This window comes from Antiquaquibacter soli (assembly GCF_030580675.1).
Classification (GTDB): domain Bacteria; phylum Actinomycetota; class Actinomycetes; order Actinomycetales; family Microbacteriaceae; genus Rhodoglobus; species Rhodoglobus soli.
This window is the reverse complement of sequence record NZ_JAUQUB010000003.1, coordinates 167,500-255,473: the sequence shown is the minus strand read 5'-3', so window position 1 is coordinate 255,473 and position 87,974 is coordinate 167,500. Positions and strand designations below refer to the sequence as shown.

93 protein-coding genes, 2 tRNA genes and 1 pseudogene (1 of these 96 running past the window's edge) are annotated in these 87,974 nt (G+C 68.6%); 50 read left to right on the top strand and 46 right to left on the bottom strand.

Annotation, left to right across the window (positions count from 1 at the left end; genetic code table 11):
* Both Q5716_RS13305 and cofD read right to left on the bottom strand, forming a co-directional pair.
* A partial coding sequence (locus tag Q5716_RS13305) for a PA14 domain-containing protein (RefSeq protein ID WP_305003633.1) occupies positions 1-5,798 on the bottom strand: 5,798 nt, incomplete at its 3' end.
* Between the two features lie 251 nt (positions 5,799-6,049).
* Positions 6,050-7,015 (bottom strand): 2-phospho-L-lactate transferase, encoded by a 966-nt coding sequence (gene cofD / locus Q5716_RS13300; RefSeq protein WP_305003632.1) that lies wholly within the window; start codon positions 7,013-7,015, stop codon positions 6,050-6,052.
* Between the two features lie 148 nt (positions 7,016-7,163).
* Here cofD and Q5716_RS13295 point away from each other — a divergent pair, with 148 nt between their 5' ends.
* From Q5716_RS13295 to Q5716_RS13285, 3 genes are read left to right on the top strand one after another with little or no spacing between them, the layout of a single operon-like run.
* A complete protein-coding gene (locus Q5716_RS13295) occupies positions 7,164-8,948 on the top strand; it encodes a TIGR03767 family metallophosphoesterase (RefSeq protein ID WP_305003631.1) in 1,785 nt (594 codons plus the stop codon).
* Positions 8,945-9,295: a hypothetical protein gene (locus tag Q5716_RS13290; RefSeq protein WP_305003630.1), complete on the top strand. Its 351-nt coding sequence runs from the start codon at positions 8,945-8,947 to the stop codon at positions 9,293-9,295. Before Q5716_RS13295 ends, Q5716_RS13290 begins: the two co-directional genes overlap by 4 nt.
* Positions 9,292-9,840 (top strand): hypothetical protein, encoded by a 549-nt coding sequence (locus Q5716_RS13285; protein ID WP_305003629.1) that lies wholly within the window; start codon positions 9,292-9,294, stop codon positions 9,838-9,840. The genes Q5716_RS13290 and Q5716_RS13285 overlap by 4 nt, the downstream gene beginning before the upstream one ends.
* A gap of 14 nt (positions 9,841-9,854) precedes the next feature.
* On the opposite strand, the gene Q5716_RS13280 is transcribed toward Q5716_RS13285, so the two are convergent.
* Both Q5716_RS13280 and Q5716_RS13275 read right to left on the bottom strand, forming a co-directional pair.
* The gene (locus Q5716_RS13280) at positions 9,855-10,250 is read right to left on the bottom strand and encodes an NUDIX hydrolase (RefSeq protein ID WP_305003628.1); all 396 of its coding nucleotides are present in this window, start codon (positions 10,248-10,250) and stop codon (positions 9,855-9,857) included.
* 19 nt (positions 10,251-10,269) lie between these two features.
* The gene (locus Q5716_RS13275) at positions 10,270-11,079 is read right to left on the bottom strand and encodes a hypothetical protein (protein ID WP_305003627.1); all 810 of its coding nucleotides are present in this window, start codon (positions 11,077-11,079) and stop codon (positions 10,270-10,272) included.
* Between the two features lie 157 nt (positions 11,080-11,236).
* On the opposite strand from Q5716_RS13275, the gene Q5716_RS13270 reads away from it, so the two are divergent.
* Both Q5716_RS13270 and Q5716_RS13265 read left to right on the top strand, forming a co-directional pair.
* Positions 11,237-12,208, top strand: coding sequence for a squalene cyclase (locus Q5716_RS13270; protein WP_305003626.1), 972 nt, complete (start codon positions 11,237-11,239; stop codon positions 12,206-12,208).
* A gap of 34 nt (positions 12,209-12,242) precedes the next feature.
* Positions 12,243-12,767, top strand: a complete 525-nt coding sequence (locus Q5716_RS13265; protein WP_305003625.1) for an adenine phosphoribosyltransferase — start codon at positions 12,243-12,245, stop codon at positions 12,765-12,767.
* Between the two features lie 97 nt (positions 12,768-12,864).
* Here Q5716_RS13265 and Q5716_RS13260 read toward each other — a convergent pair whose 3' ends face one another.
* Genes Q5716_RS13260 through Q5716_RS13245 form a run of 4 tightly spaced genes read right to left on the bottom strand, consistent with a single transcriptional unit; the run spans position 12,865 to position 16,435 of the window.
* The gene (locus tag Q5716_RS13260) at positions 12,865-13,713 is read right to left on the bottom strand and encodes an ABC transporter permease (protein WP_305003624.1); all 849 of its coding nucleotides are present in this window, start codon (positions 13,711-13,713) and stop codon (positions 12,865-12,867) included.
* The gene (locus Q5716_RS13255) at positions 13,710-14,516 is read right to left on the bottom strand and encodes an ABC transporter permease (protein ID WP_305003623.1); all 807 of its coding nucleotides are present in this window, start codon (positions 14,514-14,516) and stop codon (positions 13,710-13,712) included. Before Q5716_RS13255 ends, Q5716_RS13260 begins: the two co-directional genes overlap by 4 nt.
* A 2-nt stretch (positions 14,517-14,518) precedes the next feature.
* Positions 14,519-15,331, bottom strand: a complete 813-nt coding sequence (locus tag Q5716_RS13250) for an ABC transporter ATP-binding protein (RefSeq protein ID WP_305003622.1) — start codon at positions 15,329-15,331, stop codon at positions 14,519-14,521.
* A gap of 3 nt (positions 15,332-15,334) precedes the next feature.
* Complete coding sequence (locus tag Q5716_RS13245) at positions 15,335-16,435, bottom strand: ABC transporter substrate-binding protein (protein ID WP_305003621.1); 1,101 nt, start codon at positions 16,433-16,435, stop codon at positions 15,335-15,337.
* 144 nt (positions 16,436-16,579) lie between these two features.
* Between Q5716_RS13245 and Q5716_RS13240 the strand changes: the two genes are divergently transcribed.
* From Q5716_RS13240 to Q5716_RS13230, 3 genes are read left to right on the top strand one after another with little or no spacing between them, the layout of a single operon-like run.
* Positions 16,580-17,272: a response regulator transcription factor gene (locus Q5716_RS13240; protein ID WP_305003620.1), complete on the top strand. Its 693-nt coding sequence runs from the start codon at positions 16,580-16,582 to the stop codon at positions 17,270-17,272.
* A gap of 16 nt (positions 17,273-17,288) precedes the next feature.
* The gene (locus tag Q5716_RS13235) at positions 17,289-18,578 is read left to right on the top strand and encodes a sensor histidine kinase (RefSeq protein WP_305003619.1); all 1,290 of its coding nucleotides are present in this window, start codon (positions 17,289-17,291) and stop codon (positions 18,576-18,578) included.
* Positions 18,579-18,634: 56 nt separating this feature from the next.
* Positions 18,635-19,120, top strand: coding sequence for a PepSY domain-containing protein (locus tag Q5716_RS13230; protein ID WP_305003618.1), 486 nt, complete (start codon positions 18,635-18,637; stop codon positions 19,118-19,120).
* 46 nt (positions 19,121-19,166) lie between these two features.
* Here the strand turns inward: Q5716_RS13230 and Q5716_RS13225 are convergent, their stop codons facing one another.
* Genes Q5716_RS13225 through Q5716_RS13210 form a run of 4 tightly spaced genes read right to left on the bottom strand, consistent with a single transcriptional unit; the run spans position 19,167 to position 22,147 of the window.
* Positions 19,167-19,808: a GyrI-like domain-containing protein gene (locus Q5716_RS13225; RefSeq protein ID WP_305003617.1), complete on the bottom strand. Its 642-nt coding sequence runs from the start codon at positions 19,806-19,808 to the stop codon at positions 19,167-19,169.
* Positions 19,805-20,278, bottom strand: coding sequence for a GNAT family N-acetyltransferase (locus Q5716_RS13220; protein WP_305003616.1), 474 nt, complete (start codon positions 20,276-20,278; stop codon positions 19,805-19,807). The genes Q5716_RS13225 and Q5716_RS13220 overlap by 4 nt, the downstream gene beginning before the upstream one ends.
* Before the next feature lie 9 nt (positions 20,279-20,287).
* Complete coding sequence (locus tag Q5716_RS13215) at positions 20,288-21,157, bottom strand: helix-turn-helix transcriptional regulator (protein WP_305003615.1); 870 nt, start codon at positions 21,155-21,157, stop codon at positions 20,288-20,290.
* Positions 21,158-21,214: 57 nt separating this feature from the next.
* Positions 21,215-22,147 carry an SDR family oxidoreductase gene (locus Q5716_RS13210; protein WP_305003614.1) on the bottom strand — a complete coding sequence of 311 codons (933 nt, stop codon included), beginning with the start codon at positions 22,145-22,147 and terminating at the stop codon, positions 21,215-21,217.
* A gap of 190 nt (positions 22,148-22,337) precedes the next feature.
* On the opposite strand from Q5716_RS13210, the gene Q5716_RS13205 reads away from it, so the two are divergent.
* The 4 genes from Q5716_RS13205 (at position 22,338) to Q5716_RS13190 (ending at position 24,773) form a co-directional block, all read left to right on the top strand.
* On the top strand, positions 22,338-23,003 hold the full coding sequence (locus tag Q5716_RS13205) for a BLUF domain-containing protein (RefSeq protein WP_305003613.1): 666 nt from the start codon (positions 22,338-22,340) through the stop codon (positions 23,001-23,003).
* A 137-nt stretch (positions 23,004-23,140) separates the two neighbouring features.
* Positions 23,141-24,007 (top strand): AraC family transcriptional regulator, encoded by an 867-nt coding sequence (locus tag Q5716_RS13200; protein ID WP_305003612.1) that lies wholly within the window; start codon positions 23,141-23,143, stop codon positions 24,005-24,007.
* Between the two features lie 89 nt (positions 24,008-24,096).
* Positions 24,097-24,321 (top strand): hypothetical protein, encoded by a 225-nt coding sequence (locus tag Q5716_RS13195; RefSeq protein WP_305003611.1) that lies wholly within the window; start codon positions 24,097-24,099, stop codon positions 24,319-24,321.
* Entirely contained in the window at positions 24,318-24,773 is a 456-nt protein-coding gene (locus Q5716_RS13190; RefSeq protein WP_305003610.1) for a BLUF domain-containing protein, read from the top strand. The genes Q5716_RS13195 and Q5716_RS13190 overlap by 4 nt, the downstream gene beginning before the upstream one ends.
* Before the next feature lie 114 nt (positions 24,774-24,887).
* Here the strand turns inward: Q5716_RS13190 and Q5716_RS13185 are convergent.
* The 10 genes from Q5716_RS13185 to dnaA form a co-directional block, all read right to left on the bottom strand.
* Positions 24,888-24,960 (bottom strand) — tRNA-Ala (locus tag Q5716_RS13185).
* Between the two features lie 140 nt (positions 24,961-25,100).
* Positions 25,101-25,174: transfer RNA gene (locus Q5716_RS13180), tRNA-Ile, on the bottom strand.
* 49 nt (positions 25,175-25,223) lie between these two features.
* Positions 25,224-25,631: a DUF3566 domain-containing protein gene (locus Q5716_RS13175; RefSeq protein ID WP_305003609.1), complete on the bottom strand. Its 408-nt coding sequence runs from the start codon at positions 25,629-25,631 to the stop codon at positions 25,224-25,226.
* A complete protein-coding gene (gene gyrA, locus Q5716_RS13170) occupies positions 25,624-28,170 on the bottom strand; it encodes a DNA gyrase subunit A (RefSeq protein WP_305003608.1) in 2,547 nt (848 codons plus the stop codon). Before gyrA ends, Q5716_RS13175 begins: the two co-directional genes overlap by 8 nt.
* Positions 28,171-28,178: 8 nt before the next feature.
* Entirely contained in the window at positions 28,179-30,122 is a 1,944-nt protein-coding gene (gene gyrB, locus Q5716_RS13165) for a DNA topoisomerase (ATP-hydrolyzing) subunit B (protein ID WP_305003607.1), read from the bottom strand.
* 170 nt (positions 30,123-30,292) lie between these two features.
* Positions 30,293-30,787: a DciA family protein gene (locus tag Q5716_RS13160; protein WP_305003606.1), complete on the bottom strand. Its 495-nt coding sequence runs from the start codon at positions 30,785-30,787 to the stop codon at positions 30,293-30,295.
* Positions 30,777-31,949, bottom strand: coding sequence for a DNA replication/repair protein RecF (recF, locus tag Q5716_RS13155; RefSeq protein WP_305003605.1), 1,173 nt, complete (start codon positions 31,947-31,949; stop codon positions 30,777-30,779). The genes Q5716_RS13160 and recF overlap by 11 nt, the downstream gene beginning before the upstream one ends.
* Before the next feature lie 6 nt (positions 31,950-31,955).
* On the bottom strand, positions 31,956-32,888 hold the full coding sequence (gene gnd, locus Q5716_RS13150) for a phosphogluconate dehydrogenase (NAD(+)-dependent, decarboxylating) (protein WP_305003639.1): 933 nt from the start codon (positions 32,886-32,888) through the stop codon (positions 31,956-31,958).
* Positions 32,885-34,030 (bottom strand): DNA polymerase III subunit beta, encoded by a 1,146-nt coding sequence (gene dnaN, locus Q5716_RS13145; RefSeq protein ID WP_305003604.1) that lies wholly within the window; start codon positions 34,028-34,030, stop codon positions 32,885-32,887. The genes gnd and dnaN overlap by 4 nt, the downstream gene beginning before the upstream one ends.
* Before the next feature lie 329 nt (positions 34,031-34,359).
* Positions 34,360-35,766 (bottom strand): chromosomal replication initiator protein DnaA, encoded by a 1,407-nt coding sequence (dnaA, locus tag Q5716_RS13140; protein WP_305003603.1) that lies wholly within the window; start codon positions 35,764-35,766, stop codon positions 34,360-34,362.
* 279 nt (positions 35,767-36,045) lie between these two features.
* Between dnaA and rpmH the strand changes: the two genes are divergently transcribed.
* The 8 genes from rpmH to Q5716_RS13100 all read left to right on the top strand — a co-directional run bounded on the left by rpmH (position 36,046) and on the right by Q5716_RS13100 (position 41,240).
* Complete coding sequence (rpmH, locus tag Q5716_RS13135) at positions 36,046-36,183, top strand: 50S ribosomal protein L34 (protein WP_096382907.1); 138 nt, start codon at positions 36,046-36,048, stop codon at positions 36,181-36,183.
* Between the two features lie 8 nt (positions 36,184-36,191).
* The gene (gene rnpA / locus Q5716_RS13130) at positions 36,192-36,533 is read left to right on the top strand and encodes a ribonuclease P protein component (protein WP_305003602.1); all 342 of its coding nucleotides are present in this window, start codon (positions 36,192-36,194) and stop codon (positions 36,531-36,533) included.
* On the top strand, positions 36,530-36,841 hold the full coding sequence (gene yidD, locus Q5716_RS13125; protein WP_305003601.1) for a membrane protein insertion efficiency factor YidD: 312 nt from the start codon (positions 36,530-36,532) through the stop codon (positions 36,839-36,841). The genes rnpA and yidD overlap by 4 nt, the downstream gene beginning before the upstream one ends.
* Before the next feature lie 17 nt (positions 36,842-36,858).
* A complete protein-coding gene (gene yidC / locus Q5716_RS13120; protein WP_434056618.1) occupies positions 36,859-37,812 on the top strand; it encodes a membrane protein insertase YidC in 954 nt (317 codons plus the stop codon).
* Positions 37,809-38,339, top strand: coding sequence for a Jag family protein (locus Q5716_RS13115; protein ID WP_434056617.1), 531 nt, complete (start codon positions 37,809-37,811; stop codon positions 38,337-38,339). The genes yidC and Q5716_RS13115 overlap by 4 nt, the downstream gene beginning before the upstream one ends.
* 343 nt (positions 38,340-38,682) lie before the next feature.
* Positions 38,683-39,309: a 16S rRNA (guanine(527)-N(7))-methyltransferase RsmG gene (rsmG, locus tag Q5716_RS13110; RefSeq protein WP_305003637.1), complete on the top strand. Its 627-nt coding sequence runs from the start codon at positions 38,683-38,685 to the stop codon at positions 39,307-39,309.
* 54 nt (positions 39,310-39,363) lie between these two features.
* Positions 39,364-40,281: a ParA family protein gene (locus tag Q5716_RS13105; protein ID WP_305003599.1), complete on the top strand. Its 918-nt coding sequence runs from the start codon at positions 39,364-39,366 to the stop codon at positions 40,279-40,281.
* Positions 40,281-41,240 (top strand): ParB/RepB/Spo0J family partition protein, encoded by a 960-nt coding sequence (locus Q5716_RS13100; protein ID WP_305003598.1) that lies wholly within the window; start codon positions 40,281-40,283, stop codon positions 41,238-41,240. The genes Q5716_RS13105 and Q5716_RS13100 overlap by 1 nt, the downstream gene beginning before the upstream one ends.
* 53 nt (positions 41,241-41,293) lie before the next feature.
* Here the strand turns inward: Q5716_RS13100 and Q5716_RS13095 are convergent, their stop codons facing one another.
* From Q5716_RS13095 to Q5716_RS13070, 6 genes are all read right to left on the bottom strand, one after another.
* On the bottom strand, positions 41,294-42,247 hold the full coding sequence (locus Q5716_RS13095; RefSeq protein ID WP_305003597.1) for a D-alanine--D-alanine ligase family protein: 954 nt from the start codon (positions 42,245-42,247) through the stop codon (positions 41,294-41,296).
* A 6-nt stretch (positions 42,248-42,253) separates the two neighbouring features.
* A complete protein-coding gene (locus tag Q5716_RS13090) occupies positions 42,254-43,558 on the bottom strand; it encodes an aminotransferase-like domain-containing protein (RefSeq protein WP_305003596.1) in 1,305 nt (434 codons plus the stop codon).
* A 97-nt stretch (positions 43,559-43,655) separates the two neighbouring features.
* Positions 43,656-43,982 (bottom strand): thioredoxin, encoded by a 327-nt coding sequence (trxA, locus tag Q5716_RS13085; protein ID WP_305003595.1) that lies wholly within the window; start codon positions 43,980-43,982, stop codon positions 43,656-43,658.
* Between the two features lie 31 nt (positions 43,983-44,013).
* Complete coding sequence (gene trxB / locus Q5716_RS13080) at positions 44,014-44,979, bottom strand: thioredoxin-disulfide reductase (protein WP_305003594.1); 966 nt, start codon at positions 44,977-44,979, stop codon at positions 44,014-44,016.
* Between the two features lie 53 nt (positions 44,980-45,032).
* A complete protein-coding gene (gene murJ / locus Q5716_RS13075; RefSeq protein ID WP_305003593.1) occupies positions 45,033-46,664 on the bottom strand; it encodes a murein biosynthesis integral membrane protein MurJ in 1,632 nt (543 codons plus the stop codon).
* Positions 46,657-48,345, bottom strand: a complete 1,689-nt coding sequence (locus Q5716_RS13070) for a DUF6049 family protein (protein ID WP_305003592.1) — start codon at positions 48,343-48,345, stop codon at positions 46,657-46,659. Before Q5716_RS13070 ends, murJ begins: the two co-directional genes overlap by 8 nt.
* A 106-nt stretch (positions 48,346-48,451) precedes the next feature.
* On the opposite strand from Q5716_RS13070, the gene Q5716_RS13065 reads away from it, so the two are divergent.
* The 6 genes from Q5716_RS13065 (at position 48,452) to dnaB (ending at position 53,447) form a co-directional block, all read left to right on the top strand.
* The gene (locus tag Q5716_RS13065; protein WP_305003591.1) at positions 48,452-49,873 is read left to right on the top strand and encodes a CCA tRNA nucleotidyltransferase; all 1,422 of its coding nucleotides are present in this window, start codon (positions 48,452-48,454) and stop codon (positions 49,871-49,873) included.
* 98 nt (positions 49,874-49,971) lie between these two features.
* Positions 49,972-50,358 carry a 30S ribosomal protein S6 gene (gene rpsF / locus Q5716_RS13060; RefSeq protein WP_305003590.1) on the top strand — a complete coding sequence of 129 codons (387 nt, stop codon included), beginning with the start codon at positions 49,972-49,974 and terminating at the stop codon, positions 50,356-50,358.
* Positions 50,359-50,361: 3 nt separating this feature from the next.
* The gene (locus Q5716_RS13055) at positions 50,362-50,856 is read left to right on the top strand and encodes a single-stranded DNA-binding protein (protein WP_305003589.1); all 495 of its coding nucleotides are present in this window, start codon (positions 50,362-50,364) and stop codon (positions 50,854-50,856) included.
* A gap of 32 nt (positions 50,857-50,888) precedes the next feature.
* Complete coding sequence (gene rpsR, locus Q5716_RS13050) at positions 50,889-51,152, top strand: 30S ribosomal protein S18 (protein WP_097061567.1); 264 nt, start codon at positions 50,889-50,891, stop codon at positions 51,150-51,152.
* Between the two features lie 12 nt (positions 51,153-51,164).
* Positions 51,165-51,617 (top strand): 50S ribosomal protein L9, encoded by a 453-nt coding sequence (gene rplI, locus Q5716_RS13045; RefSeq protein ID WP_305003588.1) that lies wholly within the window; start codon positions 51,165-51,167, stop codon positions 51,615-51,617.
* Between the two features lie 447 nt (positions 51,618-52,064).
* Positions 52,065-53,447 (top strand): replicative DNA helicase, encoded by a 1,383-nt coding sequence (gene dnaB, locus Q5716_RS13040; protein WP_305003587.1) that lies wholly within the window; start codon positions 52,065-52,067, stop codon positions 53,445-53,447.
* Positions 53,448-53,505: 58 nt separating this feature from the next.
* Here dnaB and Q5716_RS13035 read toward each other — a convergent pair whose 3' ends face one another.
* Positions 53,506-54,054 carry a GNAT family N-acetyltransferase gene (locus Q5716_RS13035; RefSeq protein ID WP_305003586.1) on the bottom strand — a complete coding sequence of 183 codons (549 nt, stop codon included), beginning with the start codon at positions 54,052-54,054 and terminating at the stop codon, positions 53,506-53,508.
* Complete coding sequence (locus Q5716_RS13030; protein ID WP_305003585.1) at positions 54,042-54,539, bottom strand: MarR family winged helix-turn-helix transcriptional regulator; 498 nt, start codon at positions 54,537-54,539, stop codon at positions 54,042-54,044. The genes Q5716_RS13035 and Q5716_RS13030 overlap by 13 nt, the downstream gene beginning before the upstream one ends.
* Positions 54,540-54,580: 41 nt before the next feature.
* Between Q5716_RS13030 and Q5716_RS13025 the strand changes: the two genes are divergently transcribed.
* Both Q5716_RS13025 and Q5716_RS13020 read left to right on the top strand, forming a co-directional pair.
* Complete coding sequence (locus tag Q5716_RS13025) at positions 54,581-55,027, top strand: nuclear transport factor 2 family protein (RefSeq protein WP_305003584.1); 447 nt, start codon at positions 54,581-54,583, stop codon at positions 55,025-55,027.
* Positions 55,024-56,205: an epoxide hydrolase family protein gene (locus Q5716_RS13020; protein WP_305003583.1), complete on the top strand. Its 1,182-nt coding sequence runs from the start codon at positions 55,024-55,026 to the stop codon at positions 56,203-56,205. Before Q5716_RS13025 ends, Q5716_RS13020 begins: the two co-directional genes overlap by 4 nt.
* 37 nt (positions 56,206-56,242) lie before the next feature.
* Here Q5716_RS13020 and Q5716_RS13015 read toward each other — a convergent pair whose 3' ends face one another.
* Complete coding sequence (locus Q5716_RS13015) at positions 56,243-56,914, bottom strand: TetR/AcrR family transcriptional regulator (protein ID WP_305003582.1); 672 nt, start codon at positions 56,912-56,914, stop codon at positions 56,243-56,245.
* A gap of 84 nt (positions 56,915-56,998) precedes the next feature.
* Here Q5716_RS13015 and Q5716_RS13010 point away from each other — a divergent pair, with 84 nt between their 5' ends.
* The 3 genes from Q5716_RS13010 to Q5716_RS13000 are packed head-to-tail and all read left to right on the top strand — an operon-like array spanning position 56,999 to position 58,542.
* Positions 56,999-57,625, top strand: a complete 627-nt coding sequence (locus Q5716_RS13010; protein ID WP_305003581.1) for a DUF4386 domain-containing protein — start codon at positions 56,999-57,001, stop codon at positions 57,623-57,625.
* A 31-nt stretch (positions 57,626-57,656) separates the two neighbouring features.
* Positions 57,657-58,283, top strand: a complete 627-nt coding sequence (locus tag Q5716_RS13005; RefSeq protein WP_305003580.1) for a DUF308 domain-containing protein — start codon at positions 57,657-57,659, stop codon at positions 58,281-58,283.
* A 1-nt stretch (position 58,284) separates the two neighbouring features.
* Positions 58,285-58,542, top strand: a complete 258-nt coding sequence (locus tag Q5716_RS13000; RefSeq protein ID WP_305003579.1) for a hypothetical protein — start codon at positions 58,285-58,287, stop codon at positions 58,540-58,542.
* A 117-nt stretch (positions 58,543-58,659) separates the two neighbouring features.
* Here Q5716_RS13000 and purB read toward each other — a convergent pair whose 3' ends face one another.
* Together purB and Q5716_RS12990 are read right to left on the bottom strand one after the other, a co-directional pair.
* Complete coding sequence (gene purB / locus Q5716_RS12995) at positions 58,660-60,042, bottom strand: adenylosuccinate lyase (RefSeq protein ID WP_305003578.1); 1,383 nt, start codon at positions 60,040-60,042, stop codon at positions 58,660-58,662.
* Positions 60,039-60,563: a low molecular weight protein-tyrosine-phosphatase gene (locus Q5716_RS12990; protein ID WP_305003577.1), complete on the bottom strand. Its 525-nt coding sequence runs from the start codon at positions 60,561-60,563 to the stop codon at positions 60,039-60,041. The genes purB and Q5716_RS12990 overlap by 4 nt, the downstream gene beginning before the upstream one ends.
* Positions 60,564-60,673: 110 nt before the next feature.
* On the opposite strand from Q5716_RS12990, the gene Q5716_RS12985 reads away from it, so the two are divergent.
* Together Q5716_RS12985 and Q5716_RS12980 are read left to right on the top strand one after the other, a co-directional pair.
* Positions 60,674-60,931: a hypothetical protein gene (locus tag Q5716_RS12985; RefSeq protein ID WP_305003576.1), complete on the top strand. Its 258-nt coding sequence runs from the start codon at positions 60,674-60,676 to the stop codon at positions 60,929-60,931.
* Positions 60,924-62,297 (top strand): hypothetical protein, encoded by a 1,374-nt coding sequence (locus Q5716_RS12980; RefSeq protein WP_305003575.1) that lies wholly within the window; start codon positions 60,924-60,926, stop codon positions 62,295-62,297. Before Q5716_RS12985 ends, Q5716_RS12980 begins: the two co-directional genes overlap by 8 nt.
* Here the strand turns inward: Q5716_RS12980 and Q5716_RS12975 are convergent.
* Complete coding sequence (locus Q5716_RS12975) at positions 62,278-62,673, bottom strand: phage holin family protein (protein WP_305003574.1); 396 nt, start codon at positions 62,671-62,673, stop codon at positions 62,278-62,280. The genes Q5716_RS12980 and Q5716_RS12975 overlap by 20 nt on opposite strands.
* 77 nt (positions 62,674-62,750) lie before the next feature.
* On the opposite strand from Q5716_RS12975, the gene Q5716_RS12970 reads away from it, so the two are divergent.
* From Q5716_RS12970 to Q5716_RS12930, 10 genes and pseudogenes are all read left to right on the top strand, one after another.
* The gene (locus tag Q5716_RS12970) at positions 62,751-63,842 is read left to right on the top strand and encodes a histidinol-phosphate transaminase (protein WP_305003573.1); all 1,092 of its coding nucleotides are present in this window, start codon (positions 62,751-62,753) and stop codon (positions 63,840-63,842) included.
* A 4-nt stretch (positions 63,843-63,846) separates the two neighbouring features.
* Complete coding sequence (locus tag Q5716_RS12965) at positions 63,847-64,965, top strand: thiamine pyrophosphate-dependent dehydrogenase E1 component subunit alpha (protein ID WP_305003572.1); 1,119 nt, start codon at positions 63,847-63,849, stop codon at positions 64,963-64,965.
* An 11-nt stretch (positions 64,966-64,976) separates the two neighbouring features.
* Positions 64,977-65,942: an alpha-ketoacid dehydrogenase subunit beta gene (locus Q5716_RS12960; RefSeq protein WP_305003636.1), complete on the top strand. Its 966-nt coding sequence runs from the start codon at positions 64,977-64,979 to the stop codon at positions 65,940-65,942.
* 9 nt (positions 65,943-65,951) lie between these two features.
* Positions 65,952-67,310 (top strand): dihydrolipoamide acetyltransferase family protein, encoded by a 1,359-nt coding sequence (locus Q5716_RS12955; protein WP_305003571.1) that lies wholly within the window; start codon positions 65,952-65,954, stop codon positions 67,308-67,310.
* Between the two features lie 74 nt (positions 67,311-67,384).
* A pseudogene (locus Q5716_RS15960) lies at positions 67,385-67,531 on the top strand (DUF4236 domain-containing protein); the annotation flags it as partial.
* Between the two features lie 150 nt (positions 67,532-67,681).
* Positions 67,682-68,449, top strand: coding sequence for a hypothetical protein (locus Q5716_RS12950; RefSeq protein WP_305003570.1), 768 nt, complete (start codon positions 67,682-67,684; stop codon positions 68,447-68,449).
* A gap of 86 nt (positions 68,450-68,535) precedes the next feature.
* Positions 68,536-69,525, top strand: a complete 990-nt coding sequence (locus Q5716_RS12945; protein ID WP_305003569.1) for a metal ABC transporter solute-binding protein, Zn/Mn family — start codon at positions 68,536-68,538, stop codon at positions 69,523-69,525.
* Positions 69,525-70,319, top strand: coding sequence for a metal ABC transporter ATP-binding protein (locus tag Q5716_RS12940; RefSeq protein ID WP_305003568.1), 795 nt, complete (start codon positions 69,525-69,527; stop codon positions 70,317-70,319). Before Q5716_RS12945 ends, Q5716_RS12940 begins: the two co-directional genes overlap by 1 nt.
* Positions 70,316-71,152: a metal ABC transporter permease gene (locus Q5716_RS12935; protein ID WP_305003567.1), complete on the top strand. Its 837-nt coding sequence runs from the start codon at positions 70,316-70,318 to the stop codon at positions 71,150-71,152. The genes Q5716_RS12940 and Q5716_RS12935 overlap by 4 nt, the downstream gene beginning before the upstream one ends.
* Positions 71,149-71,535, top strand: a complete 387-nt coding sequence (locus Q5716_RS12930; protein WP_305003566.1) for a Fur family transcriptional regulator — start codon at positions 71,149-71,151, stop codon at positions 71,533-71,535. Before Q5716_RS12935 ends, Q5716_RS12930 begins: the two co-directional genes overlap by 4 nt.
* 7 nt (positions 71,536-71,542) lie before the next feature.
* Here Q5716_RS12930 and Q5716_RS12925 read toward each other — a convergent pair whose 3' ends face one another.
* From Q5716_RS12925 to Q5716_RS12910, 4 genes are all read right to left on the bottom strand, one after another.
* Positions 71,543-72,310: a sulfite exporter TauE/SafE family protein gene (locus Q5716_RS12925; protein ID WP_305003565.1), complete on the bottom strand. Its 768-nt coding sequence runs from the start codon at positions 72,308-72,310 to the stop codon at positions 71,543-71,545.
* 53 nt (positions 72,311-72,363) lie between these two features.
* Positions 72,364-73,473: an LLM class F420-dependent oxidoreductase gene (locus tag Q5716_RS12920; protein WP_305003564.1), complete on the bottom strand. Its 1,110-nt coding sequence runs from the start codon at positions 73,471-73,473 to the stop codon at positions 72,364-72,366.
* Between the two features lie 88 nt (positions 73,474-73,561).
* Positions 73,562-74,959: an HNH endonuclease signature motif containing protein gene (locus Q5716_RS12915; protein WP_305003563.1), complete on the bottom strand. Its 1,398-nt coding sequence runs from the start codon at positions 74,957-74,959 to the stop codon at positions 73,562-73,564.
* 89 nt (positions 74,960-75,048) lie between these two features.
* On the bottom strand, positions 75,049-75,765 hold the full coding sequence (locus Q5716_RS12910) for a dienelactone hydrolase family protein (protein ID WP_305003562.1): 717 nt from the start codon (positions 75,763-75,765) through the stop codon (positions 75,049-75,051).
* 27 nt (positions 75,766-75,792) lie between these two features.
* On the opposite strand from Q5716_RS12910, the gene Q5716_RS12905 reads away from it, so the two are divergent.
* Positions 75,793-76,227, top strand: a complete 435-nt coding sequence (locus Q5716_RS12905; protein ID WP_305003561.1) for a hypothetical protein — start codon at positions 75,793-75,795, stop codon at positions 76,225-76,227.
* A gap of 56 nt (positions 76,228-76,283) precedes the next feature.
* On the opposite strand, the gene Q5716_RS12900 is transcribed toward Q5716_RS12905, so the two are convergent.
* From Q5716_RS12900 to Q5716_RS12880, 5 genes are all read right to left on the bottom strand, one after another.
* On the bottom strand, positions 76,284-76,445 hold the full coding sequence (locus tag Q5716_RS12900; RefSeq protein ID WP_305003560.1) for a hypothetical protein: 162 nt from the start codon (positions 76,443-76,445) through the stop codon (positions 76,284-76,286).
* Positions 76,442-76,600, bottom strand: coding sequence for a hypothetical protein (locus tag Q5716_RS12895; RefSeq protein ID WP_305003559.1), 159 nt, complete (start codon positions 76,598-76,600; stop codon positions 76,442-76,444). Before Q5716_RS12895 ends, Q5716_RS12900 begins: the two co-directional genes overlap by 4 nt.
* Before the next feature lie 13 nt (positions 76,601-76,613).
* Entirely contained in the window at positions 76,614-76,817 is a 204-nt protein-coding gene (locus Q5716_RS12890; protein ID WP_305003558.1) for an Rv3202a family protein, read from the bottom strand.
* 62 nt (positions 76,818-76,879) lie between these two features.
* A complete protein-coding gene (locus Q5716_RS12885; RefSeq protein WP_305003557.1) occupies positions 76,880-77,116 on the bottom strand; it encodes a hypothetical protein in 237 nt (78 codons plus the stop codon).
* A gap of 24 nt (positions 77,117-77,140) precedes the next feature.
* Positions 77,141-78,094 carry a TIGR03557 family F420-dependent LLM class oxidoreductase gene (locus Q5716_RS12880; protein WP_305003556.1) on the bottom strand — a complete coding sequence of 318 codons (954 nt, stop codon included), beginning with the start codon at positions 78,092-78,094 and terminating at the stop codon, positions 77,141-77,143.
* 117 nt (positions 78,095-78,211) lie between these two features.
* On the opposite strand from Q5716_RS12880, the gene Q5716_RS12875 reads away from it, so the two are divergent.
* A complete protein-coding gene (locus tag Q5716_RS12875; protein WP_305003555.1) occupies positions 78,212-80,386 on the top strand; it encodes an aminotransferase class III-fold pyridoxal phosphate-dependent enzyme in 2,175 nt (724 codons plus the stop codon).
* 84 nt (positions 80,387-80,470) lie between these two features.
* On the opposite strand, the gene Q5716_RS12870 is transcribed toward Q5716_RS12875, so the two are convergent.
* Positions 80,471-81,952: a GDSL-type esterase/lipase family protein gene (locus tag Q5716_RS12870; RefSeq protein ID WP_305003554.1), complete on the bottom strand. Its 1,482-nt coding sequence runs from the start codon at positions 81,950-81,952 to the stop codon at positions 80,471-80,473.
* 90 nt (positions 81,953-82,042) lie between these two features.
* Between Q5716_RS12870 and Q5716_RS12865 the strand changes: the two genes are divergently transcribed.
* Positions 82,043-82,534, top strand: coding sequence for a hypothetical protein (locus tag Q5716_RS12865; RefSeq protein ID WP_305003553.1), 492 nt, complete (start codon positions 82,043-82,045; stop codon positions 82,532-82,534).
* 64 nt (positions 82,535-82,598) lie between these two features.
* On the opposite strand, the gene Q5716_RS12860 is transcribed toward Q5716_RS12865, so the two are convergent.
* Positions 82,599-83,438 carry a PIN domain-containing protein gene (locus tag Q5716_RS12860; RefSeq protein WP_305003552.1) on the bottom strand — a complete coding sequence of 280 codons (840 nt, stop codon included), beginning with the start codon at positions 83,436-83,438 and terminating at the stop codon, positions 82,599-82,601.
* Positions 83,439-83,565: 127 nt separating this feature from the next.
* Here Q5716_RS12860 and Q5716_RS12855 point away from each other — a divergent pair, with 127 nt between their 5' ends.
* The 3 genes from Q5716_RS12855 to Q5716_RS12845 are packed head-to-tail and all read left to right on the top strand — an operon-like array spanning position 83,566 to position 85,325.
* Positions 83,566-83,811 (top strand): multiubiquitin domain-containing protein, encoded by a 246-nt coding sequence (locus tag Q5716_RS12855; protein ID WP_305003551.1) that lies wholly within the window; start codon positions 83,566-83,568, stop codon positions 83,809-83,811.
* Positions 83,786-84,952: a ThiF family adenylyltransferase gene (locus Q5716_RS12850; RefSeq protein ID WP_305003550.1), complete on the top strand. Its 1,167-nt coding sequence runs from the start codon at positions 83,786-83,788 to the stop codon at positions 84,950-84,952. Before Q5716_RS12855 ends, Q5716_RS12850 begins: the two co-directional genes overlap by 26 nt.
* On the top strand, positions 84,939-85,325 hold the full coding sequence (locus Q5716_RS12845; protein ID WP_305003549.1) for a ubiquitination-like system serine protease family protein: 387 nt from the start codon (positions 84,939-84,941) through the stop codon (positions 85,323-85,325). The genes Q5716_RS12850 and Q5716_RS12845 overlap by 14 nt, the downstream gene beginning before the upstream one ends.
* 256 nt (positions 85,326-85,581) lie before the next feature.
* On the opposite strand, the gene Q5716_RS12840 is transcribed toward Q5716_RS12845, so the two are convergent.
* Complete coding sequence (locus Q5716_RS12840; protein ID WP_305003548.1) at positions 85,582-86,823, bottom strand: threonine/serine exporter family protein; 1,242 nt, start codon at positions 86,821-86,823, stop codon at positions 85,582-85,584.
* 95 nt (positions 86,824-86,918) lie between these two features.
* Between Q5716_RS12840 and Q5716_RS12835 the strand changes: the two genes are divergently transcribed.
* Positions 86,919-87,974, top strand: partial view of a restriction endonuclease gene (locus tag Q5716_RS12835; protein WP_305003547.1) — the 5' portion only. The gene runs 18 nt beyond the window's last position; the window shows 1,056 of its 1,074 coding nt (coding positions 1-1,056); the start codon lies at positions 86,919-86,921; its stop codon lies beyond the right edge, outside the window.

Sequence of the window (87,974 nt, the reverse complement as noted above, 5' to 3'; positions counted from 1 at the left end):
GGGACAACATCCGACGACACGGCACCATCGGTCTCGGTCCAGGCATCCTGAACCACCGCCACATCATCAACCAGCACACTCGCATCCGACGTGGTCGAGCTCGCAGAGACCACCACCTCATGCGACGTGCCCGTCGCGACGAACTGGAACGTCACCGGAACCCAGGACACCACACCCGACACCGCCGCGGTGGCGGTGACCGGGGTGGATGCACCCACACCCGTCACCCCGACACTGACATCCGTCACCACCGTGTCGTCATCCGTCGACGCCAGCCACCCCGAAACCGTGTACTCGCGACCCACTGTCAGGCCCGTCACGGTCTGCGACAGGGTCGCCGAGGTGGCTGAGGTCTGCTCGAGGACCGCCGACAGCAGACCGCCATGCGCCGTGGAGGATGTCAGCTCACCTGACGACGGAACCCACGACGCGTAACCGGACTCGAAATCACCGCCCACCACCGGGGCAACCGGGTGATTCACATCGACGCGATCCTTGAAGTTCCACGTCATCGACACCGCGGCGCCCGTCGGCGACGGTGCGATGTTTGTCAGCGTCGACCCGTTCAAGTAGGAGATCGACTCCAGCAGCTGGTTCGTCGCATACACCGGGTCAGCGATCAACGCATTTGACAGACCCAACGCCGCAGACGTGACCTTCACATCCAGGACCTTGCCGTCCAAGTCGTAGGAAAACGCCTGCGCCAGGGCCGGAACTCCCGACACTGATGTCGTAATTGCGGTCATCAGGCCCGTGCGAGCTTCGTAGGTGGGCGTGGTCACCGTGCCGTACACATCGGTGTAGCTCACATTACGACCGAGAACATCAGTCTGCGTGCTGATCGAACCCGACACCGAGCTATCCGTCACCGTCACTAGCTGGCCGGTGGTGTTCCAGGAGTAGCTCGTCGTCACCGTGCGAGCCGGCTGGCCCGAGAAGGCCGGGTAGCTCACCGCCGTTACGCGACCGCGGTTGTCGTAGGTGGTGCAAGTCCACCCCGCCAAGCTGCTGCCGACGCGGGTGCCCGCAACGCGGCCCCAACTGTCGTAGACGAACCATGTCGCGCGCCCGTCATCCACGTTGGAGGTCGAGCTCGGCTCGAGAACCTTCCGCAACAGGCCGTACTGCGGTTGGCTCGCCGGAACACCACAAATCGGATCAGTTGTCCCATAAGAGCTGCCGAGAGTGCCCGTGTCAGTGTTGTAGGAGTACTTCGTTGCTCCAACGGAGGTCGACGACAAGCCCTCCGCGACCGCTCCCGGCAGCATCCGCGACGTACGGCGCAGCCACCCCGTCGACGTCGAGGGCGACTCGAAGGTCTGCGTCGTCGTCAGCGCGAGGCCCGTGGGGTCGATCGTCGAGGACGTTACCGCTCCCAACCAGGGGTGGTCGTACTGGAGTGTCGTGACGGCGTCGGGAACCGCGGCATCCGACAGTCCCGAGCCCGCGGGTGCGGCGTCTTCAGTGGTTACGCGATTGGCGAGGCCGTAGTTCGGCGACAGCGCGGATCCCGGGACCACAGTGGAGTTGTTCGCTCCGGGGAGGATCCACTTCAGCTGGAGGGAGGCGACACCCGTCTGCTCGAAGTACTCGACTCGGATGCGCTCCACCTGCCCGGCTGTCGCCGAGAACACGACCGCGGTTGCCGACGTTCCGGCCGATTGTGGCGCCCAGTTGTCGACCACGAGTTGGTCGTCGACGTAGACGCGTGTTCCGTCGTCGGCGACGGTTTGAAAGACGTAGTCACCGGTTGTCGGGAACGTCACGAGGCCGGTGAGCCTGACCGAGAAGTTGTCAGCGGGGATGGCGCTTCCACCGGTCACTCCCGTCGCTGGCGCTGCGGAGCCCCAGTTCTTGTCGACCCCACCGCCGGTCACGCCCGGCAGGCCCAGAGTCAGCAGCTTCGGTTTGCCCGACAGGTTCTTGTTGTCGTACCACGCAGCGTGAAGACCGTCGAGACTGTCGTCGTACACAGTCTGCGAGTGCGCCGGCGTCACCGCGCATGGCGTGATCGGCAGGCGGGTGGTGGGGTTGAAGCACGTGGACGGCGCTGGCCCATAGGTGTCCGTCGCTCGATCGAGCTGGTCGTAGATCGTTGTCGACATCCGACCCCAGTTGTCCACGGTGGACATGAGCATGTCCTTGTGGTTCCAGTTCTTGGTGGATGTCACGCCTAGGGCGGACGTCGTAACAGTCGAGCGCCACGCATCGTCGAACGCCGCCTTGGAGGCATGCCCCGCAATCGCCGAGTCCGAGGTGTCGAGACCGGCGACGTCGACATACGTGTAACCCGCGCCGTTGACACCATTGGCGTAGGTGTAGGAGTAGCTCTTCTGCGGACGGGCGCTGGCGGTCGACCCGTCCGGCGCGGGAAGGGTCACCTGAGTCACCTTGCCGGCCGTGGAGACGATCGAGGTCTTCGACGAGTCATCCGTGCTCCCGAGCATGCCGGGCGTGGTGCCGTTGCGCGCGAGCCAGTCCGTCGAGTTCGAGTCGCGGATGAGCTTGATGGCACCGGTTGCGTCGTAGGCGAAGTCCGTGATCTCGTTGCCCGGATCCTTGATGCGAACCAGCTGCTTGTTCGAGTTGTAGAGCAGGCGCGTCTCCGAGGCATCCGGGTACTTGATGAGGCACAGCATCCCGCTGTCGTCCTGGAAACCGGAGACAGCCGGGCACTCAGCAACGCCGGCGATGTCGTAGTAGAACTTCACGGACCGCTCGCTGGTGGTGCCGACACCGCCGGGGACGGGGTCGACGACCTTTGTCGCGCGGCCCGCCGTGTCATAGACGACATAAGGTGCGGCGGGCTTCATCACGTCAGCCGGCGATGTCGCCGACTCGACCTTGCCGGCGGCGTTGAACTGGATGACCGTGCCGTCCTCCGTCGTCAGCACGACCCGCCCTGCCGAGTCCAGCGACAGGATGCCGAACTCGCCGAACGGGGGCTCGTATCCTCCATCGGACTTCTTCGAGTACGTGTGCACCCCGCCGGAGGTATCGGTCAGGGCGACGGAGCCCTCGGCGATCTTCGCCGACGAGTACATCGACGCGGCCGCGGCGATCGGCGTCGAGGCCGACCACTTCGGCGGGAGGACCTGCTGAGTGCGGGTGAACCAGTCCGCCGGAACCAGCTTCGTCGAGCCATCGGGCAGCTTCACGTAGAGGGCCACATCGGAGTTGCCCGCCCGCTCGAAGTACTCGAACGTGATCGGGGTCGACACTCCCGCCGCGAGAGTGACGGCCGTCGTGTAGGTCGGGGTGTCCACGTTCGCTGCGACCCACTGGTCGATCACCTTCACCGAGGTTCCCGACGAGCTGCCCGACGTGCTGGTGACCCACGCCTGGACCCCGTCGTCGCGAGTCGCACCGAAGTAGTACGTGCCCGTCGTCGGCGGCGTGATGAAGCCGCTCCACCGCGCCAGGAAGTAGTCGTTCGGAACACCAGGGCCGGGCGAACCCTCGCCCCACTGCCCGTTGATCACCGAGTCCGTGCGCTGCAGCACCGGCTGACGGTTCGTGAACGAGAACGTCGTCGTGGACGTCTGACCGGAGTCCAACGCATTGAAGTACTGCGCCGTGAGACCGCGGTTGTCCTCCTGCGAGTTGTACGTGAACGACATGCCCATGCTGCCGCCGACCGCCGCGACCGTCGGCGACGTGAACGACAGGGTCGCGTTACCGTTCGCAAGGTTGACCGTGACCGGGCCCGCGGTGTCGTACGGCGAAGGACCGGATGCTCCCAGCCGCAGGTCGAGCTTGAACTTGCGGAACCAGTTCGGATCCCGCAGGTCCGTGCCCGTCTTCGACCCGACACCCCAGACGTATGTGCCGCCGTTGCTCAGCGAACCGGAAGGGAGCGTCCACGTGAGGACACCGTTCGCGTCTGCGCTGCTGGAGTTCAGCCATCCGGACTGCACGATCATGCCGGTGCGACCATCCGAGCCGGTGGACACCTGGAACTGGTATTGGTCGGCACGGTTCGGAGCCGACGGAAGCACGACCTTCAGAGTGGGCGTGTCATCCGAGAGGACCGACTCGTCGAGCGGGGTCGCCGTCGCGTCGTCCGCGGGGTATGCCGCGAGAAGGGAGGTTACGAAGGTGCGGTTGGGCGCCCATGAACCGACCGTGGTGGTGCCATAGAGCATGTCCGCGCGGTCCTTGACCTGAACCGACCAGCGGTACGTCTTGTTCGGATCAAGACCAGGGTTGTACTGGTATGTGGAGGATGACTGCCAGGGGGTCAGCACGAGAGTGTCCCACTGACCGCTCGGGTTGCCGTTCCTGACCTCCTGCTCCTGGATGCGGAAGCGGTAATAGAGGCCCCATCCCTGGGGGTCAGTACCCTTTGCCTCAAAGCGCGGCGTTGTAGTCGTAGCTCCGGACGCTGCAGGTGTGAGCTGCGTTACCGACGGGAAGTCCTTCCAGACGACCACGATCGCGGTGTTGAGATCCTTGTATGTGTATGCGCCCGCGGACTCGTCGCCGGTGAACGTCATCGCGTACTGGCCGTAGCCGAGGCGTCCGACCTGAGCGAACTTGTTGTTTATCGCCTCGGACTGCCGGTCGTCCTGGCCGGTGCTCACCCCGTAGTACGTGAGCAGAGTGCCGACACAGCCCCAGCCGGACTGGCACGGCGCGTCGTACACTCCGCCACCGCGCATATCTGTCGTGCCGTCACCGGCATAGGCCATCGATACTTGCCCGCCATACAGCTGCTTGCCGATAAGGCTTCCGAAGTCGTACCTCACGACGCTGCGCCAAATCGTATCGCCCCCAGCGCGCGAGTTGCCGACGAGAACCCCGTCCGTGCGGTAGGCACCACTGCTGTTGTAGGCGTAGATCGCCGCTTCATACGTCGTGACCTGCGGGTCCACGAACACCGGGTACACCCGGTCGTCGTCGGCCAGCCACGCGGGGTCGGCGGCGAGGGTGATGGTCCACTCGTCGCCGTCGGGGGCGACCGTGACATCCAGGTTGTCGAGGGCGGGCTCGCGGACGCCCTCGACGCCGGAGGAGTCCCACACGACCGGTGCGGGGATGTGCAGCTGCACGGTGCCGTCGCTGTCGACGAAGTTCACGACGCCGTGGTCGTCGATGACGAGGTCGAGTCCGTCGGTGTCGACCCGCCACGTCCACGACGACTCTCCAGGGGCGGGGGCCTCGTCGAGGACGAGGGTCTCCTTCACGCCCGACTCGGTGAGCTCGAAGGTCTGGTCGACGCCGTCGAAGACCTCAGGGTAGGTGATCTCGCTCGACAGCGGCTGACGCGGGAGCTGGGTGCGGGTGAACGGGGACGACGCCGCACCATCCAACGTGAAGGACACGTTGTAACCGTTGGTAGTGACGCTGAACGCGCCCTCCTCGTCGGCGGTCGCCGCGAACTCCGGCTTCAGGGGGTGGGCTTCCTCGGCGTACGAGCCATCGCCGACCGGGTCGACCACGGTGTCGATGTCCACCCACTCGCCGTCGACCTCCGCGTGCACCGGCGTGGGGGAGAACTCGGTCGCGAACGTGCCATCCGCGTTCTCGTACGTCGTCGAGAACTCGTCCCGGTCGATTTCCACGGACGTCTCCGGGTCGTAACCCTCCACCCGCGGCAGTGCCTCCGCGACACCGCGACCGACGACCGTGTCCTCACGGGCGGCCGCCTCGAGCTCCGGGAAGAACTCACCCTCCGGCACGGTGCCCGCCTCCACGACGAGCGGCTCGGACTCCAGCGGCGGCACGATGTCGGCCACGGGCACCTGGTCACTCGGAGTGACCGGCTCGGCCACCTCCTCGGCAGCAACCGGCGTCACCAGCGTCCACGTCAGGACCAGAGCAGCAAGCGAAGCAACAACACCACGGATCACACCAGCGCGCACAGGAACTCCACAGGTAGGGCAAGTAGCTCTGACCCTAGGGAGTTAAGAGAAACTCACACAGTCCGCATTTATGAGGACATATCGCGTTCCACCCCTGTTTGGGGGTCAGTCGCACGCCTCGTCGGTATAGGTGCCGTCCACCAGCGCGACCGGCAACACCCGGCCCGCCTCCCCGAGAGACCCAGCTACCCGACGAGCTCCACCGCCGCCCGCGCGATCGCCGCGCTCGAGGCCGCGTCGCGGAACCAGAGCGGCACGGCGCGAGCGGTGATACCGGATGCCTCGAGCTCGGGCACGGCCGCGGCATCCACCTCGTCGACCAGCCAGCCGTCGAGCACGCCACCCGCCGACCGGGCGCCGAGATACTGCCCGACGGCGAGCGCGGAGGTCTCGACGCCGACCGCGGTGAGGCACTGGTCGGCCATCCCGCGCACGACGGCGCCGCCGATGATCGGCGACAGGCCGACGACGGGCGCGGATGCCTGCCGCACCGCATCCCGAACGCCCGGGACTTCGAGCACCGGCCCCAGCGAGACCACCGGGTTCGAGGGGGCGAGCAGCACGAGGTCGGCGGACTCGATCGCCTCGAGCACCCCGGGCGCGGGCACCGCCGACGAGACACCGCGCGACACGAACCCGCGTGCGGGCAGTGCTGCGCGGTGGCGGGTCCACCACTCCTGGAAGTGCAGCTCGCCGTCATCCGTCACGACGTACGTCTCGACCTCGTCGTCGGTGGACGGCACGAGCCGCACGCCGAGGGGCCAGCGGGCGGTCATCCGGGCGACCACCGCCGAGAGGGGCAAGCCGTCGCGCAGTAGAGAGGTGCGGGTGATGTGCGCGCCGAGGTCGAGGTCGCCGAGGGTGAACCACGGCCAGCCGACGCCCCACTCCTTGAGCTCGGCGGACACGCGCTCGGTGTCGCCGACGCGACCCCAGCCGCGGGCGACATCGTTGACTCCGGCGAGCGCGTACATCACCGTGTCGAGGTCGGGAGTGATGCGCAGCCCGGCGAGCCAGATGTCGTCGCCGACGTTGACGACCGCGGTGATCTCCGGCGGCTCGGGCAGGGAGCGCGCGTACTCGCGCAGGCCGAGCAGGAAGCGGGCGTTGCCGACGCCTCCGCCGAGGACGGTGATCGTGCGAGGGGCCATGGTCCGTCGATTCTCACACGGGATGCCGCCGGCATCGGCGCGCTGACCCGCGAAAACGGGTGACGCGCACGGCGTCCCGCTGCTGCCATGATGGAGCTGTCTCGGTGGGCGAGACGACCCGAAGCCCCGTCCGCACGAAAGGGTGCCCATGCCCGGACTGTCGCGCCGCCAGTTCCTCGCCGGAGCGACCGCGCTCGCTGCGGCGACCGGCCTCGGCCTCGACCGGCTCGGCGCGCAACTCGCCACCGCGGTGACCCCCGCGAGCGGCGCCCCCACGACTCTCCTGCAGACGGTGCTGCAGGGCTCCGTCGTGCAGGGCCAGTACCGCCGGCTGACGACTGGGCCGGGCGAGCCGTACGTGCCGCGGCTCGATGTGCTCGGGCGTCGCGCGGGCGAGGGGCGCGAGGCATCCCGCCGCTCCCTGCTCTATCTGGCGCACCTGTCGGACATGCACGTCATCGAGGCCCAGTCACCGGGCCGCATCGAGCCGATGATCGTGCAGGACCACTCGGCGTGGGCGTCCGCGTTCCACCCGCACGACCCGTTGTCGCCGCACGTCGTCGCCGCGATGGTGAAGGCGTTCTCCGACGCGCGGTACAGCCCGCTCACCGGCGCGCCGATGACGGCGGCGATCGTCACGGGTGACAGCGCCGACATGCACTCGCACAAGGAGCTGCGCTGGTACATCGACCTGCTCGACGGCGTCGAGGTCGACCCGACCGCGGGAATCGGCGACGAGTTCACCGGCGTCCAGGCGTGGGCGGAGGCGGTGTGGGCGTACCGGCCGCGCGACCCCGCTGGCGGGCAGTTCGGCGACTACGGCTTCCCGAAGCTGCCGGACCTCCTCGACCAGGCGATCGGCGAACCGATCCAGTCGGTCGGGATGCCCGCCCCCTGGTACGCCGTCTACGGCAACCACGACACCCTCCTGCTCGGCACCTTCGACCTTTCGTCGCAGTTGCACGCGCTCGCCATCGGAGGCCAGAAGTCGTACTCCGTCGACGCGACGGCGAGCACCATCCTGGCCGGGTACGCGGCGACCGGTTCGGCGCTGCAGCGCGGCGCGGATGCTCTGGGCCTCGCCCTCGGACGCCCCGGCTTCAAGGCGGTACCCGACGACCCGCAGCGCTTCCTCTTTGAGCAGCGCGACTTCATGGCCGAGCACTTCCGCACCCAGCCGACCCCCGGGCCGGTCGGCCACGGCTTCACCCAGCACAACCTCGACTCCGGCGAGACGTGGTGGAAGGCCGACCTCACCCCGCAGGTTCGCGCGTTCGGGCTGGACACCTGCAACCAGGTCGCCGGCCCCGACGGCGCGGTGCCGGACGACCAGTTCCGCTGGCTGCGCGCCGAGCTCGAGCAGGCGCAGTCGGAGAAGAAGCTCGCGCTCATCTTCAGCCACCACAACTCGCTCACCCTCGAGAACCGCGCCCAGCGCCCCGGCGAGCACCAGGTGCTGCACGGCGCGGAGGAGTTCATCGCGATGCTGCTCGAGTTCCCGGTCGTGATCGGTTGGCTCAACGGGCACACCCACCTCAACCAGATCCTCGCGCACCCGGGGCCGAAGGGCGGCTTCTGGGAGATCACCACCGCGTCGTGCATCGACTTCCCGCAGCAGCAGCAGACCGTCGAGCTGCTCGACAACCGCGACGGCACCCTGTCGATCTTCACGACCGTCATCGACCACGCGTCCCCCGTGACGCCCGGGGGCTCCGGCTCGTACCTCGACCTCGCCGCGCAGAGCCGCGAGCTGGCCGTCAACGACTGGGCGGCCTTCCCGCTCATGCGCCGCGGCTCTCCCCTCGACCGCAACACGGAGCTGCTCGTGAAGGCGCCCTTCGACCTGTCGACGATCAGCGACGCCGCCCTCGAGTCGCAGCAGATGGCGGCTCGAGCGCGCATCCTCGCCTACGAGGACGGACTCGACGGATGACCCGGCTCGCGCTCATCCCCGTCGCCGCCGCCGCGGCGCTCCTCCTCGCCGGCTGCTCGCAGCTCGCCGCGATCGCGCCGGTCGGCGGCAACCGGCTGTCGGACGTCCGCTACGCGGCCAACGACATCCTCGTGCGCGAGGAGGTCGACATCCTCACCGCGCCGGTGTGTGCGGAAGCCGACGACAAAGCGGTGACGTGCTCGGGCGAGACCTTCGACGGCGACGCCATCACGGTCGAGTCGCCCGCGGACGACCAGACCCGGCTCACCATCACGGTCGGCGGCACGGTGCTCTTCGAGGGCGTCATCCAAGACGTCCTCGACGAGGCGATGAGGCCGGCATCGTGAGCGGGCTCGTGCGGGCGCTGCTCGTCGCCGCGATCGTGATCGTGCACGCCGTCGTGCAGGCGCTCACCGTGCTCGGTGACCCGGTGCCGATCGTGTCGTGGGGCTTCGCGGCGTCGGTGCTGCTCTCGGTGGCAGCCCTGTCGGTGGCGGGCTGGGCGGTCGTGACCCTCGTGTGGCGGGCCCGGTGGCGCTGGCAAGGACTGGCGTGGATGCTCGGCACCGTCATCCTCGCGACGGCGCTGTCGATCCTCTCCCCCGTGCTCCCGCCCCTCGCCCTCCTCCTCGGACTCATCGTCGTGCCGGCGGTCGTGGCGGGCGGGACGCCGCTCGACGGGTTCCGCGCGTTCCGCCGCCACTGGGTGCGCCACACGTTCGGGCTGCTCGGCGTGCTCGCCCTCATCGTCGTGGGGTGGGCGGCGGCGCTCGTGCTCGGGCTCTTCGTCACGGGCTTCGCGGCGGCCGTCGCGACGTGGCTCGTGTTCGGGGCGTTCGGCGCGCTGGTGCTCGCCGGGTGGTTCGAGCGGCCGAGGCATCCGGTCGCCTGACGCCGCGGTACCAGCTAGCGCGACCGCCAGAGCGCCATCGCCGTGTCGACGAGTTCGACGGTGGGAAGGGCGTCGACCTCGTCGAGCGGGATCCAGCGGGCATCCGCCGTCGAGCCGTCGGTCTCGGGCGACAGCTCACCGCCGACGACCGTCGCCTCGTAGATGATGGCGAGGCCGTGCCGGTCGCCGACCACGAGCGAGTCGATGCCGAGGATGCCGCCGAGCTCGGCGTCGTAGCCGGTCTCCTCGCGGATCTCGCGCACGGCCGCCTGCTCGGGATGCTCGCCGAACTCGAGTCCCCCGCCAGGGAGGGTCCACGAGCTCGAGCCCGTCTCGGCGAAGTCGAGCTGCGAGAGCAGCACCGACCCGTCGCGAACCATGACGCCGTACGCGCCCACCCGGATGCTCATCGCCCCAGGCTAGCGGGCGCTACGGCGCGGGGGTCTCCTCGACCTCCTGCTCGACCTCGGTGTCCTCCTCGCTGTCGCCCTCGACGGGGGCGAGGCCGCACTGGTCGATCTCCTGATCGACCTGCAGCGTGAGGCGCTCCTTGCCGGCGGCGTGCGCGTCGGCGACGGTGCCCGAGTAGATGGTGTTGTCCTCGGACTCGAGGTTCACGGCCGAGGCGCCCTCGCACAGGTGGTACACCTTGCCGGACTTAGTCCAGTACACGAGGTTCTCGCCGGTGAGCTCGATGACGTAGTTGGTCTCCTCGTCGTACTGCTCCACCGACGGCGGGTTGATGCTCGTGCCGAGGAAGCCGGCGACGAGCAGGAGCAGGATGCCCGCGCCGCCCGCGACCGCCTTCTGCGTGCCGTTCATGTCCTTGTTGAGGAAGATCAGGATGATGAGCGGCAGGAACGCGATCACCGCGATGATGGCGCCGAGCTGGTTCTGCACGAAGAAGCGCACCGTGTCGGACTTGCGCGCCGGGTCGAGTCGGTTGGCCTGCTTCCACAGCATCGAGCCGCCGATCGAGAGCCCCGCGATGACGACGAGGATCGCGACGAGGATGACGGTGTGGGTCGTCGTGAACGGCACCTGGCGCAGCAGCCAGAAGATCGCGAACGCCTCGCCGCCGATGGCCACCGCCCACAGGATGAGGGCGATGATGCGGCGCGTCGTCGCCTTGCTCTTCGCCTCGGGGGTCGGCTTCCAGGTCTCGGCCGCCTCCTCCTGAGCCTCCGGCGTGGACTGCACGCGAACGGTCTTCTTCTGGGTCTTCTTGGGCTCGGCCACCGGGGGTCCTCTCGTCGATGCTGCGAACAAGTCGGCGAAGTGCGGTTTCAGGATAGTGGTGCGCCGGGCCGCGCCGCACCGCTGTCTCGGCGCGCTGTCGCCGCCCTGTCGCCGCCGGGGTCGGCGCGCTGTCGCCGCCCGCGAGTAGGGTTCCCGCATGGACCTCTCCCCGACGACGCGTGACTGGCTCCTCGACAGCGACCCCGCCCTGCGCTGGCAGGTGGAGCGCGACCTCATCGGAGCCCCCGAGGAGGAGTGGCAGGCGACCCGGGCTCGAGTGGCGACCGAGGGCTTCGGCGCCGGGCTGCTCTCGAAGCAGGACCCCGACGGCCAGTGGGCGGGCGGCGCGTTCTTCCCGTCCGACTTCGACTTCCAGGGGAAGGAGGCCCAGCACGGCCAGCCGTGGACGGCGACGACGTGGAGCCTCAAGTCCCTGCGCGAGTGGGGGGTGGATGCTGCAGCCCTCGGTGACACCGGCAGCCGCATCCGCGCGAATTCGCGCTGGGAGTACGACGACCTGCCCTACTGGGACGGCGAGGTCGACGCGTGCATCAACGGCTTCACGCTCGCCTCGGGTGCGTGGCTCGGCGAGGACGTGACTCCGATCGCCCAGTGGTTCGTCGACCACCAGATGGCCGAGGGCGGCTGGAACTGCGAGTGGGTGGAGGGGTCGACGCGCGCGTCGTTCCAGTCGACGCTCAACTCGCTCGTCGGCATCCTCGAGTACGAGAAGCTCGGTCTCGGTACGGCCGAGCTCACCGCCGCGCGGCACCGGGGTGAGGAGTACCTGCTGCGCCGCAAGGCGATGTACCGGGAGACCACCGGGGAGGTCGTCGCGCCGTGGGTCGACAAGATCGCCTACCCGTTCCGTTCTTTCTACAACGTGCTCTCGGTCACCGACTACTTCCGCGCGGCGTCGCTCCACGACGGCACCCCGCCCGACCCGCGCCTCGAGGACGCCATCGAGGAGCTGCGGTCGCAGCGCCAGCCCGAAGGCACGTGGCTGCAGGCGCGTCGGCACCCCGGTCGTGTGTGGTTCGAGGTCGACGTCGACCGGGGCGAGCCCTCGAAGTGGGTCACGTTCCTGGCCCTGCGGGTGCTCGACTGGTGGGATGCGGCGCGCGCGTAACACCCCCGCCACACGAGGTGTCTAGCCTGGGCGCATGAGCGCCTCCGCTGCCGACGCGATCGGCACCCTGTCCCGTGTCATCGCGGACTTCCCGAGCCCGGGCATCCAGTTCGTCGACCTCACCCCGGTGCTCGCCGACGCGGATGCTCTCGCCGCGGTGTCGACCGCGCTCGTCGAGCCCTTCGCCGGACAGGTGGACTACATCGCGGGCGTCGAGGCGCGCGGTTTCGCCTTCGCCGCCGCGGCGGCCGCGGCGAACGGGCTCGGGGTGGTGCTCATCCGCAAGGCGGGCAAGCTCCCCGGCGAGCGCATCGCCGAGTCCTACGCCCTCGAGTACGGCGAGGCGACCCTCGAGGTCCACACCGACCAGGTGCCGGCGGGGTCGCGCGTGCTGCTCGTCGACGATGTGCTCGCCACCGGCGGCACGCTCGGGGCGGCGGCATCCCTCATCGAGCGCGCCGGCTGGACGGTGGCAGGAATCTCAGTGGTGCTCGAGATCCCGGCGCTCGGCGGCCGCGCGGCTCTCGGCCGCGAGGTGCACGCGCTCAGCACCTACTGACCCGCGAACCCTGTTTCTCAGGAATATCCGGCCGCCGACTGCACTATGCACTCGGCGAGCGCATATTCCTGAGAAACGGGGTAGGTGACGGTTGCCCCTATCGGGCGAGCGTGCCACCCATCCCCACCCGGGCGAGCACGATCGACTCCACGAGGGCGACGAGGTTGTAGAGCAGCAACGTCACGAGCGTGATGACGGCGACGGATGCCCAGAGCTCATCGAACCTCGCCGACGCGCTGAACTTCTGGATCATGCCGCCGACCCCCGTTCCCGTAGAGAGCCACTCGGCGAGGAGCGCCCCGGTCACCGCGCCCGGCACCGACACGCGCGCGGCCGCGAACAGCGACGGCAGCGCCCCCGGCAGCCCGACCTTGAGCAGCGCGGTGAGGTTCGAGCCGCCGAAGACGCGGATGAGGTCGAGGCTCTCCGCGCTCGCCCGGCTGAGTCCGAACATGATCGAGGCGAGCGCCGGGAACAGCACCACGATCGACCCGATCACCGCGACCGACGCCGTCGTGCCGCGACCGGTGATGAGGATGATGACGGGCGCGATCGCGACGAGCGGCACGCTACGCAGCAGCAGTGCGAGCGGCATCACTCCGGCCTCCACCGCCTTCGAGAGCGTGAAGAGGAGGGCGAGCACGAGGGCGGCGATCATTCCGGCGACGAAGCCGACCGCGGCATCCTGCAGCGTCTGCGCGATGAGCGGCAGCAGCTCCGCCCAGTGCTCGGCCGCCTCCGGGTCGGTGACGAGGAACGCCCACACGTCGATGGGGCCCTTCGCGACGAACGGCGAGATGCCGGTGAAGCTCACGACCGCCTGCCACAGGGCGAAGACCACGACGAGCGTGAGCGTTCCGTTGCCGAGCGCCCGGAGCCCCGCCCGGGCGAGTGCGCGCCGGCGGTCGCGGGCGAGACCCGACTCGATGGTGGCGACGGCGGTCATGCGCGGCTCCGACCCGCGATCCACGGGGTGACGAGGCGCGCGAGCATCCCGACGACCGCGTAGCCGACGAGCGCGACGGCCGCGCACAGCAGGAACACCGCCCACACGCGCTCCGAGTCGAGGTTGCCCTGCAGTCGGATGAGCAGGATGCCCACGCTCCGGTCCGTGGCCCCCATGTACTCACCGAGTACCGCACCGAGGAACGCCGTCGGCACCGCGATCTGCAGTGCGTTGAGGATGGCGGGGAGCGCGGCGATGAGGCGCACCTTCACGAGTTGCGTGTACCGGTTGCCGCCGAACACCCGCACCACGTCGAGGCTCGCCGGGTCCGCGGAGCGGAAGCCGAGCAGGGCCCCGACGACGGTGGTGAAGAACACGGCGAGCGCGGCGAGGAAGATCGCCGTCGCTGACGGGTCGCCCGCGCGCTTCGCGCCGCCGAGGATGACGATCGCAATGCCGCCGATGGCCACGATCGGCAGGCAGTAGGTGACGACCGCGATCTGGGTGACGACGGTCTCGAGCTTCGGCAGCAGCAGCACCGTCGAGGCGAGAAGCAGGGCGATGCCGTTGCCCCACGCGAAGCCGATGAGCGCTTCGGTGATCGTCACCTGGAAGACCTGCCAGTACGGCGCGAGGCCGTCGGCGATGAGGGTCTGCAGCACGGCGAGCGGGGTGGGCACCGGCGTGAAATCGGTGCCCGGCGCCGGCGTGAACACCGTGAGCGAGAACACCCACCACGCGGCAATGAGCACGACCAGGCCGATGAGTCCCGTGAGCCAGCCGGGGAGACGACGGCGTCGCATCCCTAGTCCTCGCTCGATCCGTCGGAGCCGAACAGCAGCTCGGACGCGTGGTCGACGAGGGCGTGGAACTCGGGCGTGCGCATCATGTCCGGGGTGCGCGGGCGCGGCAGGTCCACCTCGATGATCTCCTTGATGCGCCCCGGTCGCGGCGACATCACCGCGACCCGGTCGGAGAGGAAGATCGCCTCCGAGATGCCGTGCGTGACGAGCAGTGTCGTCGCCGGCTTCTCCGTCCAGATGCGCAGCAACTCGAGGTTGAGGCGCTGGCGGGTCATGTCGTCGAGGGCGCCGAACGGCTCGTCGAGCAGGAGCACACTCGGCTTGAGGGCGAGCGCGCGCGCGATCGACACACGCTGGCGCATCCCGCCGGACAGCTGCGCCGGCCGCGCCTTCTCGAATCCGCGCAAGCCGACGAGGTCGATGAGCTCGTCGATGTACGCGGTGTCGGGCTTGCGGCCCGCGACCTCGAACGGCAGCCGGATGTTGGTGAGCACGCTGCGCCACGGCAGGAGCGCGTGATCCTGGAACGCGATGCCGAGCTCGCTCGCCTTGCGCAGCTCGTGCGGCGACTTGCCGTCGACGCGGATCTCGCCCGCGGTCGGCTGCTCGAGGTCGGCGAGGATGCGCAGGATCGTCGACTTCCCGCAGCCCGACGGCCCGAGCAGCGCGACGAAGGAGCCGCGCTCACTGTGGAGCGAGGCATCCTGCAGCGCGACGACGGGCTTGCCGCGCGCGCCCGTGAACGTCTTGCTGAGTCCGGTGATGTGGATGCCGGTGCCCGAGGGGGCACCGGCATCCGGCGTTGCTGTAGCCATCAGTTAGGGAAGATACGCCTTGAGCTCGGGGAACTCCGCGTAGATCTCGTCGATGATCGTCGTGTCGAAGAGCTCGTCGACCGTCACGTCCCAGCCGGCGGCGGCGAGGGATGCCACGGTCTGCTCCTTGAGCTCGTCCGTGATCGTGAAGAGTCCGTTCGCCTCCGTGTCCTCTGTCGAGATGAGGAGCTTCGTCGCCTCGAGTCCGAGTCCGGTCTTCTCCGGGTCGAGCGAGCCGAAAACCGCCTCGAGTCCGTCGCCGGTCTCCGCGGCCTGGTCGTAGTACTTCGTGATGAGGGCCACCGAGTCCTCGGTGCTCTCCGTGAAGGCGTGCGTCCAGCCCTTGATCTCGGCGATGAGGAACGCCTTGAGGAGGTCCTTGTTCTCCGCGAGGTACTGGTCGGTGACCGAGAAGGTCTCGGCGACGAACGGGACGCCGTTCTCCGCGTACGGGAGGTTGGTGATGTCGTAGCCCGCGAGCTCGACCGTGAGGGCCTCGTTCGTGAGGTACGCCATGAAGCCGTCGACCTCGCCGTTCATGAGCGGGGTCGGGTCGAAGTCGACCGGCACGACCGTGACCTGGTCGGGCGAGATGCCGTTGGCGTTGAGGAGCGCGGCGAACACGCTCGCGTTGGAGTCCTGCACGCCGATCGTCTTGCCGATGAGGTCCTCGGGGGTGGCGATGTTGCCGCCGTCGGCGAGGGAGAGGATCGTGAAGGGGTTCTTCTGGAACGTCGCTCCGATGATCTTGAGCGGGGCATCCTGCTCGGCGATCGCCGCGCCGATCGAGGCGGAGTCGCTCAGCGCCACCTGCACCGTGCCGGACAGGAGCTTGGCGACTCCGGTGTCGGGGCCGGAGATGCCGATGACGTCGTCGAAGCCGGCCTCGTCGTAGTAGCCGTTCTCGTAGGCGTAGAACTCGCCGGTGAACTCCTCGTTCTTGATCCAGGAGTACTGCACGCTGATCTCGCCGTACGAGGCGGACTCGCCCTCGGCAGGCTCTTCGGTGGTGCCGCTCGCGCACGCGGCGAGCAGGAGGGACGTCGCGGCGACGACGCCGAGGAGGGCTACGCGGCTGCGGCGCGATGCTCCGGGAACGGCCATGAGGGCAGGATCCTTCCGTTGCGAGGGAATGTGATTCTCCGCACGCTAGCCCTGCCGCGTTTCGGGGGCGCGTTCGGCGTGTGTCGTCGGTGTTACGGCGCGCGCTTCAGCGCCGGTTCAGCGTCCACCCGCCACACTGGGGGGATGCGCGTGCTCGTGGTCGACGACGAGGAGCGGTTGGCCGCTGCCGTGCGCCTCGGGCTCGAGGCCGAGGGCATCGCCGTCGATGTCGCGAACAACGGAGTCGAGGGACTGTGGCGTGCGCGCGAAAACAGCTACGACGCGATCGTGCTCGACATCATGATGCCCGGCATGAGCGGCTACCGCGTGTGCCAGACCCTCCGCGATGAGGGCGACTGGACGCCCGTGCTCATGCTCACCGCGAAGGACGGCGAGTGGGACGAGGTCGAGGCGCTCGACACCGGAGCCGACGACTACCTCACGAAGCCGTTCTCGTCCGCGGTGCTGCTCGCTCGGCTGCGCGCGCTCGTGCGGCGCGGAGCACGAGAGCGGCCGGTGGTGCTCGAGGCGGGCGATCTGACCGTGGACCCGGCATCCCGCACCGTCCACCGCGGCGGTCAGCCGATCGACCTCACGAGCCGCGAGTTCGCGGTGCTCGACTTCCTCATCCGTCGCAAGGGAGAGGTCGTGTCGAAGACCGAGGTGCTCTCGAACGTGTGGGACGACGACTTCGACGGCGACCCCAACATCGTCGAGGTGTACGTGCGGCACCTGCGCAACAAGATCGATCGACCGTTCGGCCGCGACTCCATCGAGACGGTGCGCGGTGCCGGCTACCGGCTCGATGCGCACGGCGGGCGGGATGCCCGTGCCTAGCCCGAGCGGACTCTCAGTGCGCTGGCGCACCACCCTCGCCGCGACCCTCGTCGTGGGCGTCGCCCTCGGCCTCGGCTCGGTCGCGTTCAGCTCGATCGTCGAGCGCTCGCTCGTCGACGGCGTCACGGAGACCGCCGAGCGCGACGCCGACACGGTCGCGAGCCTCCTCGAGGGATCGGGTTCGACCATGCTGCCCGAGCTGGATGACGCGCTCGTCCAGCTCGTCGACGGGGCGGGTGTCATCGTGGAGAGCTCGGCCGATGCCGACGACTGGGCGCTGCCGGCCGCGGCGTCGCCGAAGCGCGCCGACGTGGACGGCGCCCTCTACCTGCTCGTCACCCGGCCGGTCACGGTCGCGGGGGCCGACTTCGAGCTGCGCCTGGCCCTCCCGCTGCGCGACGCCCTCGACAGCGCCGACACCGTGCGGCGGCTGCTCGCGATCGCGGTTCCCGTGCTGCTCGTGCTGCTCGCGGCCGTCATCTGGTTCGTCGTCGGTCGCGCCCTCACCCCGGTGGAGCGCATCCGAGCCCGAGTGGAGGCGATCGGACCCGGCGACCTCGACGCGCGCGTGGACGTGCCGCCGACCGGCGACGAGATCGCCCGGCTCGCGGCGACGATGAACCGGATGCTCGACCGCCTCGACTCCGCCGCCGCAGCGCAACGGCGCTTCATCTCCGACGCGTCCCACGAACTGCGGTCGCCGCTCGCGTCGATCCGCCAGCACGCCGAGGTGGCCCGCGACCATCCCGACCGACTGACCGGGGTGGAGCTCGCGGACGTCGTGCTCGCGGAGGGCATCCGGCTGCAGGACCTTGTCGACCAACTGCTCGTGCTGGCCTGGCTCGCCGAGACCGGCGGGGCGCTCGCGCGCAAACCCGTGGACCTCGACGACCTCGCCCTCGGCGAGGCCCGGCGGTTGCGCGACACCACTGCATTGACGATCGACTCGAGCGCGGTCGCGGCCGCGCGAGTCGAGGGCGACGAACGACTCCTCGCCCGGGTGCTGCGCAACCTCGCCGATAACGCGGCGCGCCACGCGCACTCGCGGGTGGCTCTCGCCGTCGGCGCCCGGGGCCGGGAGGTCGAGGTCGTTGTCGAGGACGACGGCACGGGCATCCCGGAGTCCGACCGCGGGCGGGTGTTCGAGCGGTTCGTCCGCCTCGACGAGGCGAGGGCGCGCGACACGGGAGGCTCGGGCCTGGGGCTCTCGATCGTCGCCGAGATCGTGCGCGCGCACGGGGGGCGCGTCTCGGTGGGCGAGTCCGCGCTCGGCGGCGCGCGGTTCGTCGTCACCCTGCCCGGCTGAAGAACGGTTCAGGATGCTTCAGGCCCGGTTCAGCACCCTCTCGAGACAGTAGGACCATGAACGAGACAGAACAGCTCCCCACTCCCCCGGCCGACGAGACCCCCGCGGCCGCCGCCCCCGCTCGCCGCAGCCCGCTGCGCCCGGTGCTCATCGGCGTCGCCTCCGGGCTCGCCGTGCTCGCGCTCGGCATCGGCGGCGCCGTCATCGCCGACTCGCTCGACGGGGACGACGACCCCGTCGTGGTCTCGAGTCGGGATGACTCGCCGAGCGCGGCGCCGTCGCCGATGAGCACCGACGTGCCCACGCCGACCGCGAGCCCCATGCCCATCTCAGACGACACCCCCGTCTCGAACGACGAGTACGCCGCCGTCTCCGCCGCCGCCATCGCTGCGGCCGGCGGAAACGGCACCATCGAGGAGCTCAAGCGCGAGGATGACGGCGCGGTCGCGTGGGAGGTCGACGTGCGGCTGGACAACGGCGTCAAGGTCGAGGTCGAGCTCGCCGCCGACCTCTCGGTGCTCTCCACTCGCATCGACGACTGACCCCCGCCGAGCAGAACGGGCGGTGCCTCCGGGCGCCGCCCGTTCGCTATGCCGGGGCGACCGGCTGCCGCAGGATCGTGCGCAGCTTCTCGGGCGCGACCGTGCGGAAGTCGCTGAAGTAGATCTCGTGGTGGTGACCGGTCATCGTGAGGCCGTGCTCCGGGATGAACCGGTCGTGCAGTTCCGCGAGGGTGGCGGCCTCATCGTCGAATGAGCCGACGTGAAGGGTCTGCACACAGCGCCCCTCGGCGAGAGTCTCGAAGCGGACGCGGCTGACGGCGGCCGGGGCATCCGTCACAGCGGCGATCGCGTCGGCGACCAACTCGGCGGTGATCCACTCGGGCTGCATGATCATGAGGGTCCAACTCCACGTCGACTTGTCGCGCGCGCTCGTGAAGTTCGCCGGGGTGTCCGACCACCACAGCCCCTCGAGCGGCATGACGACGTAGTCGCGGCCGAGCTGCTTCTTGCTCGCGAACTTGACCTTGTACGCGATCGGGTAGAGGGCGGCGATCGCCTCGGCGAACGCGGGAGACGTGTTCGGGTCGCCGTGCCCGTCGATCATCAGGTACTGCAGGGGCGGCACGTCGACGACGCGGAAGACTCCGCGCTTGGCCTGGTACGAGTCGAGCGTCTTCTTGAAGTCGGTCTTCTCGGTCTTGTCGGTCCTGTCGGTCGTGTCGGTCATCGCGTCATCCCGATCTCGTCGCCACCGGTCTCGAAACCCGTGGGCTGCCGTCGCCCGTCGTCACGGAAGCCGTTGCTCTCGTAGAACGCGATCGCCCGCGCGTTGCCGTCGAGCACCCACAGCCGCGCCGGCTCATCGCCGAGCACCGCATCGAGGAGCGCCTGCCCCGCGCCGGTACCGTGATGCCCCGCGAGCACGTAGACGAGCCACAGCAGTCGGTGGCCGTCGTCGTCGATTCCCGAGTGAGCGATGCCGATCGGCTCGCCGTCCACCTCCGCGACCGCGGTGCGCCAGTCGGCGCGGGGCTCGGTGCAGATGGCGGTCCACATCCGGATGCGCTGCGCTCGAGCATCCGGCCCCCACGCACTCGGCGGGAAGTGCCCCGAGTACGTCTCCTCCCACGTACGCAGGTGCAGCTCGGCGAGCGCCTCTGCCTCGTCGGGACGCGGCGCGCGGATCGTGAACGGCATGCCCCGAGGCTACTCGGCACCCCTGTCGCGCACCCCCGACGCCGCCACCTCTTGCGACCCGATCACCGCGAGCAGCCGCAGCTTGTCGTAACTCTCCGACCCTGGCTGCGCGGTGAGCACGAGGAGTGTCTGACCGAGCTCCGGCTCGACGAGGATCTCGCACTCCAGCTCCATGACGCCGACCTCGGGATGCTGCAGCCGCTTCTGCCGCGCGTGGTGCGCGCGCACCTCGTGCGCTTGCCAGATGCTCGCGAACTCCGGGCTGGACTGGAGGAGGTCATCCACCATCGCGCCGGCCCGCGACTTCGCGCCGTGCTTCGCATACACGGTGCGGATGTCCGCCGCGAAGTTTCGCGAGTGCTGCGGGTGGTCCTCCTCGGGGTAGACGGCCCGGGCACCGGGGTCGGTGAACCACCGGTACCCAACGCTCGCCGCCATCCCGGTGAACCGGGTCTCATCTCCGAAGACGACGCGGGCGACGGGCGTCTGCGCGAGGGTCTCACCCAGCTCGGACATCACCTGGGCGGGAGTGTCAGCGAGCCGGTCGAGAACGCGCATGAGCCCGGGCGACACGTGGTCGGTGCGGCCGATGCGCGTCGGAGCGTTGTGGCCCGCGAGGTGGAAGAGGTGGTCGCGTTCGGTGCTCGACAGCCGCAGCCCGCGGGCGATTGCGGCGAGCATCTGCTCGGAGGGCTGGGGTCCGCGACTTTGCTCGAGCCTGCTGTAGTAGTCGACGGACATGTCGCTCAGGGCAGCGACCTCCTCGCGGCGCAACCCGGAGGTGCGCCGCCGTGGACCGCGGCCGAGGCCGACGTCCTCCGGCTGCAGCGCCTCCCGGCGTCGGCGGAGGAAGTCCGCGAGTTGTGCCCTGTCCACCATCCGAGTCTCCGTTCTCGGCGGTCCCCGTGCAAGGGACCGCCGATCCCTCCCTCCGAGCTACTTCGCGACGCCCGCGAGGAGCTGCTCCGAGACATCCCAGATCCGCCGCGCGTCCGCCTCGCTCGTGAGGCGCGAGTAGACGGGCTGCTCGGCCGGCGGGCCGCTGAGGTTGCGGAAGCGGCTCGGGCCGTAGAGGTGGCCGCCGCGGGCATCCGGACTGGTCGCCGCGAGAACAGCGGGCAGCGCCGCCGACCGCGGAGTGCCGAGGATGCCCAGTCGCGACATCAGCCGGATCACCCGAACCTCCCGGGTGTCCTGGGGCCGACCCATGCCGGGCTGGGCGGCGAGCAGGTTCGTCGGGGTGACACCCGGGTGCGACAGCGCGCTCAGGATGCCCCACCCCTCGGCCTCGCTGCGGCGGTTCAGCTCCACAGCGAAGAGTCCGAACGCGATCTTCGACGAGCTGTACGCCGCCATCGCGTCGTAGGACTTCTCCCAGTTCAGGTCGTCCCAGTTCACGGCGCCCTGGTTCGCGGCGATGCTCACCTGGCTCACCACGCGACCGCGCGCCTCGCGCAACAGCGGGAGCAGGCGGTTGGTGAGCGAGAAGTGGCCGAGGTGGTTGGTCGCGAGCTGCAGCTCGAAGCCGTCAGCGGACGCCTGTCGGGTGGGCGGCGTCATGATCCCGGCGTTGTTGATGAGCAGGTCGAGCGGCCGGCCGTCGGCAAGGAGACCGTCGGCGAGCGCCGCGACCGACGCGAGAGACGACAGATCGAGCTCGCGCTCGTGGATGACCGCGCCGGGGGTGCGGTCGCGAATCGTGTCCGCGGCGGCGCGCCCCTTCGCCGCGTTGCGCACGGGCAGGATGACCTCGGCACCCGCTCGGGCGAGGCGTGCGGCGATCTCGAGACCGACGCCGTCGCTCGCTCCCGTGACGAGGGCGAGGCGGCCGGACTGGTCGGGGACGGTGATGTCGATTGTTCGTGACATGAGTCCATGCTCGGCGGGATGCCCGTTCCGATTCAGGGCGCGGTTATCGGGGGATCGCCGATCCCCCGTTCGTCGCAGCGTTCGCGACGGCGCGCCGGGGCCCCGCGTCAACCCCCGTATCGACCCTCCGTCATTCAGCGTCCCGCGAGGTAGGGTCGACCTACGGTCACGCGTTCAGGGGGGATTACCCGTGTCATCAGTTTCCGTCCTCCGGCAGCCGCCCGTGCTGTGGTCGCGCGTCGACCAGGACTTCTATATCTGCACCGTCGACACTGAGGTCCTCGGATACGTGGAGCGACATGGGCTCGCCTACGCCGGGTTCGACGAGCGCTCTCGGCCCGTGGGATCGTCCGCGTCGCTCACCGATGCGATGGCCGCCGTCGTGGGCGAGCGCGCACCGGGCCGGGCCACAGTCCCGCAGCGCGCGGAGGGACAGTTGTACGCGCTGGTCTACACCAGTCTCGCGGCAACGGCTTTTCTCGACAGCCACCTCGATGAACTCCTCGAGAGCAGTCGAGACGCCAATCGGAAAAACTCGGTGACGGGCATCCTGCTCTACCGGTCGGGTCGGTTCGTGCAGTACCTGGAGGGCTCCCGCTCGAGCCTCACCGCACTCATGGCGTCGATCGCCGCCGATCCGCGGCACTCGTCCGTCGAAGTTCTCGTCGAGGGACCGGCCGCGGCACGACAGTTCGAGGACTGGACCATGGGCTACGAGCGGCTTGCCGAGCCGAGCGACCCGCTGCCCGAAGGCTTCCGCAGCTCGTTCGACGACCTCGACAGCGAGTCCGGCGACGAGGCGATGCGCGCACTCAGCGAGCTCAGCTTCTGGTTCCGGGTGCGCAACACCGCGTAGCGCCTGCTCGGTGTCGCGGTAGCCGGCGAGCGGCACAGCGCGACGGGGCGCCGGGCATCCGTCACGATGGAATCGGTCCGGAACTGTCGGGTGCCGCCGGTCGCCGCGCCCGAGGCTGGAGTGCGAAGGGAGTCCCCGTGATCGCCGAGCTCAACCGACTGGTCGACTACATCGAGCAGCACCTCTCCGAGGACCTCGATGTCGCCGCTCTCGCGTGGGAGCTCGGCACGACCGAGTACCACCTGCGGCGCATGTTCTCGTCGCTCGCCGGAATGCCGCTGTCGGAGTACATCCGCCGACGGCGCATGACGATGGCCGCGGCCGACGTGGTTAGGGGCGATCGACTGCTCGACATCGCGACGTGGTTCGGCTACGGCTCGACCGAGGCATTCGGCCGCGCGTTCCGGGCCGTGCACGGCGCGAGCCCGGCCGAGGTCCGGCGAGACGGCGGCCCCCTTCGCACTCAACCGCTCATCAGGTTCCGCCTGACTGTCGAAGGGAACACCACCATGGACGCTCGGATCGTCGACCGCCCCGCATTCCGCCTCATTGGCCACGCCACCCGCGTGCCGCTCATCCACGTCGGAGTCAACCCGGCCATCCAGGAGTTCGTCGCCGCGCTGCCCGCGGCCGAGCACGAACGGCTGAAGTCGCTCAGCTCCGCCGAGCCGGCGGGACTGCTCCAGGTCACCGCGGACGTGTCGCCCGATTATGCGGAGGGCACCGAGCTCACCTACCTGCACGGAGTGGCGACGGATGACTCGGCTCCCGCCCCCGACGACCTCGACGCGATCTCGGTCGAGCCCGGGTCGTGGGCCGTCTTCCGCACGTCGGGGCCCTACCCCGCCGCGCTCCAGTCGACGTGGGCCGCCACCGCGAGCGAGTGGTTCCCGTCGAACCCCTGGCGACTGCGGCCGGGTCCGTCGATCGTCGCCGTGCTCGACCGAGCGGACGACTTCTCTACCGCGACGACCGAACTCTGGATGCCCGTCGAGGCCAGCTGAGTCGGACTCCGCTGCCCCGAGTCAAGCCCCCTTCGCCACCCCGCCCTCCACGCTAGGGTCATCTGGGCACAAGCGAAGGGGGCTTGTCAGTGGCGACGGGTCAGGACACCGATCACTCGCCCGCGCTCTGGTCGCGGGTTGAGGACGGCTTCTACGTCTGCACGGCTGCCGGGGCCTTCGTGGGCTATGTCGACCACCGGGCCGGTGCCCACCACGCGTTCGACCAGTTCTCTCGAGCCGTCGGCGCGTTCGCGACACTCACCGACGCGATGGTCGCCGTGGTCGGATCGCGCGGTGAGGGGGTAACTTCGTGAGCGTGAATCACCGTGCGGAGGATCGCCTCGTGTCGCTCGTGTACTCGAGCACCGGGTCCGAGGAGTTCGACGACGAGCGCCTCGACACCCTTCTCGCGGAGAGCCGCGCCGCCAACCGGGAGAACGGCGTCACGGGCATCCTGCTCTACCGGGCCGGTCGGTTCGTGCAGTTCCTCGAGGGCCCGGCATCCCGCATCGCGTCCCTCATGCGCTCGATCGTCGCCGACCCCCGGCACCGCAACGTGCGCGTTCTCCTTCAGGGCGACGCCGAGCGGCGGCACTTCCCCGAGTGGACCATGGGCTACAAGCGCGTTGCCGAAGCGACGGGCCCCCTGCCCGAAGGCTTCCGCAGCTCGTTCGAGGACCTCGAGGGCGGCGACCCCGACGGGATGCTCCGCGCCGTGCGCGAGCTCAGCTTCTGGTTCCGGGTGCGCGCTCGGGACGCCGACTGAGAACTTCGCGGGAGAAGAGGACTGTGCGCGGGAGCTTTAGCACCCGCGGTCGGCAGTATCGCCCGCGCGAGCTAACGAAGGACGCCCCGCTCGAGGCGGGGCGTCCTTCGTTCGTGGAGCCTAGGGGAATCGAACCCCTGACCTCCTGCTTGCAAAGCAGGCGCTCTACCAATTGAGCTAAGGCCCCGCGCTGGAGCTTGGAGCGAAGGCCATTTCTGGCCTTCGCCGCGACGCCAGCGCCGAAGCCCGTCTCGGGCTTCGGTTACGAGATACCTCGCCGCAAATACGTCGCCCTCCAAAGGGAGGAACCTCTTGTGGAGATTCCAGTGGGGGTACCAGGACTTGAACCTGGGACCTCTTCATTATCAGTGAAGCGCTCTAACCGCCTGAGCTATACCCCCGAAAAGGCAGATACGAGCGTATCGCACCCGCCTCGATTCAACTAATCCGCTAGTTGTTCGTGAAGCCCACGAGCAGTCCGCCGGTCAGGCGGACGCTGAAGTTGTAGAGCAGGGCCGCGATCGCGCCGAGAGCCGTGCCGACGACGACGTTGAGCACGGCGACGACGAGGGAGAACAACGCCACCTGCACGAGCGAGAAGCTCGCCGCGATACTGAACTCGGGGTCGCCGAGGATGTCGGAGAGGATGCCGTCGAGCGAGCCGAAGATGCCCGTCGAGTTGAGCACGATCCACAGCAGCAGCGTCGCCACGATGAGGATGATGCCGAGGCAGACCGCCACGAGGAACGAGAACTTCACGGCCGACCAGAAGTCGATGTAGACAAGCTTCAGCCGGACCTGCTTCGTGGCAACCGTGCGCTGCGACTTGCGTTGCAGCTTCTCCGCGACACTACTCATCTACTGACTCGTCCTTCCCAGTGGCTTCGTCCTGGCCCTCGGCCTGGTCGTCGGCATCCTGACTGTCCAGATTGCGCTCGCTGTTTCGGGCAATTGCAATGATCTTGTCGTCGTCGGCGAATCGGGCGAACACCACGCCCATGGTGTCTCGACCCTTGGCCGGCACCTCGGCGACAGAAGAGCGTACCACCTTGCCACTGGCAAGAACCACAAGGACCTCGTCCTCCTCGTCGACGATGAGCGCCCCCGCGAGGGTGCCTCGATCGTCGTTGAGCTTGGCGACCTTGATGCCCAGACCGCCTCGGCCCTGCACCCGGTACTGGTCCGCCGCGGTGCGCTTCGCGTAGCCGCCCTCGGTCACGACGAACACGAAACCGGTGTCGCTGACGACGGATGCCGCGAGCAGGGCATCGCCCTCGCGGAAGTCCATCCCCTTCACGCCGGAGGTGCTGCGGCCCATCGGGCGCATGGCGGTGTCGCTCGCCGTGAAGCGGATCGACATGCCCTTGCGCGAGACGAGCAGCACATCCTGATCCTCGTCGACGAGCATCGCCGAGACGAGCTCGTCGTCCTCGCGGAGGTTGATCGCGATGATGCCGCCGGAGCGGTTGGTGTCGTACTCGGTGAGCGCCGTCTTCTTGACGAGACCGCCGCGCGTCGCGAGCACGAGGTACTTCGCGGCCGCGTAGTCGCGGATGTCGAGGATCTGCGCGATCTCCTCGCCGGGCTGCATCGCGAGCAGGTTCGCGACGTGCTGGCCCTTCGCGTCGCGGCCGGCTTCCTGGATCTCGTACGCCTTCGCGCGGTACACGCGACCGGTGTTCGTGAAGAAGAGCAGCCAGTGGTGCGTGGTCGTCACGAAGAAGTGGTCGACGACGTCATCCGCTCGCAGCTGGGCGCCCTTGACCCCCTTGCCGCCGCGGTGCTGGCTGCGGTAGTTGTCGCTGCGCGTGCGCTTGATGTATCCGCCGCGAGTGACGGTGATGACCATCTCCTCTTCGGGGATCAGGTCCTCTACGCTCATGTCGCCGTCGAAGCCGAACATGATCTCGGTGCGGCGGTCGTCGCCGAACCGGTCGACGATCTCCTCGAGCTCCTCCTTCACGAGGCGGCGCTGCTCGGCCGGCGTCGCAAGGATGTGCTTGTACTCCGCGATCAGCCGCTCGAGCTCGTCGTGCTCGTCCATGATCTTCTGGCGCTCGAGCGCCGCGAGGCGGCGCAGCTGCATGTCCAGGATGGCTCGGGCTTGGAGCTCGTCGACATCGAGGAGCTTCATGAGCCCGTCGCGGGCGTCCTCGACGGTCGCCGAAGCGCGGATGAGGGCGATGACCTCGTCCATGGCGTCGAGCGCCTTGAGGTAGCCGCGCAGGATGTGGGCGCGCTCCTCCGCCTTCGCGAGCCGGAAGGTGGTGCGCCGGACGATGACCTCGATCTGGTGGTCGATCCAGTGCGTGATGAACCCGTCGAGCGCGAGGGTGCGGGGCACGCCGTCGACGATCGCGAGCATGTTCGCGCCGAAGTTGTCCTGCAGCTGCGTGTGCTTGTACAGGTTGTTGAGCACGACCTTCGCGACGGCGTCGCGCTTGAGCACGATGACGAGGCGCTGGCCGGTGCGGCCGGATGTCTCATCCCGGATGTCGGCGATGCCGCCGACCTTGCCCTCCTTGACGAGCTCCGCGATCTTGAGCGCGAGGTTGTCGGGGTTGACCTGGTACGGCAGCTCGGTGACGACGAGGCACGTGCGCCCCTGCAGCTCCTCGATCGTGACGACCGCACGCATCGTGATCGACCCGCGGCCCGTGCGGTACGCGTCCTGGATGCCCTTGACGCCGAGGATCTGCGCGCCCGTCGGGAAGTCCGGCCCCTTGATGCGCTGGATGAGGGCTTCGAGGAGCTCCTCGCGCGGGGCGTCCGGGTTCTCGAGCGCCCACAGCGCGCCCGCGGCGACCTCGCGCAGGTTGTGCGGCGGGATGTTCGTGGCCATGCCGACCGCGATGCCGACCGATCCGTTGACGAGCAGGTTCGGGAACCGGCTCGGGAGCACCACCGGCTCCTGCGTCTTGCCGTCGTAGTTGTCCTGGAAGTCGACGGTCTCCTCGTCGATGTCGCGGACCATCTCCATGGCGAGCGGCGCCATCTTCGTCTCGGTGTACCGAGGGGCGGCCGCACCGTCGTTGCCCGGCGAGCCGAAGTTGCCCTGACCGAGCGCGAGCGGGTACCGAAGGCTCCACGGCTGGACGAGTCGAACGAGCGCGTCGTAGATCGGCGCGTCACCGTGCGGGTGGAACTGACCCATCACCTCGCCGACGACGCGGGTGCACTTCGAGAACCCCTTGTCGGGGCGGTACCCGCCGTCGTACATGGCGTAGATCACGCGGCGGTGCACGGGCTTGAGCCCGTCGCGCACCTCGGGGAGGGCGCGACCGACGATCACGCTCATCGCGTAGTCGAGGTACGACCTCTGCATCTCGAGCTGGAGGTCGACCTGGTCGATCTTGTCGTGCCGGTCGTCGACGACCGGAGTCTCTTCGTCAGCCATGGCCTGCCTTAGATGTCGAGGAAGCGGATGTCTTTGGCGTTCTTCTGGATGAACGCGCGGCGGGACTCGACGTCCTCGCCCATGAGGGTCGAGAAGGTCTCGTCGGCCGCGGCCGCGTCATCCAGCGTCACCTGGAGCAGGGTGCGGGTGGCGGGATCCATCGTGGTCTCCCACAGCTCGGAGTAGTCCATCTCGCCGAGTCCCTTGTAGCGCTGGATGCCGTTCTCCTTCGGGATGCGCTTGCCTGCGGCCAGGCCGTCGGCGAGCAGGGCATCCCGCTCCTTGTCGGAGTAGACGAACTGGTGATCGGCGTTGGTCCACTTCAACCGGTAGAGCGGCGGCTGCGCGAGGTACACGTAGCCGCGCTCGATGAGCGGGCGCATATAGCGGAACAGCAGCGTGAGCAGCAGCGTCGTGATGTGCTGGCCGTCGACGTCGGCATCGGCCATGAGCACGATCTTGTGGTACCTCGCCTTGTCGGGATCGAAGTCCTCGCCGATTCCGGCGCCGAACGCGGTGATCATCGACTGCACCTCGTTGTTGGCGAGCGCGCGGTCGAGCCGCGCCTTCTCGACGTTGAGGATCTTGCCGCGCAGCGGGAGGATCGCCTGGAACTCCGGGTTGCGTCCCTGCACCGCAGAACCGCCGGCCGAGTCGCCCTCGACGAGGAAGATCTCCGAGAGCGACGGGTCCTTGCTCGAGCAGTCGCGTAGCTTGCCGGGCATGCCGCCCGACTCGAGGAGCCCCTTGCGGCGGGTCTGCTCGCGCGCCTTGCGGGCGGCGATTCGGGCCTGGGATGCCTGGATCGCCTTGCGCACGACATCGCGCGCTTGCGTGGGGTTGCGGTCGAACCAATCGCCGAGCTGCTGGCCGGCGACGCGCTGCACGAACGCCTTCGCCTCGGTGTTGCCGAGCTTCGTCTTGGTCTGGCCCTCGAACTGCGGCTCGCCGAGCTTCACCGAGATCACCGCGGTGAGGCCTTCGCGGACGTCGTCGCCGGAGAGGTTCTCGTCCTTCTCCTTGAGGATGCTCTTCTCGCGCGCGTACTTGTTGACGAGTGTCGTCAGCGCAGCCCGGAAGCCCTCCTCGTGGGTGCCGCCCTCGTGCGTGTTGATCGTGTTCGCGTAGGTGTGCACCGACTCGGTGTAGCCCGTGGTCCACTGCATCGCGACCTCGAGCGAGATCTTGCGCTCGGCATCCTCCGACTCGAAGGCGATGACCTCGTCGTGGATGAGGTCGTTCTTCTTGGTCTTGTTGAGGTATTCGACGTAGTCGACGAGGCCGCGCTCGTAGAGGTAGCTCTCGACGACCTCCTCCTCGCCGCGCTCGTCCGTAAGGGTGATGCGCAGCCCCTTGTTGAGGAACGCCATCTGCTGGAACCGCGCGCGCAGCGTCTCGAAGTCGAACTCGACGGTCTCGAAGATGTCGGCGTTCGGCCAGAAGGTCTGGCTCGTGCCGGTCTCGCTCGACTCCTCGCCGCGCTCGAGCGGGGCGCGCGGAACACCGTTCTCGAAGCTCATCCGCCAGACGTATCCCTCGCGGCGCACCTCGGTGTCGACCTCGCGCGAGAGGGCATTGACGACGGAGATACCGACGCCGTGGAGTCCACCGGAGACCGCGTACCCGCCGCCGCCGAACTTGCCGCCCGCGTGCAGGATCGTCATGACGACCTCGACGGTGGACTTGTTCTCCTGCTTGTTCAGTCCGACCGGGATGCCTCGGCCGTTGTCGACGACGCGCACTCCGCCATCCCGGCGCAGCGTCACGCTGATCGTGTCGCAGAACCCGGCGAGCGCCTCGTCGACCGAGTTGTCGACGACCTCGTAGACGAGGTGGTGGAGTCCGCGGGGGCCGGTGGAGCCGATGTACATTCCGGGCCGCTTGCGCACCGCCTCTAGGCCCTCGAGGATCTGGATCTGGTCTGCGCCGTACTCGGGGGACGTGTCAGTCATGAAGTTTCGTAACTCCTGCCGGTGGTGGTGGTGCGCGTCATTCGGGGCGGATGACTCCCGAGCGGAGGTGCTCCCGACGACTCGTCAATTCTATCAGGGCGGTGGCCCCAATCAGGGGCTAGACGCCCCTGTGGGGAGCGATCTCGGCCTGTGTGACCAGATTTGCCTTCCTAGCCGTAGGTATCGCGTGGGCCGCGGCCTGGAACGGACTTGGGACCGCGTTTCCAGCTCGGGGCGTTCGGTCCTGTGAAGTTCACCGTGGTGATGCCCGCTTCGGGGTACCTCGCCGCGATCGTCGTCGTGACTTGCGACCGCATCAGCCGCAGCTGAGTCGCCCACGCCGTCGAATCGCAGCGGACGGTGAGGATGCCGTCCTCCGCACTCACCGGCTCCGAGTGCTCCGCCGTCTCCGCGCCCACGATCTCCGCCCACGACGAGATGAGCTCGGAGCGCGCGAGCGGCGACGTCCACCCCATCCGGTTCGCGAGACCGTCGATCACGTCGCCGAGGCCGAGCGGGTCGCGCCCCTCCCCGAACGGCACGCTCGTGCCCTCCACCCGCACGCGGCGCTTGCGCGCGGCCGCCGATCGGTCCGCGGGATTGCCGAAGACCTCGCGCAACCGGAGGTACACCCCGACGTGCTCCGGCTCCTCGCTATCCGGCATCCTCGATCACCTCCCCCGCCCGGATCCGCACGACGTGGGCCGCGAGCTCCTCGGGCACATCGTCGAACACGGCAGCGGTGATGAGCACCTGCTCGAAGTCCCCGACGGCCGCCGCGAGGCGGCCGCGCCGGGACTCGTCGAGCTCGGCGAACACGTCATCGAGCACGAGCACGGGATCGCCGACGGATGACTCGCGCCTCAGCACCACCGCCGACGCGAGCTTGAGCGCGAGCGCGAACGACCACGACTCGCCGTGACTCGCGTAGCCCCGCGCCGGCATGCCGTTGAGCGAGAGCACGAGGTCGTCGCGGTGGGGACCCACGAGCGTCAGTCCCCGGTCGAGTTCGGTGCGACGCAATCGGGCGAGAGCGGCGCGGAAGGCATCGGCAACGAAATCCTGAGCGATCGCGCCGGTGGCGGTGGCCGCGGCATCCTGCTCGTCGTCATCGGAACCGGCCGAGCTCGCGAGGATGCTCAGGTAGGTCGACAGGGCGGCCGAGTGGTCCTGGCCGGCGACCGCCTCGTAGGCCGACGCGACCTCGGGAGCGAGCTCGGCGACGAGGGCACTTCGGGCGACGATGAGTTCCGTGCCGAGCGAGACGAGCCGGTCATCCCAGATATCGAGCGTGCTCAGTTGCGATTCGCGGACGCCGGATGCCCGTGCCGACTTCAGCAGCGTGTTGCGCTGCTTGAGCACGCGCTCGTAGTCGGCGAGAACGCCGCTCATCCGCGGAGCGCGCAGTACGAGGAGCTCATCGAGGAACCGCCGACGCCCCGAAGGCTCACCGCGCACGAGCGCGAGATCTTCGGGAGCGAAGATGACGCTCGAGAAGTAGCGCGGAAGCTCTCGGGTCTTGATCGCGACCCGGTTCACTTGCGCGCGGTTCGCGGATGCCCGGTTCAGCTGCACCTCGGCCAGGATCTCCCGCTCGCCGAAGGCGAGTCGCGCGCGGATGATCGCCGAGTCCTGGCCCTGCCGGATCATCGCCTGATCGCTCGACACCCGGTGCGAGCCGAGGGTGCTCAGGTACCCGAGCGATTCGACGAGGTTGGTCTTGCCCTGGCCGTTGCTGCCGACGAACAAGTTGGACCCCGGCGCGAGGTCGATGTCGAGCGAGCGGTAGTTGCGGAAGTCCGAGAGGGTGAGGTGCGTGACGATCACGGCACGTCAGCTCTGGCGGACGGCGTGCCCACCAAACTGGTTGCGCAGCGCGGCAACGGCCTTCATCGCGGGAGAGTCCTTCTGGCGCGAGACGAATCGCGCGAAGATCGCGGCGCTGATCGTCGGCACCGGAACCGCGCGGTCGAGCGCGTCGTGCACGGTCCACCGGCCTTCGCCCGAGTCCTCGACATAGCCGGCGATCTTCTCGAAGTCCGGGTCCTCCTCGAGCGCCTTCACGAGCAGGTCGAGGAGCCACGAGCGCACGACGGTTCCGCGCTGCCACGCCTTGAACGAGCCGGTGACGTCGTGCACGAGGTCGCTCCGGCTCTCGAGGAGCTCGTACCCTTCGGCCCACGCCTGCATGAGCGCGTACTCGATACCGTTATGAACCATCTTCACATAGTGGCCGGCGCCCGTGGGCCCCGCGTGCACGAAGCCCTCCTCGCGCGGACCCTCCGGACGCAGCGCATCGAAGATCGGCATGGCGAGCTCGACGTCGGCCGCGTCGCCACCGGCCATCAGGCCGTAGCCGTTCTTGAGACCCCAGATGCCGCCGGAGACTCCGACATCGACGAACTTGATGCCCTTCGTCGCGAGGAACTCGGCGTGCACGGCGTCATCCGTGAACCGGCTGTTGCCGCCGTCGATCACGAGGTCGCCGGGGCTCAGCACCTCCGCGACGTTGTGGATCACGTCGTCGGTGATCTTGCCCGACGGCACCATCACCCAGACCACGCGGGGAGCGGGAAGGGCGGCGGCGAGGTCGGCGAGGGATGCCACGTCCGTGACATCCGGGTTCGGGTCGTAGCCCGTGACCGTCAGTCCCTTCTCGCGGAGGCGGGCACGCATGTTGTTGCCCATCTTGCCGAGACCGATGATGCCGAGGTGCATGGTGGTGGCGCTCCTTGCGGTGGTGGTGGATGCCCGGTCGCGCGTCAGCGCAGCAGCAGGTTGGGCTGCAGGAGGTACTTGTAGTTGTCGGCGCCGGGCTGGTCCTTCGACGACTGGCTCGTGATGAGAACCGGTCCCGGCTTGTTGGGGTTCTCGGTCTTCGTGAAGGAGATCCGCACGAACTCCGAGTGGACCGAGCTCAAGCCGTCGAGCAGGAACTGCGGCTTGAGCGAGACGACCGTGTCGGATCCGGTGAGGAACGCGTCGATCGACTCGGATGCCTGCGCCTGCTCGGAGCCGATCGCCTCGAGCGTGAGCCCCTCGAGGCTGAAGCTGAATCGCAGCGCCGCCTCGCGCTCGAGCACGAGCGACACGCGGCGCACCGACTCGATGAGCTCGGCGGTGTTGAGCACGGCGTAGTTGTCGACGGTTTCGGGGAAGAGTCGCTTCACCGGCGGGAAGTTGCCCTTGATGAGGAGCGACGTGACGGTCTTGTTGTCCGCGTGGAACGCGATGAGCTCGCGGTCGTCGGTGTTGGTGATCGCGACCGAGATCGTGCCCGAGTGGCCGAACGTCTTGCCGATCTCGGTGAGGGTGCGCGCCGGAACGAGGGCCGTGGCCTGGTCGATGCCGGAGGTCGCGGCATCCCACTCGATCTCGCGCACCGCGACGCGGTAGCGGTCGGTGGCGACGAGGGAGATGTTGTTCTCCGAGACCTCGAGCTGCACACCGGTGATGACGGGGGTGACGTCGTCGCGCGAGGCGGCGACCGCGACCTGAGCGATCGCTGCGGCGAAGTCCTCGGCCTTGACGACGCCCGCGTTCTCGGACACCTCCGGAAGAGTCGGGTACTCCTCGACCGGCATGCTCAGGAGGGTGAAGTTCGCGGAGCCGCAGCTGACGACGATGCGGCCCTCGTCGGTCGTGAAGGTGACCGGCGCGTTGGGGAGTCGGCTCGCGATGTCGGCGAGCAGTCGACCCGAGACGAGCACGGTTCCGGCCTCGTCGACCTGGGCAGCGATCTGGGTTCGCGCCGAGACCTCGTAGTCGAAGGACGACAGGGTCAACCCTTGGTCGCCGGCCTCGATGAGCACACCGCTGAGGATCGGCAGGGTCGTGCGCTGGGGAAGGAGCTTGACGGCGAACGAGACGGCCTCGCTGAAGACGTCGCGATTGACCTGGAACTTCACGAAGCACCCCTTCACCCGATGTGTGGTCTGGGCGTTAATACTGGCACAGGCCGTCCGGGCGCGGACCCCTCAGGGTTATCCCCTGGATCTCTGTGAAATTTAAAGGACAACATTCTTAACCGTTGTGGAGATTGTGAGTAACCCCGCGGAGGCGGCGCGGGAACTGGAAACTACACCGTTGTGAGTTGTGAGCGGCTGGTGGCATCCGATGAGGACAAATCGAGCCGCTGAGAGTGAAGTCGATTCGATTTCCACAGGAAGCGGATTTTCATCAACAGCCGCCGTGGCGTGTCTCCACAGTTACTCACACGTTGTCCACAGTGTGAAAACTACGGGCGGTTGTTCTGCTTGATTCGACTCGTGAGCTCGGTGACCTGGTTGTAGATCGAGCGGCGCTCCTTCATCAGCTCCGTGATCTTCTTGTTCGCGTACATCACCGTCGTGTGGTCGCGGTTGCCGAACAGCTGGCCGATCTTCGGCAGGGACAGGTTCGTCATCTCACGGCAGAGGTACATTGCGATCTGCCGGGCTGTCGCGACGGCCTGCGACCGGGACGAGCCGTACAGGTCGTCGACCGTGAGCTTGAAGTACTCCGCCGTGTGATTGATGATGTCGACCGGCGCGATCACGTTGTCATCGTCGAGCGTGATGAGGTCCTTCAGCACCGTCTGCACGAGAGCGAGATCGACGGGCTGACGGTTGAGGTTGGCGAACGCGGTGACGCGGATGAGCGTGCCCTCGAGTTCCCGGATGTTCGACGAGACCTTCGAGGCCATGTACTCGAGGATCTCTGGCGAGACCTGGAGCTTCTCGCTCTGCGCCTTCTTGCGGAGGATCGCGATACGGGTCTCCAGGTCGGGCGCCTGCACGTCGGTGATGAGTCCCCACTCGAAGCGGGAGCGCATGCGGTCCTCGAAGCCGGTGAGGTGCTTCGGGGGCAGGTCGCTCGTGATGACCACCTGCTTGTTGTGGTCGTGGAGCGTGTTGAACGTGTGGAAGAAGGCCTCCTGCGTCGAGTCCTTGCCCTGGAGGAACTGGATGTCGTCGATCAGCAGGATGTCGATCTCGCGATAGCGGGACTGGAACACGGATGCGCGGTTGTTCGCGATCGAGTTGATGAAGTCGTTCGTGAACTCCTCGGAGCTCACATAGCGGACCCGGATGCCCGGATAGAGGCTCTCGGCGTAGTGGCCGATCGCGTGCAGGAGGTGGGTCTTGCCGAGGCCGGACTCGCCGTAGATGAACAACGGGTTGTACGCCTTGGCCGGCGCCTCGGCGACGGCGACGGCGGCGGCGTGGGCGAAGCGGTTCGAGCCGCCGATGACGAAGTTGTCGAAGCTGTACTTCGGGTTGAGGCGCGAGTCGCCGCGGCGGCCCGCGCTCACGGTGTCGGCGGTGATCGCCGGCTCGATGTACTGCTGCTGCTCGGGAGCATCCTGCGGCTGTTCGAGTACGTCGGGCTGGATGTCGGGGTTCACGACGATGGCGAAGTTCGATACCTCTTCGTCGTCGCTCAATCCGGAGATCGCGTTGAGAAGGGGAAGGCGGATGCGCTGCTCCAGCATCCCGCGGGTGAGCTCGTTCGGTACCTCGAGGTAGAGGGTGCCCGCCATGACCCCCTTGGGCTCCACGAGGGAGATGAATCCGAGCAGCTGCGGGGTGATGCGTTCGTCGGCGGTGAGGCGCGAGAGCACCGACTGCCAGATCTCGTGAGTCGAGTCCGGAGCATCCGCCATGGTGAAGTCCACATCCCTAGCTGTTGTTATTCACACGGTTATCCACCGAGCAGGGGCTGCGATTGCCCCGAGTTTTAAGGCCTCTGGCCTGCCGAACGGCTGGCATTTACCTTAGTTGTCCACAGCATGTCGTTACCAACCCCAGTTATCCCGATGTGGATAATGCCGGGGATAGTTTGACCGCGCCGGATTAACCCCGTACTTTTAATCAGTTGACTTCCGGCCGTCGCACGGCCTTCCCTTCTTCCGGCCTCGCAGTCGGGCTTTGGAGATACGACTATGAGCAAGAGAACCTTCCAGCCGAACAACCGCCGTCGCGCCAAGGTGCACGGTTTCCGCCTTCGCATGCGTACCCGCGCCGGCCGCGCCATCCTCGCCGCCCGCCGCCGCAAGGGCCGCTCCGAACTCTCCGCGTAGCGCGACCGGTGCTCGCCCAGGCCAATCGGGTCGTGAGACCCGGTGACTTCCGCACTGCCGTGCGCAAGGGCCGACGGGTGAGCACTCCGCACACGACCATTCACGTGCTGGTGACGAGCGAGTCTCGTCCCAGCCGTTTTGGTTTCATCGTCACGAAAGCGGTGGGCGGAGCCGTCGTGCGGAACACGGTGCGTCGCCGACTGCGAGCGGTGTGCCGGGACATCCTCGATACCGTTCCCGACGGCACCGACGTGGTCATCAGAGCATTGCCAGCATCCGCCGATGCGGCCTGGGCTACCCTTCACTCAGAAGTAGCCGACGGGCTCGGCTCGGTGGTGAGGAGATCATGACGCGCGCGCTCGCCTTCGTCGTGCTTCTCCCCCGCAACGTCTGCGTGGCGATCCTCACCGTCTACCGCGCGGTCATCTCGCCGCTCTACGGCGACGTGTGCCGCTACTACCCGTCGTGTTCCCACTACACGCTTCAAGCCATCCAGCAGCACGGTGTCGTGCGCGGGGTCTGGCTCGGAACCCGCCGCATCGCGCGGTGCCACCCCTGGGCCGAAGGGGGCGTCGACGACGTTCCCGCTCGAACCCATGACCGCTACCGGGTCACACGATCCGGCTTCGTCGTCGCGTCCAGCCACGGAAAGGGCTAACTCGCACCATGGATATCCTGTCCTTCTTCGGCACACTGCTGTGGCCCATCAAGTGGGTGATCGAAGCGATCCTCGTGGCGTTCCACACGCTGCTGACGTCGGTCGGCCTCGACCCCGCGGCGGGCATCACCTGGGTGCTGTCCATCGTCGGCCTCGTGCTCGTCGTGCGCGCCGCCCTCATCCCGATCTTCGTCCGGCAGATCAAGAGCCAGCGACGGATGCTCGAGGTCGCGCCGCAGCTCAAGAAGATCCAGGACAAGTACAAGGGCAAGAAGGACCAGTTCTCGCGAGAGGCCATGTCCCGCGAGACGATGGAGCTCTACCGCAAGACCGGCACGAACCCGCTGAGCTCGTGCCTTCCCCTGCTCCTGCAGATGCCGATCTTCTTCGGCCTCTTCTCGGTGCTCAACGATGCTCAGCACAGCAAGGTGGGCGTGGGTCTGCTGAACGAGCAGCTGTCGTCGCAGTTCGCCAACGCTGAGATCCTCGGTGCTCCCCTCCGTCTGGCGATCAGCACGGCCGACGGCAACGCGACGGTCATCATCATCGCGGCCGTCATGGTCGTGCTCATGACCGCGTCGCAGTTCATCACGCAGCTGCAGATCATGTCGAAGAACCAGTCGGCCGAGATGAAGGCCAGCCCGATGTACCGCCAGCAGCGCATCCTGCTCTACCTGCTGCCGCTCGTGTTCGCCTTCTCCGGCTTCACCTTCCCGCTCGGCGTCATGACGTACTGGCTGGTGTCGAACTTCTGGACGATGGGTCAGCAGTTCCTCGTCATCCGCAACATGCCGACTCCGGGGAGCGAGGCGGCCCTCGCACGCGAGGCGCGACTCGCCAAGCGCAACCAGCGCAAGGGCATCGTCGAGGAGGACAAGACGGGCGGCACGGTCGTCGTGGAGGAGCCCAAGAACGTGCAGCGCCAACAGCCCCTGAGCAAGAACCGAGCCAAGAAGCAGAACAAGAAGTGAGCGACGTGACCGACACCCCCACGACCGAGGCAGTCCTGCCCGAGACCGAGTCCACCGAGGACGCACCCACCACGAGCCAGCTCGAGGAAGAGGGCGACATCGCCGCGGACTACATCGAGGAGCTCCTCGACATCGCCGACCTGGATGGCGACATCGAGATCGACGCTCGCGGTGGGCGCGCGTACCTTTCCGTGACCTCGAGCGAGAGCGACAGTCTTCGTGTTCTGTCCAAGCCGGACACCGTGGGCGCCTTGCAGGAGCTCACCCGCATCGCGGTCCAGACGAAGACCGGTTCGTTCTCGCGCCTCATTCTCGACATCGGTGGCTCGCGGGATGCCCGCGCCGCCGAATTGGCAGCGCTCGTCGATCGCGCGGTCGAGCGCATCGAAGCCGGTGCAGCGTCGGCCGCACTTCCCCCGATGTCCTCGTACGAGCGCAAACTCGTGCACGACATCGTGTCCGAGCGCGGGTTCACGTCGGAGTCCGAGGGCGAGGGCAAGGACCGGCACACGGTAATCACCCGCTAGGGCGGATGTTTCCAGAAGGCCCCGGTACAGCTTCGGCTGGCCGGGGCCTTCGATGTTTCACGTGAAACATCGGTGCCGCCGGCGGTGCTCTCGTCGGGAGCCCCGGCGACCGCGCGCCATGACCCTGCCCATCGCGGCGTGCTGACGATCGAAGCGGACACCCCGTCGCCGCCGATGTTTCACGTGAAACATCCGACACAGACCGACCACGCGAGAGCGACAACGAGCACGGGAGCAATATCCGTCTCTCTCCCGCCTGGGCTTTTGGAGCGCGCTCCTCTCCCCTGCGATGTTTCACGTGAAACATTCGCCCGCTCGTCGAGCATGGAACGATAGAGCGGTGATCGATGCGTTAGAGCCTGAACCCGAGATCGCCGCATCCCTCTTCGGCGACCGAATCGACCTGGCCCGGGCCTACACGTCCGACCTCGCCCGTCGCGGCGAGGAGCTCGGACTCATCGGTCCTCTCGAGCTTCCGCGGCTCTGGACGCGGCACATCGTCAACTGTGCGCTGCCCGCTCCCCTGCTGCCCTCTGGGCGAGTCGGGGATGTCGGGAGCGGAGCCGGCCTGCCGGGGCTCGTCCTCGCGATCGCTCGGCCGGATGCTCACCTCGTTCTCATCGAGCCGATGGAGCGCCGCACCGAGTGGTTGACACACGAGTCCGCAGAGCTCGGCCTGGACAACGTCACCGTGGTCCGGGCCCGCGCGGAGGAAGCTCGCCTGGATGCTCCTCTCGACCAGATCACAGCGCGTGCCGTCACCGCGCTGAGCAAGCTCATCCCTCTCACGATCCCGCTCGTTCGCTCGGGCGGCGAGCTCCTCTTCATGAAGGGTGAACGCGTGCACGACGAGATCGAGGCGGCGCAGAAAGCCATCCGGAAGGCGCACTTGTCGAACGTCGAGGTCGTCGTCCTCGGCGAGGGGATAACCCCGGAGCTGACCCGGGTGTTTCGGGCTACAGTGGACTGACCGTACGACCGACTCCCCGAGGGCCGCACTGCCCCGGCACCCCAAAGGTTTTCTGTGACTCAAGCCGACGGCGGCAACGCCGATTCCACCACGACGTTCGACGCCTCGACGCCGCTCGCGCGGGAGCTCGCCGAGATCACCCGTCGGCGCCAGGCCCTCGCGTCCGAGAAGCTCCCCCTCCCCGATCGCACGCGTGTCTTCACCGTCGCCAACCAGAAGGGCGGCGTGGGCAAGACCACCACTACGGTGAACCTCGCCGCGGCCCTCGCGCGGGCCGGCGCACGAGTCCTGGTGATCGATCTGGATCCGCAGGGCAACGCATCGACCGCCCTCGGCGTGGAGCACCGTTCGGAGACCGTGAGCGTCTACGACGTCATCATCAACGACGAGCCGATGGCCGCCGTGGTTCAGAAGAGCCCCGAGTTCGACGACTTGTACTGCGTTCCCGCCACCATCCACCTCGCGGGCGCCGAGATCGAGCTCGTGTCCCTCGTGGCCCGCGAGCAGCGGCTGCGTACCGCGCTCGAGTCCTTCCTCAGCGAGTCGCCCGACCCGTTCCACTACGTCTTCATCGACTGCCCGCCGTCTCTCGGGCTCCTCACGATCAACGCGTTCGTGGCGGCTCAGGAGGTCCTCATCCCGATCCAGTGCGAGTACTACGCGCTCGAGGGACTGAGCCAGCTGCTCAACAACATCCAGCTGATCGAGCGGCACCTCAACCCGCGGCTCTCGGTCTCCACGATCCTTCTGACGATGTACGACTCCCGCACCAACCTCGCCAACCAGGTGGTGCAGGATGTGCGCGACCACTTCCCCGAGCAGGTTCTCGACACGGTCATCCCGCGCTCCGTGCGCATCTCCGAGGCGCCGAGCTACGGGCAGAGCGTCATCAGCTACGACGCCAACTCCCCCGGCTCCCTCTCCTACCTCGAGGCGGCCGCCGAGATCGCACGACGAGGAGCCCCGCAGTAATGGCCGCACCCAAACGAACCGGACTCGGTCGGGGAATCGGCGCCCTCATCCCCGCCGGCGACGACTCGAGCACGCAGCGGCCGGTCGACGTGTTCTTCCCCGGCGGCGCCGCGGACAAGACCGCTCTTCTCGCGGTACCCGGCGCGCGCCTCGCCAACCTCGATCCGGCCGACATCGTGCCCAACGCGGTGCAGCCGCGCACGGAGTTCCGTCAGGAAGAGCTCGACGAGCTCATCGTCTCCATCCGCGAGATCGGTGTCCTCCAGCCCATCGTCGTGCGCCCCCTCGCCGGGGCCCAGGACGGCGGTCCGCAGTACGAGCTCATCATGGGCGAGCGTCGACTGCGCGCGACGAAGGCACTCGGCCTCTCGAGCATCCCCGCGGTCATCAAGAACACGGCCGACGAGGACATGCTGCGGGATGCCCTGCTCGAGAACCTCCACCGCGCGAACCTCAACCCGCTCGAAGAGGCGTCTGCCTACCAGCAGCTCCTTGCCGACTTCGGGATCACTCAGGAGCAACTGGCTGAGCGCATCGGCCGGTCGCGCCCGCAGATCACGAACACCCTCCGCCTGTTGAAGCTCCCCGCCGGGGTGCAGAAGCGCGTCGCGGCAGGAGTGCTCAGCGCGGGCCACGCCCGAGCCATCCTGTCCGCGGGCGATGCGGCGGCCATGGAGAAGCTCGCCGACAAGATCGTCAACGAGGACCTATCGGTGCGCGCGGCCGAGGTCGCGGCAGGTCAGGGATCCGGCAAGTCGGCGAAGCCCGCCAAGCCGGTCGCCGGCAAGCGCCAGGGCCAGCTCGACGAGATCGCGGAGCAGCTCGGCGACCGCCTCGACACCCGGGTGAAGGTGAGTCTCGGCTCGAGCAAGGGTCAGATCGTGATCGAGTTCGCGACGGTCGCGGACCTGAACCGCATTCTCGGCGAGCTCGGGCAGCCGGGGTTCTCGAAGAAGTAACGCGGGTGTTCCCGGGGAACGGCGCCCGCTGAGGTTCTCGAAGCGAGCGGGTGCTACCCGTGCGCCTCGGCGATCGCCGCTTCGGCCAACGCGGAGTACACCCACCCGAGGTCGTGGCCCGCGGCCTCCAGCGCCTGGGGCAGGATGGATGTCTCGGTGAGGCCCGGCAGCACGTTCGCCTCGAGGAACCACGGCGTGCCGGCTCCGTCGACGATGAGGTCGACCCGCGACAGGTGACGCAGCCCCAGGGCCGTGTGCGCGGTGAGGGCGGTCTCGGCGGCTCGAGCGGCGACCTCCTCGGAGATGCGCGCGGGAACGTAGAACCGGGTCTCCCCCGCGTTGTACCGCGCCTCGAAGCTGTACACGCCCGAGAGCGGCTCGATCTCGACCGCGGGCAGGGCCACGGGCCCGGCGCCGCTGTCGATGACACCCACGGCGATCTCCGTCCCCGTGATCTTCTGCTCGATGAGTGCAACGTCGCAGTAGGTGTACGCATCGACCATCGCGCGAGGCAGCAGGGAACGGTCATCCACCATCGTCACGCCCTGTGCGGAGCCGCCCTGCGCGGGCTTGACGACGAGCGGGCCGGAGAACTCGTCGGCGATCTCCTCGAGGATGCCGTTCGCCCCGAGTTCGCGGAATGCGTCTCGAGGAAGCGTGATCGAGGCGGGAGTGCGCACCCCCGCGCGGCCGACCACTGTCTTGGCGGTCGGCTTGTCCCAGGCCAGTCGGGATGCCTCGGCTCGCGACCCCACGTACGGAACGCCGATGAAGTCCAGGAGGCCGCGGAGCGCGCCGTCTTCGCCGCTGGCGCCGTGGAGCGCGGGCCACACGACGTCCGGGCGGCTCTCGCGCAGGTAGTGCAGGAGCGTCGCATCCGGGTCCCGCAGCTCGACGTCGATGCCGTGTTCGAGAAGGCTGTCCGCCACACGGCGGCCGGAGCGCAGCGAGACATCCCGTTCGTGGGAGATGCCGCCGGCGAGTACGAGGATGCGCGGAGAGGCCATGGGTCCTTAGCCGAGGTTGGCGGGCGGGCTGATGATCTTCTCCGTGGGGCGCACGGTCTCGAGCGGCCCGGTCTGGGAGAAGGTGCTGAGGAGCTCGAGCTCCCCGTTGACGACGGTGGAGAGGCGGCGGATGCCCTCGCGGATGAACTCCGGCGTGGGGTAGCAGAACGACAGCCGGAGTGCCGTGCGCCCCGAGCCATCCGCGAAGAAGGCGGTGCCGGGCGTGTACGCGACGAGTTCCTTGACCGCGCGCGGGAGCATCGACTTCGAGTCGAGGTTCTCGGGCAGGGTGACCCACACGTAGAACCCACCGTTGGGGTTGGTCCAGGAGAGGTCGGGGAGGTAGTCGTCGAGGGCGGTGAGCATGGCATCCCGCCGCTCGCGGTAGACGCCGCGGAAGGTGTCGATCTGGCCACGCCAGTCGGCGGCGGAGAGATACTCGCTCACGAGGCCCTGCGTGAAGGAGCTGGGCGAGAGCACGGCGGCCTCATTCGCCAAGATGAGTTTCTCTCGGATAGCGTGGGGGGCGAGCGCCCATCCCAGTCGGAATCCGGGAGCGAGGGTCTTGGAGAACGTCCCGAGGTAGATGACCCCGTCCTCCTCGACCGACCGCATCGCGTGCGGCGCAGGCTGGTCGAAGTACAGCAGTCCGTACGGGTTGTCCTCGAGGACGAGGATGCCGTGAGCCCGGCAGATCTCGAGCACGCGCACCCGGCGCTCCCAGGACATCGTCACGCCCGAGGGGTTGCCGAAGGTCGGCACCGTGTACAGGAACTTGATCGTGCGCCCCTCCGCCTTGAGGGCGAGGATGCGCTCCTCCAGCGCCTCGGGGACGAGCCCGAACTCGTCGATCACGACGTGGCTCACCGTTGCCTGGTACGACTTGAAGACCGTGAGGGCGGTGACGTAGCTCGGAGCCTCCGCGATGACGACGTCGCCGGGGTTGATGAAGAGCTTCGTGACCAGCTCGAGGGCGTGCTGCGAGCCGGTCGTCACCACGACGTCGTCAACGCTGCCACGGATTCCCTCGAGCGCCATCACATCGAGGATGTGCTCGCGGAGGGCGGGCATCCCCTGACCCGATCCGTACTGGAGCGCCATGGGGCCGAAGTCGCGCATCGTGCGCTCGAAGGCGCCCGCGATGAGATCCTGCGGCAGCGCGGAGACGAACGGCATGCCGCCGGCGAGCGAAACCACCTCGGGGCGGGAGGCGACCGCGAAGAGGGCTCGGACCTCCGACGCGGCGAGTCCCGCCGTGCGATCGGCGTAGTGGGAGTACCACGGGTCGAGATTGGTGCCCTGATTCGTCATGCGCTGTCCTCTTCAGTCGCGAAGCTCTAAGAATAGCCAGCTAAACGCAGAAAGCCCCGCCCCCTAGAAGGGGACGGGGCCAGAGTCTGCGGATTGGTTATGCCAGGAACTCCGCGAGGTCGGCCTCGAGGGCCGGCTTGGGCTTGGCGCCGATGACGGTCTTGACGACCTCGCCGCCGCGGAAGACCTTCATCGCCGGGATGGAGGTGATCTGGTACTTCATCGCCATCTGCGGGTTGTCGTCGACGTTGAGCTTGACGATCTTGATCTTGTCGGAGTTCTCCTGCGCGATCTGGTCGAGGATCGGGGAGACCGCGCGACACGGGCCGCACCACTCCGCCCAGAAGTCGACCATGATGGTGTCGGGCGAGTTGAGAACCTCGTCCGCGAACGTGGCGTCGGTGACGTCCTTGGCGTTAGACATTGCTTTCCTTCTCTCTGTGGTCTGGATGGTCTCAGACGGCGGCCGGCTCGGCGGTGGCGCGGGCCAGCGTCTCCTTGGGGAGCGCCGCGAGGTAGTGCTCGGCGTCGAGGGCCGCGACCGTGCCGGAGCCGGCGGCGGTCACCGCCTGACGGTAGGTGGGGTCGATCACGTCGCCCGCGGCGAAGACGCCCGGGATGTTCGTGCGCGACGAGCGGCCGTCGACCTTGACCGTGCCGTCCGGGTTGAGCTCGAGCTGGCCGTGCACGAGGTGCGTGCGGGGGTCGGCGCCGATCGCCACGAACAGTCCGCTCAGGTCGATCGTGCGCTCCGAGCCATCCACCGTATTGACGATGCCGATGCCGGTGACGAGCTCGTCGCCGTAGATGTGCTTGACCTCGTTGTTCCAGAGGAACTCGATCTTCGGGTCGGCGAAGGCGCGCTCCTGCATCGCCTTCGAGGCGCGCAGCTCGTCCTTGCGGTGCACGACGTAGACCTTGTCGGCGAACTTCGTGAGGAAGGTCGCCTCCTCCATCGCCGAGTCGCCGCCTCCCACGACCGCGATCGTCTTCTGGCGGAAGAAGAACCCGTCGCACGTGGCACACCACGAGACCCCGTGGCCGCTCAGCCGCGTCTCGTCCTCGATGCCGAGCTTGCGGTACGCGGACCCCGTCGCGAAGATGACCGTGAGTGCCTCGTGCACGTCTCCGTTGCCGAGGTGCACGCGCTTGACGTCGCCCTCGAGCTCGAGCTTCACGACATCGTCGTAGACGACCTCGGTGCCGAACTTCTCGGCCTGGGCGAGCATCTGGGCCATGAGCTCCGGCCCCTGGATGCCCTCCGCGAAGCCCGGGTAGTTCTCCACCTCGGTGGTCTTCATGAGCTCTCCGCCTGCCTCGACGGAGCTCGCGATCAGCAGCGGCTTGAGGCTCGCCCGGGCAGCATAGATCGCTGCCGTGTACCCGGCAGGTCCCGATCCGATGATGATGACGTGGCGCATGTCGCCTGGCTCCCTCACTAGTCCCAGCCGGTACAACACATGGTAGCCGCCGGCTATTCCGTTGTTCGGCGCCCCAGGCGGGCGCGGATGGGTGCGGCGAACGACCGCAGCTCCGGGTTGCGGATGATCCACAGCACGCCGAAGTACACGACGGCCATCGCGAGCCCGGCCGCGATCATGGTCAGGATGCCCCCCACTCGCGACGACGAGCCGAATCCGCCGTCCGTATACGCCCCGAGAGCCCAGGTGACCGCGGCGCCGACGCCGCCCGCGAGCAGGGCGGACGCGAGGTACTGCACGAACCGGGTGCCGACGTGCCGGGCATCCAGGCCGCCGATGCGCGGACGCAGCAAGATCGCGTAGACGACCATCTGCAGCAGTGACGCGAGGCTCATGCACACGGCGATGCCGATCGCGATGACCGTGGTGGGAGCCATCGCGACGAGCAGCACGCCGACGACGAAGGTCGCGGAGTGCACGACCTGGAGGAAGAACACGGTGCGGGTGTCGTCGAGCGAGTAGAAGACCCGCTGCATGAGGAAGACGACGGTGAAGGGGATGAGGCCGAGCAGGTAGGCGACGATGACGGCCGCGAGGGCGGCGACATCCTCGAACCGGCCTCCGAAGACCGCGCTGAACGGGAACGACAGCACCGCGAGCCCGACCGTCGCGAAGACCATGATGAGGAGGATCGCGCGCAAGGCCGACGAGAGGTCGCTGCGCACGTCGTCGAGGCGGCCGTCGCGCGCGTGAGCGCTCATGCGCGTGAAGTACGCGGTCGTGATCGAGACCGTGACGATCGAGTGCGGCAGCATGAAGACGAGCCACGCATACTTGAGCACGCCGAGCGAGGCGCTCCCCGTCGCGAGGGTCGCGACGCGAGTCTCGACGATCGCCGCGAGCTGGGTGATGAGGATCATGCCGAAGACCCACGCCCCCGCGCTGCCGACACGGCCGAGCCCCACTCCTCTCCACCGGAAGTCGGGTCGGAAGGTGAGTCCCGCCCGCCGCCAGAAGAGTGTAAGCACGAGGGCTTGCGCCGCGATACCCAGCGTCGCGGTGCCACCGAGGAGCGCGATCATCCCGGGAGTCCAGGTCGACGCGTCGCGGTGCGCGGGGTCCGGCCCGAAGACGAGGATGAACACCCCGATGCCCGCGATGGCGATGACGTTGTTCAGCGCGGGTGCCCACGTGAACGGCCCGAACACGTTGCGGGCGTTGAGCACGTTACCGAGGAGGCTGTAGAGCGAGTAGAAGAAGATCTGCGGCAGGCACCAGTAGGAGAGGGCGACCGCGAGGGCGATGCCGCTCTCGGTGAATCCGCGCTCGCCCGACTGCGCGTAGAGGTCGACGAGGAGCGGCGAGGCGAGGGTCGCTGCAATCGTGACGAGCAGGAAGAGCACGACGCCGAGGGTGACGAGGCGGTTGATGAACTGCTGGCCGCCGTCCTCGTGGACGGCCGCGCGCACGATCTGCGGTACGAGCACGGCGCTGAGGAGGCCGCCGGCGATGAGCGCGTAGATGCTGTTCGGGATCTGCGTTGCGAGCGTGAATCCGTCGGCTGCCGCACCGATGTAGCCGATGGCGCCGGCGAGCACGATCGCGTTGACGAAGCCGAGCACCCGCGATACGAGGGTGCCGGAGGCGAGGAGCGCGCTTGCGCGACCCACTCCGCCGTCAGCCATCGGACTCCGGGGCCTCGGGGGCGGGGCCGCCGTCGGTTGCGCTCTCGGACTCGGCCGAGCGCGCGCGCCGCCGACGGAGGATGTTGCGCACGATTCCGATGCCGAACACGAGCACGACGATGCCGGCGATCACGAGCACGATGGGCGTCTCCCACCCTGCCTGCACATTGATCTCGGCGACGGCGGGAGCGCCGATCGCCACTCCGGCCGTGCTCGTGAGGGTGATGAGCACTTGCACGGTGCCGTTGGAGATCGCCTGCACCGGCACCTGCGCCCGCGCTTGGGCGTTCGGTTCGATCGTCACCGCGACGAGCGTGTCGGTGACCGCGAGCTGGGCGGTCTCCGGCCGCACGGTGACGTACACCGTCACGGACTGCCCGAGGTCGTTGCGCACCGGGATCGGCAGGGTCGCGCTGTCGGCGAGCAGGGTGAAGTTGCTGGTCGTGACGATCTGGACCGCCCCGAGCAGGTCGGTCGATGCCTCGAGGAACTCGTCCGTCGCCGTCTGCCAGCCTGTCGGGTTGTCCTCCCAGCCGGTCGCGAGGAGGCCGAGCAGGGCGAGCCGTCGGGGCGACGTGATCGTGGTCGGGTCCTCCACGATGGTCGCGAAGCGCTCCTCGGCGGCATCGGCCTGGAGCAGTCGAGCCACGACCGCGACCCGGTCGGCCGGTTGCGGGGAGTCGACGAGGGATGCTCCTCCCGTGGTCGACCCGGACGCCGCGGTGCTGAGCGGCACGAGGCTCACCGCCGCGTCGGACTCGAGCGCCGCGATCGTGGCCGCGACGCTGTTGCCGGTGAGTGGGACCGAACGGTCGAGGGAGGCGACCACGGCGGCCTGACCGTCCTGCACGGCGCCGGCTTGGGCGATCGCCGACCGCAGCGCGCCGAGGGCGGCGGGGAGGTCGTCGGGGATGAGCGTCGAGGCGGCCGCGTCGAGGGCCGCCGATACGGTGTCGTCGGTCACGATCGCGGAGGTGCCCGCCACGTCGACGGCGGGGCCGAGCCGGGCATCCCGCGACACGTTGCCGGACGACAGGATGACCGTGCCGAACCCGCTCGCCGCGAGCACGCCGAGGTCGCTCCCCACCACGGAGGCGGCGCGCGGCCACACGAGGTCGGGGAACGCGCTGTCCCACTCGAGCAGCTCGTCGCCCGTCGGGAGGGCGGGCATGTCGGGGTCGGCGGTCGGCTCCGCGGTGGGCTCGGCCGACGGCCCGAACAGCGTCGGATCGATGGCGAAGTCGAGCGACCGGGGGGCGAGCACCGCGCTACTGCCCGCCTGGGTGGCGAGGGTCACATCGGAGTCGGCGTACGGCAGCAGGAAGCTCTCGTTGGAGACGGCCTCGAGCCGGGCCAGCCACGCGCTCACCGGCTCGGACGCCGTCGAGCCGAGCAGTCGGATCGAGACGAGGATCATCGGGTCGATCGCGAGGGTCACCGGTCGGCCGGCGACGGCATCGAGCTGCCGGGTGAGCAGTCCCGTAGGGGAGGTGTACTGCTCGAGCAGATCGGCCGGGATGAGACCGGTCGAGCCGGGCGGGGCGACAATGGGGGCGATGATCGCGAGCTCCACGGGGCCGGGATCGGCGGCGCGGGCGGACGGTGCGACTGCGGTCGCGACGCTGACTCCCGCCGCGAGGAAAAGCGCCGCGGCACCCCGGAGTACTCGCGCGGCCAGCATGGCGAGAAGTCTATTCCGTCGGGCCTGGGAGGCGGCTCGGCCCGCGCCCGTCGCGCGGCGACCGGCGCCGGGGGCCAGCGGGAGGCGTGTGCCAAGCTTGATGACCATGGAGAGCGTCGCGACCGCCATCGAGCGACTCGGCGGGATCGCCGATTCCGCGCCCGTCGCCCGGCTCGCGGAGGCCTTCGCCGGCGCCGGTCGCCAACTCGCCCTCGTGGGGGGGCCCGTGCGCGACGCCTTCCTCGGTCGACCGGTCAACGACCTCGACTTCACGACCGATGCGCGCCCCGACGAGATCCTCGACCTCGTGACCCCCATCTCCGACGCGCAGTGGGACGTCGGTCGGGAGTTCGGCACGATCGCGGCCCGCATCGGCGGCACGACCGTCGAGATCACCACGTACCGCGCCGACAGCTACGACGGGGCGAGCCGCAAGCCGGTCGTCGAGTTCGGCGACTCCCTCGAGGGCGACCTCGTGAGGCGCGATTTCACCGTCAACGCCATGGCGCTCAGCCTGCCCGACCGCCGGCTGGTCGACCCCTGGGGCGGGTTCGAGCACCTCATGTCCCGCACGATCACGACCCCCGGACCGCCGGAGGTCTCGTTCGGCGACGACCCGCTCCGGATGCTGCGCGCCGCCCGGTTCTCCTCGCAGCTCGGGTTCACCGTCGCCCCCGAGACCGTCGCGGCCATGACGGAGCTCGCGCCGCGGATCGAGATCGTGAGTGTCGAGCGAGTGAGCGAGGAGCTGTCGAAGCTGCTGCTGACGGATGACCCGGCTCCGGGCATCCGGCTTCTCGTCGACACCGGCCTCGCGCAGCTCGTCCTGCCGGAGGTACCGGCGCTCCGGCTCGAGCGCGACGAGCACGCGCACCACAAGGACGTCTACGAGCACTCCCTCACCGTGCTGTCTCAGGCGATCGACCTCGAGAAGTCGCGGGGGCACTCCCCCTCGCTGGTGCTGCGACTCGCGGCGCTGCTGCACGACATCGGCAAGCCCGCGACGCGACGCATCGAAGCGGGGGGTGTCGTCACCTTCCACCACCACGACGTCGTCGGCGCCAAGCTCGCGGCCAAGCGGCTCAAGGCCCTCCGGATGCCGAACGACACGATCGCTGCGGTGTCGCGCCTCGTCGAACTGCACTTGCGGTTCTTCGGCTACACCGACGGCGCGTGGACCGACTCGGCGGTGCGCCGGTACGTGCGCGACGCCGGCGACCTCCTCGAGTGGCTGCACATCCTCACCCGCGCGGATGTCACGACCCGCAACGTGCGCAAGGCCGACCGACTCTCGTTCGCGTACGACGACCTCGAGGAGCGCATCGCGGCGATCGCGGAGGCGGAGGGCCTCGCCGCCGTGCGTCCGGAGCTCGACGGGCAGCGCATCATGCAGGTGCTGGGCCTCTCGCCGGGTCCGGAAGTGGGGGCGGCGTACAAGTTCCTGCTCGATCTCCGACTCGACGAAGGGCCCCTCGGCGAGGACGAAGCGGAGCGGCGACTGCTCGAGTGGTGGCGCTCGCGGTCCTGAGTGCCTACACTAGACAGGTTGTCCGCACGCCGGACGACCGTCTACACCCTCCTGTTGCAGACCGTCTGCAACCGTTCTAGTCCGAAGGAGGTGGGTTTGTGACGCACCAGTACGAACTCATGGTCATCCTCGATCCCGAGATCGATGAGCGCACCGTGGCTCCCAGCCTGGACAAGTTCCTCAACGTGATCCGCACCGATGGTGGTTCCATCGACAACGTGGACATCTGGGGACGCCGTCGCCTGGCCTACGAGATCAACAAGAAGTCCGAGGGCATCTACGCCGTCGTCAACTTCACGGCGACCTCGGCCGCGACCCAGGAGCTCGACCGTCAGCTGAAGCTGTCCGAGGCCGTCATGCGCACCAAGGTGCTGCGGGCCGAGGCCGGATTCGCCCAGGTCGCCGCCGCCAAGAAGCTCGCGGACGAGAAGGCCGCCCGTAAGGGTACCGCTCCCGCCGCAGCCGCCGCCAAGGACGCCGAGTAAGCCATGGCCGGCGAGACCATCATCACCGTCGTGGGCAACCTCACGAGTGACCCCGAGCTGCGCTACACGCAGTCCGGGCTTGCGGTCGCCAACTTCACCATCGCGTCGACCCCCCGCAACTTCGACCGTGCGACGAACGACTGGAAGGACGGCGAGGCGCTGTTCCTCCGCGCGTCCTGCTGGCGCGAGTTCGCGGAGCACGTCGCGGGCTCGCTGACGAAGGGCAGCCGCGTCATCGCGACCGGCCGCCTCAAGCAGCGGTCGTACGAGACGAAAGAGGGCGAGAAGCGCACGAGCATCGAGCTCGAGGTCGACGAGATCGGCCCCAGCCTGCGCTACGCGACCGCCCAGGTGACGCGCGCCGCATCGTCGCGCGACGGTGGCGCCCCCCGCGGGGGCGGTCAGGTCGCCGAGGAGCCGTGGGCGGCCAGCGCCCCCGACAGCTCGGGCGACGTCTGGAACACTCCCGGCAGCTACTCCGACGAGACGCCTTTCTAGGCATCCGACAACTTTTCTAAGGACACAACACAATGGCAGGAAAGAGCAGCGGCGACCGCCGCAAGCCCATCCGCAAGGGCAAGGACGGCAAGAACGCCGCTCCGGCCAAGGCGATCCGCGTCGGCGTCATCGACTACAAGGATGTCGCCACGCTTCGTAAGTTCATCTCCGAGCGGGGCAAGATCCGCGCTCGCCGCATCACCGGTGTCTCCGTGCAGGAGCAGCGCCTCATCGCGACGGCCGTCAAGAACGCCCGCGAGATGGCTCTCCTCCCGTACGCGGGCTCGGGCCGTTAAAGGAGTATCGACATGTCCAAGCTGATCCTCACGCACGAGGTCACCGGTCTCGGTGCCCCCGGTGACGTCGTCGACGTCAAGAACGGCTTCGCCCGCAACTACCTCATCCCCCAGGGCTTCGCCGTGGCGTGGACGCGGGGCGGAGAGAAGCAGATCGAGCAGATCAAGGCTGCCCGCGCCGCGCGCGAGCACGCCACGCTCGAGGAGGCGCAGGACCTCAAGGCCCGCCTGCAGGCCACGACCGTGAAGCTCACGGTCAAGGCCGGCCAGGGCGGTCGCCTGTTCGGTTCGGTCAAGACCGCCGACGTCGCGGAGGCCGTTGCGGCCGCCGGCCTCGGCGAGCTCGACAAGCGCAAGATCGAGATCACCAGCCCGATCAAGGCGACCGGCGAGCACGAGGCGACCGTTCGCCTCCGTGACGACATCGTCGCGACCATCACCCTCCAGGTCGTCGCCGCCAAGTAGCGCGACCTCTCGATAGCGGCGGGCCTGCGGGCTCGCCGCTATCGCTGCTTAATGGGGAAATGTCAAGAGCCCGAGGGGAGCGATTCGGGCCTTTTCCCGCACCTTTATGCACAGGAACCAGCACAAACGGGGAAGTCTCAACCGGAAGTCTAAACATGTTTCTACACACATGGTGAGGATAGGGAAAGTGCTGATCAAGGCGCGGTAACTGCACGATCATCCACAGTTATGCACAGATGGATGCACAGTTTCCCCACATCAGTCCCGGCGTTTCGTGCAGATTGCCCACAGCGTCATCCACAGGCCCAGTTGGACCCGGGCGGGGGGCATCCCTATCGTGGTCCAGTCTCAGTCGCCGGCCGAGTCGCGGGTCGCTCGGGCGGGGCGCGGAGTGTCGGCGGGTGCGCTTACAACTGGGGCGTAGCGTCATCCATCGGGAGGGGTCGAATGTCCATTGCTCACTTGGGGCTCGCGGGCGATGCGCGACCGGCCGGCGACTCCGGTCCGGCCCGCGGCGACCGCGTCCCGCCGCACGACCTGCTCGCCGAGCAGAGCGCGATCGGCGGCATGCTCCTGAGCAAGGATGCCGTTGCCGACGTCATCGAGACAGTGCGCGCGGTCGACTTCTACATCCCCAAGCACGAGACGATCTTCGACGCGATCCTCACGCTGTACTCGCACGGCGAGCCGACTGACGTCATCGCCGTCACCGACGAGCTCACCAAGACGGGCCAGCTCGGCCGCGCCGGGGGTGCCGAGTACCTCCACACGCTCACCGCGCTCGTGCCGACCGCCGCCAATGCCGGCTTCTACGCGACGATCGTCGCCGAGAAGGCCGTGCTGCGCCGCCTCGTCGAGGCAGGCACTCGCATCGTGCAGATGGGCTACGCGAGCGAGGGCGAGGTCGTCGACCTCGTCAACAACGCGCAGGCCGAGATCTACAGCGTCACCGGCGGCGTCGAGAGCGAGGACTACGTCCCGCTCACCGAGGCCGTCACCTCGGCGATCGACGAGATCGAGGCGGCCCGCGGTCGCGACGGGCAGATGGTCGGCGTGCCCACGGGGTTCACCGAGCTCGACGAGCTCACCAACGGACTGCACCCCGGGCAGATGATCATCATCGCCGCCCGTCCCGCCATCGGTAAGTCGACGCTCGGCCTCGACATCGCGCGGTCGGCAGCCATCAAGCACGACCTGCCGACGATCGTGTTCTCCCTCGAGATGGGCCGCAGTGAGATCGCGATGCGGTTGCTGTCGGCCGAGGCATCCGTTCCCCTCCAGCACATGCGCAAGGGAACCGTGCACGCCAACGACTGGACGACGATCGCCCAGACGCGCGGCCGCATCAACGACGCTCCGCTCTACATCGATGACAGCCCCAACATGACGCTCGTGGAGATCCGCGCGAAGGCGCGGCGGCTCAAGCAGCGCGTCGGCCTCAAGATGGTCGTCATCGACTACCTGCAGCTCATGACGAGCGGCAAGAAGGTCGAGTCGCGTCAGCAGGAGGTCTCGGAGTTCTCGCGTGCGCTCAAGCTCCTCGCGAAGGAGCTCGAGGTGCCGGTCATCGCGATCTCGCAGCTGAACCGTGGCCCCGAGCAGCGCGCCGACAAGAAGCCCGCACTCTCCGACCTGCGCGAATCGGGCTCGATCGAGCAGGACGCCGACATGGTCATCCTGCTGCACCGCGAGAGCGCCTACGAGGCCGACAACGCTCGCGCGGGCGAGGCCGACCTCATCGTCGCCAAGCACCGCAACGGACCCACTCGCACGATCACCGTCGCATTCCACGGGCACTTCTCGCGGTTCAGCGACATGGCGCCGGGATAAGCAGCAGCCGTCTGAAATCCGGCTGATCGCAGGCGATTCCGATATCACGTCCCTCGACTCAGGCGTCGGTCCGGAGGATGCGTTGATAGAGGACGTGGTCCTGCCAGCGTCCGGCGATTTTCAGATAGTCCCGCGCGAGACCGATAGGCGTAAACAGGTTCCCTTCGAGCACGCGCTGCGACGCACGGTTGTGCACGAGCGTCGCCGCCTCCAGTCGGTGGAGGCCATGCTCTTCGCGCGCCTCGCGAACAACCTCGCCCACAGCCCAGCGCGCGAGCCCTCGCCCGCGCTCGTCCTCATCGACCCAGTACCCGAGCCGACCGCTGGAGAACGCACCGTGTTCCACGGCGCTGAGATTGAGCAGGCCGACGATGCGGTCCGCGCGCACCATGACGTACGGGAAAGCAGCGCCCGCGGCTCGCGCTGCGAGACGCCGGTCAAAAGCCGCGCCCTGCCCGTCATCGCTGAAGAATCCGTCGTCGCGGAGTGGTTCCCACGGTGCCAGCGCTTCGCGGTTGCGGCGGTAGGCGTTCGCGAGAGACGGGCCGTCGGCGATGTCGAGCGGACGGAGAGCGATTCGGCCGCGCTCGGCGATCACTCGCTCCACGGGATGCTCCGATCGGCGATGCGAGCGGACACGCCGACATCGTCGAGCAGGCCGCCGAGGGCTCGGCGCAGCGCGGCGACATCGTCGCTGCCGAGAACAGATCGCAGGCGGTCATCGAAGTCGCGTCGTGCGACGCGGGCCGCATCGATGACAGCGCGTCCGGCGTCCGTGAGCGCGACGACGCGCGCGCGCCGATCGTTGCTCGACACGCGGCGGATGACGAAGCCCAGTCGTTCCAGCTCTGCGACGTGCTTCGACGCGCCCTGCTGCGTCATGCCCAGGTCGGCGGCCAGCTCCCCAATTGTCTGCTCACCCGCCAGTAAGCGCTGGAACACATATCCGTGCGCTCGGGTCACCTCGAATCCGCGCTCCCGTATCGCGGCACGAATGAGAGTGTCTGTGGCGGCACCGGCGAGCGAAAGAAGGGTCGCGGTGTCGAGATCGTCGGGCCGGCGCGGGTCAACGGGAAGTGCTTCTGGGCGCATGCGACTAGACTACACAACTAGGGTTGTGTAATCATGTGGGCATGACCGAAGTAACAAAGGACACCCGGACCCTCGACGACCCGGAAGAGGTTGTTCGCCGCTACTACCGCATCGTTTCCGACCTGTCGTCAACCGAAGACGACCTGCGCAGCATCCTCGCGCAGGACGTGATCGTCACCGAGCACCCCAATGCGCTCGTCCCGACTGGAGCGCGGCGTAACCTGACGCAGACGCTCGACGGATTCCGCCGCGGCAAGGGACTTCTGCGCGAGCAGGTGTTCGAGGTGCACGACGTCATCGCCCAGGGCGACCGTGCTGCCGTTCGAGCGACATGGCGCGGCGTCGTCGGCGTCGATGCCGGGCCCTTTCGAGCCGGTCAGGAACTGATCGCACACGTGGCCGCCGCGCTAACCGTGCGCGACGGACGCGTCGTCGCCCACGAGACCTTCGACTGCTACGAGCCGTTCACGACGGCACCCGCCCTGTGAGCGCACCCGTGGTGGGCACCGCCATCCCGTGGACGCCGGGCTGGGCGCCGGAAGCGGTCGACGACCTGCGTGCCCGCCTTCGCTCGACCCGTCGAGCGCTCTCGTCCTTCGGGCACGCCTGGAGCGAGGGGACCGATCCCTCCTACCTCACCGGCCTGCTGGCGTATTGGGCAGACGGGTTCGACTTCGCGCAGGGGGAGGCGGAGGTCGCCAGACATCCCTGGTTCGAGGCGGATGTCGCGTGCGGAGCGCAGTCCCCGCTGCGGCTGCGGTTCATCCACCTTCGCGGCGCCGAGCGCACGGGCGGACGGGCTCCCCTGCCGCTTCTGCTCTGCCACGGATGGCCGGATTCCGCCTGGCGGTACCAGGACGTGATCGACCAGCTCGCCGACCCCGCTTCGCACGGCGGCGACCCGGATGAATCGTTCGACGTCGTCGTGCCCGACATGCCGGGCTACGGGTTCTCCCCCGCGCCCGGTCAGGTGATCGATTCGATCGGCGTCGCGCACGCGTTCGCTGCGCTGATGCGCGATCTGGGCTACGAGCGCTATGCGGTCGCCGGGGGAGACATCGGCAGCTCGGTCGCCCGGTTCATCGCGTTAGAGCATCCCGCCGACGTGGTCGCGGTCCACCGCATGGACGCCGGCATCCCCGTGTTCGCCGGCGAGCCGGCGACGCTGTCAGCCGAGGAACGAGCGTTCCTCGACGCAGCTGCGGCGTGGGCCGCACGCGAGGGGGCCTACGCCGCCATGCACCGCACGAAACCCGCGACGATCGCAGCCGCTCTCTCCGATTCCCCTGCGGGTCTCGCAGCGTGGACCGTCGAGAAGCTGCACGCGTGGAGCGACTCGAGCCACGGGCCCGTGGGAGGGTTCACTCGCGACGCGATCCTCTCCCTGCTGACCACGGTGTGGACCGAGAACAGCACCGGACCGTCGATGCGCATGTACCGAGCCAACGCCGCGATACCGGCCGATCAGCACTCGCGGCGGGTCGAGGTTCCCTCTGGCTTCTCGTTCTTCCCGGCTGACCTCCTCACCCCGCCACGCGCCTGGCTCGAGCGAATCGCGAACGTCACTTCCGTCAGCTATCCAGGATCGGGCGGGCACTTCGCCCCTCGCGAAGCGCCAGAGGTTTACGCGCAGGAACTGCGAGCGTTCTTTCGTTCCTCATGGTGAGATCAGCCTGATCCGGACGTCCGCTTGCTGAGTCTGCCTACCGCGACACCCACCCCGCGGCGTGCAGCCGCTCCATGGCATCGAGCAGCAGCTCCAGTCCGAAGTCGAACTCGGCGTCGTCGTCGCACGCCCCCGCCGGGTTGCGTGCGGTCGAGTCGGCGGCGATCGAGGCGACGTGCGGGAAGGCCGCGGCGAGAGCCGCGAGCTGCGCGGGGTCGGGGGCCGGGGCAGGCGCGGCACCCGGGGCCGGGCTGAACGCCTCCGGCGCGAAGCCCCACACGCGGTGCCCGAGCGCGTGCATCCCGTAGTGGATCAGGTCGTACGAGAACCCCGCGCGGGCGAGATCGCCGGCGACGGCGTCGAGGTGGGCGAGCACTGCAGGCGACTGGCGGGTGGCCTGCAGGATGCCCGACCGGAGCCACGGGTGTCGCTCGAGTGCCGCCCGTGCCGCGTGCACTCGGTACCGCACCGATTCCCGCCACCCCAGCCCGGCGTCGGGCGCGGGGTAGCGCGAGACGACCGTGTCGATGACGCCCGAGACGAGGTCGTCCTTGTCGGCGACGTGCTTGTACAGCGCCATCGGGACCACGCCGAGGCGGGCCGAGAGGGACCTCATGCTCAGGGCATCCGGGCCGGCCTCGTCGGCGAGGGCGATCGCGGCCTCGAGTACGCGCGCCCGGTTCAGCGGGCTGCGGTGCGGCTCGACCACGGCTGACCTCCGGCTTGACGGGTGTACGGCGTACGCCTATGGTAGCTCAGGTGTACGCCGTACACCTGACTCGAAAGGCACCCGATGACTGACGACCGACGACTCGCCCGCTGGGCGGGAGCGCTCTATCTCGCGACCTTCCTCACCTCGTTCCCCGCGCTCGCTCTCAAGACCGCCTATCTCACCGGCGGCGCGCCAACGGGAGCAGCGGCCGCTGGCGCCGTGCTCGAGCTCGCCCTCGCCGCCACCTGCGTCGGCACCGCCGTGACCCTCTACCCGATCACTCGACGCGTGAGCGAAGCGCGCGCGCTCGGCTTCGTGGCCTCGCGCACGATCGAGGCGGCGACCATCATCGTGGGCGTGCTCGCGCTGCTCTCGGTGGTGACATTGCGCGCGGCCGACGAGAGCGACACCGCCGCGGTCGCGATCCACGACTGGGCGTTCCTCCTCGGCCCGGCCTTCATGTCGGCGACGAACGCCCTCCTGCTGGGATCCGTGCTGTACCGGGCGCGGCTCGTGCCCCGCGTCATCCCCCTCGTCGGACTCATCGGCGCACCCCTGCTGCTCGCCTCCTCCATCGCGGTGCTCTTCGGCCTGTGGACGCAGACGTCGCCCGTCGGCGCGCTCTCGGCGCTGCCCATCGCGGCGTGGGAGCTGACCCTCGGCATCTGGCTCGTGGCGAAGGGAGTGCGGACCGTCGGAGCCGAGTGAGGGGCCACGGGGCGCGCCTAGACTGGAACCCGTGAGCTCTTGGATCGCCCTGCTACTGCGCGCCGTGCCCGCGGTGGCCCTCGCGGTCGTCGTGACCTTCTCCGCCGACCACTCCGCGCCGCTGGGGCTCCTCACGTTCGGGATCTTCGGCGCGGCGTCCGGCGCCGTGATCACGGCGTTCGCGCTGCGCTCGGCGGCCGGGCTCGAGCGCACGCTCCAGCTTGCGCAGGGCATCCTCACCGCCGCCGCCGGAATCGCGACGCTCGCGGTCGTCAGCGGAGGGCTCCCCTACCTCGTCTTCATCGTGAGCGGTTGGGCGGTGCTGTCGGGATTCATCGAGCTCTACCTCGGCATCCGCACCCGTCGCACCTCGCCGATCTCCCGGGACCGCATCTTCGTGGGGGCACTCACCGTGCTCCTCGCGGTCGTCCTCCTGGTGATCCCACCGGACTTCTCGCAGCCGTTCACCGGGCCCGACGACGTGGAGCGCGAGCTCACGGCATCCGTCATCGTCGTCGGGCTGCTCGGTGCCTACTGGGCGATTCTCGGCGTCTTCCTGATCATTGCGGCCCTGTCGCAGAAGTGGGCGGATGCTCCGGCCCCCGCAACTCCCGCCTCCGACGCCGTGACCACCCCCGCCCCCGAGCCGAAGGCCTGACGTGAACGCCCCCGCCCCTCGCGACCGCACCCGTCCTGCTGAGCTGCTCATCATCTCGGGTGTGCTGGCGATCTTCGTGGGCCTCGTCGTGCTCATGTCGACGCGGGAGATCGTGCTGTCGCTGATCTTCCTCGTGATCGCGTTCATCGTGGCGCTCGTCGTGCTCGCGATGCTCGCGCTCGCCGTGCAGCCCGACTTCGCGGAGAAGTCCGATATCGACGAGCAGGACCGCGAGCAGGGCGGCCGGCGCGGCCACTAGCGGCACCGGCGCCGGCGCGGCGATCGAGTCATCCATCCCGTTTCTCAGGAATATCGGGCTGCCGACTGCACTATCCATTCGGCGACGGGGTATTCCTGAGAAACAGGGTTCCCGGGGCTACTTCTCCACGTACCGCACGAGGTCGCTCGCGAGCCCCGCGTAACCGGCGGGCGTGAGGACCCGCAGCCGCGCCTTCGCCTCGTCGCCGATGTCGAGGCCGTCGATGAACTCGACGAGTTCCGCCTGCCCCACTCGCTTGCCCCGCGTGAGCTCCTTGAGGATCGCGTACGGGTCGGCGATCGAGCTGCGCCCGGCGGCGACCTCGGCGCGGATGACCGTCTGGATCGCCTCGCCGAGCACCTCCCAGTTCGAGTCGAGGTCGGCGGCGAGGGCCGCCTCGTCGAGGTCGATCTCGGTGAGCCCGCGCTCGATGTTGTCGAGGGCGAGGAGGGAGTGGCCGAGCGCGACGCCGACGTTGCGCTGGGTCGTCGAGTCGGTCAGGTCGCGCTGCAGACGGGATGTCACGAGCGTCGCGCCGAGCGAATCGAGCAGGGCACTCGACAGCTCGAGGTTCGCCTCCGCGTTCTCGAACCGGATGGGGTTGATCTTGTGCGGCATCGTGGACGACCCGGTCGCGCCCGGCTGCGGGATCTGCCGGAAGTAGCCCATCGAGATGTAGGTCCACACGTCGGTGCAGAGGTTGTGGAGCACGCGGTTCGCGTGGCTGATGCGCGAGTAGAGCTCGGCCTGCCAGTCGTGCGACTCGATCTGGGTGGTGAGCGGGTTCCAGGTGAGGCCGAGGGATGTCACGAACTCCTGCGAGATCGCCGGCCAGTCGAGCCCGGGCTCTGCCGCGAGGTGCGCCGCGAAGGTGCCGGTCGCGCCGCTGAACTTGCCGAGGTACTCGGTCGCCTCGATCTGGGCGAGGATGCGCTCCAGCCGGTAGACCACGACGGCGAACTCCTTGCCCATGGTGGAGGGCGTCGCGGGCTGGCCGTGCGTGTGGGAGAGCATCGAGACATCCCGGTACCGCACCGCGATCCCGCGCAGCGACTCGATGACCGCGCGGAACTTCGGCAGCCACACGTCGCGCACGGCGGCCGAGATGGTGAGGGCGTAGGAGAGGTTGTTGATGTCCTCGCTGGTGCACGCGAAGTGCGTGAGCTCGGCGATCGAGTTGAGACCGAGCTCGGCGAGCTTCTCGCGTACGAGGTACTCGACGGCCTTGACGTCGTGGCGGGTTGTCGCCTCGAGGGTGGCGAGCCGGTCGATCTGCTCGGACCCGAAGTCTGCCGCGAACTCGCGCAGCGTTCGGGCCTGCTCGTGGTCGAGACGGCGGCTGCCGAACAGCTCCCGGTCGGTGAGGTAGAGGAGCCACTCGACCTCGACGCGCACGCGCGCCCGATTGAGGCCCGCCTCCGACAGGTGGTCGCCGAGCGCCGAGACGGCCGCGCGATAGCGGCCGTCGAGGGGGCTCAGGGGCTGGTCGGGCAGGCTCATGTGACTCCCTGTCGGATTGCTGGCTTGATCTGCCGAAACAGCGCGGCGCACGCCTGGGTGATCATCCCGAGGACCTGGTCGAAGAGCGCGGCGTCCGAGTAGTACGGGTCCGGCACGTCGACCAGGGGGGCCTGATCGCTGTCGAAGCTCAGTAGTAACTGTACTTTCGACCGGTCGGCCTCGTTGGTCGCCCAGGCCTTGAGGATGCGCTCCTGGCTGCGGTCGAAGACGACGACGAGGTCGAGGTCGGCGAACCAACTCGGGTCGAACTGGCGCGCCCGGTGCCCGCTTCCGTTGTGGCCGCGCGCTGCGAGGGCGGCGAGCGTGCGGTCGTCGGATGGCTCGCCCACGTGCCAGTCGCCGGTGCCGGCGGACATCACCCCGATGCCCTTCTCCAGCCCCGCTTGCTTGACCATGGCCTTGAACACGGTCTCCGCCATGGGCGACCGGCAGATGTTGCCGGTGCACACGAAGCAGATTCGGAAGAGCGCCGACTCACCGAAAGCCCGCTCGAACGTCATGCTCCATTGTGGCGCGGAACCCCTCCCCACCACAGGCCCGGATCGGTGAACAATCCCCCGATCGCGGCCGCGGCTGTCGTCCAGTCGACCGCGGATCGCACGCTGGAGCGATGACTCCCCAGGATGCCGCCCTCGCCGCCGCCCTCGAGTACCAGTACCGCGAACTCGCCCTCGTCGTCGCCCGAGCCGAGCGCATGCGCGCGGAACTCGTGCCCCCTCCCACGAGCGCGTGGCGAGGCAGCGCTCGCCGGGCCTTCGAGACCGCGATGCAGTCGATCGCTGCCGCGCTCGACGAGGCGGTCGCGTCGCTGCACTCCGCTCGGGGCAACACGGCCTCGGCGCTCGGGCAGGTGAATTCCCGTGCCTGACGGCCTCCCCATCTCGGGCGGCGGCGAGACGACCTCCGTGATCACCGACGAGCTCGTCGGGGCCGCGACCCAGCTCGAGTCACTCACTCGCGAGTCGGCGTCGCTGCGTGCCGAACTCGGAGCCATTGACGGACTGCTCACGTGGGGCGAGCTGCGCGACGCCCCGGCCGACGCGAAGCGGGCCGAGGTCGACCTCGACCGCGCCGTCATGTTCCTCCACCAGGCCGAGCTGCAGGCGCAGTTCTTCTCCTGGGCCCTCTCGCAAGCGGCCGACGGCTACTCGGCGGTGGAATTCGGCGCGAGGCGATTGCTCGGCGGCGCTATCGACGGCCTCGGCACCCTCGGCGGGATGCTCGCCCCCCTGCTCGCGCCCCTCGCCGCTACCTCGGTGACCGGTGTCGCGCTCCTGTCCCCCGCGGACCGCAACCGGCTCCTCAGCGACCCGACGGTCGTCGGGGCGGTGCGCGCGGGCGTGATGGGCGCGGACGATGCGCTGATGGCTCGGGCGGGGATCCCCGCACCGATCGCCGCCCTGCTCGGCGACCAGGGCCTCGGACTCTCGGGGCTCTCGACGGCCGCCGGCGCGCTCGGCGCGGTCGGGGCTCTCATCGGCATGCGCCCGGCCCCCGACGTTCGTGTGGCGAGCCAGCAGGCGCTGCCGAGCGCTCCCGCACCGAGCGGATTCGTGGATCGACTCTCGCGGGTGCCCGACCCCTTCACGCGCGGAGGGCCGCAGGTGACGATCGAGAAGTACGAGATGCCCGACGGCGAGATCCGCGCCGAGGTCTACATCGCCGGCACGGTCGACTTCGACCCGTGGGTGGAGGGCCAGCCCTGGGACATGGCGAGCAACATCGCCAACGCGGCGGGCGAGAGCAGTGGCTCCGCCGAAGCGGTGCGGGCGGCGATGCGGGAGGCGGGTCTGGATGCGGACACTCCCGTGCAGTTCACGGGGTATTCGCAAGGCGCTGCGACGGCGGCGCGGCTCGTGTCATCCGGAGACTTCGATGCGCGGGGGCTCGTGACCTTCGGCGGCCCGACCGGGCAGATCCCGCTGCCCGAGTCGGTGCCGACCGTTCTCGTCGAGCACACCGACGACCTCGTGGCCGCGTTGGGAGGCCGTCAAGACAACACGCACGCGGTCCTCGTGCAGCGGTATGCGACGGAGGGGATGGAGTTCGACGGATCCGAGCTCATGCCCGGGCACCGCGTCGAGGGCTACCTCGAGACCGCGCGGCTGATGGACTCCGACCCGGACGCCACGCTCGCGGGCGCCGCCGCGAGCGTGGCGGGATTCACCGAAGGCGGCGTGCTCGTGTCGCGCACCGCCTACGAGATCGATCGGGTCAGCGGCCCTTCTTCGTGAGGGGCCGCAGGAGCACACCGATGAGCCAGCTGATGAGGCCGAGCACGAGAGCGCCCAGCACTCCCCACCAGAAACCGTCGACGACGAGGCCGAAGCCGGTGAGGCTCGAGATCCACGCCACGAGGAGCAGAAGGAGCCCGTTCACGACGAGGGAGATCAGGCCGAGCGTCAGGATGTACAGCGGGAACGCGACGATGCGGATGAAGTTGCCGATGATGCCGTTCACGATTCCGAAGACGAGCGCCACGAGGAGGTACGTGAGCACCGTCTCGAGCGTCTCGGCCGGCGGGTACGGCACGACCTTGACGCCGGCGACGATCAGGGTCGTCAGCCACAGGGCCAGGGCGTTGATGAGGACACGCAGTACGAAGCTCATGCGGTCCACTATGCCCGCGCGGGCAGCCACTGGCAATGACGCCTCGCGGGCGCCGCCCGCGCGAATAGGCTTGACCGGTGACCAGCGACCGCGTGCGCCTCCGCCCCGAGATCGAGTCGATCGTGCCCTACCGTCAGGGCAGGACGGCGGCCGAGGACGCCTTCAAGCTCTCGTCCAACGAAAACCCGTACCCCCCGCTGCCCGCCGTGCTCAACGCCATCGCCCTCAGCAGCGTCAACCGCTACCCCGAAGCGTCAGCCGCCGCACTGCGGTACCGCATCGGCGAGAAGTTCGGGGTCTCGCCCGAGCAGGTCCAGGTCGGGGCCGGATCCGTCTCGGTCATCGCCCAGCTGATCTCCGCGGCGAGCGCTCCCGGCGACGAAGTCGTGTACGCGTGGCGCAGCTTCGAGGCGTACCCGCTGCTCGTCGCCACGGCCGGCTCCACGAGCATCCAGGTCCCGCTCACCGCGGACGCCCGGCACGACCTTCCCGCGATGGCCGCGGCGATCACCGACCGCACGCGCGCCGTGATCGTCTGCAGCCCCAACAACCCGACGAGCACCGTCGTCACCCACGACGAGTTCGCCGCATTCATGGCCGAAGTCCCGCCGCACGTCCTCGTGCTGCTCGACGAGGCCTACGCCGAGTTCGTGACCGACCCGGACGCCGTGCGCGGGGAGCGCGTCATCCACGAGTACCCCAACCTCGTCGTGCTCCGGACATTCTCCAAGGCGTACGGCCTCGCGGGTCTGCGAGTCGGCTACGCCGTCGGGCCGGAGTACGTGATGGATGCTGCGCGCGCCGTCGCCATCCCCCTCTCCGTGACCGAGCCCGCTCAGCGCGCGGCTCTCGCGTCCCTCGAGAACGAGCCCGAGCTGCTCGACCGGGTGCGGGAGCTCGCGGCACTCCGCGACGAGGTGACCCGCGGCCTCGCGGACATCGGGTGGAGCATCCCGACCCCGCAAGGCAACTTCGTGTGGCTCCCCACCGGGGAGCACACGGCTCGCGCCGCGGAGATCTTCGAGTCGTACGGCATCATCGTGCGGGCGCTCGGCGAAGGCGTGCGCGTCAGCATCGGCGAGCACGAGGCTGTCGAGAAACTCCTAAGGGCCGCGGCGGAGGTTGTCTCACTGCACCAAACGGCGGCTTCGACCAGCGGGTTAGATTAGAGCAATGGCCTACACCCCGGCGACGCTACAACTCCTGTCCCCGGCGGGAGAGCTCGTCGCGAGCGAAGAGACCGCCGAGTACCTGCCCCTCATCGAGGCGCTCAGCGACGAGCAGCTGCGGGAGTTCCACCGTCAGATGGTCGTCATGAGGCGCTTCGACGTCGAGGCGAGCAACCTCCAGCGGCAGGGGCAGCTGGCCCTCTGGATCCCGAGCGTCGGCCAGGAGGGAGCGCAGGTCGGCTCCGGATTCGCCGCCAAGGCGCAGGACCACATCTTCCCCGCGTACCGCGAGCACGTCATCGCCCGCATCCGCGGCCTCGACCTCATCACCATCATCGAGATGCTCCGCGGCATCAGCCACGGCGGCTGGGATCCGGCGAAGACCAACAACTTCCACCTCTACACCCTCGTCATCGGCTCGCAGGCCCTGCACGCCACCGGTTACGCGATGGGAATGCAGTTCGACGGCACGACGGCGACCGGCAACCCCGACACCGACGAGGCCGTCATCGTCTACTTCGGCGACGGCGCCACGAGCCAGGGCGACGTGAGCGAGGCGCTCGTGTTCGCGGCCAGCTACCAGACGCCGCAGGTCTTCTTCCTGCAGAACAACCACTGGGCGATCTCGGTGCCCGTCACGCGCCAGTCCCGCACCCCGCTGTACCTGCGGGCTGCAGGGTTCGGGATTCCGAGCATCCAGATCGACGGCAACGACGTCCTCGCCAGCTACGCCGTGACCGCCGCCAACCTCGACGCGGCGCGCTCCGGCGAGGGCCCCCGATTCATCGAAGCGCTCACGTACCGCATGGGCGCGCACACCACGAGCGACGACCCGACCAAGTACCGCGAGCCGGGCGAGCTCGAGTTCTGGACCGCGAACGACCCGATCATTCGGTTCGAGAACTACCTCCGCGCCCAGGGCGCCGACGACGCCTTCTTCGCGGAGATCGCTCAGGAGGGCGAGGATCTCGCCGCCGACGTTCGCCGCCGCACCCTCGCGCTCGAGGCACCCCCGGCGGACAAGGTCTTCCGCAACGTGTACTCCGAGCCGCACCCGCTCGTCCAGGCCCAGGAGCGCTGGCTCGCCGACTACGAGGCGTCGTTCGAAGGGGGTCAGTCGTGAGCATCGAGACGATGAGCATGGCCAAGGCCCTCAACGCCGGCCTGCAGCGCGCGATGGCCGACAACGACAAAGTGCTCCTCATGGGCGAGGACATCGGTCGCCTCGGCGGCGTGTTCCGCGTGACCGAGGGGCTGCAGGCCGAGTTCGGCGAGAAGCGCGTGCTCGACACCCCGCTCGCCGAGTCCGGCATCATCGGCACTGCCATCGGTCTCGCCATGCGCGGGTACCGGCCGGTGTGCGAGATCCAGTTCGACGGCTTCATCTTCCCCGGCTTCGACCAGATCACCTCCCAGCTCGCGAAGCTCACCTACCGCCACGAGGGCGCCATGACGATGCCCGTCGTCATCCGCGTGCCCTACGGCGGCCACATCGGCGCCGTCGAGCACCACCAGGAGAGCCCCGAGGCGTACTTCGCGCACACCCCGGGCCTCCGGGTCGTGAGCCCCGGCAGCCCGCACGACGCATACTGGATGATCCAGGAGGCGATCGCCTCCGACGACCCGGTGCTGTTCTTCGAGCCGAAGAGCCGGTACTGGCCCAAGGGCGAGGTCGATACGGAGAGCGCGGGCATCCCCCTGCATTCCAGCCGCGTGGTGCGCGAGGGCACCGAGGTGACACTCGTCGCCTACGGCCCCAGTGTCTCGCTCGCCCTGCAGGCCGCCGACATCGCCGCGACGGAGGGCACGAGCATCGAGGTCGTCGACGTGCGGTCGATCTCGCCCCTCGACTTCGAGCCGATCGTCGCATCCGTGCAGAAGACCGGTCGCCTCGTGGTCGTGCAGGAGGCGCCCGGATTCGTGTCCGTCGGCTCCGAGATCGCCGCGACCATCACCGAGCGCTGCTTCTACCACCTCGAAGCGCCGGTGCTGCGGGTCGCCGGCTTCGACACCCCGTTCCCGCCCGCGAAGCTCGAATCCGTCTACCTGCCCGACGCCGACCGCGTGCTCGAGGCAGTCGACCGGGCCCTGGCCTACTAAGGAGCGCGCATGTCCGAGTTCAGACTCCCCGACGTGGGTGAAGGACTGACCGAGGCGGAGATCGTCGCCTGGAAGGTCAAGCCCGGCGACTCCGTGAGCGTCAACCAGGTGCTCGTCGAGATCGAGACCGCGAAGTCGCTCGTCGAGCTCCCGTCGCCGTTCGCCGGCACCGTCGACGCCCTGCTTGTCGAGGAGGGGCAGACGGTCGAGGTCGGCACCCCCATCATCTCGGTCGCCGGTGACGGTGCGGATGCTGCGGCTCCCGCCGCGCCCGCCGCGGCCCCCGGGGTCCCGTCCGCCGCAGTGGAGGAGGTCGAGGCGATCGCCGCCACGGCCGCGACCGTCGCCACGGAGGAGAAGGTCGCGAACCTCGTCGGGTACGGCGCGGGCGGGCACGGCGCGTCCCGCCGCCGTCGGGGTGGCGCGAGCGCAGCACCCGCGGCCGCCGCGGCCCCCGCGCCGCCGGCTCCGGCGCCGCGGCCGGCGAGCGTGCCCGCGGCACTCGCATCCGTCATCATCGCGAAGCCGCCGATCCGCAAGCTCGCCAAGGACCTCGGCGTCGACCTGTCGACGGTGATCGCCACCGGTCTCGCTGGCGAGATCACGCGCGACGACGTCATCCGTCAGGCGCAGCAGGCGAGCGTGTTCCGCAACATCGAGACGCCCGAGTGGGGTGCGGAGCGCGAAGAGGTCATCCCGGTGAAGGGGGTGCGCAAGGCGATCGCGACCGCGATGGCGCAGAGCGCGTTCACCGCCCCGCATGTGAGCGTCTTCGTCGACATCGACGCGACCCGAACGATGGAGTTCGTCAAGCGCCTCAAGAACTCCCCCGACTTCGCGGGCATCCGCCTCTCGCCGCTGCTCATCGCGGCGAAGGCCGTGATCTGGGCGGTGCGCCGAAACCCGATGGTCAACTCCACGTTCACCGACAAGGAGATCACGGTCCACCACTACGTGAACCTCGGCATCGCGGCGGCCACCCCGCGCGGGCTCGTCGTGCCGAACATCAAGGACGCCCACACTCTCTCCCTGCGCGATCTCGCGCAGTCGCTCGAGCAGCTGACGATCACCGCGCGCGACGGCAAGACGCAGCCGGCCGAGATGGCTGGGGGAACGTTCACGATCACCAACCTGGGCTCGTTCGGTATGGACACCGGCACGCCGATCCTCAACCCCGGCGAGGTGGGCATCCTCGCGCTCGGCACCATCAAGCAGAAGCCGTGGGTGGTCGACGGCGAGGTGCGGCCGCGGTTCGTGACGACCGTCGCGGGCAGCTTCGACCACCGCGTCGTCGACGGGGATGTCGTGTCGCGCTTCGTCGCCGACGTCGCGTCGGTGATGGAGGAGCCGGCGCTGCTCTTGGACTGATTCGCGCCTGTGGCGCGAACGTGGGGTAGACGACAGCAGCAAGCACCTAAGACACTCTTTAGTGAGGAGTGTTCATGGGATTTTATGTTCGGAAGTCGCTCAAAGCGGGGCCTTTCCGCTTCAACCTGAGCCAAAGCGGTGTCGGCGTGAGCGTCGGGGTCCCCGGTTTCCGAGTCGGAAGCGGGCCCCGGGGCAACTATGTGAGCCTTGGCGCAGGCGGTCTTCACTACCGAAGCGCGGTGGGGGCGGGTGGGCCGTTGCCTCCGAGTCCTCCAGCGCCGATCCAGTCCTGGGCCCCGCAATCCGTGCAACTGGAGGACATTACCGGCGCGGCCGTTACGGAGCTCGTTCCGACAGGACCGGGTGAGTTGGTGAGAGAGCTCAACGATGCGAGCTCTCGGCTGCCGGTCGCGTGGCCGGCCACGATAGCGCTCTTCCTCCTCGGGCTGATCACGATGCCCTGGGGTCTGATCGTCTGGGGATTGGCCGTTCCGGTCTGTTGGTGGCTCTTTCTCTGGGACAAGGCCAGGCGCTCAGCCGTCGTCTTCTACGACGTCAATGACCAAGCCGCCAGTTGGTACGACGCATTGGTGACCACCGCGACAGATCTGAGGGCGAGCCAACGGCTCTGGCGGCTCTCCGAATCGGGTCAAGTACAAACCGCCTATCAGCACAAAATCAACGCTGGCGCCAGCCACATCGTCACCCGTCAGGATCTGACAGTGCAGCTCGGGGGTCCGAGGTGGCTTGTCACGAACGTCGCTATCCCGGCATTGGAACTTAAGTCGCTGGGGATCTACTTTCTCCCCGACCGGATACTCGTCCGTGACGGGAAGAAGTTCTCGGACGTGTCGTACCAGTACCTCAGCGCGCACTTCAATACGACTCGGTTCATCGAGTCCGGCCCTGTCCCCAGCGACGCTCAGCAAGTCGATCGCACCTGGCGGTATGTCAACGCGAAGGGCGGTCCCGATAAGCGCTTCAAAGACAACCGCGTGATTCCGGTCATGCTGTACGGGGAGACTCAGCTTCGAAGCTCGACGGGGCTGCGGTGGGACATCCAGGCCTCATCCGTCCAGCGGCTCCACGCGTTCACGGACGCGATCCTCGCCGGTAAGGCGCTCGACCGCTCCGTCTAGAACGCAGGGTGATCCGACGTCCCGCACGTGTGCTACGTTATTGATAACGAATCTCATTACGGTTATCACCGTTTAGAAAGCACAGCATGAAGACCTCCCCCGCACTCGGCTCGATCGGCGCGCTCGCCGCATCCGCCCTGCTCCTCGCCGGATGCTCGGCTCCCGCCCCGACCGACGGTGGGGATGACTCGCGCCTCTCCGTCGTCGCCTCCACCAACGTGTACGGCGACCTCGCCGCGACGATCGGCGGCGACCTCGTGGACGTTACGAGCATCATCACCGGAGCGAACCAGGACCCGCACTCCTTCGAGGCATCCGCTCGCGACCAGCTCGCCGTGAGCGAGGCCGACCTCGTCATCCTCAACGGCGGGGGCTACGACCCGTTCATGGAGACGCTCGTCGAGGCGTCGGGCACGAGCGCTCCCGTGATCGAAGCGGTCGAGGCATCCGGGCTCCTGGACGAGGACCACGCGGATGATGACCACGCGGACGAGCCCGCCGAGGACCACACCGACGAGCCCGCCGACGGCCACGACGGCCACGACCACATCGAGGGCTTCAACGAGCACGTCTGGTACGACCTGCACGGCATGGTGCACGTCGTCGAACACATCGCGGAGGAGCTCGCCGCGATCGATGCCGCCAACGCGGACACCTACACCGCGAACGCCGAGGCCCTCGCGGCCGATATCGAGTCGCTCGAGTCGCGCGCCGACGAGCTGCACACCGCGCTCGAGGGCCAGGGCGCCGCGATGACCGAGCCCGTGCCGGCCTACCTGCTCGCCGCGGTCGGGCTCGACAACCTCACCCCCGAGGCGTTCACCGAGGCGATCGAGGAGGGCGCGGATGTGCCGCCCGTCGCCCTCCAGGAGACGCTCGACCTCTTCGCCGACAACGCCGTGGTCGTGCTCGCCTACAACTCGCAGACCGCGAGCCCCGAGACCGAGCGGGTGCGGGCGGCCGCCGAGGACGCGGGCGTTCCCGTGCTCGACTTCACGGAGACGCTCCCCGACGGGCAGACTTACGTCTCGTGGATGACCGCCAACCTCGACGCGATCCAGGCGGCGCTGACGTAGTGCCCGCCCTCCAGATCACCCAGGGTGCGCTCGGCTTCGGCGGGCGCACCCTCTGGCGTTCCCTCGACCTCGCCGTCGAGCCGGGCGAGTTCCTCGCCGTGCTCGGCTCGAACGGCTCCGGCAAGACGAGCCTGCTGCGCGCGATACTCGGGCGGCAGCCGCTCGACGAGGGGAGCATCCTGATCGGTGGCGAGCCGGTGCGGCGCGGCGACCGGCGCATCGGCTACATCCCCCAACAGCGGATGATCGCCCCCGGTACGCCGCTGCGCGGACGCGACCTCGTGACGCTCGGCATCGCCGGCCACCGCTTCGGGCTGCCGGTGACGAGCGCCGCGACGAGGAGGCGGGCGGAGTCCGCGATCGAGGCGGTCGGCGCGTCCCGCTACGCGGATCGGCCGATGGGCGACCTGAGCGGGGGCGAGCAGCAGCGGCTGCGCGTGGCTCAGGCCACAGCATCCGATCCGCTCCTCCTGCTGGCGGACGAGCCGCTCACGAGCCTCGACCTCGCCCACCAGCGCGGCGTCGCCGAACTCATCGACCGGCAGCGGCGCGAGCACGACACGGCCGTCGTGTTCGTGACCCACGACGTGAACCCGGTGCTCGGGATGGTCGATCGCATCCTGTACCTCGCGCAGGGCCGCTTCACGATCGGGGCGCCTGACGAGGTGCTGCGGTCCGACGTGCTGAGTGCGCTGTACGGCACGCCCGTCGAGGTGTTCCGTCGCGACGGGCGCGTGTTCGTCGCGGGCGGCATCGAGTCGGCTCACCACCACGACGAGGGGGTCGACGGATGACGTTCGACTTCAGCGACTACGGCGCCCTCCTCCAGCTCGTGCAGGCGTCGGTGCTCGCCGGCGCCGTGCTCGGCATCGTCGGCGGGCTCATCGGCGTGTTCGTGATGCAGCGCGACATGGCGTTCGCGGTCCATGGCATCAGCGAGCTCTCCTTCGCGGGTGCGGCGGCGGCCCTGCTGCTCGGTGTGAACGTGGTCGCCGGTTCGGTGGTCGGGTCGCTCATCGCGGCCGCCATCATCGGGATGCTCGGCTCCCGAGCCCGCGACCGCAACTCCATCATCGGCGTGCTCATGCCCTTCGGGCTCGGGCTCGGCATCCTGTTCCTCGCGCTCTACCCCGGACGCTCCGGCAACAAGTTCGGCCTCCTCACCGGGCAGATCATCTCCGTCGACTTCGACCAGCTCGGACTGCTGCTGGGCCTCAGCGTCGCGGTGCTCGCCGTGCTCGTGGTGATCTGGCGGCCGCTGACGTTCGACAGCCTCGACCCGGAGGTCGCCGCGGCGCGCGGCGTGCCGAGTCGCACCCTGAGCCTCGTATTCATGCTGCTGCTCGGCCTCACGGTCGCCGTCTCGGTTCAGGTGATCGGCGCGCTGCTCGTGCTAGCCCTGCTGGTGACCCCGGCTGCCTCGGCGCTGCGAGTGAGCTCGAGCCCGGTGCTCGTGCCCGTGCTGAGCATGGCGTTCGGGCTCGTGTCGGCGGTGGGGGGCATCCTGCTCGCGCTGCCGACGTCGCTGCCGATCAGCCCGTTCATCACGAGCATCTCGTTCGCGATCTACCTCGCGTGCAGGCTCGTGGGCTGGCGCAGAAGTGCCCGGCGTAGGGTGGAATCGTGAGTCCGAAGCGCAATACCTGGCAGCGAGAGGCGGTGCGCGAGGCCCTCGGTGAGCGGGAGGGGTTCGTGAGCGCCCAATCGTTGTACTCCGCGCTGCGGGATGCCGGGTCATCCATCGGCCTGGCCACCGTGTACCGGGCGCTCGCCGACCTCGCCGTCGAGGGCGAGGCCGACTCGCTGCAGCAGGAAGGCGAGAGCCTCTACCGCGCGTGCACCCCGGGCAGCCACCACCACCACCTGATCTGCCGCAACTGCGGGTTGACCGTCGAGATCGAGGCCGACGAGGTCGAGGAGTGGGCGCGGTCGGTGGCCGCCTCGCACGGGTTCACGCAGCCGAACCACATCGTCGACGTGTTCGGGCTGTGCGCGGACTGCTCGCGCTGAGCCGGCGCTAGCCCTTCGCGCGGAGCTTCCACGCGCGCCACGCGAGCTGCAGCGCGGCCGCCACCACGAGGATCGCGAACAGCACGTTCGACAGCCGCGCCGGGATGACGTGCGCGAGAAGCGCCCCCGGGAACGAGGCGAGCGCCGCCGCCGACCCCATCACGAGACCGTCGATCGGCTTCACCAGCTTGCCGCGCCAGTTGTTGATCGTCCCCGAGATCGAGGTCGGGATCATGGACAGCAGCGAGGTGCCCTTCGCGATCACCGGGTCGAAGCCGAACAGGCTCACGAGGGCCGGCACGATGAGCACGCCGCCGCCGATGCCGAAGAGCCCGGATGCCACGCCCACGACCAACCCGAGGGCGACGAGCAGCAGCGCCGACACCACCGTCACGCCCTGGTGCGCCGCGGTGGGCAGCTCGAGGAACATGCGGACCGCGACGAGCAGCAGCAGCACCACGAACATCCACCGCAGCCAGCCGAGGGGGATGGTGCGCAGTAGGCGGGTTCCGATGAGCGCGCCGACGATGCCGCCGACAGCGATGAACGCCGCCGCCAGGTAGTCGACGGTTCCGGATGCCGCGTACGTGATCGACCCGACGATCGCGGCGGGCAGGACGCCCGCGAGGGACAGCGCGCTCGCGTGCCGCTGGTCGACCTTGAGGATGAGGATGAGCAGCGGGACCATGAGGATGCCGCCGCCGATACCGAACAGCCCGGAGAGGAAGCCGCCGATGAGGCCGATGCCGACGAGGCCGAGGATGCGACGGGTCACCCATCGAGCCTAGACCCGGGCCGCGGAGGCGCTGCGCTGGCGGTCTGTCGCGACTAGGCCCGCGCGCCTTGACGACGCGTCGCGTACGCGAAGGCGAGCGCACCGAGCTTCGCGCGAGTGAGCGACCCGCCCTGCAGCACGTCGCGGATGGTGCGCAGCGCGAACGCGGGGGCCTGCACGACCATCGTCGTGACGACCGACTCCTCCCACTCGGCGAGCTCGTCGCGGATCTTCTCCGGAGGCCCGATGAGCGCGATCTCCTCGACGAGCCGCGTCGGCACCGCGGCCGCCGCCTCCGCCTTCCGGCCGGCGAGATAGAGCTCCTGGATGCTCTCCCCCACCTCCTCGTAGCCGAGGCGGTCGATCGCGTCGCGGTAGAAGTTCGCGCCCTTCGCGCCCATGCCGCCGACGTACAGCGCGATGAGCGGCCGCACCATGTCGGCCGCAGTCTCGACGTCCGGATGCGGGATGACGGGCAGCTGGAGTGCCACCTCGAAGTGCTCGCGCGGAGCACGCTCGGCAGCCCTCAGGGCGAAGCCCTCCTCGAGGTGGGCGCGGGCATCCTGCAGTCCCTTGCGGGAGAGGAGGAAGGGCAGCCAGCCGTCCGCGATCTCGGCGGCGAGGGCCGTGTTCTTGGGGCCGCTCGCGGCGAGATAGATCGGGATGTCGCGGCGCAACGGGTGCACGGTCGCCTTGAGGGGCTTGCCGAGCCCGGAGCCGTCGGCGCCCCGGTACGGGAGGGCGTAGTGGGGGCCGTCGGAAGTGACCGGCGCCTCGCGCTCCCACACCTGGCGGACGATGTCGATGTACTCACGAGTGCGCGCGAGCGGCTTCGGGTACGGCTGCCCGTACCAGCCCTCGACGACCTGCGGACCGGATGCTCCGAGCCCGAGGATCACGCGACCGCCGGACAGGTGGTCGAGGGTGAGGGCCGCCATCGCCGCCGCCGTGGGAGTGCGGGCGGAGAGCTGCGCGATGCCCGTGCCGAGCCGGATGCGGCTCGTGCGGGACCCCCACCACGCGAGCGGGGTGAACGCGTCGGAGCCGTACGCCTCGGCCGTCCACACCGAATCGAAGCCGAGGCGCTCGGCGGTGCGGATGGCACGGAGGACGCCCGCGGGAGGGCCCTGCTTCCAATAGCCGACGCCGTAGCCGAGCTTCACGCGGTGACCTCCGTTGGTGGGGAGTTTCAGCATAGACAGGCCTCGCAGTGCGTGGCGCAACCTTGACCCCGCCCGGCGTGGGCTGGACCTAGGTGGCGCGGGTTTCGGTGGCGACGCGGGCTGCGGTGGCGACGCGGGCTGCGGTGGCAACGCGGGCTGCGGTGGCGACGCGGGGATACAGGCGCTGCTGCTGTACCCGCGTTGGGGCGTCCACCGGTGGGCGCAACCAGAGCTCCCGTTCTCCGCCCGGGCCGTCTTGCTGCCCGATCGACCAGCCGTTCGCGTGCAACTCGTGGTGATGGAATCGGCAGAGCAGGATTCCGTTCGCGAGGGTGGTATTTCGACCGTTCCAGGCTTCGATGTGGTGAGCCTCGGTCATACTCGGTGGTCGGCCGCAGCCCGTCCAGGCACACCCTCCCCACTCCGCTGCGAGGGCCACGCGCTGTGCGCTGCTATGCAGTCGCTGTGCCGCGCCGACGTCGATCGCGCGACTTCCGGAGAAGAGGATGGGCAGCACGCCCGAGGTGCAGATGTGCTTCTCGGCAGTCGTGAGGGAGACGCCGGCGCTCTGACCCTCGAACCAGGCGGAGCCTTCTCTGCGCTCGAGATCGGTGAGCTGCACGTGCACGCGCACCGCGGGGGACCGCGAGCCGAGGATGCGGCGAGCCGCGTCATCCGACCCGGCTACCCGGACCGCGACCTGCACGAGGTCGACGAGGGTGTCGAGTGCGACTTGCGGGGTGGTTCGCGGGTCGGCCGCGAGGGCGTCTGCCGCCGCTCGCTCGTCGTGATCGACGAACCGGGGGCCGCCTCGACGCGGGGACAGGGCCGTGTCGAGCGCGCCGGTGAGGATCGCGGCGGACTCCGGGTCGAGGAGCGCGGTGAGTCGCGTCATCCCGTCGGCCTGCTGGTGCCAGGTGAGGGAGCGCCGTGATCGGCGGTGCTCCTCGAGGTCGGCGACGGAGGCGGCATCCAACTGCTCGCGGAGCTGTCGCGCCGACTTCGCGAGGGATTCCGGCGAGGCGGAGTCCGCGAGCGAGACGAGCTCGACCGCGGCGTCGAGCAGGTCGTCGGGAGCGACATCCGCCGTAGGAGCCCCCAGGCCCGATGCGATCGCCGCGGCCGACGCCACGGACAGCGAGCCCTCGGCGAGAGCGCGATCCACTGGCTCGAGCCAGGGGTCCGCTGCGGCGGCCGCCACCGTCGCGAGATCCCTCGCCTCGGTGCGGGAGACCCCGCCGAGGGATTGAATGGCCTTCTCCGGCGACCCCGCTCCGAGCCGCGCGGCGAGGCCGTCGTGGCCGAGAGCCGGATCCGACCGGCGGACAAGCTCGGCGACGATGGTGACCGTGAGCGCGTCGACGCGTCGGCGGGCCGCTGTGATCTCCGCCTCAAGCTCAAGGAGCCGATCATCCGACACGCCGGCGAGACCGTCGAGAGACGGCAGCACGACCACAGTCGCGGCGGTGTCGGGGCTGGAGAGCATGACCCCAGTCTACGTAGACATTAGAAGATATGTTCTAGTTATCCACAGTCGTGCCGCGGCAGCGGAGGAGTCGGCTTCGCGACGGGCAGCTAGCCCCGCTCCAGCCCGTGCGCGTCGAAGAACGCCGTGATGCGCTGCCACGCGTCGGCAGCCGCGGCCGGGTTCGGGCCGATACCCGCGACGCGCATGAGCGGGTGGAGGATGCTCGGTCCGGTCATCCGGGAGTTCAGGAACGCGTGACCCGCGTCGGGGTACTCGCGCACGTCGGCGGCGACCCCGTGCTTCTCGTACGCGGCCGAGAGGCGAGCCGCGGCATCCTTCAGCGTGCGGTCCTTCGCGCCGAAGCTCGCGACCACCGGGCACGAGCTCTCGACGACGTCCAGGTCGGCGGGCAGCATGCCGTAGTTGACGGATGCCACGTCGTAGTCGCCGCGCGTCGCCGCGAGCAGCGCGAACGCCCCGCCCATGCAGAAGCCGATCACGCCCACCGCCCCGGTGGTGTCGTCGCGTTCGCCGATCCAGGAGCGGGCCGCCTTGAGGTCGCGCCACGCCTTGCCCTCCCCGCTGCGCAGCGCCCGGAACGTCGCCCCGATGCACTTGCGCATGCCGCCCTGGGTGTAGAGGTCGGGCATGACCGCGAGGTAGCCGAGGTGTGCCAGGTGCTGCACCTGCTCCCGCATTTCGGGCAGGATGCCGAAGGCCTCATGCACCACGACCACCGCCGGCCACGGCCCGCTGCCGTCGGGCACACCCACGAGAGCGCGCAGGGTGGGGCTGATCGTGACATCCTGAAGCGTCGGCGCCATGGGGCGATTGTTGCAGACGGGAGCGGGATGCACACCAGGCCGTTGCGACTCATCCTGAAGCGGTGGAAGGCGCTGTACATCGTGGGCTGCTGGCTGCTCACTTTCGGACTGGTGTGGCTGGCTGCTCCGCTGCTGCCCGAGCCGATGTTGCAGACGCTCGCCACGGTCCTCGAGTTCGGGTGGATCTACTACGGCACCCGGATCTTCCGCGGCCGTGAGGAGCTTTTGGTAGTGCCTCGACCCTGGTGGAGGATGACGGCACGGCCACGGGCGGGATTCCTCCTGGGGCCCCTATTCCTCTTCGGAGCTGCCCAAGCGGTGTTGTTCCTGTTCGCGCAACCCGGATGGGCGTGGGCGACTTCCCTGGTCGAGTACGCGGCGCTCGCCGCTCTCTACCTGGGGTCGTCAATCACGCTAGCGCGGCGGCGGCGCGCGCCGAGTGTTCCGAAATTGTCGGAATAGTCCCTGCGATAACGACCGAATCGGAACACTCGCGGCAGGAGCCGACGCACGAGCACCTATTCCGCGGGCTCCCCGTCGGTCGTGGGCATGTCCTGCGAGTCGAACTGGCCGTCCGGGGCATCCGGTTCCGCGCGTTTGGGATCGCGCTCGAGCGACGTGGCGAGCTCCTCGGGGGTGACGACCGACGCGGGCTCGCCGGCGGGGTCCTGCTCGCTCATCGGTCGGCCCCGAAGTCGTGGTCCTGGAAGGCCTTGTGGTCGGCGGTGTGGTCCTCGGCCTTGAGGTCGGGCGAGCCGAAGTCGTGCAGCTCGGCCTCCGCCGCCGCGACGGGGGCGTGCCCGTAGTCGGGCGTGGTGGTGTTCTCCGTGTCCATCAGTTCCTCCTGATCACTCGGTTTCGGTGGGGTAGTCGTCGTCGGCGGTGACCTCGGTCGACTGCTCGAGCACGTCGGCGACATCGGCTTCCGCGGTGTCGGGGAGGCGGGCATCCGTGCCCACCGCCGCTTCCGGATCGAGGTCGCTCTCGACCTCGGGTCGCTCCTGCTCGAGGCGGTCGGCCTCGGGGACGGGGTCTCGATCGAACTCAGCCATGGTTCAAGGATGCGTCGGCCCGGATGCTCCGGCTAGGGGCTTGATCGACGGCGCGGGCCGCGCTAGATGTCCTCCGGCGCGAGGTCGCCCTGCCCGTCGGGCCCGAGCTCGGCGTCGAGCGGCTCCTCGCCCTGGCTGTCGGGCTGGGCCTCGTCGGAGATGCCCATGTCGACCTCCTCGAGGGCTTCGCGCTCGGCCTCGAGGTCTTCCTCGATGGCGGGATCGCGGTCTTCGGCGGCCCCGTCCACCGGGGCGAGCTCGCCCTCGGCGGGCAGGTCGGCGTTCTCGTAACCAGGCATGGTGGTCTCCTTCTCTGCGGCGGTCTACTCGGTGATCCGCGACCGCAGCTCGGTCGCGAAGAACTCGAAGAACGCGTCCGGGTCGGGGCCGGAGTTGTGGAGCACGAGGTGGTCGAACCCGGCGTCGACGAACGACCCCACGGCCGCGGCGTGCTTCTCCACGTCGGGCCCGCACGCGAACGCCTCGAGCAGGTCGTCGTCGCGGACCGTCTGAGAGGCCGCGTCGAAGTTGACCGGGTTCGGTAGCTCGGCCATCACCTTCCACCCGGCGAGCGCCCAGCGCTCCTTTTCCCGCAGCGGGGCGAGCGCCTCCTCCTCGGTCGCGGCGTACGCGAGCGGCACTTCCCCGTACACGGAACCCGCACCGCCCTGCTCCCGGAAGCCGTCGACTAGCTCGGCCCGCGGCTCGACGGCGAACATCCCGTCGCCCAGTTCCGCCGCGACGGCGATGGATGCCTCGCCGCTGAGGGCGACGGCGATCTCGGGCAGCTCGGTCGGGAGATCCCAGACGCGGGCATCCTCGAGCTGCAGGTACTGGCCCTTGTAGCTGTGGTAGCCGCCCGACCAGAGGAGTCGGATGATCTCGAGCGCTTCGCGCAGCATCTCGTGGCGGCGGCTCACGACCGGCCACCCTGCCCCGATGATGTGCTCGTTGAGGTTCTCGCCGGAGCCGACCCCGAGCGTGAAGCGCCCGTCGGAGATGAGCGCCATGGTCGCCGCGGCCTGGGCGATGATCGCCGGGTGGTACCGCATCGTCGGGCACGTGACGCCGGTGACGAGGCCGACGCTGGTGGTGCGGGCGGCGATCGCCCCGAGCATCGACCACGTGAATCCGCTGTGGCCTTGCTCCTCGAGCCACGGGTGGTAGTGGTCGCTGAGCTCCACGAAGTCGAAGCCCGCCTCCTCGGCGGCGACGGCCTGGCGGATGATCTCGGTGGGCGCGAAACCCTCGGTCGCGAGCTTGTAGCCGATCTGCATGTGTTCCACGCTCGTCGCGCACGCCGCGGGGAACTAGGGGTTGAACGCCCAGGGATGTGTTGCTACGGATGCCCGCTCCCCCGGGTCGCGCGGAGCATGCGGGGCTACCCTCGAACCATGCCCAGCCTCGACAGCGCCCTCCGTTCCGCCGCCGAGCGCTTCACCGCCGCGAACCCCGCGAGCCGGCAGCGGTGGACGGATGCCCGGCAGTCGCTCCCCGGCGGCAACACCCGCACGGTGCTCTTCCACGACCCGTTCCCGCTCGCGTTCGCCGGCGGTCACGGCGCCGAGCTCACCGACCTCGACGGGCACACGTACACCGACTTCCTCGGCGAGTTCACGGCGGGCCTGTTCGGTCACAGCGAGCCGCGCATCCTCGACGCCGTCCGGCGGGCGCTCGATGGCGGCATCAACTTGGGCGGGCACAACGACCTCGAGCAGCGGCTCGCGGCGCTTCTCACCCAGCGGTTCGGCCTCGGGCTCGTGCGATTCACGAACTCCGGCACGGAGGCGAACCTCATGGCCCTCGCGACCGCCGTGGAGTACACGCGGCGACGCAAGGTGCTCGTGTTCCGGGGCGGCTACCACGGCGGGGTGCTCACGTTCGGGGAGAAGCCGGGCCCGCTGACGGTGCCGCACGAGTGGGTGCTCGCCGACTACAACGACCTCGCCGGAACGCGGGAGCGGATCCGCGAGAACGCGGGCGACCTGGCGGCCGTGCTCGTGGAGCCGATGCTGGGGTCGGGCGGCGCGATCCCGGCTGACCCGGGCTTCCTCGAGATGCTGCGGGAGGAGGCATCCGCCGCAAAGGCTCTCCTGATCTTCGACGAGGTGATGACGTCGCGCCTGCCGCGGCCCGCCCCGACGCCCGACCTGATGACGCTCGGCAAGTACCTCGGCGGGGGCATGTCGTTCGGCGCGTTCGGCGGCCGGGCCGACATCATGGCCTACTTCGACCCCACCCGGAACGGCCACCTCTCCCACGCGGGCACGTTCAACAACAACGTGCTCACCATGTCCGCGGGCGTCGCCGCGCTGAGCGAGGTGCTGACGGATGCCGCGCTCGCCGACCTCAACGCCCGCGGCGACCGACTCCGCACGGCCCTCAACGAGCTCTTCGCCCGCGAGGGCGTGAGCATGCACGCGAGCGGTCTCGGATCGATCCTGAACCTCCACTTCGTGACCGGCCCGATCCACCGGGTCGAGGATGCCGCGGCCGCCGACGCGCGCCTGCGCCAGCTGCTCTTCCTCCACCTGGTGCACCACGGTTTCTGGATCGCGCAGCGCGGCCTCATCGCCCTGAGCCTGCCGATCACCGACGCCGACTGCGACCGACTGGTCACCGCGATCCAGGGGTTCATCGCGGAGTACCGGGAGGTGCTGCCGCGGCCGCGCACGAGCATCCGGGTGATCCGCGGGGACATCACCGAGCAGCACGTCGACGCGATCGTCAACGCCGCGAGCCCGCAGATGCGCGGCGGCGGTGGCGTCGACGGCGCCATCCACCGCGCGGCGGGCCCGGGCCTCCTGCAGGAGTGCGTCGAGCGGTTCCCCGAGGGGCTGCCGGTGGGCGGCGCTGGCTGGACGACCGCGCACGACCTGCCGGCGCGCTGGGTCATCCACGCCGTCGGGCCCGTCTACGGTCGGGGGACCCGCGACCAGCTGGTGAGCGCCTACGCGAACGCCCTGCGTCGGGCGGACGAGCTGGGTGCGGTGTCGGTGGCGTTCCCGCTCATCAGTGCGGGCATCTACGGCTGGCCGCGGGAGGACGCGATCCAGGCGGGGTTCGACGGCATCGCGGCATCCGGCACGGCGGTGCGCGACATCCGCTTCGTCACCCCGCACGACGAGATGGCGCGCGCCCTCGAGGCGGCGCTGTGGCGGGCGACCCCGCTGCGGATCCTGCAGGCGGTGCGCGTGCTCCACGAGCGCGGCTTCGAGCAGGTGCGCGCGCTGCCGGGCATGAGCCCGTCGGGGATGTACTGGCGCGTCCACGTCCGCGCCGGCTCCGACGACCTGTTGGGCTACACGACGGGCAACGAATCGGACGTCGCCGGCCGGGATGTCTCGGCCGCCACCACTCCGGACGCGGTCGCCGACCACCTGCTCACGCTCTCCCCCGGCCTCGCGCCTGCGGCCGATCCGGGTTACGTGCAGTGGTACCGCGAGCTCATGTCACTCGTCGAAGAGCACGCCGCGCTCCCCATCGCGTTCGCGGACTACTTCGATTCCGCGGGCGGCTGGGAGATCGGGTGGGGGTCCGGGGTGCGGGTGCCGGCGCCGCCGGAGTAGTGCTTGTCGCCGAGTGTTCCGATTGTGCCGCTATGAGGGCTCCCCAAGCGGCACTTTCGGAACACTCGGCGCAACCGTCCGGCCTCAGGCGGCGCGGCGGCGGCGGGTTAGCGTGAGCGCGGCGGCCCCCAGCACGAGGAGGGCCGCGGCGAGCGCGGCGGGAGCCGCGGCATCCGTTCCGGTGGCGGCGAGCGCGGGCGACACCTGCAGCGGCGAGCTGAACGAGCGGCCCGAGGTGGCGCCGGTTCCGCTGACGGTGACGGCACCGGTGGGCGAGCCCGCCGGGAGCGTCACCGACTTCGTGAAGCTGCCGGATGCGTCGGCGGTCGCCGTTCCCAAGTCGACGATGCGGCTGCCGGAGGTGAGTCGCAGCAGCACGGTCTCGCCCGGCTGGAACCCGCCGCCCCGGATGCTCGTGCCCGCCCCCACCGCGACGGAGGCGCTCGCCGGCTCCACGAAGAACGCGGAGTCGACCGCCGCGGTGGTGAGTCGGGCGAGGTTGGCGATGCCGTCCGCGGTGGGGTGGAGGGCGCCGAGCTCGACGCAGATCTCGCCGTTCAGCACCGGCAGGTAGTTGGCGTCGCACGTGGGCTGGCTGTTCTCGTAGGCAGTGAGGCCCCAGATCCACGGCTCGGCGGAGCACAGGGTGTTGTTCGCGGACGACGCCCAGCTCGTCACGAAGTGGAACCCGTGCTCCTCCGCCCCGGTCTGCAGCGCCCCGTCGAGGGCGATCTCGACGGAGTGGATGAACTCGAGGTCGGTCCCGGAGAAGGGCACGGAGTTGGGGGTGGTGGGGTCGGTGAAGCACGCGTTCGTCGCGTCCGCGGGGGTCACCATCGGGTAGCCGACGACGAACACCTGCGCGTTGGGGGCGAGCTCGGCGATGGCGTCGAGCACTCCGTCGATGCGGGGGGCGACGGCATCCGTCATCCGGGTGAAGAGGTCCGCGGTGGGGTAGGTCGTCGGGTCGCCGAAGTAGTCGGCGCAGTTGGGCACGCTGATGCCCAGCTCGAGTGCCAGGTAGACGGGCTCGCTCGACGGGTCGACCCCGGTGCGGATGCACGCCTCCGCGATGTGGGAGAACCCGAGGTCGTTGCCGCCGATGCCCACCGTGACGACCGCGGTGGAGTCGCTGAGCCCGGCCTTCTGCAGCTCCGGGACGGTGAGGCCCGCGAGCGTCACCTGCAGCTCGTCGCCCGTGGCGAGCGCGGGGAGCGGCTGCGCGGCGGGCGGGTTCGTGAACGTGACGCCGTCGGGGTAGCCGATGTTCGCGGTGACCGCGCCGCTGCAGGTCTGGTCTGTGACGTCGAGGCCGAGGGATGCCGCGACCCGGCTCGGGTAGTCGTCCTGCGACTGGTAGCAGCCGTTCGGGTTGCCGGTGAACGGCGTGGTGGTGGAGTACGGCTCGAGGCCGAAGCCCGCCTGGTAGGAGTCGCCGAGGGCGACGTACTCGAGGCCGGTGAGCTCGCCGGGCTGGGCGGCGGTAGCGGCCCCTGTCGCGGATGCTGCGGCGGTGACGGCGATGGCGGCGATGGCGAGTGCGGAGACGAGGGATGCGCGGCGCATGAGACAGAGGGTAGTGGTTACCGCGGTTCCCTGAGGCTCTCGAAGGGAAGACCCTAGCCCGACCACGAGTAGCGGCCCTAGCCTCATAGCATGACCGAAGGATACGGCATCGCTCTCATAACGGTGTTGGGTGCAATAGCGACTGCCGTCATAACCGCCGTTTTTGCTCGGAGCCGTGTCGGGCGCCTCGAAGCAATCTCCAGGATCCTCAAGGACCTACCGGTCCACGACCCGGCTTACGCCGATCTAGCCCAGATTCGCCAGGAGGATGCTCGCGCGCTTCGTCGAGCGCAGCAATATCCCTGGCCGCCGCTCGTCGGTTTTGTTCTCGCGACCCTCTTGCTCGGCTCCGTTCTCTCGGAGTTTGGGGAGCCTATTCGCGAGTGGTCGGATGGACTGTACAACGTGCTTGTGGGGGCGGTGCTCGGAAGCTTCCTGGGAACGGCTCTCCTAGTCCTCGCGTTCCTCGTGCTGGGAACGGTTTGGTTAGGTATGCGCGTGTTCGGATGGCTTGGAAACGGTTCGGGCCGTTTGCGATCGGCACGGACCCGACGCCAGACTCAGCCCGCGCAGAGGGACTAAAACATGTGCGGGGCCTAAATCTCCGTCCCTGTCAGGGGGCGCCCGAATCTGCCGAGTTCCCGACCTATTGAACTGCGCTGTCCGGGAGGACTTCATCCGCGTTCACCGTGAAGGCGGTCAGGTTGTAAGACCTCGCCGTAAATCGCATGTTCGAGTCGTTGCTGGCGATCGCGATACCTGCCGCGTACGGGCGGATCTTTAGGGCCTGACTGAGGATTTCGGAGTCGGCCTTGGGGAGGGGCTGATGCTCGAGGGCGTCGAGGTGCAATACCCAACCTAGCGCTGACTCCATGTCACCCCATGCTTCTCCCCGGAGTTGACGAAACTGTCCTCGTGGGAACTCGTTCTCCAGATACTTGGTCGCCTCGCGAGCTCGCCTGCGAGCCGCTTGTGAGGGGGCGCGGTCCTTGAGGTTGTCGATCTCCTCGAGCATCTTTGAAGTAAGTACGAGCGCGATTGGGACGTGCGGGAACTCGCCCAGCTTCCGGTTCCAGTTGATGCGCTCCACGAGATCCCAAATCTCGAGGAAGACATTGGTGTCGAGGACAACTGCTGAGTATCGGCCCCACTTCTGAACTGCAGCGTCGATCTCCTGCGCAGCAGCATCGAGCGCAGCCTGGCGGGCGATCAGCTCATTGTTCAGGACCTCGGACAGCGCCGGCCCATAGGCGATCGGTTCCACCCCTTGAAGTGACCAATACCGAGGCGTGGTCACGAGCTCATTCAGTTGCCTGTGATCTAGGTGTTGAGCGAGCTGAGCGGTCGCCCGCGCGGCCCAGGTGAGATAAGCGTTGAATCTGTCGACGAGTCCGAGCCCCGAGCCGAGCACGTTGCTTGCCTCGTAGCCCTGGCGGCGGATGTCGGATGCGGCTTGCGCTGGGGACTCGGACTCGAGATGAATCACGATGGCAATGTACTAGTTGGCTCGGCCAGACAACGTACGGCAGCCCGTCCTATGTCGGGGCCGCTCGCTACTGTGGTGGCTTAAGTGAAAATGTTTGTCGCGAGCAGAAAATGATGGAGGAATCGAAATGGCAGCCCTCAAGGACAAGACTGTGACGATCATCGTCAACACTCGATCGCTTCCGTGGTCCGAAAAGAAAATCACCTTCGAACAAGTGGTCGAGCTCGCCGCGCCGGGACAGCCTTATGACCCGGCACTCACCACGGTGGAGTACAGCAGGGGGCATGGTCCGGACCATGATCTTCGACCGGGCAAATCTGTTGAGGTAAAGGACGGCATGGTTTTCGATGTCGAACCCGCCAACCGTTCCTGATCAAGCAATAGCTCGTTTAGTCGACGAAGGCTACGACCTGGTGCTCCAGCAGGGGCACCTTGTCGTTCGTCGGATCGTTTATCGTTCACCCAACGGGCCTCGACGCGACGGCATCCTACTGATCCCGGTTAGCTACTCCGACGGTCTCGTCACGGATGCGGGTGACCACACCATGTGGTTCGCGGGCGACGAACCTTTGGATGAGAACCAAGCTCCTCTTGGGAGCGTTGGAGCTCATGACTACGGTGTCGGTGAGCAGGCGAAGTACATGCTGTCCTTCAAGCCCCATGGCGATAGGTATCCAAGTGTGTACGACAAGGTGCGGCACTATGCGCGGGTCCTCGCCCGCGGGGATGATCTAGAAGGCCTCGCGGCGGATCCGAGGCAGGGTGCGTTTCAGGTCGTTCCGGACGACCTTCCGTTGGTATATCCGGATACCAACGCCACTCGCGTTGGCTTGATAACCCTCAACACCCTGTTTCGTGGTCAAAGAGTAGCCATCGTCGGGATCGGTGGCACCGGCAGCTACATACTCGATCAGGTTGCCAAGACCTGGGTGGATCAAATCATTCTCATCGACGGGGACGAGTTAGAGCCGCACAACGCCTATCGTGCACCCGGCGCAGCTTCGCGAGATGCCGTTTTCTCTCATAGGAACAAGGCTGAGTACTTCGCGGACGAGTACGCTCGGATGCACACTGGCATCGTTGCCCGCCCCGTGGCTCTCACCGCTGACAATCTGCACCTTCTAGACGGGAGCACGTTCGTGTTCCTTGCGGCCGCCGACGCTGAGGCGCGTCCGTACATCATGCGCCACCTTCGAGAGCGTGACATTCCGTTCATCGATGTCGGCATGAGCTTTCGGGAGGGCGATAGCGGTCTCACGGGTCTGGCGAAGGTTTCGACCTACCTCCCTGGTGATTTGGCGGCATTGCCCACAGCGCCTGCCGTGGCTCCGGAGGAGGACGATTACCGCAGCAACATCCAGATCGCGGATCTCAACGCAATGAACGCACTCTTGGCAGTCATACGTTGGAAGAGACATCTCGGGTTTTACGCCACACACGAAGCGTCCAACGTCACCGTTTTCAAGCTCTACCTGAACGAGATCAGGAATGGTGACCTGCATGTCGCCGACTGATCGCTACATTGTTCGATTTGTGGAGTCCTTTCCGACGCCGCTGGAGCCTGCCATTCTCTATGTCTCCGTCGCGTATTCGACAGCGGGTCACCTGTGCGCCTGCGGATGCGGTGGCGAAGTGGTGACCAAGCTCTCACCGGCAAGGTGGCGCGTTAGCTTCGACGGCGAGATCTCCCTCAGTCCCTCTGTGGCCGCGACCGCGCTCCCCTGCAACTCGCACTACTTCATCACCCGTGGTGAGGTCGACTGGCGTCGGCCCCTGAGCGAGCTTCAGACGAATAGAGCGCAGATCGCTGATCGCCGCGCGATCAACGATCACCGCGCCGCGTTCCCAAGACAATGGTGGAAACGGCTGTTCCATCGCCGCTGGTAGGAGCAACGCGCGAATAGCTTCCGCCACGTGCGATCCCGACCGGCGTGCAATTGTGCGGGCACGCGTGGGCAATAAGCCCAGATCGCGGGCGTGGAACGCGACGAACGTCAACGCAAGGAGCACTTTCCGCGGTGGCCCCTACGGGGGTCGATGCCGTGATCTCACGATCCTCAGCCGTGCAGCGAGCGCAGGGCACTACGTGGTTGCCGCGACTGGACGAGCCCTCGGCCCGTCAAGGTCATTCCGTTGCGTATGTCTATCCCCGCTCCCCGTTGTGCCCCGGCCCCGACCGGAACGCCTCCGACGCCACCGCGCCGACCTGCACCCCGATGACGAGCCCGAGCACGGTGGACGCGGTCGTCCAGATCATGTGCTCCGAGCCATCCGAGCCGAGGCTGCTGACGGCGATGAGGCCGAGCGATCCGGGCACGAGCAGCCAGAACACCGGCCGGAACGTGACGATCGCGGGCAGGCTCGGCCACCCGCGCTCGAGGAGGCGCAGCGCCAGGAGAAGCACCGCCGCGGTGACGGCCGCCGCGAATCCCGCGCCGAGCAGCGGCGTCAGCACGAGGGTGCCCGCGTAGGCGAGGAGCAGCGTCGCGGTGATGACGAGCGTCACCGGAATGGTGGCCGACAGGAACACCCCCACCCCGATCGCGAGCAGCGCGACAGCGGGCCAGGCGAACAGGGGGTCGACGGCGGCGAGGGCGGGGCCGCCGCCGGTTCCGAGGACGACGGCCGTGTCATCCAGCCGTCCGCCCAGGATGCCCACGCCGGCGACCGTGCCGGCTGCGAGCATCGCCCAGATCGTCAGCCCCGACACCAACCGCCCACCGCCGGAGACCACGTCGCCCGCGCTCACCTCGATGAGCGCGTTCGTGACCGCGGCGCCCGGGATGAGCATGACGAGCGGCGCGGAGATCGCGTAGAACGGCACCTCCGCGATGCCGGCGAGCGACGCCGTGAGCCCGACGAGCAGCGCGATCACGAGCGCCAAGAAGAAGGGGAGCACGGCGGCGATGCGCGGGTAGCGTCCCGCGACGGTGAGGATGTAGCCGACGAGGATGCCCAGCGCAGCATCCAGGCCAACAGCCCACCACGGATTGCCGAGCACCACCGCGATGCCGCCGGAGATTAGCCCGGAGCCCAGGAGCGAGAGCCACAACGGGTAGCGGGGCCGCATCGTGTAGAGGTGGTCGAGGCCCGCCTGCAGCTGGGGCCACGGCATGCCACGCTCGGCTTCGGCGGCGAGCTTGCCGACGACCCCGACCTGCTCGAACGTGAACGAGGTGCCGGTGGAGACGAGCACGCGGGTGCGGTCGCCGTCGTCCACGAAGACGCCGGTCGGCAGGGCGCCGACGGTGAACTCGGCGGAGTTGCTGCGCGCGACGGCCTTCGCGACGCGGCTCACATCGGTGACGGCGTAGCCCGCGTCGAGGAGCGCGACGCCGAGACGTCCGATCGCCTCGACCTCTTCATCCGGTGCGGGTTCGGGCATGCGGCTCCTCCGTCGCTTGGGGCGGTGCGGGGACCGCGGCTGAGGGAGAGCGTAGCGGCGTGACGCCCGCTCGCCCCACCGAGTAGGCTCCGAGCGTGTCTCACGAAACTGACCAGCCCCGCGCCTGGCTCGTCCGCGGTTCCAAGAACTACAGCTTCGATCAGTGGATGCTCGACGAGGGCTACACCGCCGTGGACTTCCACGAGATCGGCGACCTCAGTGTGGCGCACGATCTCCCGGCGATGCGCGCCCTCGTCGCGCCCATCCTCTCGGATCGGTCGGAGGGCGCGATTGGGAACTATGCAGCGCAGCTCAACGCGTTCGCCAACCGCATGGAGATCGGTGACCTCGTTGTTCTCCCTCTGAAGAATGTCGGCCGCTTGGCGCTGGGCCGGGTGACCGGCCCCTACCAGTACCTCACGGAGCCCGGCGTGCTCAATCATGTGCGAACGGTGGAGTGGGTGCGGACGGATGTGTCGCGCGCCTCGATCAACCAGGACCTGCTCTACTCGCTCGGTGCCTTCAGCACCGTCGTGCAGATCAGCCGCAACGATGCGGCTTATCGTCTCGGCAAGATCATGGCCGGCGCCGAGGTCGATCCGGGCGCGCGGGCTGGCGTCGCGCTCACTCTTCCGCGACAAGACACCGATGTTGTCGACACCGACGAGGCGATCGCCGCCGACGGCCAGGACATCATCCGGTACTCACGCGACCGCATTCTGAGCCGCATCAAGGAGAAGTTCTCCGGCTACCCTCTCCAGGATCTCGTCGCCGAGCTCCTGATCGCCGAGGGGATGACGTGCAAGGTCCCACCGAAGGGGGCCGACGGAGGCATCGACATCATCGCCGGCTCAGGCGTTCTGGGAATCTCGGCGCCGACGATCATCGTGCAGGTGAAATCCCAGACCAGTCGTGTCGGCTCCGAGGTGCTCGACCAGCTGGGCGGTGTGGTCGGTCAGCACCAAGCGGACCATGGCCTGCTAGTGACTCTCGGCGGACTAACGGCCCAGGCCCAAGCGAAGGTGGATGCCCAGCGCCTGCGAGTCGCCGTGTGGGATGCCGAGGAGCTCGTCGAGCGCTTCCTCAAGCACTACGAGGTCATGCCGGAGAGCATCAAGGAAGCGATTCCGCTGCGGCGAGCCTGGGTGATC

What these genes read in the sequence shown, in the direction of transcription:
- Q5716_RS12885 (WP_305003557.1), bottom strand. Translation starts at nt 77,116, where the DNA reads ATGCCTGGTTACGAGAACGCCGACCTGCCCGCCGAGGGCGAGCTCGCC.
- Q5716_RS12975 (WP_305003574.1), bottom strand. Translation starts at nt 62,673, where the DNA reads ATGAGCTTCGTACTGCGTGTCCTCATCAACGCCCTGGCCCTGTGGCTG.
- Q5716_RS12880 (WP_305003556.1), bottom strand. Translation starts at nt 78,094, where the DNA reads ATGCAGATCGGCTACAAGCTCGCGACCGAGGGTTTCGCGCCCACCGAG.
- Q5716_RS13255 (WP_305003623.1), bottom strand. Translation starts at nt 14,516, where the DNA reads ATGCGACGCCGTCGTCTCCCCGGCTGGCTCACGGGACTCATCGGCCTG.
- Q5716_RS13055 (WP_305003589.1), top strand. Translation starts at nt 50,362, where the DNA reads ATGGCCGGCGAGACCATCATCACCGTCGTGGGCAACCTCACGAGTGAC.
- Q5716_RS12870 (WP_305003554.1), bottom strand. Translation starts at nt 81,952, where the DNA reads ATGCGCCGCGCATCCCTCGTCTCCGCACTCGCCATCGCCGCCATCGCC.
- Q5716_RS13095 (WP_305003597.1), bottom strand. Translation starts at nt 42,247, where the DNA reads ATGGCCTCTCCGCGCATCCTCGTACTCGCCGGCGGCATCTCCCACGAA.
- Q5716_RS12900 (WP_305003560.1), bottom strand. Translation starts at nt 76,445, where the DNA reads ATGAGCGAGCAGGACCCCGCCGGCGAGCCCGCGTCGGTCGTCACCCCC.
- dnaA (WP_305003603.1), bottom strand. Translation starts at nt 35,766, where the DNA reads ATGGCGGATGCTCCGGACTCGACTCACGAGATCTGGCAGTCGGTGCTC.
- gyrA (WP_305003608.1), bottom strand. Translation starts at nt 28,170, where the DNA reads ATGGCTGACGAAGAGACTCCGGTCGTCGACGACCGGCACGACAAGATC.
- Q5716_RS13225 (WP_305003617.1), bottom strand. Translation starts at nt 19,808, where the DNA reads ATGACCGACACGACCGACAGGACCGACAAGACCGAGAAGACCGACTTC.
- Q5716_RS12890 (WP_305003558.1), bottom strand. Translation starts at nt 76,817, where the DNA reads ATGGCTGAGTTCGATCGAGACCCCGTCCCCGAGGCCGACCGCCTCGAG.
- Q5716_RS13295 (WP_305003631.1), top strand. Translation starts at nt 7,164, where the DNA reads ATGCCCGGACTGTCGCGCCGCCAGTTCCTCGCCGGAGCGACCGCGCTC.
- gyrB (WP_305003607.1), bottom strand. Translation starts at nt 30,122, where the DNA reads ATGACTGACACGTCCCCCGAGTACGGCGCAGACCAGATCCAGATCCTC.
- Q5716_RS13290 (WP_305003630.1), top strand. Translation starts at nt 8,945, where the DNA reads ATGACCCGGCTCGCGCTCATCCCCGTCGCCGCCGCCGCGGCGCTCCTC.
- Q5716_RS13070 (WP_305003592.1), bottom strand. Translation starts at nt 48,345, where the DNA reads ATGCTGGCCGCGCGAGTACTCCGGGGTGCCGCGGCGCTTTTCCTCGCG.
- trxB (WP_305003594.1), bottom strand. Translation starts at nt 44,979, where the DNA reads ATGCGCCACGTCATCATCATCGGATCGGGACCTGCCGGGTACACGGCA.
- yidD (WP_305003601.1), top strand. Translation starts at nt 36,530, where the DNA reads ATGACGCGCGCGCTCGCCTTCGTCGTGCTTCTCCCCCGCAACGTCTGC.
- murJ (WP_305003593.1), bottom strand. Translation starts at nt 46,664, where the DNA reads ATGGCTGACGGCGGAGTGGGTCGCGCAAGCGCGCTCCTCGCCTCCGGC.
- Q5716_RS12850 (WP_305003550.1), top strand. Translation starts at nt 83,786, where the DNA reads ATGTCGAACCCGCCAACCGTTCCTGATCAAGCAATAGCTCGTTTAGTC.
- Q5716_RS13250 (WP_305003622.1), bottom strand. Translation starts at nt 15,331, where the DNA reads ATGGCTACAGCAACGCCGGATGCCGGTGCCCCCTCGGGCACCGGCATC.
- Q5716_RS12990 (WP_305003577.1), bottom strand. Translation starts at nt 60,563, where the DNA reads ATGACGTTCGAGCGGGCTTTCGGTGAGTCGGCGCTCTTCCGAATCTGC.
- Q5716_RS12985 (WP_305003576.1), top strand. Translation starts at nt 60,674, where the DNA reads ATGACTCCCCAGGATGCCGCCCTCGCCGCCGCCCTCGAGTACCAGTAC.
- Q5716_RS13025 (WP_305003584.1), top strand. Translation starts at nt 54,581, where the DNA reads ATGACCGAAGTAACAAAGGACACCCGGACCCTCGACGACCCGGAAGAG.
- Q5716_RS12945 (WP_305003569.1), top strand. Translation starts at nt 68,536, where the DNA reads ATGAAGACCTCCCCCGCACTCGGCTCGATCGGCGCGCTCGCCGCATCC.
- Q5716_RS12955 (WP_305003571.1), top strand. Translation starts at nt 65,952, where the DNA reads ATGTCCGAGTTCAGACTCCCCGACGTGGGTGAAGGACTGACCGAGGCG.
- Q5716_RS13260 (WP_305003624.1), bottom strand. Translation starts at nt 13,713, where the DNA reads ATGACCGCCGTCGCCACCATCGAGTCGGGTCTCGCCCGCGACCGCCGG.
- purB (WP_305003578.1), bottom strand. Translation starts at nt 60,042, where the DNA reads ATGAGCCTGCCCGACCAGCCCCTGAGCCCCCTCGACGGCCGCTATCGC.
- Q5716_RS12905 (WP_305003561.1), top strand. Translation starts at nt 75,793, where the DNA reads ATGCACACCAGGCCGTTGCGACTCATCCTGAAGCGGTGGAAGGCGCTG.
- cofD (WP_305003632.1), bottom strand. Translation starts at nt 7,015, where the DNA reads ATGGCCCCTCGCACGATCACCGTCCTCGGCGGAGGCGTCGGCAACGCC.
- Q5716_RS13280 (WP_305003628.1), bottom strand. Translation starts at nt 10,250, where the DNA reads ATGAGCATCCGGGTGGGCGCGTACGGCGTCATGGTTCGCGACGGGTCG.
- Q5716_RS13030 (WP_305003585.1), bottom strand. Translation starts at nt 54,539, where the DNA reads ATGCGCCCAGAAGCACTTCCCGTTGACCCGCGCCGGCCCGACGATCTC.
- Q5716_RS13220 (WP_305003616.1), bottom strand. Translation starts at nt 20,278, where the DNA reads ATGCCGTTCACGATCCGCGCGCCGCGTCCCGACGAGGCAGAGGCGCTC.
- Q5716_RS13010 (WP_305003581.1), top strand. Translation starts at nt 56,999, where the DNA reads ATGACTGACGACCGACGACTCGCCCGCTGGGCGGGAGCGCTCTATCTC.
- Q5716_RS12855 (WP_305003551.1), top strand. Translation starts at nt 83,566, where the DNA reads ATGGCAGCCCTCAAGGACAAGACTGTGACGATCATCGTCAACACTCGA.
- Q5716_RS13210 (WP_305003614.1), bottom strand. Translation starts at nt 22,147, where the DNA reads ATGTCACGAACAATCGACATCACCGTCCCCGACCAGTCCGGCCGCCTC.
- Q5716_RS13175 (WP_305003609.1), bottom strand. Translation starts at nt 25,631, where the DNA reads ATGAGTAGTGTCGCGGAGAAGCTGCAACGCAAGTCGCAGCGCACGGTT.
- Q5716_RS13065 (WP_305003591.1), top strand. Translation starts at nt 48,452, where the DNA reads ATGGAGAGCGTCGCGACCGCCATCGAGCGACTCGGCGGGATCGCCGAT.
- rpmH (WP_096382907.1), top strand. Translation starts at nt 36,046, where the DNA reads ATGAGCAAGAGAACCTTCCAGCCGAACAACCGCCGTCGCGCCAAGGTG.
- Q5716_RS12965 (WP_305003572.1), top strand. Translation starts at nt 63,847, where the DNA reads ATGGCCTACACCCCGGCGACGCTACAACTCCTGTCCCCGGCGGGAGAG.
- Q5716_RS12935 (WP_305003567.1), top strand. Translation starts at nt 70,316, where the DNA reads ATGACGTTCGACTTCAGCGACTACGGCGCCCTCCTCCAGCTCGTGCAG.
- Q5716_RS12910 (WP_305003562.1), bottom strand. Translation starts at nt 75,765, where the DNA reads ATGGCGCCGACGCTTCAGGATGTCACGATCAGCCCCACCCTGCGCGCT.
- rplI (WP_305003588.1), top strand. Translation starts at nt 51,165, where the DNA reads ATGTCCAAGCTGATCCTCACGCACGAGGTCACCGGTCTCGGTGCCCCC.
- Q5716_RS13100 (WP_305003598.1), top strand. Translation starts at nt 40,281, where the DNA reads ATGGCCGCACCCAAACGAACCGGACTCGGTCGGGGAATCGGCGCCCTC.
- Q5716_RS12865 (WP_305003553.1), top strand. Translation starts at nt 82,043, where the DNA reads ATGACCGAAGGATACGGCATCGCTCTCATAACGGTGTTGGGTGCAATA.
- Q5716_RS13240 (WP_305003620.1), top strand. Translation starts at nt 16,580, where the DNA reads ATGCGCGTGCTCGTGGTCGACGACGAGGAGCGGTTGGCCGCTGCCGTG.
- Q5716_RS13090 (WP_305003596.1), bottom strand. Translation starts at nt 43,558, where the DNA reads ATGACGAATCAGGGCACCAATCTCGACCCGTGGTACTCCCACTACGCC.
- Q5716_RS13270 (WP_305003626.1), top strand. Translation starts at nt 11,237, where the DNA reads ATGGACCTCTCCCCGACGACGCGTGACTGGCTCCTCGACAGCGACCCC.
- Q5716_RS12875 (WP_305003555.1), top strand. Translation starts at nt 78,212, where the DNA reads ATGCCCAGCCTCGACAGCGCCCTCCGTTCCGCCGCCGAGCGCTTCACC.
- Q5716_RS13160 (WP_305003606.1), bottom strand. Translation starts at nt 30,787, where the DNA reads ATGCCGGATAGCGAGGAGCCGGAGCACGTCGGGGTGTACCTCCGGTTG.
- Q5716_RS13245 (WP_305003621.1), bottom strand. Translation starts at nt 16,435, where the DNA reads ATGGCCGTTCCCGGAGCATCGCGCCGCAGCCGCGTAGCCCTCCTCGGC.
- trxA (WP_305003595.1), bottom strand. Translation starts at nt 43,982, where the DNA reads ATGTCTAACGCCAAGGACGTCACCGACGCCACGTTCGCGGACGAGGTT.
- dnaB (WP_305003587.1), top strand. Translation starts at nt 52,065, where the DNA reads ATGTCCATTGCTCACTTGGGGCTCGCGGGCGATGCGCGACCGGCCGGC.
- Q5716_RS13230 (WP_305003618.1), top strand. Translation starts at nt 18,635, where the DNA reads ATGAACGAGACAGAACAGCTCCCCACTCCCCCGGCCGACGAGACCCCC.
- Q5716_RS13265 (WP_305003625.1), top strand. Translation starts at nt 12,243, where the DNA reads ATGAGCGCCTCCGCTGCCGACGCGATCGGCACCCTGTCCCGTGTCATC.
- Q5716_RS12915 (WP_305003563.1), bottom strand. Translation starts at nt 74,959, where the DNA reads ATGCTCTCCAGCCCCGACACCGCCGCGACTGTGGTCGTGCTGCCGTCT.
- Q5716_RS12960 (WP_305003636.1), top strand. Translation starts at nt 64,977, where the DNA reads ATGAGCATGGCCAAGGCCCTCAACGCCGGCCTGCAGCGCGCGATGGCC.
- Q5716_RS12845 (WP_305003549.1), top strand. Translation starts at nt 84,939, where the DNA reads ATGTCGCCGACTGATCGCTACATTGTTCGATTTGTGGAGTCCTTTCCG.
- rpsR (WP_097061567.1), top strand. Translation starts at nt 50,889, where the DNA reads ATGGCAGGAAAGAGCAGCGGCGACCGCCGCAAGCCCATCCGCAAGGGC.
- Q5716_RS12895 (WP_305003559.1), bottom strand. Translation starts at nt 76,600, where the DNA reads ATGGACACGGAGAACACCACCACGCCCGACTACGGGCACGCCCCCGTC.
- Q5716_RS13215 (WP_305003615.1), bottom strand. Translation starts at nt 21,157, where the DNA reads ATGGTGGACAGGGCACAACTCGCGGACTTCCTCCGCCGACGCCGGGAG.
- Q5716_RS12840 (WP_305003548.1), bottom strand. Translation starts at nt 86,823, where the DNA reads ATGCCCGAACCCGCACCGGATGAAGAGGTCGAGGCGATCGGACGTCTC.